The sequence below is a fragment of the Microcoleus sp. FACHB-68 genome (assembly GCF_014695715.1).
GTDB lineage: Bacteria > Cyanobacteriota > Cyanobacteriia > Cyanobacteriales > Oscillatoriaceae > FACHB-68.
This window is the reverse complement of record NZ_JACJOT010000006.1, coordinates 634385-749727: the sequence shown is the minus strand read 5'-3', so window position 1 is coordinate 749727 and position 115343 is coordinate 634385. Positions and strand designations below refer to the sequence as shown.

The following is a 115343-nucleotide window of genomic DNA, read 5'->3' as shown; positions in this document are numbered from 1 at the left end:
ATAAAAATGCAACCGACGCTCCTCGCTGGCGTCGTGCCGGTCTGTTTCGAGAAGGCTATGGGATGTTGAAAACATTGTAAACCCCAGTAAAGAAACACTGGTTGGAAGAACTCCGCTTCAGTGTAGAGGGTTCAGGTAAAATTTAGGTAATCAAAAGTTTAGTAAAACACTAAATTTTCTGGCTGATTGCCGGCAATTTCTGATGGAGGGCAAACAGACTGGCTATTTTAGGTTTATTGTCAATACCTGTAAGTTTGGGGAGTTGCCGGCAATAAATTTCTCTGCCGGCAATTAACCATACTCGTTATGATTTTACTGAAACGCTTTGCAATTTGACAAATCCAAGCAACAGCATTTAGAGAAGATATTTCTTCTTCTCAAAGCTGGCTTTATGGCAGTTTAGATATCCATCGCCTTATCAGCAGACTGACTCTGAGTACCAACTTGACCATTGACTCGCTGCGGTAGTGGCTGGAGTAATTGCAAGTGAAAGGCTTGCCGCACGGCTGGGTTTAAATACCGCTCCTGTAGAGGTTTCCACCGCTGCCACGCCTTATGGCGAGTTTTTCCAATATGCTCAGCCAATGCCGGCAGCGAACTTTCAATCTCTGAGTCCAAAGTCTCTTTCAGCACTTCTTCTAAAACTTGGCTGTCTTGAATTTCACCCAAAACTTCCTGGATCTCTTTCATATCTTTCACATAAGCGTCATAGGTGGAACCATAGAGATCGCTAAACAAATTCATCTGGTATCGCACACGCTTCACTTGCTTCCGCAGGCTGTGTAGAACCGGCCCGTGACCGGATAATTCTCGATTCAAAACTTTATACTGAAACTCTTCAGGCACGGGAATTTCTGTTTCTTCTAATTTATCTCCCACCATCCAACCGGCATGAAGAAACAACCGGCTCACTTGCGGCATTAGTAAATCGGGTAAAACATCCTGAATTGGCATCGAAGCAATTTCTTGATAAGCCGGCTGTTTCAGCCAGTCTTTTAACGCTTGCTTCAGTTTTTTGTAGCGGTTATGTTTTAGGGTTGTTTGTACAACTTGCAGAACCTTACGCCGATCTTTGCGTAAGTATTTCACGGCGGTGTCGAGCGCATCTTGTTCTGCGGTGGGTAAAGCCGGTTTGCAGTCACGTTCAAGCGTTTCTAGCAGAACGTCTAAATCTCGCAGCATTCCCAGCTGGCGGGCGATTTTAGCAATTTTTTCCTCTTCTGCTGCCTTGGGTAAATCCAAAGCCACCGCAAAGCCGGTGACTGCTGAACGCAGCCGGCGCATCCCCACCCGCATTTGATGCAAAGCTTCCGGATCGCGGTCTTTTAGGACATCAGATTCATATTCAAAGGTTTTCTCAGAATGTTGCTCAATTGCCAGGTAAGCCCAGTCGCCCAAAGTTTGGGCTTTCAGTATTTCTGATTCTTTCATAACAGCGAGTGTATTTAAATGCTATTTTTTGAACTTGAAAGCTGAATATAGGTATATACAGGGCATAGTATTATATCATTATTGATAAACAATTAGAAAAAAGACTTCATTCTCACCAAAAGATTAATCACTCACGGCTGCGCTCATCTGAGTCTTGAGTCTTAGATATCAAAGCGCCGGCAAAAATCGCCCCTGCAAACTTGCGGTAAATTTGCCCGAAATCGAGGAACCAATCCCACCTCAAAAATCCTCACTATTTTAGGTGGCACCCAGCGCCCTCCCAGTCGAAAATCTAAAATCTAAAATGGTAATACCTCGATCCTCATTTCCCCAAGACTCTGGAGTCTACTGAAAGCATGAACCGTAAATCTAGCTCCTCCGCTTTTAATTACACATCCCTAGCGCTGTTTGGCGGTGTTTTTGTTTTGGGTATTGGGATCGGCATTGGCGTGAGTTCTACAGCCAACCTCAGCCCAGAAAACGTCGCATCCCGTGAAGTGATTGACCGCAGTGCACCAAACCCTGAGATTTGCGTTCAGTATGGAGCTAGCGCTGTGGTCATGGACGCCCGGATTTTTATGACCCTCAATCCTTTCAATGTTTATATTTCTCAGCCCAGCATGAGACCGGGATGTGTGCTGCGGACGAATAACTGGTCGATTTTGGAGCAAAGAGGATTGCTCAAACCCGACCAAGTGCGCGATTGTAAGAATCGCATGAATACATTTGGCTTCACCGGCACTTTAGAAGGTTCACCAGATATTAGCTGTATTTATCAAAATGATGCTGCCAAGAACTTCTTCATCAATCAACCGGGTGCAGGCGTGACGGCACCAGAATCCGATAAATTCTAAGCAACGGATATTTGCCCCGCTTGAACAGAGAGAATTTGAGATTCCTTCACCCATGCTCGTTCAAAAGCACCTAAATGGGTGGTGGTGATTAGGGTTTGAAAGCGTTCCTGGATGGCGTCGAGCAGTTGGTTTTGCCGGTGAGGGTCTAACTCAGCTAAAACGTCATCCAGCAGCAGCAGCGGCGGTTCCCCCACCACTTCTTCAATCAATTTGAGTTCTGCCAGTTTCAGCGCCAAAACCAGCGTCCGTTGCTGACCTTGAGAGCCATAAATCCGCGCCGGCGTTTGATCAATCGTAAATTCTATTTCGTCCCGGTGTGGGCCGACGAGGCTGGTGCCTTGGTGCTGTTCTGCAATTGCTTTGAGCTGAATTTGCTCTAAAAAAGCTTGTCGCACGCGTTCAGGATCATCGCGGATCGACACCTCATCAACCGCCCCAATATTGGGTGCGTATCGAATCTCCAGTCTTTCAACTCTGCCACTGATTGCCGAATGCCACGCTTGCGCCAAGGGAGTTAGTCGCTCAAGCGCCCGTGCTCGGCGTCGCGTCACACGAGAGCCGGTGGTCGCTAACTGAGCGTCCCAAAGGGCCAATTCTTCCGTGTGGTTGCCGAATTCTGAACTGTGAATTTTCTTTAAGAGTGCGTTGCGCTGTCGCAATACTTGAGTGTACTGCTGCAAGATATGGGCGTAGATGGGTTCAAGCTGCACGAGTAAACCATCCAACCAATGCCGGCGGTGTTCTGGGCCACCGCGCACCAGATCGAGATCGAGGCTAGAAAACTGCACCGAATTCAGTACGCCCAAAAAGTCTACTTTGCGACGCAGGAATGAACCATTTACCGCACAAGTGCGACTGCCGGCATGACGTAGGGTTAAGGCTAAGTCTACCGGCCCGTTTTGCCGGTGCAGGGTGGCATTAATTTGGCCGGCTGCTTCTCCTTCGCGGATCAAGTCCCGATCGCGTCCCGCTCGATAACTTTTGAGCGTTGACAGTAACCCGACTGCCTCTAGCAAGTTAGATTTTCCCTGAGCGTTGTCGCCCACCAAAATAGTTTTAGGGGCACCAAATTCAACCTGCTGATCAAAGTAGTTACGAAACTGTCGCAGATGTAATGTTTTAAGATACATAGCCCAAACAGTTAGAAGTCAGGATTGGTGAATTGTGCATTCAACCTTTATCCTGACTCCTAGACTCTTAAATTCTGGTTAGCGGTACTAAGTTTTTTGGTTTTGGTTTGATTTGATCGCCCACCCGATTAAGAAAGCCGCTGATAGGCCAAAAAAGGCGGAGGGTAATGACTTTATGACTTGAGCCATCCCGGAGTTTATCGGGATGCTGCGTGGGAATAGACCGCTACCTCCTAACACCAGAGAGCATTTTTGAAACCCGGTGCAGGTAATGCTGCCGGCGGCATAGGCTGCGCCGATTCCTAATAGGAGCAGGAGCAATACAGGGATCAGCCAATTGAGTTTATCCTGGGCTGATGTGTTTCCATGCCCCTTGGAATAGTACCAGCGCACAAACAGCTTTTCCAACTCAATCCAAACAAACATCAAGGCACTGAAGCCAAAACAGATAGCCAGTTCGATTGGGTCAAGCCATGTGGTGCCGAAGAACTGTCGCAGAGGCGGAACGTAAACCAGCATCAGCTGCAAAGCAGTGGTCGCGATCACCGCTGCCCAAATAAACAGATTGGAGAAGGGATTTAGCTCGATCGTTAGCCGAGTATTGGAGCGAATCGCAATAGCGTGGCCCATTTGAGCGAGACAGAGGGTGGTGAACACCATCGTTTTCCAGTGGTCTTTGTAGGCTGGACCCATTGCGAGGGAATGGTTGTAAGCCCACCACATCAGGGTAATGCTGATAATGGCAAAAACAATGCCAATGCGGATCATGTAAGCACCCAAACCCCGTGCAAAAATGCTTTCGCGGGGGTTGAAGGGAGGGCGCTGCATGACATTAGGTTCCGCCGGCTCGACTGCGAGTGCGAGTGCCGGCACGCCGTCTGTGACTAAGTTCATCCACAAAATTTGCAGTGGCGACAGGGGAACCCCTGGTAAACCCATGAGCGGGGCGGCGGCAATCGTGAGAACTTCACCGATGTTGCTGCCCAGGATGTATTTAATAAACCGGCGAATATTGGTGTAGACGGTTCGGCCTTCCTCGGTGGCGGCGACAATGGTGGCAAAGTTATCGTCTAGCAGCACCATGTCGCTGGCTTCTTTGCTCACGTCGGTGCCGGTGATGCCCATTGCAATACCGATATCGGCTTGTTTGAGAGCGGGGGCGTCGTTCACTCCATCGCCGGTCATCGCTACAAATTTCCCTTGACTTTGCAGCGCTTGAACAATGCGAAGTTTGTGTTCTGGGGAGACGCGCGCGTAAACGCTAACGTTGCTCACTTGTTCCTTGAGTTCGTCTTGGGTAAATCTTTCTAACTCTAGGCCGGTGAGGACGCGATCTCCTGCTTTGGCAATGCCTAAATCTTGAGCAATTGCTTGGGCGGTTAACTGGTGATCGCCGGTGATCATGATCGGTCGAATTCCCGCCAATCGGCTCTTGGCCACTGCATCGCGCACTTCTGGTCGAGGCGCATCGAGCATCGTGACTAACCCTAACCAGATCAAGTCTTGCTCAGCTCTTTCTTCGGAGTTTTGTGCCGGCAAGGTTTCTAATGGCTTGTAGGCAAAACCCAACACGCGCAGCCCTTGAGCGGCCATTTGATTATTCTGTCCCAGGATTGTGCTGCGCTGCTCAGCCGTGATCGGTTTGATGGTATCGCCCACCAAAATATGATTGCAACGCTCCAAGACTAATTCTGGAGAGCCTTTGGTGAACATCAAGAAGGGAGATTGGGAAAACGCCTGAAGCTGTAGCCCCCAGTCTCCTGTCCCTTGTTTCTGACAGATCACGCTCATGCGCTTGCGTTCTGAGGAAAAGGGAAACTCGGCAACGCGAGGAATTTTTTGCGACCACCTGTCTTTATTGATGCCGGCTTTCCCGGCAAAGGATAGCAGTGCGCCTTCGGTGGGATCTCCTAGGATTGACCACTGGTCTTTTTCATGCTGCAAAAAGGCGTCATTACAAACGACGCAGGCAATTAGCAAAATTTGCAGTTCTGGATATTTTTCTGGCTCGGTGGTGTGGTTGTCTATTTTAAAGTCGCCGATGGGTGCATAACCTTGGCCGGTGACGTTGAAACTTTGGCTGGCAGTATGGGCCAACTGCACGACCATTTTGTTTTGAGTCAGGGTGCCGGTTTTATCTGAACAGATGGTGGTGACTGAACCCAAGGTTTCCACCGCTGGCAGTTTGCGAATTAAGGCGTTGCGCTTAACCATGCGCTGAGTTCCCAACGCCAGGGTTACGGTAATGACTGCCGGCAAGCCTTCTGGAACGACGGCAACGGCCATACTGAGAGAGACTTCTAATAGTTCTTCAAACCGGCTCCATACCAAGCGAACGCCATCGCCGGTGAAATCAAGCAAACCTCCTACTACTACGATGAACACCAGGATCAGTGAGCCGGATACGAGAACGTTGCCCAGTTGCGTCATCCGCTGCTGCAACGGTGTCGGTTCGCTTTCTACAGACTGCAACAGGGCCGCAATTCGACCGAGTTCTGTCTGCATTCCAGTATTAGTGACGAGCACCTTAGCCCGTCCTTGAACAACTTCTGTTCCCTGAAATACTAGATTGATCCGATCTCCCAAGGCAGTCTCTTCCGACAGATGGAGTGGCGCATCTTTTTGCACCGCATGAGCTTCGCCCGTGAGAGCCGACTCGCGCACTTGCAAGTTAGACTCTTCGATGAGGCGTCCGTCCGCTGCTATCTGCACGCCGGCTTCTAGCAACATCACATCCCCAGGCACCAACTCCTTGGCTGCGACTTCAAATACCTTGCCGTCGCGCATCACGCGCACTAGGGGCGAAGCGAGACGTTTTAGGGCTGCCAAGGCTTTTTCGGCGCGGCTTTCTTGGAGATAACCTAGGATGCCGTTCAGAATAACAATTGCAACAATCGCGATTGCATCTTTGGGAAACCGCTGTGCACGCACATCCAGAATCGCAGAGACGATTGCTACAGCGATCAGCATCAACAGCATGATGTTTTTGAACTGATCTAAAAATATGGCCAGCGGACTGCGACCGGCAGTCTCTTCTAGTTCGTTGGGTCCATATCGCTGCAACCGTTCTGACGCTTCTTGTGACGTTAAGCCAGCGTCTCGATTGCTCTGGAGTCTTTCCAGAGATTTGTCAATTTCCAGGGTGTGCCAAGCTACTGCTGAATCCGGCGGAGAAGTTGATGACATGAGTCGGGTTATCGAGAATGGGATAGAAGCAGCGCAGGAGAGCTCCTACCTTTAGGTAGATTGAGCGATCAACCTAAGGCTACGGTTAGCAAGCGCCGCAGAAGTCCTAGATTTTAGAGTAACCTACCTAGGGTCGCACATCCAGTCTCAAGCTATCCATTTGACATTAAGCCGGTTTAACCTCAGCCGGTCGATCAAAAGCACCCTGAAATTTTCACTCACCTTGAAATTAAGTCCTGAGGCTTAGGTAATCTTAACACCTCTATTGTTTAGTACATCTACCCTCAGTCATGTGTTTACCACTTCTAGAAGAGGTGTCTCGTGTTCTTTTGTGACGGAGGACTTTTCCTATAGCGAGAGTTATTTGAGCTATCATGCGATAATTTTTTATTTTAATATTAAAAATTATATCCGAGTTTCTGTTTCCATCTCATTTTATTACTTAGGTGCTTAGTTTTGGATATTTTTAATAAATACAGTTTCCCATTTTACCTGAACAGCCCTATGGCTACTAGGCGGTGCAACAGTTGTCATTATTGATAACTACAATAAAAATATAATATTCAACTAAATATTTTTACTAAAAGATTAAGTTTTATTTAAATTTAGAATTTAGTGTTTAGTAATTTAGTTGATAAAAATACTCAAAAATTCTTAATATTGAAGCTGTTATAAAAACAACTATTTTATACTTTTAATGATTTTACAAAAAAAACCTTAAAAATTCTTAACTATCGTTTTTGACAGAACAACATTGAAATCATTCCTTCGGAAGAGGTAACTTTAAGGTCTTCGTTAGTTAAACTAAAATAGGGTAAAAGCCTGACGGGTGTAGAAAAAGCTGTGAAAAAATAACATTGCTTGCTGGTAAGGTTAATCTTAGTGAGAGAGCTAGCAATGTGAGGGAAGACAGACAGGGTAGGGTTGCATCTACCACAGCTAGCCACATCTGGGAGGTTAAATCTTATGAAATCAGTTAGTTTTAAAAAAAACTGTCAACAGGCAAAAGATAAACTTTTTTTAGTTCTTAGTTCTTACTTTCTATTTTTTCCCTACTCTCTAGCTGCACAACCTGTTGTACCGGCATCCGATGGCACCGGCACGGTGGTGACACCACAAGGCAATGGATTGCAGATCACTGGTGGCACTCTATCTAAAGATGGAGTGAATCTTTTTCACAGCTTTACCCAATTTGGCCTCAGTGCCGGTCAAATTGCCAACTTTCAATCAAACCCAGCCATTCTAAATATTTTAGGTAGAGTGACTGGCGGCAATGCTTCCATCATTAATGGATTAATTCAAGTAACGGGCGGCAACTCAAACTTATTTTTAATCAACCCAGCCGGCATAGTATTTGGCCCGAACGCATCTTTAAACGTGCCGGCAGCTTTCACCGCCACAACGGCTAACAGCGTCGGCTTTAATTCAGGCTGGCTTAACGCAACGGGTAACAACGACTACGCTGCCTTAGTCGGCACTCCCAGCGCCTTTACCTTCTCGTCTTCGCATTCGGGCGCAATCGTCAACAGTGGCGCTCTGGGGGTAAAATCGGGCCAAAACTTAACCTTGCTCGGTGGCACCGTGATCAACACCGGCAGCGTTTCTGCCCCCGGAGGCGAAATCACCATCGCCGCAGTCCCCGGAGAAAGCACGGTACGCATTACCCAACAAGGGCATCTCCTCAGCTTAGATATATCTAAACCCTCTGCACCCGTCTCGCCTTCTACCTCTGTTGCCCTGTCTCTTCCAGAATTGCTCACTGGCGGCGGTGGAAATCATGCAACAGGTTTGACAGTCAACAACGATGGCACCGTACAGCTAAGTGGTTCCGGTCTAAAAGTACCTAATGAAGCCGGTGTGGCAATCGTAGCCGGCTCAGTTGATGTCTCAAACACTCAAGGGCAGGTTCCCTCACCGGGCGGCAATATCAACATCTTAGGCAATACAGTCGGACTAGCCGGTGCCAAGATTAACGCTTCAGGCACCACGGGCGGCGGGAATGTGCTGATCGGCGGCGATTATCGGGGAATGGGCTTAGTGCCAAATGCGACAAATACATACGTCAGCAGAGATTCACAGATCGCCGCAGACGCTATAGCAGCCGGCAATGGGGGCCGTGTCATCGTTTGGTCTGACAAAGTCACCCGATTTTATGGCAATCTCAGTGCCCGTGGCAGCAACACTGGTGGGGACGGGGGTTTTGCTGAAATCTCAGGTAAAGAAAACCTCGCCTTTGATGGCACAGTTGATCTGAGCGCACCGAACGGCGAGTTAGGCACTTTACTGCTAGACCCGGAAAATATCCTCGTTGTCAATGGGAATAACGCAGCAGATGACAACCAGTTAGACGATGGTCAAATCTTAGCCGGCGATGATCCAGGAGAAACCTACACAATTTCTCAAAATAATATTCAAAGACTTTTGCAAAATGGCGACGTTATCTTAGAAGCAACAAATAATATTACGATTAACAGTAATTTTCAGATCAGCGGCACAACTGGCTCACTAACTTTTACAGCAGATGCGGACAGTAATGGGAATGGGGCATTTGTGGCGCAAGATATGCGATTCCCAAACCCAGCACGGGAAGACATCACACTGACAATTTCAGGAGCGAGTTTAAGCATTGGTGGGATCGAATCAAGAGGTAGAAACATTAACCTCTCTAGCAGCGGCCCTATCACCACCGGCACGATAGACACTTCTCATCCGGCTCGTGATAGCGGTGATGTCAATATCAATGCCGATGGCAACATTAATGTAGTATCCATTAGCACCCAAGGTGGTAATAATAGCCAAGGTGGGAATGTTGATATTACAACCGAGCGATTTTTACGAGTTACAGGGTCTTTCACTGATCAGAATGGCATAAATGCAAGTATTTCTACTGCCGGTTCGCAAGGGGGTTCGATCTCCATTGAGCATGGGGGCGACGCCACTAATCCGGTAACGCCTTTTATTGTTGGGAATGCCAACATTAATGGAACGGCAGCCGCCATCACAAGTGGGGCTAACAATACGATTTCAACCATTACATCGATAGTTGGGGCCGAAATCCTAAGCAATATTCAAATTAATCCTTCATCCCCAGCACCCAGCCCAACACCAGAGCCAGCACCCAGCCCAACACCAGAGCCGGCACCCAGTCCAACACCAGAGCCGGCACCCAGTCCAACACCAGAGCCGGCACCCAGTCCAACACCAGAGCCAGCACCCACCCCAACACCAGAGCCAGCACCCAGCCCGACACCAGAGCCAGCACCCAGCCCGACACCAGAGCCAGCACCCAGCCCGACACCAGAGCCAGCACCCAGCCCGACACCAGAGCCAGCACCCAGCCCGACACCAGAGCCGGCACCCATTCCCACGCCGATTCCAACACCAGCGCCCATTCCCACGCCGATTCCCACGCCGATTCCCACGCCGATTCCAACACCAGCGCCCATTCCCACGCCGATTCCCACGCCGATTCCCACGCCGATTCCAACACCAGCACCAGTTCCAGCGCCCATTCCCACGCCGATTCCAACACCAGAGCCAGTTCCCACACCCATTCCCACGCCAGAACCGACTCCAACACCAGAGCCGGCACCTATTCCCACGCCCATTCCCACGCCCAATCCCACACCAGAACCGACTCCCACACCAGAGCCGGCACCTGTTCCCACGCCAGAGCCGGCACCTGTTCCCACGCCCATTCCCACACCAGAGCCAACACCAACACCAGAGCCGACTCCCACACCAGAGCCGACTCCCACTCCTGAACCGACACCAGAGCCGACTCCCAGCCCAACACCAGAGCCGGCACCTATTCCCACGCCCAATCCCACACCCAATCCCACACCAACACCAGAGCCGGCACCAACACCAGAGCCGGTACCTGTTCCCACACCAGAGCCGACTCCCACACCAGAGCCGACTCCCACACCAGAGCCGACTCCCACACCAGAGCCGACTCCCACACCAGAACCAACACCAGAGCCGACTCCCACACCAGAGCCGACTCCCAGCCCAACACCAGAGCCGGCACCAACACCAGAGCCGGCACCTATTCCCACGCCCATTCCCACTCCTGAACCGACACCAGAGCCGACACCAACACCAGAGCCGGCACCCATTCCCACGCCCAATCCCACACCAGAACCAACACCAACACCAGAGCCGGCACCAACACCAGAGCCGACTCCCAGCCCCACACCAGAGCCGGTACCTGTTCCCACACCAGAGCCGACTCCCACACCAGAGCCAACACCAACACCAGAGCCGACTCCCACACCAGAACCAACACCAGAGCCGACTCCCACACCAGAGCCGGCACCGACTCCCACTCCTGAACCGACACCAACACCAACGCCAGAGCCGACACCAACACCAGAGCCGGCACCCATTCCCACGCCCAATCCCACACCAGAACCAACACCAGAGCCGACTCCCACACCAGAGCCAACACCAGAACCAACACCAACACCAGAGCCGGCACCAACACCAGAACCGACACCAGAACCAACACCAGAGCCGGTACCGACTCCCACTCCTGAACCGATATCATCAGAAACACCAGAGCCGACACCAACACCAGAGCCGGCACCTATTCCCACGCCCAATCCCACACCAGAACCAACACCAGAGCCGACTCCCACACCAGAGCCGACACCAACACCAGAACCGACACCTATTCCCACGCCTATTCCCGCACCAGAGCCGGCACCAACACCAGAGCCGGCACCAACACCAGAGCCGGCACCTGTTCCCACGCCCATTCCCACACCAGAGCGGGCACCAGAGCGGGCACCAGAGCCAACATCCACACCAGAGCCGACTCCCACACCAGAGCCGGTACCGACTCCCACTCCTGAACCGATATCATCAGAAACACCACAGCCGACAGCAACACCAGAGCCGGCACCTGTTCCCACGCCCATTCCCACACCAGAGCGGGCACCAGAGCGGGCACCAGAGCCGACACCGGCTCCAACACCAGAGCCAACTCCAGAGCCGGCACCATCACCAACACCAGAGCCAACACCAGAGCCAACACTAGAGCCAACTCCAGAACCCACACCCAATCCCACTCCAGAAACGGCACCGACTCCAATACCAAAGCCGGCACCTATTCCCACGCCAACTCCAACGCCTGCACCAACTCTAGAACCGGCACCTGTTCCGATGCGGCGTCCCAATCCGACACCATCTCCTGATCCCAAATCTAGTCCTGTTCCACCCTCAGTAGCTGTTCCAACGCCGCGTACCAATCCAACGTCGGCACCTGTTCCCACACCAAGTCCAATTCCGGCACCCAGTTCTAATCCAACGTCGGCACCTGTTCCCACGCCTAGCCCAAGTCCGACACCGGCACCTGTTCCCACACCAAGTCTGATACCGGCACCTGTTCCCACACCAAGTCTGATACCGGCACCTGTTCCCACGCCTAGCCCGACTCCGACACAGGCATCTGTTCCCACGCCCAGTTCACCGTCCTACTCAGCGAGCGGCCTACAGTATCAGCAGAGCGTCACATCTTTAGTGACATCCGCTCCTGAACCACAAATTGAAACTAATAGCAATTCTCCCAAGGTAGAAATCGATACTGCTGCTTTTGAAATTGACCAATCTTTCACGAGTCAATTTGAAGCTTATCTGGGGATTTCTGAGGAGAACGCGTCTCCAACCCTGGCAGAAAGCCGTCAAATTCTGAGTGATGTTGAGCGGGCAACGGGTACTAAACCGGCATTGCTGTATATTCGCTTTATCCCAGATGGGGGTGGAATTAATCCCTCAGTCAATCCTGAGTCTAAAACCCAAGGGAAGAACAAGGGACACGAGAAAGATTCACTAGAACTGGTAATGGTAACTGCAACGGGAGAGCCGATTCGGAAGCGAATACCCTATGCGATGCGTTCTCAGGTGCTAGAAGTGGCGAAACAATTTCACCAAGAGGTAACGACTGCCTCAAAGCGCAACACGAACAGTTACTTGAAACCGGCACAGCAACTTTATAAATGGCTGTTGGCACCGTTAGAGGAGGAACTCGAAGCCCAAGGCATCCAGAATTTAGTGTTGATTCTTGATTCTGGATTGCGAACAATTCCTGTTGCCGCACTGCATGATGGGCAACATTTTCTCATAGAAAAGTACAGTCTTGGCCTCATGCCCAGCCTGAACTTAACGGATACTCGTTACCAAGACATCAGGAAGATGGAAGTGCTGGCAATGGGAGCATCAGAATTTACTGACAAAACTCCCCTGCCGGCAGTGCCGGTGGAACTCAACGCGATTGCCAAAGATGTCTGGACAGGTGAGTTGTTCCTCAACGAAGCATTTACTTTGGACAATCTAAAATCCCAGCGCAATGCGCGTGCGTTTGGAATTATTCACTTAGCCACTCATGCAGAATTCCAAAGGGGTAAAGCTAGCAATTCCTACATTCAGTTGTGGGACTCTAAGTTGCAAATGGATCAAGTACGGCAGTTAGGCTGGCATAATCCAGCAGTAGAGTTGTTAGTGCTTTCTGCCTGCCGCACGGCAGTCGGAGATGAGGAAGCCGAACTGGGGTTTGCCGGCTTAGCCGTACAGGCAGGAGTCAAGTCCGCTTTAGCGAGTCTCTGGTATGTGAGTGATGAGGGCACCTTGGCGTTAATGACCGAGTTTTACCAACAGCTGCATACGGTGCCTATCAAAGCCGAAGCATTACGGCAAGCACAAATTGCAATGATTCAAAATAATGTGCGATTGCAGCAGGGTCATTTGCTAAGTTCTAAAGACAATATTGCCTTACCGCCCAGTTTAACAAACTTGGCCAATAAAAATTTATCCCATCCCTATTATTGGGCCGGCTTCACAATGATTGGCAGCCCGTGGTAACAAACAGTAAACACTTATTCAGCATTTGAAAGATGGGAAACCACGCTGTATTTAACAGCATTATTCAGTCAATAATAACGTCTGTTTGAGGCTCCTCTAAATAATGCTGCCAATCGATATTAGGCATATGATCAAACGCATTTTTTAGATATTCCTCCCATAATTTCCGCATTTTTGCGAGGTAAGGATCTCCCAGCCGCAGTTGGAGCTGATGCCGAATTACAAACGTGTCAGTTTCGTACATCACCATGTTAATGGGAGGGCCAACAGAAATGTTAGATTTCATGGTGGAATCTATTGACAAAAGGGCACATTTAGCAGCCGCTTCTAATGGAGTTTCAAAGGTGAGGGTGCGGTCTAAAATTGGCTTGCCATATTTAGTTTCTCCAATCTGAAGAAACGGCGTTTCTTTAGTGGCGTGAATACAGTTTCCCTGACTGTAAACTAAATATAATGCCGGATCTTCTCCCTTAATTTGACCGCCAACAAGTACGCTAGCTTGAGCGTTAATGCCATCTTGCTTCAGCCAAGCTTTGTCTTGCTCCTGAATCTGCCGAGTTTTGCTCCCAATATAGCGGGCAATTTCATACATTGTGGGCAGAGTATGGAGAGAGATTTCTTCTTGAGTTTGGATGTCTTTGCGTAATAAAGTGAGTACGGCTTGGGTCATCGACAGATTTCCTGATGTGCAAATCAGGAGCACTCGTTCCCCCGGATTGGAAAAATCAAAGAGCTTTTGGTAAGTGGAAATATAATCGACACCGGCATTGGTGCGAGAGTCAGCAGCAACGACTAAACCAGAACGGGTAACGATACCAAGGCAATAAGTCATGAACAAGCGCGTTGAAAAAACCCTTTTTAATCTTATTATTTCTACCGGCTCGCTTTCGGTTCGATGACAATTTCAATTCGGCGGTTGCGCTGCCGGCCTAGATCGGTGTTATTTTCTGCCACAGGGCGAGTTTCACCGTATCCCATCACAACCCAGTGATATTGGTTGCCCAGGGTGCCGGCGAGATAAGCCAGCACAGCTTGAGCGCGTCGAAATGATAAAGCTTGATTTTCCTTCGCATCACCGGCATCATCCGTATGCCCTGCAATGCGAACACTTGCCCCCTGATAGTTTTTCAGATCGGCAATCAGGTTATCCAAAATAACGCCAGTTTGCGGGCGCAGCATTGCGCTGCCTTCTGCAAATAAAACATCACTGGGTAACGTCACCATTGGGCCATTCGTGGCAGACACAGTGGCAGCAGTGCCGGTTGTTGCCTCTGAAGCTTGCGGAGTTGCCGCTGCCCCAGATACATTGGCTGCCGGTGCAACTTCTGGGGTGCCCAGTTGCCGCGAAAGTAGCTGCAACCGGCTTTCTACTGTCTCCGTCGGACGGCTGCTACCGAGTTTGGTTTCCAACGTTGCAGTCTGCCCGATTAATTCATTTAACTGTGTCTGCAACTGCTGTAGTTCTGAGCGCAGTTGTTTGCTTTGTTCAGGCGTGAGATTCGGTGGCGGAGTGGGGGTGGCAATTGGCGGTGGGGGCAGTTGCCTAGTGTTAGTGGCGAAATTTTCAGGCCGGCGGAAAACGTTTTGCCAGATAGGTGCTTGAGGATTTCTAGCGGGATAGAATTGTGCAATCGCCATGCCCACTGCAAATGCTAAACCGCCGCCCAAAACCAGCAGCAGCAGTCGCAAAGTGAAAAACAGAAGTCGCTGATTTTTGCCGGCAGGCTTGGGAGTGCCGGTAGATGCAGCAGAGGGCTTAGTCACGGGTTTTGATGCAGCAGAGGACTTAATCACGGGTTTGGCTAAATTTTATCGAGATTTAACATCACATTAGATGCTACCGTGAACTACTTATAGCCGATAGTCTCGAAAAAGTCCGTATTTGCCGGCAAAGCATCGTCCAATCAAACATTTGTTAACCGGCCTTTCTCAAAGATATCTTCTCAGAACGTTTGATCTCTTTGATCGCCAAAAGCAGGGAGCTAACAGTCAATCCAATGTAACCCAGCGATAGCCCACTCAAAAAAATTCCCTCAATTAGCCTTTGTGCGGTCAGGAAGGCCAGTGAAACTGCCCAAAGCCAAAAAGCAAAGCCATATCCCCCCACAGCGCCGGCAACTGCTACAGCCACCGCTCCGGCTCCAGTGCGAAACCTTAAGCTGCCGGCTCCCATCAGTATCCCTCCAATCACTGCTCCTGCCACAGCAAATTGTGGGTTTTTACCGGCAGCCAGTCCCCCATAATAAAAACCAAGCAATGCTCCCGATGCGGTTGCTGACAAAGCATTTGCTAGGATTCCAAACCGTCGCGGCATGAGAATTCTCAAACCAGTGCCGGCACCAGCAACGCTCAAGCTCACCAGCAACGCCACAATATAAGACCACTTCCGCCCTCCCACCGGCTCACTCAGAGAGGAAAATACAGTACGCGCTACCGCCGATCCCATCAAAGCCGCGACGAATGCTGCCACTGCAACTAAAACCGTTACCCGTTTGAAAGTTATGCCGGTTGGCCCTTGTTCAAAATTAGTTTTCATCGGTCAGACGCTGAGCCGGCGATATCAACTTTTAATATTAAAACTGACAGACTAACCTTGTAACTTTTTATCCTGCCGGCCTGCAACGTGAATCAACAGAAGCCAATCTGGATCAAGCAATTGCCATTGGTAGCGGGTATCGGTTTGTTGCTGCTGCCACTGCTGCTGTACGCACGACAGCATTTACTGCGCCCAACTCGCACTAACCTTGAAATGACGCTGTTTCAGGGCATTACCTACAAGCGCCAAGCCCGGAATACGCCCCGCCCGTATATGCTCCACATCGTCACCATTGATTTAGCCGCGTCAGGCGTGGGAGTGCTGGTGACACCCGGAAACAACCAGGGAAGGGATAGCAAACTTAACACCAGGAAGGAGATCCAAGCGCGAACCACCTCTGAGTTTGTCCGTGAGTTTAAGTTGCAACTGGCGATCAACGCCGGCTATTTTTTCCCGTTTCGTGAACATAACCCGTGGGATTTTTACCCTCGCAGTGGTGAGGGCGTCAACGTAGTGGGACAGGCAATTGCCAACGGATCTACCTACTCTGCTGTGCAATCTGGCGTGCCGGTGTTGTGTTTTAATAGCGGCAATCGTGCTCAAATTTTTGACAGTGGGCAGTGTCCCAAGGGGACGATTCATGCTGTCGCCGGCAGCCATATTGTCCTGAAAAGAGGCGTTGTATCGCTCAGTTCAGAGTCGCGTCGGCAAGATAAACCCTATTCTCGTGTAGCGGTAGCGATTGATCGGCAGGGTCAAAAATTATGGCTGATTGTCATAGACGGCAAGCAACCACTTTACAGCGAAGGCGTTACTTTAGCGGAATTAAGCAAGATTGCCCAGGAGTTGGGTGCTTTTGAGGCGATCAATCTTGATGGCGGCGGTTCTGCCACTTTGGTTGTTGCCAATCATTCTGGCGTTAAGGTATTGAATGCACCCATTCACACGAAACTGCCGATGCGTCAGCGCCCTGTTGCCAATCATTTAGGCTTTTTTGCTGACTTCTAGGCGGAGTCTTCACTGGGAGTTTTGAGTTTTGAATGCCCCCTGCCCCTACCTTAGGTTGGCGAAGCCTTGCCCATACCTTTAGGTTGGCGAAGCCTTGCCCCATGCCCCATGCCCAATGCCCAATGCCCAATCCCCCATGCCCCATGCCCCATGCCCAATGCCCCATGCCCAATCCCCCATGCCCCCTTAACATTTTGTGATTTCCCGAAACTGCTTGAAAATCCGCAGATTCTTTCCCTACCATAAAGTTATGTAACGACAATCGATGGAAAATCAGATTTAGAACTTATGGGAATATTTGGATTTGGTAAGAAGCTAACACTGCCGTCTCCCCAAGATGCTTTACCAGGGCGGGCAGGGGCGGTGAAAGTTCCCTCTAATCACTATGTCAATGGGAATCCGCTGCAGCCGCCTTTCCCCGCCGGCATGGAAATGGCCATGTTTGGTATGGGGTGTTTTTGGGGTGCAGAACGCAAATTCTGGCAGCTTGAGGGCGTGTTTAGCACTGCAGTCGGTTATGCCGGCGGGATAACGCCTAACCCCACCTATGAAGAGGTTTGCACCGGCATGACGGGGCACAATGAAGTCGTTTTCGTTGTTTTTGACCCAAAAGTGATCAGTTACGAAAGACTGCTGAAAGTTTTTTGGGAAAGCCATAACCCGACTCAGGGGATGCGCCAGGGCAATGACGTTGGCACCCAGTACCGTTCGGGAATTTATGCCTATTCTGATCGCCATAAAAAGCTTGCTGAAGCTTCACTCAATGCTTACCAGAAAGCCCTTAGCGCTGCGGGATACGGGACGATTACCACTGAAGTGATCGAGGCTCCTGAATTTTACTATGCAGAGAGCTACCACCAGCAGTATTTAGCCAAAAATCCTAATGGCTATTGCGGCTTAGGCGGAACCAACGTGGGATGTCCGACAATGATTGAAATTTAATTGTATGAGTGCCGGCAGTCAAAATCTGCGTTTAGGCTGCCGGCGGTGAATTGTGGGGTGAAGAGAAAAGTTTTCTCTTCACTTTTTACTCATCAGGTTGAACTAGGTTCACGCAGAGATAAAGTGAACCCAAAAGTCCCCATCTGGGATGCAAACCCGGCGAATTAGCCCGTAGGAATAGTGGAGATAAGCCCCATTAAGATCCGTGCGATATCCGCTGGGATACCACTCCCCATAGGGATCGTGAACAATGAAGCCGGTGCTGTCATAGCCAACGGCAACGAGAATATGGCCAAAAGACGTGAAGTAGCCGTGGATCACGGCAGGATTGCCGCCGGCTATCCACTCTTTGACTCCTTCGATGGTGGCGCGGGTTTTGTAGTCATCGCGCCTGCCATAATCTCTGACAATTTTCGCCAAGTCTACCGGGTCCCATCGGCTATAACCCTTACTGAGTGCATATTGGTAAAGTTCATCCTCAAATTGGCCAGACCGGCTGCGGCGGGGAGTCTTCAAATACTCCAAACACATGGCAAGTGAGGTGACATTACAAGCGCCGGTGGGATTGTACCAGTTGTCGAGTTGAGACTTGTAAGGAACTGATAGCCGATACTTCGCCGGTATGGGGGGTGGATAAACAACGGGGTTTTGAGGCGTATCCGCCAGTATCTGGACGTGTGGTGCGTAAGCGTACCAGGTATTGAAGCCTTTGAAGGAATCTTTAAGCAGTGCAAATCGAATGTGATCGCGAACAATGACGTAGGAGTGGAGTTCAAACTGCTTCCCCCCTTCCATCGGCTGTTTTTCGGCCTCTGGAAGTTCACCCGATTGAATGGGTCTGAGTTTGAAAACGGTTTCCCTGAGAGTTTTAATAGTCAGTGCCATACGCAGAGCTTAGTTTACTAATGATGCGCGAATTGTATTTTCCCACATCGGTTTATTTTCCCCTCTTTAGTTATTCTTCAGAATTTTCCTGCTCTTGCCGGCTCCGGTTTTCCCGTGCTTTGGCCCAGTTAGATGCTGAAGATATCATAGAATTTTACAGGGGGAATATTTAATACTTAGCCGACTTGAGGATGTGCGAACAAGGCAATTGTTACGCAAATCAGACTAAATTTCTACTTTACTTGCAATGGTATTTAAATTAATAACTTTTTCTTTCCTTATGTAGGTTATGTCGGTTTATTTCCCCTCTGATAAATTAATTATTGTTTAACGAGCGGTCAGGCTCTGGCTAAAACTCTTAAGGTGCCGGTGGGGACGCCCATCTCTGACAGCAAGTTGAATATTCCTCAGCTTACATCGATTAAGCAACTTGATCCTAGAGGATTCAGCTAGGCCAACCTGTTACCCATATTGCCTTGCTATCCTGAATAGAGAGTTGCCCTGCTACCATCGCCGGCCCAAAAACCTATGAATGAACAACCCGCACGCATTTGCATTCTCGGTGGAGGCTTTGGAGGTCTCTACACAGCGCTGCGTTTGAGTGAGCTTCCCTGGAATAAATTAGAGAAACCCGAAGTTGTGCTGGTCGATCGTAACGACCGCTTCTTATTCTCGCCCCTGCTGTACGAACTCCTCACCGGCGAGTTGCAAACCTGGGAAATTGCCCCACCCTTTGAAGAACTTTTGGCAAATACCGGCATTCGCTTCCATCAAGGAGCGGTGGCTGGAATTGATGTAGACTCCAAGCTGGTACAGCTTCAAGATGGCCATGATTTCCCCTATGATCGGCTCGTCTTAGCAATGGGGGGTGAGACACCGCTTGACATGGTGCCAGGAGCGGAAAATTACGCATTCCCCTTTCGGACAGTCACGGATGCCTATCGCTTGGAAGAAAAGTTGCGAGTTTTGGAAGCATCAGACAAAGACAAAATTCGCATCGTTATTGTAGGTGCCGGTTACAGTGGCGTTGAGTTGGCTTGCAAACTGGCAGACCGGCTTTCAAATCGGGGACGCCTGCGGCTGGTTGAACAAGCTGATATGATTCTGCGAACTTCTGCTGACTTTAATCGTGAAGCAGCCAGCAAGGCGCTAGAAGAACGGGGAGTGTGGCTTGATTTGGAAACCGCAGTGGAATCAATCGGGCCAGATAAGATTTCTCTGGTGTATAAAGGACAGGTAGACACGATCCCAACCGATTTGGTGCTGTGGACAGTGGGAACCCAGGTTGCGCCGGTGGTGAAATCGCTGCCCCTCAAGCAAAATCATCGAGGACAACTCGCTGCACTGCCGACGCTGCAAGCGATTGATCACCCGGAAATTTTTGTTTTAGGAGATTTGGCTGATTGTAAAGACGCAACAGATCAACGAGTGCCGGCAACCGCCCAGGCAGCCTTACAGCAAGCTGATTATGCCGGTTGGAATCTTTGGGCCTCCCTCACAGGCCGGCCTTTGTTGCCATTCCGCTATCAGGCAACCGGAGAAATGATGACTTTAGGCGTTGACAACGCGACCCTTAGCGGTTTAGGAATCAAACTTAATGGCCCTGCCGCTCATCTTGTCCGCCGTCTGACTTATCTCTACCGGCTGCCCACATTAGAACACCAGTTGAGAGTCGGTTTCAACTGGATCGCTCAACCGTTGCGGGAAATACTTTCTCAATAGAGGGGAATGGGGCATAGGGCATGGGTCAAGGCTTCGCCAACCTAAAGGTAGGGGCATGGGGCATTTCTCCCCTTCTCCCCCTCTCCCCCTCTCCCACTCAGGACTGGGCACTCAGGACTGGGCACTAAGGTAAGGGCATGGGGCTAGAGGTTAGTTTTTGAATTTCTCTCTTCTAGCTCATGGTTTATTATTAGCGATGAAGTTGATATTTTTTTTAACTAGTCGTTCTCGGTAAACCGCTTGTCGTGCAGGCGTCCTTGCCCGCTTCTAAAAGTTAATAAAATGCTGATTTGCTTAACCCATGACTAATGAGAACGAACGCCCCAAAGTAATTTTTTTAGATGCAGTCGGCACTTTATTTGGAGTGAGGGGAAGTGTCGGTGAAGTCTATGGAGAAATCGCCAGCCGGTTTAATGTTAAAGTTTCACCTGAGTTAATCAATCAGGCGTTTTATAAAAGCTTTAAGGCATCAACACCGGCAGCATTTCCTGATGCCACGCCGGCACAGATTCCAGAAAGAGAATTTGAGTGGTGGAAAGCGATAGCCGGACAAACTTTCAAAACAGCCGGTGTCTTCCATCAATTTTCAGATTTTGATGCTTTCTTTACCGAAGCCTTCGCTTATTTTGCCACCGATCAAGCTTGGTTTGTCTATCCCGATGTCTTGCCGGCACTCAAATTTTGGCATCATAAAAAAATTGAATTAGGAATTATATCAAACTTTGATACCCGCCTGCACACAGTTCTAAAAGCACTCAACTTAGCGGATTTTTTCACATCTGTTACAATTTCTACAGAAGTCGGTGCTGCCAAACCAAATTCTCAAATATTTATTGCCGGTTTGCAAAAACATAATTGTCTAGCTGAGACAGCTTGGCATATAGGTGACAGTTTCAAAGAAGATTATCAAGGCGCTAAAGCTGTCGGACTGCGAGGCATTTGGGTAAGGCGAGACTAACCTTAATTTTCTCAATAAAGAAACCAAAATTATAATATTTGGAAATAGAAAAACTTACAGCCGGCATCTCATCACACCCCTTGTTTAACCCTACCAATAACAGCTCAATCATCTGCGTATGGCTAGCGCCACGCTGCGCTATCATCTGCGGTTAAAAGATCTTATTCCCAAAACTTTCACCCTAACCCATCCTCCCTAAATACATCAACAAAAAACCATGAACGAACCCACTACTTATGAAGGCGGCTGCCACTGTGGCGCTGTAAGATTTCAAGTAAAAGTAGAAAAACATGAAGCCACAGATTGCAACTGCTCAATTTGCACAAAAAAAGGCTTCTTGCATCTAATCGTGCCGGCAGAAAACTTCACCTTACTACAAGGCGAAGATGAACTAACAACCTACACCTTCAACACCGGCATTGCCAAACACATCTTCTGCCGAGTCTGCGGAATTCACTCATTTTACCGGCCCCGTTCCCATCCTGATAGCTTCGATGTCAATGTCCACTGTCTCGATGGTGAAGTAGAGGAACGCTTTCATATTGTGCCTTTTGACGGTCGTAACTGGGAGAAAAATATCGAACAGTTGCGATCCGAGATACCTTGATGATTTTGTAACTTTTGTGTAGTATATTAGTAGTGCGAAAGGAAAACAATATTCATGCCCCACGAAAATCTCGAACTTTCAACCCCTAAGCCGGTGCTGTCTTGGGCCGGCCACCCACTAAGCCGTGATGAAGAAAAAATGGCTAAAAATGTGGCCTCGCTGCCATTTGTGTTTAAGCACGTCTCACTGATGCCGGATGTTCACCTGGGTAAAGGTGCCTTGGTGGGTTCAGTGGTGGCGACAAAAGACGCACTGATACCCGCCGCTGTGGGGGTTGATATTGGTTGTTTTACTGGAGATACATTAGTTCCTGTGACTGATGGGAAATCTTATCCCATTCAAGAACTGGCTATTGCTAATCAGGAGTTTATCGTATATTCGTGCACGGCTACGGGTCGCATTGTAGCGGCAAAGGCAACGGCACGTTTAACTCGTAAAAATGCTCCCTTGGTCAAGGTCATTCTTGACAATGGCGAAGAAATTAAATGCACTCCCGATCACCAATTTATGCTGCGCGATGGCAGCTACCTTGAGGCTTGCGATTTAAAAGCCGGTACATCTTTAATGCCTTTTTACACGGATACTGATCAGGATGGATACACCTTAATTCAGCAGAATTATTCTGGCAGATTGCAAAAGGCACATTGGATTGTTGCCCGGTCTGGCCTTTTAGGGAAAATTCCTGCATTTGCCGGCCAGCGGACTGTGATTCATCACAAAAACTTTGACCCGGTTGATAACAGGTCGGAAAACCTAGAATTCATGGGGAATCGCGAACATTCTTCCTATCATCGGTCACTGGTAGAAAGAAACAAATACTGGCAATCTCCTGAATTTGAGAGCAGAAGAAAGCAAGCGCTCACTGACAAAGCTAATACCGCAGAGGGACATAGCTTTTATTCTGAAAGAGGGACGAAAAATATTATTAAGTATATGCAAGATCGTCCCGATCATTTCAGAGAGTCAGTCTCAGGAAATGGGGAACGAGGCAAGCAGTTCTTAATTAACTACAACATCAGCGAGAAAGGAAAATCCAAGAGCAAAGAAATTGCGAATCGGCTTTACGCTTGTGAAACTTGCGGAGACAGTGTTAAAAGCCCAATTGGACTGCACAATCATAGGAAGTACCAACATGGCTACAACCACAAAGTTGTTGAGGTTATCTCCTTACCAGACCGGCAAGATGTTTATTGCTTAACGGTTCCTGAATATGGCAACTTTGCCCTAACAGCCGGCGTATTTGTTCACAACTGCGGCATGATGGCTGTCCAGACACCATTCACGGCTGATGAGTTGGAAGGTAAACTCAAGAAAATTCGGCTGGATATTGAAGCAGCAATTCCAGTTGGATTTAATGAGAACAAAAACGTTGAAAAAGCTGTTACCAATTGGCAAGGATGGCGTGATTTCAAAGAACTGCATCCGGGGGTGCGGCGCTTGGAAGGAAAAGCCATGAAACAGATGGGTTCTCTGGGTGGCGGCAACCACTTTATTGAGGTTTGTCTGGATACCGAGAACCACGTTTGGTTGATGCTGCACTCTGGTTCACGTCACATTGGAAATATGCTGGCGCAAAACCACATTGATACAGCTAAAGAATTGCTAAAACTGGCAGATACTCGGTTACCTGATCCGGATTTGGCCTATTTTGTCGCCGGCACTCCTCAGTTTGCCGCTTACTGGCGAGATTTGCAGTGGGCGCAGAACTATGCCCGCTACAATCGTGATGTGATGATGAGTCGCTTTGTGCGGATTGTGGAAAAGCATCTGGGCGGCGGTAAGCAGACAAAGCCTTTATTGCAGGTAAATTGCCACCACAATTACGCCGAGAAAGAAGTGCATTTCGGGGAACAAGTGTATGTCACCCGTAAGGGCGCTGTGCGGGCGCAAGAGAATGACTATGGCATTATTCCTGGTTCAATGGGTGCGAAATCATTCATTGTTAAAGGCAAAGGAAATATGGACAGTTACTGTTCTTGTTCCCACGGTGCCGGTCGCTTGATGTCTAGAAATAAGGCGAAAAACCAATTTAGCGTAGACGATTTGGTGAAACAAACACAAGGCGTTGAATGCCGCAAAGATGGCGGCGTTTTGGATGAAATTCCAGGCGCTTACAAGCCGATTGAGCAGGTGATGAAGCAGCAATCGGATTTGGTTGAAGTGGTGGCCACACTGAAGCAAGTTGTTTGCGTTAAAGGTTAAGGCAGAGTGTGAAAAAGCCGGCTTCTCGATCTGATTTCGTCGCACCACCTGCGGGGGACTTAAGTCCCCCGCTAATAGCGAAAGTCCACTAACGTGGACTGGTAAAAAATTCCAGTCCCCTTTAGTGGACTTTTGCTATTAGCCCGCCATTTAAATGGCGGGCGGGATTTGAGGCTAATCGAGAATGCTTCGACAAAGTCAGTTCATGAAACCGGCTGTTTCAAGTCTGCTTTAGACAAAACCCACTACAGTGAGCAAGTCAACTGCTGTGATTCTTGTTCCAACATTTGCAACAGCTGCCGATCTCCACGGGCTTTGGCTGCTTCAATGCGCCGTTCCAGGTTTTGGCAAATATTGGCGCGGTGAATTTCGGAGACTTGCGAGACGACGCTATGAGAAGCGTTTCGGGGTGAAACTGCCCACACCGGCGTTGTTTCTACAGGTGAGGCAGGGGCAGTGACGCCGGCATCTGCAGCTTCGCCGGTTTGATAGGCAACACCGCGATATTTCAACGATAAAGCCGGCTGAGGCACGGGAATATGTCTGGGATAGCTGACTGTCCAGGGTTGTCCCCGATATTTACCCCCGACTTCGCCTTCCATCATGTCAATGGTGGGGGGTTCGTAGTTGTAGCTAACACCGCGATAAGTGAGTTTCATATCGGCGTTCCTTAACGAATCATTGTTTCTGGGCTGAGTAGAGAAGTTCATATTCAATAAAAAATTTATTTCTGTATCTTATTTTACCGTTTTTTAGCCAAAATCCGCAAGGTCACGAAAATTTAACATAAATTTGGGCGCTTGGGGGGCATCGGGTGGGGTAAAAGGGGGTTTTTTTCCCCTATTTCCATGATCCCCCGTTCCCCTTCTATTGGCTGTGATCGCCTCCGCGTCTGGTTGTGACGTGCTACCCCTTGTAGTTGTGACCGGCTACCACTTCTTATAAGCCAAAAATTTCCCGGACATCGTGATCTTGACGCGATCGCCCTTGGGGTCTTCTTCTTTGTCTACGTCGAGGGTGAAATCAATCGCACTCATGATGCCGTCGCCGAATTTCTCATGAATTACCGATTTCAGAGGCATTCCGTACACTTGCATAATTTCGTAGAAGCGGTAAATCAGCGGATCGGTAGGAACAACCGGCCCTAACCCTTTGAGAGAGGGTTCGGTGAGCAATTGAGCGACACTGGCATCGAGTCCAAGTGCGTCGGTGAGTTGTTTGGCTTCTTCTTCAGAAGCACTGGCTTGCCGGTAGAAAACGGCGGCGATCCAGACTTCATCGCGTCCGAGAATTTTTTCTAAATCGGCAAAGCTGAGTCCGGTGGCTTTTTTTGCAGCTAAAAGTTTTGAGGTGATGTCTGGAATTTCCATTGAGTGTTCCTTTGTCTGTGTGACCGTTAAAGATTGCGCGTAATCATCCCAGATTTGGTTAAAGGAGTTGGTGATTTTTGACACCGACACTCAGTTACCACTGATGTACCACCAGATAAACGCTTCGATAATACACCGGCATCTGAGAAAGGCAATTTGAGATGTGGTGCAGAAAGCTTGCGCCGGTTGGCGGTTATGTATAAACTGAGTGCCGACGCTCTCAAAAGCCCGAATCGAGGGTCAACGCTACGACAACACCGGCCTGAAAGTGTGCAACTGAGATCAGCACAATCAGATAAGGTGGTGGAGAAACATTTAAGCAAGCTGCATCGCCTCTAACATAATGATTGGAAGTTGAGGAAATTAAGTCAGATGGAAGAAGACGGGTTAAAAATCCTTGTTGAGTCGCTGATCGAATATGAAGGCCGCTGGATTGGCACACCGGCTGTCTGCAATCCTGATGCAGCGCATCCTATTCCCGGAGAAGTTCTAAATTACGACCAGGTTTTTATTCGTGATTTTGTTCCCGTCGCGCTGCTTTTTTTGGTAAAAGATGATGAGTTGCCGGCTAAACATGATGGAGAAAAAGAGATTCCAGTCAGCGGCAAAGAAATTGTTCGCCATTTTCTGGAAGTGACTTTAGAGTTACATCAGCAAGCTAGACAAAGAAGTTTTACGGGTTTAGCTTTGATGCCGGCCAGTTTTAAGGTAATTGTTGACAACGGACAGCAACATTTAGAACCGGATTTTGGGGATCGGGCGATTGCTAGGGTAACGCCGGTTGATTCTAGCTTGTGGTGGATTCTTTTGTTGCGAGCTTATTGTAAGGCGGTTGGAAATCACTTTCTGGCGCATCAAGAGGATTTTCAAGAAGGGGTGCGATTAATTCTGGAATTGTGTTTTTCAGATCGCTTTGATATGGAACCGACGCTGCTTGTTCCAGATGGTGCCTGTATGATTGATCGCCGGCTGGGAATCTACGGGCATCCGCTAGAAATTCAAGCTTTATTTTACGCGTCTTTGCGAGCAGCTTCTGAGCTGTTGCCCGATAACGAAGCCAATCAAAAAGTGAGGCGGGCAGTGCATTTACGCTTGCAAGCGCTCAAAGAGCGAATTCGGATCGATTATTGGTTAGATATTAAGAGTTTGAATGATATCTATCGCTTTAGGGTGGAGCAATATGGGAAAGAAGTGATTAATAAGTTCAATCTCTATTCAGATTCAATTCCCTACGAATGGTTGAGTGAGTGGTTAGAAGAAAAAGGGGGATATTTTGCCGGCAACCTCGGCCCTTCGCAGTTAGATTGTCGTTTCTTTACGCTGGCAAATTTGATGACGATTCTGTGTTCTTTGGCAACGAAGATGCAATCCCAAGAGATTATGGAACTGATCTATCAGCAATGGGATAAATTGCTTGCCCATATGCCGATAAAAATTTGTTATCCGGCTTTAGAAGGTCGAGATTGGGAGATTTTGACAGGATGCGATCCTAAGAATAAACGCTGGTCTTATCATAATGGAGGAAGTTGGCCGGTTTTAACTTGGATGTTGGCGGCGGCTGCTTTGAAAACCGGCAGATACGATGTTTTAAAAAGATTGAAAGAAGACCTTGTCGTTGTTGGGAAGCGTTTATTAGCCGAAGATTGGCCAGAATATTATGATGGTGAAGATGGCCGGCTGATTGGAAAAGAAGCGAGAAAATTCCAAAGTTGGACAATTGCTGGGTTCTTTTTAACGCAAGAGTTAATTGAAAACCCGGAGCATTTAGTATTAGTCAATTTTGGATTTGATGAAGATCCTTAAGCAGGCGTAGTTGCGGTGAAGCTTGCCGGCTCATTCATCTGCCGGCATTTCTCGCAAGAAGTAAAAGCGATCATTTTCCCAATTGCTGCCTTTGATTCGCCCCAAGTAGCCGGTTAAAGGCGAGGAAAGTTCAATCAGGATTTCATACATTTCTTGAGAGGTTAATGGCTGAGGCGGGGGTGGAGTAGAGTAAATATAAGCTATTTTCAGGCTTTCAACTCCGACGTTTTCATCATTTATGTTTTCTAAATGTTTTTTCACGAGCTGGATGATATGCGAACGCAAATTAATAGTTTGTTGAACTTTATCAAGATAATTGTTAACTTTTTCGTCAGCTAATCCAAAAGGAGCGTGTTGTAAAGAATGTTTTAGCTCCAGCAAATTTACAGAGTTTTTATGTTGCGCTTCCAGTTCAACGAGTCTTTGTAAAGTTTCAGGTCTAATGACATTCATAGAATTTTCCCTCGCTGTTCTAAGGGCATAATAAGTTAAGTCTCCAGCGGCTACAATCAACTTGATTGAACGCTCATATTGTTCTTTACCAAGATGATTCATGCCAATTTTTAGAAGTTGTGCCGGCGTTTTATCACTAACTGTTTCAGTTTTCGTTGCCTTGCACTCTCCTACCATTGGATAAGGCATTTCACAATAAAAGTCCATGCCTCCGGGTCCACCTGTTGAGTCTGGTTCGAGAATAGAACCTGTGAAGCCTAATTTGAGGAGTGCTCGACGTACCAGCTTTTCAAACGCATGACCATCGCTAGAATTTCCGACTTGAGCGATAGTTTGAATCCAAGCTAAATCAGGGTCAGGTGCAGCTTTTGGTGAAGCTTCACACCAACCCAAAAATATTTTGATTTCTTGGTTGAGTATTTTAGCTGCTGGATTATTAATCGCAATCTGCTCAACTTGAAAGTGCAAATCCTCTAAATCTTTATGCAGATACTCTTCCCCAGCTAATAAAAGCGCTTTTCGCTGGTTAAAACTAGCCTCTGAAACGATGAGGTCATCACTTTCACTTCCCATCGTGATGATATCTTCTGACTGATTCGGCTCGTAGAAATATCTCAATTTTGTTGGTATATTAACGGTGCAAGGATGAGACAAACGATAAACCCGCAAAATCAACAGTTTCAGAACTTTGTACTGTTCAAAGATATGTTCTAAAGCACTTAAATTCCAAACAGTTGACTGAGCAATGCTAGCTAAAAGATGCTTTTTGTCTGGATTAATCCGCAAATGAAATTCACAACGTGCCCAAGTTTTAAGCTGGATGGGATAGTTCTCATTATCAGCGAATGAACGTCTAGCTTGAGTTAAATATTGAGGCTGATAATATTGTTCTAAACTGAGATTATCGGGAAGTTGTTGACTGGGGTAAAGCCAGAATTTCTGATTATCTGTGATATGCTGTCTGAATGGCACAGCAATGAGCTTGCCTAAACTTAGCATTTCCACATCAAAAGCCGGCAGTTGAATCCCCTTAATAATCTGAACTGTCATGTTACAGTCGCACCCTCGCTCAGAATTTCGCGGATGAGTCGATTATTCGCAGCCAGTTTGAGCTCTTTGACAAAAGTTGAAATTTCTTCCTTTGTAAACCCGTAGTTTTCAGCTTCTTCATACATTGCATGAATCGCTGCTAAAGGATTAATTTCATCTTTCTTCAAAACAACAACCTCACCCCCTTGTTGCTGTACAAGTTGCTGTTCAAGTTCTTTTGCCTTTCTCCAACTTCTTGGGATGGGTGTAGAGCGCACTAAACAACCGCGAGTAATCCCATATTTGCCGTAGTCTAGCAGTTTCTTCATCGCCGCAGTCAAGGTTTTACCTGTCTGAGTTTCACAAATTCTGACACCTATCTTTACATTTTTTTGTTGTGTGGAATCAGAACCAGAGATTGTCAAATGAAGGTCATGAGACTTTGCTTTAATAGACTCGACTTTTTGAATGACTAAATTTTCGATGGCTTCTTCTGGCAACATTTTCATTGCACAGGCAACTATTGCAGCTAACTGATCATCATTTTGCTCAGGGGCAGAAGTTCGGCCTAACAATTCGTTATAAGCATCCGAGAATTCTTTACGTTTCTTTTCTTCTGGGTTCAAAGATGGGGCGACTGACCCTCCGATTTCCACTGAATCGAATTTTTCAGTACACCATTTCATCAGAGAGCGGACTCCAGCTCCCTTACTGGCAATTCCTTTTATTTCATTTTCATCGAAAGGATATAAAAAAGGGTAGGCATCCGGATTTAAATGCTTCTCCGAATAAAACCAATCCAACCTCAATTTCACAAGTTCTATCATCTGCTCAGCCGTGGGTGGTTTTGTAGATTCAGACCATTGGCCGACCCGATCTGGGATACCACTTCCCATTTGCTCGATTTCCCGCCATCTATCGCTCATCACGCAGCAAAGGATGATCACATTGCTGCATTGAAAGTACATTTTATCAATACAGCTAGCGACAATTTGAGCGGCGCTATCTCCACAATCAGCACTGACATTAGGCTGGTCTAATTGATCAAAACAAATCACTACAGGTCGTAAGGCAACGCTAGCTAGCTTACAAATTTGCTGGATAAACCAAATAGATTTTGCATCTTGCTCTTGCTGCGAAAACTCTGGTAACCCTCTTTGTCTGGTCTCTGGATGCTCGATACCTTGAATCCAAGCCATGCCAACCTGAGCAATCGGGGCTGTTTTGAAGAGTAAAAACAAAACTGCTTTCAAAAAATCAGGATGAAGATCGGATTGATTCTCTAGAATAGCTTCAACCAGTTCATCAACCAGTTCATACCTTTGGGCTGCACTATGAGTTCTGAGGATGTATTTCCTTAGTTCTTCAGGATTCTCACATTTTTCAAGATAAGGCTGGTATTTTTCTTCAAATTCCGTTCCTTTGAGAGTGGCAACCATAGCCGTTGCTAACTGCTGCCATTGTGTGATTCCCCCGACGTCTTTGTGATTAAAACTGAGTGATAGATAGAAGCGCACATGGGAGTCAATGCGATTGGCATCAACAAATTGAGGAATGTAGGCAAATACTGCGCCGCCTTCCCTCTCAATAGTTTTCCAGATTCGGTGGATTACATGACTTTTGCCAGTGCCTCGATCGCCCTTGATAGCAATTCCAATTTTATCCGAATACCTTTTGCGAACCTCTGAAATTGCTTGATATATTGTTCGGTCAACGTGCTGATTGAGGTTAGGCAAATCAGTCACCACGTCACCCCAAACTTCATCTGCGCTGACGATTGGTTTCAATTTGAAAGGGTTTGGGCCTTGCTTCCGCGCTTCTTCAAATAATATGTAGGCATCTGTCATGGCTTTCTTCCTCTATCTTAAGATTGTTGACTGGCGAAAAATAACAGTCCTCTCACGTCGTCGGTGATAGAATCGCGTTTTTGATCATCTGTTGCGCCACGCGCTTCGCCGCTTTGGAGATAGAACAATTGTTCACCCTGCATTTTCATCAGCCATTCATTAAAATCTTCGCGTCCCACTTGTTCGCCTAGTTCACGGCGCAGATGCCAGATGGGAACCAGTCCGCTGTAGTTGTGTCCTTTGTCTAGCTTCTCAAATAAGGCAAGGACTTCAGGCTTAAATTTCTCATAAGATCCGATTTCAGCAGCCGGCTTGCCTTTAGATGCCGGCACACTCACGGCACCATCCATTTGACGAATCCACTTCAGCAACGCATTAGCAACCCTGCTGCCAACTTGAGTGCCGTCAAACTCAAATTCAGCGCTTTTTAATCCTTCAGCTAGGCTTTGCCGGCCTTCATTGGTTAAAGAAATCTGCGTGACTCGGTTTTTATTGATAATCTCAACCGCCTTAGATTCTTCTAATTCAGTCAAGATATTTTTATAGTCTTGACTTGTCTCACCTGTGCGTACGATGCGTTTCGTCAAATCACCTTTTTTAACGCCAGCTTCAGATCCTCCCAAATCCCACAAAGTTAGAAGCAGGCGAGTTCTTGCTTGGGTTTGAAAATCCTTTGAATCCTTGTTCTTACCGGCTTTAGATGACATATTCAAAATTCCTGATAACGTGGATACCGTCTCACACTCTCCAAGTTATAGTACCCAAAAATTCTTAACTCTCCCTATCAAGTTCCCTGGAAAAGTGAAATAAAATTTTTACATAAATTGAAAATATGTTAATTTGTTTCTTCAAACCTTGACAACTGTTGCCATTAACAATATACAAACTTAAATAAACTGAAAAACCCGCAGAAGCGGGCTGAGCTGTAAATTTACAAGTTCATTCAGGAAAAATCATCTACTTGCGATTAAGTCAACTCTCCACGCAAAACTGTTACTGCTTGACCGCCTAAATAGACGCGTTCGCCGGCTAAACGCACCCGCACAACGCCACCCCGCGCTGATGCCTGATAAGCCACAAACTCATTTTTATGTAATCGCTGACTCCAAAAAGGTGCAAGACAGCAATGTGCAGAACCTGTCACCGGATCTTCATTAATTCCGGCTGCCGGCGCAAAAAAGCGCGAGACAAAATCATACTCATGGGATGCGGATACACAGGTAACAATGATGCCGCGCACCGGCAGAGTTTTTAATAATACAAAATCCGGCTGCATTTGCCGCAGCGCTTCTTCAGAATCAACCTCAACCAAATAATCAAATTTATTCTTCCCAACATACTTCAACTCAACCCCTAAAGCTTGCTCTAAAAGCCCCGGTGCGGATGCCGGTTCAGGCGAGTTTTTGGGAAAATTCAACTCAATCCAATTTCCCTGGCGTTCCGCTGTCAGCAAACCGCTGCGGGTGTAAAATTTTGCCTGTGTTCCTGCATCTAAATACTGCAATTCCCACAACACATGGGCGCTTGCCAGTGTGGCGTGTCCACATAAATCAACTTCGACTGCCGGCGTAAACCAGCGCAAATTATAACCCTCTTCTTGAGGATATAAAAACGCGGTTTCTGACAAATTCATTTCTGCGGCAACATTCTGCATCCACTTTTCATCTGCCGGTTCATTTAAAACACAAACCGCTGCCGGATTACCGGAAAAACGTTTATTAGTAAATGCATCCACTTGAATCAGTGTTTTTCCCATCGGTTCCTCTGATTTGTTTTCATTTCTAAGAAAGCGTTAAAACGATATTTTATCGTCATGTTCTTGCTAGTTTCTCCTCCTTTAACTTACTTTCCTATTCGTCACTTTTTTAAAACCGCTTTCCCACTCAGAACTCAGAACTCAGGACTTCGTAAAGTCTCTCATCAAATCCCGCTGATCTGCCGGCTCAAGTTCCTCTGTGATTATTGCTTCATTCGTTTCCGCTTCAGCAACAACTTCAACGGGAATTTGAGGAGTTTTTCCTCTCACAATCCCTCGAATTAAAGGATTATCTGCTGCCAACCTTCTTTGAGCAATAAACTCAAAAATTTCTGCCTCACTAAACTGATCAGCTTGCCGATGCCGGTGAAGTGACCAAATTGCAATCAACGGCTTAATGTCTTCTAATTTCAAATTTACCCATTTTCCCCCCAGTTCAACTGTAAGCTGAGTGAGATAATTATAAGCCTGCCAGTGAGGGGGAATTTCTCGCTTGAAAGCGCGAACTAAACAGCCACAACTCAGATCGAAAGTTCCGTATTGCGTTAAACGTTTTACTCCTGCTGCCACACTTTGAGCGCGAGTATCCTGAAGCACAGCCACGCCTATTTTGACAGCATTTTCATTTTGCGTGCCGGTGATTTTAAACTGAATATATTCTTGATTGGCTGATTTGGGTTTCACCTCACCAGCAACCGCTTCAATTTTTACGCCTTCCACACTCTGACCGATTAATGTTTGAAAGCTAAAATTAATCGCCTCAGCCAGCAAAAAATTATTACTCAATTCATCGCCGAGTTCAATACTCATCGCTTGCTCAAAAGCTTGTTCCACTTTCTCCAAAGGATCAAGTTCAACAGGGCGAAAATTTTCTTCACACCACTCTAAAACCTGCCGTACTGTTAGTTTTTCACGGCCCAAAGATTGTAACTGACCACTATCAAAAGGATAAACCGGCGTCGGCGGGATTAAGTTTTTAGATGTATAAAAGATTTGCAACCAGTCACTGACTAACTCGACAATTTTATCTCCCGTAATGCTATTTAATTCAATGACTTCTTTTTTACCTGAAAAATAAGTTGCAAGTCCTGCCGGCAAAGTCAGAATTTTCTCTGTCCAAGTTGCCGGTGTCATTGTCGAAAGAATCACAACGCCATGATTGAGGCGAGTCATTTGAAGGCTATCCCACAAACGCCTAATTAAGCTTGCCACCACTCGTTCCCGCTTCAAATTGTTTTCGCTGCTTTCGGGTGAATCCAAGTCATCAAAACAAATAATCAGCGGATAATAATCACTCATTAAATTCAGAATTTGTACTACCGTATCCCAAGCGGCGGATTCTCGTTCCTCGCGGCTGTGATTTGGTAATCCCAACTCATCTGCTTTCCAAGGTGCTAAAGATTTGCCGGCTAACCATTTCACTGCAAAAGGCGCTTGTGCGTTGCAAAGTGTCCACACTAATGCACGGACAATATCCGGTTCAGGCACATCAGGTTGCGTTTTGAAAAAAGCTTCTGTTAACTGGTTCACCCAGTTTTGATTTTTTGCATGGGAATTCCCCGCTAGTTTTCTCACCAATTCAATAGGAGTAAACGCTTTCGCCATAGGAGTCAGCGCTTTTAAAGCTTCGTTAACCATCACCGTTGCAAGTTGCTGACACTGTAAAACACCTTGATTTCCTTGGCGTCTTAAGCTATCTACGAGAAGTTGCAGGAATTGATAACGAATGAGGTTAACTTCATTGAATTGATGAGCGTTGGCATAAATAAATAAGCCGCTACCTTGAATTTGTAACCGATGACGAATGCGATGAATCAGGTGACTTTTTCCCGTGCCACTTTCACCAGAAATCGCCATTGATATGATTTTACTTTGCCCAGTTCTCGCTTGCTCAATTGCTTGAAAAACAGCATCAGAAGCGTGATCATTAAGCGTACTAATATCCGGGAATATCAGGCTCCAAATCTCTGAATCTTTAACAGCCGGCTGTTTATTAAATGGGTTGTGAGTGGCGATGACAGTATTAAGCGCTTTAATCGGAGAGATGAAATCACAAGCCATAGTATATTGCTTTAAGAGGGTCAATAAAGTTGCTAGCTGAACCGGCAGCGTTATCTAACGGTTTTACTGCCGGTTCTATCAAAGATTGTCGCTTGCCTCAACTCGAAATAGATGTGCACCCTTGCCGATTTGTTGCTGATGACATCTGCACAGCAAGATAGCTATACAGTTGCCGCCTGTTCATCAAGTGCCAGTGAATTTACCGAGAATTTTTGGATGGCTGGCTACTAGAGAAGTCTTACTGTACACCCTTCCCGCCGCACACTGCTGATGAAACATTCAACAGCTTTCATAGATTTATATGATCATCAAGCCCAAAAAGCATGGGAGTAGGGACACAGAGAATCAACTAAAATCTAGCACATTAAATTTATATCCACCCGCTTCTCTAGTCTATTGCAAAGTAAATATACAAATTATACGCACCTCACTCTCTGGAGTTTGAAAGGGCTAAAGCTTAAAGGGCGAAGGTGGAAAGACGCCGACAAGGCAGCCAGAAATTTTGCAAATTAATTCAAGTCATCTCAAGAAAACTTTTGAATTTTTTGGCATAAAGTCTCCTTGAGAAGACGGGATAAAAGATCAATCGGTTGCCAGCTAGCGTGTTGTTGGCTTCACCCTACTATAAGAAAAGTTAGTTTTTTTTAAATAATAAATATGGTAAAGCCGGCAGTGCCGGCCCTACTTTGCTTGCCTAAGACTCGGAGGTGTTACCAATCAGTTCCTTTGCCCGCTCAATATTTTGCCGAACCGATTCAGCGGAAGCGTTAAAAGCAGTTTGTTCGTCTTCAGTTAAGGGCAGTTCCAACACTTTTTCCACCCCACGACAACCCAGCCGGCAGGGTACACCCAAGAAAAGATCCTGCAACCCATACTCGCCTTCCAAATACGCTGCTGCCGTTACCAAGCGCGACTGATTTAATAAAATCGCTTCCACCATCAAGGCAACTGAAGAAGCCGGTGCAAAATAAGCGCTGCCGGTTTGCATCAGTTCCACAATTTCTGTCCCGCCATTGCGAGTTCGCTCAACGAGGCGTTCAATCGTTGCAGCATCCATCAAATCTGTGATGGGAATCCCCCCAACGGTACAGTAGCGAGGCACCGGCACCATCAGCTTGCCATGATCCCCCAGCACTAAAGCGTTGATATCCTGCACAGAAAGGCCCAATTCCATCGCAATAAAGGTTTGGAAACGGGCGGAGTCGAGTACCCCTGCCATGCCAATCACCCGGCGTGCCGGCAACCCACTCGCCTGCCAAGCTAAGAAAGTCATGACATCTAGCGGGTTGGTGACGACAATAAAAATGGCATCGGGAGAGTTGGCAACCGCGTTTTTTGTTGCTTCTACAACGATTTTTGCGTTGGTTTTGATTAAGTCTTCCCGACTCATCCCCGGTTTGCGCGGCAAGCCGGCAGTGATCACCACAATGTCAGAACCGGCTGTGTCTTTATAATCGTTTGTGCCGGTAATTTGCCGGTCATGGCGTTCCACCCCTCTTGCTTCCATGAGATCGAGGGCGATACCTTGGGGCATTCCGGCCACGATATCCAGCAATACCACATCAGCAATGTTTTTTTCAGCAACTCGCTGTGCCAGGGTGCTGCCAACTCTGCCGGCACCAATAACCGCGACACGAGGGCCACTACAAGTAGGTGGAAAGAACGAGGTAGAGGTCATCTTGGGGGGGTACTCGCTACAGGTTCAAAGGCTTTAAGAGTAGCCGGTGGTGACTACTTGCTTTTTTGTAACTGATCGAGGCGCAACCAAAAGTTCGGGGTAGGCACTATGCCAAATTTGACGAAGGCATATTCACCGCGAATATCTACAACTTCACCGTCAGTTTCAAACATATAAGGCGGAAAGCGGGGATCGCTGGCTTGAGCTTCCAAGCTATTTTCTAATTTTTCGCGGACGGCGCGAACCAAGTCACCTTTTTTGAGGGCTGCTTCTTTTTTTTCTGGCATAGGTTGCTTTGTCGCCTTTGTTTAATGACTTTCTTTAAAAATTTTAAGCTGCTTCAGCCCTCAGTTACCTTTGTCTACTCTTATTCGAGAAGAAAGGCCGGCAGTTCCTATACTTTTCTCCCCGTTCCCACTCAGCACTCAGCACTGAACACTCCCCCTCTCACTCCTGACACTGAGGGCAAAAGTGCGAGGATCGACCGGCTAATTTAAGTCGCTCCAGGGGGGTGCTACAGACGCGACAAGGCTGACCGGCACGATTGTAAACCCAGGCAACACCGGCATAGTTTCCGTTAATGCCTTGGACGTTGAGAAAGTTACTGAAGGTTGTGCCGCCGGCTGCGATCGCTGCTTGCAAAACTTGAATGACAGCATTGTGTAAGCGTTCTATCTGCTGCCGGTTCAAATTTGCACATAAAGTTTCTGGACGGATGCCGGCTTTAAATAAGGCTTCATCGGCATAGATGTTACCCACACCGGCAACGATGGACTGATCAAGCAAGGCGGTTTTAATGGGGCGCTGGCGTCGTTCTAGCTTGCTGACAAAATATTCCAAGTCAAACTCAGCAGAAAAGGGTTCGGCACCGAGTAGCTTCAGGCCGGTGATAATTTCTTGGGGATTGGATAGGGGGGGCACCCACCACAATTGGCCAAAGGTGCGCTGATCCACAAAGCGCAATTCTCGGTTGCCGGCGAAAAATAGGCGGACGCGGGTGTGTTTTTGTAAAGGGGTGTCTTGATCAAGCCACAATAACTGGCCGGTCATCCGCAGGTGAACCCCTAGCCAGCCGGCTTTTTGAGTGCTGAGTGCTAAGTGCTGAGTGCTGAGTTTTAGTGAGGAAGAGGGGGAGTGCCCAGTGCCCAGTGCCCCTTGCCCCTTGCCCCTTGCCCCCTGCAAATCATCTAGTTCAGCAAGCAAATATTTACCCCGCCGGTGCCACTGGGCGAGGCTTCTCCCTTTCAGGCCGGTTAAAAAATCCTCAACAAAAAGAGGATGGGCGATGGTGCGATCAAGCAACACATCCCCACCCAATATTTCTTGGCCCAGGGTCAATTGATTTAGACCCTGGCGCACGGTTTCTACTTCAGGCAGTTCAGGCACAACTTAGCGGGAGTCAGTCCCTTGATTGGGGCTGCCTTCTACAACAGCGCTGCCTTCGCCCGATTCGGCTTTAGCAGTTGGCTTCGCTCCTGATTTGACGCCCATGCCCGTCTTGCGGGTAGCTTCATCAACAGGAGTTTGCTTGGTGCGTCCGGTTGCCTCTCCGCCTTTGGCCTTGCCTTTAGGCGCTGCAACCTCGACAACTTCGTTGGTTGCGAAGTTGTTCGTATTGACGCCGGCATAGTTGGGGTTGTTGAAACGAACGATGACCGAGTACTTGATGCCGCTTTGGTCAATAGAAGCGACCGTGCCCGTGTCTTGGAACCAAAAGGACTCTTTACGGAGAATGCGAACTGTCGAGCCGCGTTGAACCATGAGTTTTTCTCCCTTTGTGATTGATATTTAAAGCACACAGCTAATTGCTTTTCAGCGTACTATTCCTGATAGACCCTTGGTTCACTCAATTCTTTAAGTTTTATTGCTATTTAGGGGGAAGCGTGGCTAGAACTTCCCTTTGTTATGGGTTTTCTGCCTCTGGCGCTCTCATTCGTTCCAACGCACACGAACAAAATGGGCTGAACGTCCCCACAGATCGCGGGTGATCGTAATGTCATCAATGACCAGATTGAAAGGAATGGCAGTGGTTACATATCGCTGGGCGACACTTCCCACATCTGGAGCCAACTGGGAGGCTGTTGTGGCTGCGATGCCCAAGCCTATGAGTTGCTCAATTGGCCCTCGTGGCAACAGCAAATGGATGCCAACAGCAAGGCCGGCTGTCAGAAGCATTCCCACTGATAAATTCGTGCCGCAGCGCGGATGCACTGCCAGATCCCACTCGCCGGTGGTGATGCGCTGTAAGGCTCTTCGCACAGCCCGCTGAAGCGTAGCCGTACTGACATTGCCATACAGGTAAAATCCTGAGTCGGTGGACATCCCGCCCAACCCCTCATTATCGGCGGGTGATGCCGAAGCAATTCTGGTGGGTGCCGGTGAAGCGGGAGATTGACTCAACACCCAAACGGTGGCGTGTTCCAAGGCATGAACCTGCCGCAGCATTAAAAGTTCTTTTAACCCTGGAACAAACGCCAATTGCTTGAGTAAATCAGAATCTTGGGTGGGTTGAGGGACAAAATCAAAGGGAGACTGGCCCATCTGCGAAGAAGCAGAAGCGGCAGTTGTCATAGCAGCAAGCCTCCAAAACCTAATTCAGTAAAAGAAATCTCCCTCAACTTTAGCGCTGACAACTCGGAGCCGGTGCTAATTTTGAGGCGAGATTTTGTGTTTACCTGCAGTAGTGGCCAGTATCCTTATCATTGAGGTTTTTTCGGATCAACCGGCTGACCGTCGCGGAACACTCCCTGGTAGCGCTGACCGTTACTCTGTACGAATATCCCTCTTCCATGAGGTACTCCTCCTCGTAATTCTCCTTCATAACGAGACCGATTTGGGTAGCTGCAACTCCCTTTACCATCGAGCTTGTTATTGTAAAACTGTCCTTCGCAGCGGGTGCCATTTGTGCGGATGAAGACCCCTGCGCCAAAAATAGAGCCGGCGAAGAATTCTCCCTCGTAACGATCTCCATTAGCAAAGATGAACCGACCTCGACCTGCGGGTTGGCTGCTAATATTTTTGGTGTCAACTTCTTGAACAAGTTCAAACGGCCCTTCGTAGCGATCTCCATTTTTAAAGATGGATCTGCCGTTTACGATATTACCATTGCGGAACTCTCCCTCCACCCGGTCATCACTAGCGAAGATGAAGATCCCTTGACCATTGGGCCGGCCATTGCGGAACAATCCTTCATAGCGATCTCCCGCCGCGTATACATAGATCCCCCTGCCATTGGGTAAACCATTCGCGAAGCCCCCTACATAATTGTCACCATTGCTGTAATTGCATTTCACTGGGCCGGCGGCGGGGTTACCTTTGCAGGATGGCGGGTCGTACTCTTCTTGTCCTTGTGCTACAGATGGGAAGGGATGAGTGACATAACTGGTCATATCCAGGAGAAATGCCACTACTATAATCATCCCAAGTTTTTTCATTAATTTAGGCATGGGTCACGTTCTCCAATCAGTTATTAGTTGTTGTTAGGTGCGTGAGGGCGAAAACCAGCATGATTACTTCTTAAAATTTAATTTTCAATGTTTATTTTTGGCGAGCTAGTTAGGATAATTCAACATTAGGGTTCCCACACTAGAGCGCAATCTCCCACTACCCTGAACAAAGCGATTCAAAGGCCACAAATTGATCCTTACCGCTAATTACAGGATTGCCCAGCTCACCAAGCATATTATCAAGGGCGAGCTAAGATTGCCCAGTCTGTCGATAACAGGCAAATCCGTTTAGTTTGCCTCGATCCAAGGAAAAACAGAGAATGTCACGACCATCGGCACGATTATCGAGTTGGTGGACGATAGCATTCAGGCTATTGAGTATTGGAAGTGCGATGAGACACTGAGTGTAAACGTTGTAGAGAGATACCCTGATGAGCCTGCCGGCCGGAAGTAAATATCAAATAGCGACCGTCGTAAGAAAACTGAGGTTCTCGATCTCCATTGAGGCTGTTGAGAGTGGCTCTGAAACCATGAGTGGGCGAAATCTGTGAAAGCGAGTTCGCCACATCCACTCAAGATCGTTAACAGAGAGATAGCCACAACTTTCAGAGGCATCTGTAGGCAGATCCCTGGTGTTGATGACATCGGCACCAGCCTACAGATGCATGAATCGAGCAATTTAAGCAAGAGCGTACTGAGTAGCAAAGTGGAAAAATTAACAGCTATGTGCTAAGAGGTTGCTCCTGGTGCCTGTGCCGGCGCGACGGGTTTTTCCCCAATCGATTTAGCAACCTCTATGCCCTTCTCCTCTAGAATCACGATCGGCTCTGCACCTTCATTCATTTCTACCCGTTTAACCAGTACCTGGCCATTAGAAAGCCGTTGCCCAACTTTGACATATCGACTCGCGGCTTCATCGGGTGCTTTCACAATAATCTGAGTCTCTCTACCCACTTGGACGACGCCAGTGACTTCCACCGCTCTCGCGATGTCTGGTTGCGGCGGGGGTGGGGCTGCCGGCGCTGTCGGCGCTGCGGGTTCAGGGGGAGTTGGGGGAAGTTGAGGGCCAATTGCCACCGGCAACTCTGGTAGAGATGGTACTCCTCTGCTAGCTGCGGGAGGCAGTTGAGGGACTGAAGCCTCTTTAGGTTTTGGAGGGAGTTTGGGTCCAATTGCCACCGGCAACTCTGGCAGCGACGGCACTTGTTGGGTTGATGTAGAAGGCACTTTAGGAATTGAAGGCGGTTTTGGCTTGTTGGCCACTGGGCTTTGGCGACCGTTTTGCGGGGAATTCGCTGGGCTTTGGCGACCGTTTTGCGGGGAATTCGCTGGGCTTTGGCGACCGTTTTGCGGGGAATTCGCTGGGCTTTGGCGACCGTTCTGCGGAGGAAGTTGAGGGCCAATTGCCACTGGCAACTCTGGCAGCGAAGGCACTCCTCTGCCGCCACCCTGAGCAAGAGATTGAGAGCCGGGGCGGCGATTTTGCGGGGGAAGTTGAGGGCCAATTGCCACTGGCAACTCTGGCAGCGAAGGCACTCCTCTGCTTTGCGTGCTGGGAATTGGAAGGGTCGTTTTATTGTTGTTATTGTTGTTATTAACAATGGGAACTTTAGGGCCAATAGCTACCGGCAAATCTGGCAGGGCCGCGACTGATTGCGGTTCTAAAGTTGGCAGCTTGGGTAGCGCCGGCACGTTTTGCCCACCGGCTACGGCAGTTTTTGGCGGCGTCAGCGGCTGAACTGCAATACCGGCAAAGGGGTTTGTCCGCCCTGTCTGCACCTGCTTCGTCCGTTGTTCTGCGGAGGTAGACGGTGTGATGCCGGGTGGTGGGCCAACAACGGGTGATTTTTCCGCTACAGGCGGCTTGGTGGTTGCCGGTGCTTGAGCCGTGGGGGCTGGAGACTGCCCTGGAGTTGCTGCTGGGGTCGTTGCTGCTGGGGTGGCAGCCGGTGATGGCGAAGGAGTCGTGCTGCTTTGATTTTCTCCAGGTTGCCCGCACCCACTCAGCAAAAGTACAAGGATTCCTAGAGACACCCTCATTGATGGTCTACGCATAATGGCCCATCCACAAAAGCTTTAAATTTACGAGAGCTTATATAGCATAAGATGCTATCATTATAAGTTGATTTACTTCTATTGATAGAGAATTTAAAACAACGATATTGATAAATATTTTAGGATTTTTGTAAGAGTTTATTCCATAAGAGAGGTTAAGAAAGTAAAGGTCAATGATATGATGAGGTCGAAATTGCTGAACTAAACGGTGACTGATTATGGCCCAAGCACCTGTATGTCCGGTGGTGCTAGTCATTTTAGACGGTTGGGGCTACCGTGAGGAGACTGACGGTAATGCGATTGCCCTAGCCAACACACCCGTGATGGACAGCCTCTGGGCAGCCTATCCGAAAACGTTAATCCGCACTTCCGGGAAAGCCGTAGGCTTGCCAGAAGGCCAAATGGGCAATTCCGAAGTGGGTCACATGAATATTGGTGCCGGTCGGGTTGTCAAGCAAGAATTGATGCGGATTTCTGATGCGGTTGAAGATGGCTCGTTGCTGAGGAATCCAGCCCTATTAAAAGTTTGCCAAGAAGTGCGGGAATCGGGCGGCAAGCTGCATTTGGTGGGTCTTTGCTCAGAAGGAGGTGTGCACTCCCATATCTCCCATCTGTTTGGACTGTTAAAGCTAGCAAAGGCTCAGGGCATTTCAGAGGTTTGCATCCACGCGATCACAGACGGTCGGGATACTTCGCCAACAGAGGGAATGCAAGCGATCGGGCAAATTCAAGATGCGATTGAGCGTATTGGAATTGGGCAGATCGTCACCCTTAGTGGCCGGTACTACAGTATGGATCGCGACCACCGCTGGGATCGCAACAAGCGCGCCTATGATGTGATGACTCAGGATGGCCCTGGAGATGGCCGTTCAGCTTTAGAGGTCTTGCAAGCTTCTTATAACGAGGGAATCACAGACGAGTTCATTGCGCCGGTTCGCATTGCACCGGGAGCAGTGGAAGCCAAAGATGGGATGATTTTCTATAACTTCCGCCCAGACAGGTCGCGGCAGCTTACCCACGCCTTTGTCAGCGAGAATTTTAACGGGTTTGAACGCGAACTCATTCGTCCCTTGTCGTTTGTGACCTTCACTCAATACGATTCGGAACTGCCGGTGTTGGTCGCCTTCGAGCCGCAAAACCTGACTAAAATTTTGGGAGAAGTGATCGCCGAAAACGGTCTACGGCAGCTTCGCACTGCAGAAACCGAGAAGTACGCCCATGTGACGTATTTCTTTAATGGGGGTCTGGAAGAGCCGTTTGAGGGTGAGGATCGAGAGTTAGTGCAAAGTCCGATGGTGGCCACCTATGACCAAGCACCGGCAATGTCAGCGGAGGCTGTAACGGATGTGGCCAGCGCGGCCATTAAAAAAGGTATGTACTCGCTGGTGGTGATCAACTACGCTAACCCGGATATGGTGGGGCATACCGGCCAAATAGAACCCACGGTCAAAGCCCTTGAAACGGTTGACAAGTGCCTCGGTCGCTTGCTGAGCAGTATCATTGGTGCCGGCGGCACTGCCATCATCATTGCTGATCACGGCAACGCTGAATGTATGCGAGATGAAGCAGGAAACCCCTGGACAGCTCACACCACGAATCCGGTGCCCTTTATCTTAGTAGAAGGGGAGGGGTTGAAAATTCCAGGGCATGGAACCGAAGTTTCTCTGCGAAGCGATGGCTGCTTAGCGGATATTGCCCCCACGATTTTAGAAATTTTGAAACTGCCTCAACCCTCGGAAATGACTGGCCGATCTATGATAGAGCCAGTAGAATTTGAATCCCGCGCAAATCGCACGCCGGTGCGGATTCGTCTATAAGATGGAAATCGGTAAATGAGTCATAAGTCATTCATCCTGAGTTGCTCATGACTCATTACCGATGAGCCATTACTGATTAATAACTGACAACACCATGACCATTGTTAGCTTTTTGCAGATTATCTGGGCCTTGTCCGCACTTGGCTTGATTGTATTTGTGTTGCTGCACAGCCCCAAAGGTGATGGCATCGGGGGCATTGGCGGACAAGCCCAACTTTTCACAAGCGCCAAGAGTGCCGAAACCTCACTAAATCGCATTACTTGGGGTCTCAGTATCATTTTTATGGGCTTAACGGTGATTTTGAGCGCCGGGTGGCTGGGCAAATAAGTCAGCTGAAAGACATTTTTTTGTCCCTTGTCTCCCGTAACAGGCAAAGGACAAGACTGGTATTTCTGGCCACCAGCACAGTTTGGCTCGTTATCTTGATTAATATCACTCTCTCAGCTGCCGCCCCCACCGGCAGCTGTTATGGTGTTTTAGCACAAGAAACAGCGATCGGGGCGCAGCAATGGCACCCACAGGCCGGCCATACAAATCGGATTTTGAGCTTAGAAGAGACAACATCCCCACCGACAGCCTTACCGCCCCTACAGGCGCACCCCCTGCCCCCCTCGCTTGCCCAGTGGCAAGATCCGACTGGCAGCGGCGATTATTTCTCCGAGGTGAAATCGCTGCCAGTTGGCTATCTCATCTGGTCCCTATTTCCAGTTAAAGTTTTTATCGAGGCAGCCGGTTCTCCCTCATCCCAGCAATGGGCCAGCGTTGTCTTGCAAGCGGTGCGGGAATGGAGCTTATATTTACCCTTAGACATCGTCAAAGACTCAGAAACGGCAGATATTGCGATTTGGCACCGGCGTCCACCCTTGCGAATGTCTCCTGATGGCAACCTAACTCGCGCTCGTTCGGCTGAAACCCGCTATGAGTTTTACATCAGCCAGGAAGCCGACTCACCGGCAATGCTGTCCCACCGCTTCACAATCTTATTAAGTCCTAACCAGGCCGGCCCTTACATCCAAGCAGCCGCCCGTCACGAACTTGGCCATGCTTTGGGAATCTGGGGCCACAGCCCTCTGGAAACCGACACGCTCTATTTTTCTCAAGTTCGCAACCCACCCCCCATTTCCGCTAGAGACATCAACACGCTTAAGCGGATTTATGAGCAACCCACTCGCTTGGGATGGCCAGTGAATTAATATTTCTCTTGATTTGAAGGGATATATACTCCTAGCAAAACAAAAAGTGAAAAAAAGTCAGCAAGAAAAAAGCGCACTCTGTAACTAATTAACGTGTGATTAGCATAAAAAGTCGCAAGGAAAAAACAAGACTCATTTGCTTTTTTTAAAATTTCTGTGTAGATTTGGAAGCCAATTAAGTATTTACCGATCTTCGCGCTACAATATCTTTCTTATATCCCGATTAGTACAGCACCGGCAGGCTGCTTACAGTCTCAGTTCTTAAAGTTCGCTTAGCGTTTTTGTTACCTTGGTAAGATATCTGAGGCGTCTCAGCAGTCGGGGGCAGTTTATTTTAGAAAGAATGGGTAATATAAGTAATAGCGCAGAGGCGACGTTCTTCTCTTAGCCTGTAAGGGGCTGTTTGCCCTACCTAATTAGCAATAGAAGTGTGCTGCCGGTCAGAAAAACCTGATAACCCCCGATTTGTGCTGGGAGTGACACCTGATAAGACTCTTTTATTTTTCGCCGGTTACAGATTTCCCCCAAGCTTGTTTTGAAGGGGGTGTTCAACCTTCCTTTCCAAAGCCGGCACAGCGATTCAAGTCACCAAAGGTGCTGGATTCTCAGACAACCGGGTGCGGGAGAAGCACGCTCAACCGACTCTTTTTCAGGCAAAAACTCCGCGATTGGGATGAGAAATGTTAATTTCTGAAAGTTACCCACTGTCAACTCTCAAAAGGATTCATTAGAATAGCGGAAAGTAGTTGGCTTAAGTGTCCGGTTCAGTGAAACCGTCTCAATTAAAAATAGGGATGAGGATTTTAACGAACCAGAGCAAAAGACGCAAGGATTAAATAGGCGTCGGGGAATTGACCCCAAAAAGCCCTGTCTAGTGGGTACTTCAGAGACTTCCCCAGTTAAGGCTGCTAACAAGCGGTTGGGGTCGGACGCTTGAAAAGGAGACACCTTCACAGGGATGGATACAGTAAGTTAGCGGACATTGTGCCAGTTTCTCGCCTTCTCGGCTCCCAACAAACTGGCATCTTACCCACCCAAGCAAGATTGGATGAGGTATTTACGGGAAAGCACGATGAATTTTGTCAAAAATTTAAGTAGTATTTAACAGAATGCAAGACACGGCCTAAATGAGTTAAAAAGGGGTAGTGCCGGTGGGCAGTATGCTTCAAAACAGAAGTTGGCGAATTGAGACATCAACTGCGCTCTTGTGGCTAACACGCTGCCGGCACCAACGCTCCAACTCTCCCACACCAGAGTTTGGGTTGAGTTAATTTACTGAATGCTGTGACTGCGATGCTGCGCTTGTGGAGCGCATGAAGAGGCAATTGCAGAAAGCAGTTTGAAATTATCTACTGTAGATCCCAGCAAATCGGCTTGATTAAAGCGCAAAGTGCGTATGAAGTTCAAGGATACAGGGTAAATATGGGTGCATTAATGATTATCGGTTTCCTGATCAACTCAGATGGCAAAACCGAATTGCTTTTTTACCACTGACTTGCTAGTGGAATTAGAGCACAACGGTTGAGTGAGATTCTCATTTCAGAATCGCGCTTATCCAAATACCAAGCATCTTGCAGGCTTTTCAAGTGTTCATCTAAGATGACATGGTTGATGTAAACCAAGCTAGCTTGGCAGGACTCTTGGAAACTACAATTAAGCCAACAAAGTAGCGTGCTATTTTTGTGAAAAAGGCTACAATCGGAGAGGTCTGAGCAAGATCCAACCTTTACTTATCCCACACTCGCTATATGCCGACATATATGGTGGCGACGAAGGGGTTTATCTTCCAGTTAACTAGCCCGCAGTTGTTCAAGCCATTGAGCGCTTGTAAAAAGCTGTAACCGGCTATTTTGTATAGAGCTCTATCGAGCAAGCTATCCAGTTATTGATTGTTTCATGAAGGAGCATGAGGAACGCAGCATGACCCAGGCTAACAACGTACTTGCAACCCTTGATCAGCCTGAGCTGGAAAATTTTACCCAGCCTGAGATCGAGTTAGAAGATCTTTTAATTGAAGAAGCAGAAGATGACTTGCTTGGTGCCGACTCCGGCGACCAAGAAGCCTTTTTAGATGCTCAGTCTGATGATGAGGACGCGAAGTCTGGGAAGGCTCGCTCTGGCCGGCGGAAAGCCCAGGCTAAGAAAAAGCATTATACAGAAGACTCAATTCGCCTCTACCTGCAAGAAATCGGCAGAATTCGGCTGTTACGTGCTGACGAAGAAATTGAGCTAGCGCGTAAGATTGCCGATCTGCTTGAATTAGAGCGTGTACGCGAGAAACTCTACGATGATCTGGCTCGGATTCCCCATGATGCGGAATGGGCTGAAGCGGTGAAGATGCCATTGCAAGAGTTTCGTCGTCGCCTGCATTTAGGCCGGCGCGCGAAAGAGAAAATGGTGCAGTCTAACCTCCGGTTGGTGGTTTCGATTGCGAAAAAGTATATGAATCGAGGTCTGTCATTCCAAGACTTGATTCAAGAAGGCAGTCTGGGTTTGATCCGGGCGGCTGAGAAGTTTGACCATGAAAAAGGTTATAAATTCTCAACCTATGCGACTTGGTGGATTCGTCAGGCAATTACCCGTGCGATCGCTGATCAGTCGCGCACCATTCGTCTTCCTGTTCATCTTTACGAAACAATTTCTCGAATTAAGAAAACTACCAAATTACTTTCCCAAGAAATGGGCCGCAAGCCCACTGAAGAGGAAATCGCCACTCGCATGGAGATGACCATTGAGAAATTGCGGTTTATTGCCAAGTCCGCGCAGTTGCCGATTTCTCTAGAAACCCCTATCGGGAAAGAAGAAGACTCTCGCTTGGGAGATTTTATTGAATCTGACGGAGAAACCCCGGAAGATCAAGTTGCTAAAAATCTACTCCGGGAAGACCTTGAAAGTGTCCTCGACACCCTCAGCCCCCGTGAACGTGATGTTTTGCGTTTGCGCTATGGCTTGGATGATGGGCGCATGAAGACGTTGGAAGAAATCGGTCAAATATTCAACGTCACACGCGAACGGATTCGGCAAATCGAGGCCAAAGCATTGCGGAAGTTGCGCCATCCCAATCGCAATAGCATTCTCAAAGAATATATTCGCTAGTATCGCTAATGGCTAATCGCTGAATAATTAGCGATTAGCTATTAGTAAATTTTAAAAAAAACTGGGCGTTCCCTTTGGAATTCCCAGTTACTTTTTTTTGGAGATTGTAGAGGTTGAAAAACTGAGTGTTGGCTATACCGGCATTCTTAGTACCTACGATTTTTTCTCTTTACAAGAGATGAATCCAATTTGATATTAGAAGCTTTTGAAGAATTAGATTAAGCCCCAGAAGTGAAGCAAACCTTTTCCAGTCACTAATTCCAGAATCATTGCGCCGGCAAAGCCAATCATTGCCAGACGACCGTTCCAGTTCTCGGCACCGGGGGTGAAGCCAAAGCGCCAAGCGTTGCGATTTTCTTTTTGCATAAAGATGAATGACCTTTAGCTACATTTTTTTAAGTTGTGTAAATAAATGTAACAAAGAATCCCAGGCGGTGCAACAAGCAGCCGATTCTAATAACTCTGACAAGATTTCACCGCCACACAAGAAAAAGAGATTGTAAGCCGCTAAGGCAAAATCGCGATGCCTGTTTCCGGGTCGAATAAATGAATTTTGTCCGGTGCGATCGCTAGCCAAAGTTGCTCACCGGCACTTACAAGACGATCTGGCTCAATTCGCACCTGTAGCATTGAGGGATTGCCGGCATTCTCGACGGGACTGACATGAAGTTGCGTTTCCGCGCCGAGGGATTCCACCAGATCAACTTGAACTTGGATATTTTTCAGCGCCGGCAGACTAATGTTTAAGTGTTCTGGACGGATGCCTAAAATCAGTGATTGGCCACTGTACTTTTCCAGCGCCGGTGCCCAAGTGTCTGGGAGCGTGAGGCGGAACTGGTTTTGGTAGAGCAACAAGGGTGCTTGAAACTGCACCGGCAGAAAGTTCATCGGAGGTGAGCCAATGAAGCCGGCAACGAAGCGATTTACAGGCCGGTTGTAGAGTTCCAGAGGCTTTGCCACTTGCTGAATTTGGCCGGCATACATAACCGCAATGCGATCACCCATTGTCATCGCTTCAGTTTGATCGTGGGTGACATAAATCGTTGTTGTTCCGAGCTGGCGTTGTAGTTTGACGATTTGAGCGCGGGTTTCAGCGCGGAGTTTAGCGTCTAGGTTCGATAGGGGTTCATCCATCAAAAAGACTTGGGGGTTGCGGGCGATCGCTCGTCCAAGAGCAACTCGCTGCTTTTGCCCCCCAGATAGCTGTTTCGGCAGCCGGTCGAGGAGTGATTCAATTTGCAATAGCTGGGCAACCCTTGCCACCTGCGTGTCAACTGCTTTCTCTTGCGGTGACAGGTAACGCAGATTTTTTGGCAGTGATCGCGTCATGCCGGCGAACAATTTTTCAAATGAGTCATTTTCCCCATTGCCCAATTTTGTGCGCCGCAGCCCAAAGGCAATATTGTCATAAACTGTCATGTGGGGATAAAGGGCGTAGTTCTGAAACACCATCGCAATATCGCGTTCCTTGGGAGGCAATTCATTGACGAGGCGATCGCCGATTTGAATCTCGCCGCCGGTGATTTCTTCTAAACCCGCAATTAAGCGCAGCAGGGTACTTTTCCCGCAACCAGACGGCCCGACCAGCACCATAAATTGGCCATCTGGCACTTCTAAATTGATGTCCCGCAAGATGGACTTGTTTTCACCTTTGCGACCGGGAAAACTTTTGTAAATACTTTTGATAACAACTTTTGCCACGGCGGTCAATATCTACTACATCTGGAAAGTTGAGGGAGATCGGATCTGTTCACCCGATATTTCTAAAATATATGAGAAGTCACAAAATTAGGAAATTTAATAATGAGGGCAAGAAGGTTAGCCGATTTTGCGATCTCGATACTTGCGTTTATAACTTTAGCAGGCTGTAGGACGAAAGAGACAATCCCTGCTCAACAAGTTGTTACACTTGCCGGTTGGCAAAGCAATCTCAGCGAACAGCGGCTTCTCAAAAAGCTCATTCAGAAATTTGAATAAAAGCACCCCAATATCAAAGTTAAATATGAAGTTATTAACAGTGAGTATATGTCTGTCATTTACACCCGCTTAGCCGGAGGAACTGCACCGGATGTATTTTATTTAGAGGCATTTGAAGCCCCAAGATTAATGAAGGAGGGGGCGGGAGAATCTCTGAACGCTTATATAACAGCAGATTTTAATATTGCTGGTTTTGAGAAACGGTTACTCAGTGCTTTTAAACATGAGGGTAAAATTTTTGTGAATCACAAACATTTTTCTACTTTATATCTTTTCTATAATAAACAAGCTTTTAAAGAAACCGATATTTCCCAATTTCTTAAAATTTTAAATAACTTGATGAGATATTTCCAAAGATTGAAGGTTTATCAGAATAAATATGGCAAATTCTATCAGTATGGTTGTCAGCAAATGTATCTTCAGATATAAACTTTTATATCAAAGCTCAAAATCTATGTAATAAATCATAGTCGTAGTGTTGAAGGTATTGAATCTTGGCATAAAAAATGAATGAATGTTTTGAATAAATTACTCCTTTAAGTTTAGCTAAACTTGAGTAATTAAGGCAAATAATTAAAGAGATTTAGGATGAAGCGTTATATTTTCATTTACTTCTGAATTTATCTCGTCAGGAATTGTTAGAACGCTTTGAAAGGCAGTCTGGCTAAAAATATTTAAGATAAATTGAGCCAAAGTTCGAGAACCGTGCCAAGGCAGCTACCAAAATCTACAAAGCCCTAGAACGGCTGCAATTGCTTTGTCGTGTAGATTTCTCCTTCTGCTGGGCAGCATTCACCTACACCGGCTTCCCCTGATCACCAACAAAAAACCCGCTGGTGCGGGCTTTGTTCGTAATAACTTTAAATGTTAACCGGCAGCAAAATCATCTCTACCCCAACTCCTGGGAACACAGTGTCAGGGAAATTACCTTCTCCCCAGGATTGAGCAACGGCACCCGATCTCCGATACCATCTTTACCCCAGATCGCCACCTCAGCAATCGGCAACTTCACCAACCGATCCGCAGAAGTGTGTAACATCACAGAAGCATCCTTAGGTGCCGGCACGATTCCCGCCAAGGAATCACTCTTGGTGGTAAACTGCAACGCCTGAGTCCCAATTTCTCCCCGATTTGCCGGTCTCAATAAGTGTATCGGCAACCGCTTCGCAAACCCTAACTCAGTCACCAGCAACAAATCTTTATTCGTCCCCATTGTCGCACAACCAACCAACTGCTCCTGCTTCCGCAAGCGCAATGCCTGATAACCCTGCGCCGTGCGCCCCATCACCGGCAACTGCTCCTCATTCACCGCAAAGCGCAATAGCCGGCCTCCAGAAGTAGCCAAAACCACCTCCTCGTCGGCACCCGCCAGATCTGCGTACATGAGCAAATCGTCATCCTTCAACTTCATCACCGTCAGACCTCGACCTGTCATATTGGCCAACTCTAATAAGGGAATCCGCTTAATGCGGCCCTGCTGCGTTAGCATAATCAGCGTCATACTGTCAAGATAATCTGAGATAATAAATTGCGCCGCAATCGCTTCAGGATCGTTGTGGACAGACTGAGGCAGCAAAGTCACAAACGGCTTGCCCTTCGCGTCCCGACCCGTTGCCGGTGGAATGTCCCCAACCTTAATTGCAAAAGCCTTGCCGGTGCGAGTCAAGGCTAAAACATCCTGCCCTGTCTTAGCCAACTCAGTCTGAACCGAAAAGTCCTGATTACTCGGCACAGACTCCGCGCCCTTGCTCTTTTTACGACCGCGAGTAGGCTGCTGCAACGCCGCCACCGGCAGCCGGCGCACATATCCCCGGTGCGTGAATTCCAGAACCGTTTCTTCATCTGGGAAAGGAAGAGAGGGAACGGGGGACACAGGCAACGGCGGTGAGTCTGACTTATTTCTGCCTTTCTCTTTCGTTCCCGTGCCGGCTTTCTCCTCTGATGCTTTACCCTTCTGCCGCTGTGCCGGCTTATTTCCGTAAATCCGGGTGCGGCGCGGATCGCCATACTTCTTTTTCTGGGATCTCAAGTCTCTTTTCAGGGCTTTGAGCAGTTCCTGACGATCACCCAGCAACAGTTGCAACTCCTGCCGGCGCTGCGTGAGTTCCGCAAACTCTGTCTGCAAATTCTGCCGTTCCAAACCCGTCAGCCGGCGCAAAGGCATCGCCAAAATCGCATCTGCCTGCCGATCACTCAAATTCAGCTGATTCTGAAAAGCGATCTTGGCAGTCGTGCCATCTGGCGCATTTCTGAGAATGTCAATCACCGCATCGAGATTTCCCAACGCATTGAGCAAACCCTCAACAATGTGCAGCCGTTCCTCAGTCTTATTCAGTTCGTGACTATACCGGCGCGTCAGCGTCTGCTCTCGGAAATTCAAAAACTGCAGCAACAACTCCCGCAGCGTCAGCTGGCGGGGCTGACCCTCCACAATCGCTAGCAAAATCGCCCCAAAGGTAGACTGAAGCGCCGTTTGGTGGTACAGGTGATGCAGGATGTTTTGAGGCTCTACCTCTCGTTTGAGTTCAACGACTACACGCATCCCCTCACGATCGCTCTCATCGCGGATATCAGAAATGCCCTCAATTCGCCCCTGATTGACTAACTCTGCCATCTTTTCAATCCAAGCCGCTTTATTAACTTGGAATGGCAGTTCAGTCACCACAATTGCCATGCGCTTGTGCCGGCCTCGTCCTCCTTGAACCTCTTCAATTTGAGCAATGCCCCGGACAGAGATGCTGCCCTTGCCGGTGGTGTAAGCGGCTCGAATTCCCTCTGTCTCGACGATTTCGCCGCCGGTGGGGAAATCTGGCCCCGGAATCAGCTCAAACAGCTTCTCATCGGGCAAATCGGGCCGGTCAATTAAAGCAATTAAACCATCAACAATCTCTCCCAAGTTGTGGGGAGGAATATTGGTAGCCATCCCCACCGCAATCCCAGAGCAACCGTTGAGCAATAAGATCGGCAGTTGCGCCGGCAACACCACCGGCTCTTGCTGCGAGTTATCGAAGTTGCCAATGAAGTCAACCGTCGCCGCGTCAATTTCAGCCAGCATCGCCTCGTGGCTTACCGGCGCTAAGCGAGTTTCGGTGTATCGCATGGCTGCCGGTGGGTCATTGTCCACCGAACCAAAGTTGCCATGACCGGCTAGCAGCGGATAGCGCGTCGAAAACTCCTGCACCATCCGCACCAAGGCGTCGTAAACCGCCTGATCTCCGTGGGGATGATATTTCCCCAGCACATCCCCGACCACACGGGCGCACTTGCGGTAGGGCCGGTCTGGTGTCAGCCCCAACTCGTGCATAGCGTACAAAATTCGCCGGTGGACGGGTTTTAAGCCATCGCGAACGTCCGGCAGTGCCCGCCCGACGATCACACTCATGGCATATTCAAGATAGGACTGTTGCATCTCCGTGTGCAGGGCAGTGGAGATCACCTGTCCTGTCGAGAGCAAGTTCAACTGTTTGGCCATGAGTTCAGTTCCTTAATTCCCAACTTTTAACAGTGTCGTGCAATTTTAGCCATGTCATCTAGCGTAACGGAAGACTTGGTCTCGATCAGACTTCTGTGCCGGTGCTTGATGGTTTGTTATAGATTCTCTGGTGGGGGCGAAGGCACCGGCTGAGGTCGCTTTGAACATAGAAAATCACTGATCTCTCAAACGAAAGCACCTTCAACCACTTTATTCACGCCGGCTGACGGTAGCATCGCATCGCACCCCAGTCTTCACAAAAATTGTTTCTGTGGGAATTTAATCAATTAATGCCGGTTTGGGAAAATAGCTTGAGAAATACTTTTTTGATCGACTAACTTTCGATGGGTCTTTAAACCTAGACTATAAGAGTAGCTTGCCAAAATTTCTACCTGTGAAACACTTCTGGTGATTTTACGGGCCGGCTCTGCCTTCAGCCTTCTGGCTAGGTAGCACACAGACAAGACATACTGGTAGGGATAGGCGAGGAGGTACGGATGTCCTTTATTGTGTGCCCCTTAGCGCATGGCATTCAAACTCATAACTTTGTGGCTCAACCCCAAGTTTTTCGGACGAATGCTGTGCCCTGCGACCACGTTATGCTAACGGTGTCGGTCGCTTATAAACGGGGACATGACTGTTCTGTAGCTGGCGGCAACGCCCAGCTTTTCTCCAGTCCTAAACAAGTTTAGATGGGTATCCAGTGGGAAGTTCAAAATGAAAACCGTTTTGATTGTGGAGGACGATCAGGTCAATGCACGAGTATTTTCTAAGATCCTGACCAAACGGGGCGGCTTAGCCGTAAAGCATACCGAAAATGTGGAAGAGGTGATGCAAATTGCCCAAGCTGGGGAAGCGGACATTATTTTGATGGATGTCTCCCTCGCTCGCAGTGTTTATAAGGGCAGAGCGGTTGATGGCATCAAAATCACTCAAATGTTAAAGTCAGACCCACAAACGGCTAGTCTGCCCATTATCCTGGTGACGGCTCATGCGATGGCCGGTGATCGCGAACAATTTCTAGAGCAGAGTGGAGCAGATGGGTATATCTCCAAACCTGTTGTCGATCACCAAGAGTTTGTTGATCGAATTATGGCTCTGCTGCCCAAGGATTAAAGTGGGTTTTAGATTTTAGATTTTAGATTCTTACCTAATCCAAAATCTAAAATCTAAATGCTTTAGGGCGACATGACAGGAGGCGTAGGAGCGTCTTGATTTTGAGCTAGGGAGGCTTGGATACGAGGCGTTTCTAAGAATTTTTGGGTGTCTTGGAGCAAGCGCTCTCCCCAAAGATTTTCTTTGAGAAACTCTATATCTGCATACCGGCTGTCTAATTTTAGCGCCGCTTCTCCCATCGCTAAGCCCTGTTCTCGGTCGCCTTTTGTGTAAAGGGCGACAGCTAGGGCTAGCATTGGTTCGGCTGCTTTGTCGTCAATGGACACGGCGGTTTTCCACCGCTGAATCGCTCCTTCAGTATCGCCTTTTTCGTAGTTGACTAATCCAATGTTGTTAATCGCCGGCCAAAAGTTTTTCTCTTGGGCGTAGGCTTTTTCATACTCTGCGATAGCTTGGGGAAATTGATTGAGCTTGTAGTAAGCATTTCCCAAATCAAATAAAGCACCCGGAACATTGGGTTTTAATTTCAAGCCGGCTTGTAACTCTTGAATGGCTGCGGCGTAGTTTTCCTGCTGAAATCGCGCCGATCCTAAAGCAAACAAAATTGAAGCATTCTCAGGATCTAGGTTTTGAGCTTGTTGCAAGGCTGCAACGCCTTTTTCTAGTTCCTCGGTTTGGATATATAAACTACCCAGCAGCGCCCAAGTTTGAAAACTTTTCGGTGCCAGCTGAGTGGCTAGCTCAGCTCTGGGCAAAGCCAATTCATATTGCCTGAATCGCGCTAGCTGCGCGGCTTCCTCTGCGATGCTCAAGCCCGTTTTCTCCATTTGGGTTGAGTCAAGTTGCAGGGGATGGGGCAATAATGCCTGTCCAAAAGCAGGCACAGCAGCACTCCCGACAGCAAGAGTGATTAAGAAACAGATGAAAGGAATACGCTTTGGCACAGTACAGCTTTGAAAAAATGCTAAGGGTTCTCGGCTAGCTTAGATCATCTCATTTCAATCGTGACAAAAATCCGCTCGAAAAACTAGCCCTGTCCATTTCTTCCATCTCTTTTCGGGCTAATCTGTATAAATTACATCGCTTGCCACTCATCTGCCGGCAGCCGTGTAGGGGGTTTTCTCCATCAAGTCTTACCGCGTTATAAGCACAAGTGCTTCCAGAATTCATAAAAATTATACTTTTAAATGCATTAACTGTGAATTAATAACTATTTATTCTCTAGGACTTCCAACATTTCTTGTTTTGCAACCATTACACAAAATTAGTAACTAGCAGGGAATTGAAGTTCCGCTCAAATGGCTAAACTCGGCTGGAACTAGGAACCTTTCAAAGCCAAAGCAGGGGTTTTGTACCGGCAGCGTGGTATTGGGCAACAATTAAGGTCAGATGGCAACTTGAGCGCGTTTGCACCCAGCCGATTGCTTCAGCCGGCTCACTCAAAATTTCAGCGGGATGGATCTACCCCAAGAGGGACAAATGAACGGGGATCACTCTGTTAGTATCTATATTAAAGATTAGTACAGTTTGAATAGGATATTTTATGCCAGAAAATCAATCTGAAAACTTCGATGTTCAGTTGCAAAATGAGAGCATCCAAGCCGGCGAACAAAAATTACCAGAAGTCAATGTAGAGGACGACTACGAAGCTTCAAAACAATTTAGTGGGGGCGTCAGTGCCGAGGCGGCTGAAGCTGCGACTGCTCCTAAATTTAGGGTTTCCCAACCTCAAGAAACCACACAAACTACTCAGGAAACTGGCGATCCTGGAGATTTCCGGGCGATGGCTAAAGATATTAACCCTTCATCAGAAGCTAGCAGTACCGTCAGTGATGAACTTGTAGAAAAAGCTTTGGAAAAGGGTCAGTCGGCTCAGTAAGCTTTCCGAATTTTTCACCCATAGATACTGCCCTCGCTCAACCGATTCATGGTTGGGCTTTAATTGTTTTATAGACCAAGATTTTATTTAGAATTAGGCCGATATCTAAAAGCTATGTTTCTGGGAAAATTCAAGCTTTGGGTGGGTATAAATCTCGCTGCTGTAACCTTTCTATCACCTCAATCAGTTCTTCGGGTCGATCAATTAAAAAATCTGGATTTTGCGCGGCTAACACTTGTTTGGAATTAAACCCCCAAGTCACGGCAATTACTTTTATTTGACTTTTTTTAGCCGCTTCTATATCGCGGGTTTCATCGCCAACATAAACAACTTCTTCTGGGGTGAGACTCTCTTTTCTCAAAAATTTGTTAATGACTCTATGTTTGCCAAATAGGGTAGTTTCTGCATAAACAAACTCAAATAAATCTTGGGCATCATTTTTTTGAAGAATAGTCATAACATTTGGCTTAGAGTTAGAAGTAATAATTCCTAGTTTATTGCCTTGACTTCTTAGCTGCGTCAGAACTTCCTTCATGCCTAGAAATGGATGGATTCGAGGAACCTCATGAGCTAATTCTATCTTCACTTTTCTTAGTAAGAAAGGAATTTTCAAAAGTGAAACTCCGGAATCTTTAATAATTTCTCTAGAACTTAAGTTTTTGAGCTGTTCAATATCCGCACGACTCGCTTGTTTATATTTAAATTCTGCGGCTAAACGATTAATAACAGCAATGAGTGCATCAAGGGTATCAGCAATTGTGCCATCAAAATCAAAAACAATTACTTTTACTGTCATAATTTAGCTGAACTTAAGGACCACAAAATCCTGGCTAGATTTGAAAATAAAGAGTCAGCGCCTAAAATTTATAACTTAGAATTCAAAAGTAATTTTAGCGCTTGAGATGTAAGCCTTTTATCCGTTTATTTTCACGTTTCACCTTTCACTTCAATCGTTCGTGAACCGGCTTCCAGATTAACCCTAGCATTGCGCCGCAGCATCTCTGGTTTAATCCGCCGCAGCGCCGATGCACGAAAGCGCTGATCCCACTGTTCATCAGATATCTCGGCTAATTCCGCAAGAGTGGGAGCAACATTCTCAGGATAAGGCTGAAACTCTGCGATATCGGTTTCTTTAGCAAATCGTTGGTTCCAGGGACACACGTCCTGGCAAATATCGCAGCCGGCAACCCAACCGTGCATCTGGGAGGTGATGGCATCTGGCAGTTGTTCCCTGCGATTCTCTATCGTGTGATAGGCAATGCACCGATTAGCATCGACCACAAATGGCTGGATGATCGCGCCGGTGGGACAGGCATCTAGACAGCGAGTGCAAGTGCCGCAGTGTTCGGTATGCGGTTGATCCGGCATTAGAACCAGATCAGTCAAGACTTCTCCTAAAAACACCCAAGAACCGTATTCTCGCGTGATCACATTACTGTTCTTCGCAACCCAACCAATGCCGGCTTGCTGCGCCCACATTTTATCCTGAATCGGGCCGGTGTCCGCATAGTAACGCGCTTGGATGTCGTCGCCTTGTGCTTGCAGCCAGTTTGCCAGCGCCTTCAGTTTTTTATGCAGTACCTTGTGATAATCCCGTCCCCATCCATAACGGGAGATTTTGGCATATTCTTGTCCTTCAGGACGCTGGTGAGGGGTGTAGTAGTTGAGCGCTACGCAAATGACAGACTGCACTTCTGGCATTAACCGGCGAATCTCTTGGCGGTTGGGGTTGGCCATCCAATCCATATCAGCGTGGTAGCCTTTTGCAAACCACGCCTGCAGGTGCGCCGCCTCTGAAGTGCCGGCAGCCGAGTCTGCTGCAGCGATTCCAACCTTGTGGAATCCCAACTCTGTGGCTTTCTGTTTAACCTGGGTGCTACTGACGGGTGAGTTCACAGGCTTAAAAATTAGGGCAGGGGCAAGTTTATGCTTCTTTCTCACCAGCCGAATAGCGCATTTACCTTGCCAAGACAAATCGATCTAGCGATCAGGAGCGCAAACGATCAAAGTATTATAATTTTTCTCTGACCTATTTGTAAATTTTATAGACAAATTGTTGAAAAGCGTTACATAATTGCCATTGATCTGCGAGTTTGGCTCTTAACCCAGTTAATAAAGATACGAATAATTACGTCCCGATATTCGTTTAAAATCGATTTGCCGCCTATGCTTTCTCCAGGGTAAATCTGATGGAAACTGAAGACGCTATCAACTCAAACACTGAACCGGCATCTGGAACTGATGTCACAATAGAAGGCATTACAGAGCCGGTGGTGCAGCGCTATTTTGAAACGTTTAATGCCGGCGATTTTGAGGCCACAGCGGCGTTGTTTGCCGCAGATGGACAGATGAACCCGCCCTTTGAGGAGCCGATGGTTGGCCCTGAAGCAATTGCCGCTTACCTGGAAGCACACGCGAAAGGGATGCAGCTCAACCCGCGCCAAGGCATCGCCGAACCCTTAGAAAATAACCAAACTCAGATTCAAGTCAGCGGTAAGGTACAGACTCCGTGGTTTGGTGTGAATGTTAGTTGGATATTTATACTCAATCAAGAGCAGGAAATGATTTCTGCCACGATTAAACTGCTGGCGTCTCCCCAGGAATTGCTAGATATGCGCCAATCTCAGTCTTGATGGCTGAACCCTCACTTGGCGTTTGGGAATGAAGGATAACGGCTGCTCGTCTTAAGGGTTTGCCGGCTTTAGATTAGCAAAAATTATTAGAATTTCTAATTTTATTTCACATCAATTTAGTTTATCTGACACTCCCATAAATTTCTGTGTGCCGGCACATCTGCTCTTAACCTAAGCAGAAGATTAATATGATTTCTCAATGGTTTAGGAAATGGTAAAACCGGCTCAAAGCTTATGCCCAGATAGATAGCGCCGGTGGAGTTTCTATTCTCCGCTTGAGCGCTATCGTGAAAAACATTTCACTCATCGAGGTTCCTGAAGCCTGATTCAGACTCGTAGATGACTAAGCTTTTTTCACTTCTGGCAAACTGGCTTCCAATTTGAGACAGTTACGACCGTCTATTTGCAAGCAATATTCAACCCTATCCATCAGACGATTCATAATCAGCCAGCCATAGCCGCCATCAGACATCGCTTCCGGTGATGGAGCCATATAGGTAGACAGATCGTATCCTCTACCGTGATCCCAAACTTCCAGCGCAATGTCACGATCCTTAAGTTCTAAGCGAATTAGCACCGGCAGGTTAGGCTGATCTCTATGGGCGTGCCGAACTACGTTGGAATAAGCTTCCGCTAGAACCAGGCGCAACCGATTGGACTGACGCGGCCAATCTACATATTCGCCGACTTCAACCTCTAAAGAACCCAGCAGCCAGTTTTCAACGATTGTCAAAAACCTCAAATCACTTGGCACATGAAGCTCAGTTCTCATAGCTCACAGAACCTCCAGAGAAAGAATAGTTTGGTCATCTTCTTGCTCCACCGCTTGATCGCGGATGCGAGCTAATAAATTATTCAGGTCTAAAGGAGCCGGCTCAGCCAGTAGAAGCTCCCAAAGACCCGACTGTTGGAGCATTGACCCTGCATTTGACCCGGTGCCGGCGGAGCCTTCTTCAGAGATAGTGGCTTCTGTAATGCCATCGCTCGTTAGTAGAAAGATATCCCCTGGATTTAACGTTAAGGTGCCCGCTTTGGCTTTCCACACCGGCAAGATCCCCAAAGGAACGCCTCGAACTTTTAAGAAATTTGGCTCGATTTCTGCTTTGTCAGCCACCGCTTGTTTAGACCAAACGAGGGGATAAATGTGTCCCGCATTTGCATAAACCAGTTGCTTGGTTGCCGGTGTGTAACGAGCCAGAACCATTGTAATAAAGCAGTTATTACTCACCAGATCCTCGGAAAGGATGCTGTTGAGGTTTTGCATCACCTGTTCGGGTTCGGGCGTATTTTCTTGAGACAGTTCGCGTCGCATGACTGAAATGGCACTTGCCATAAACAGTGCGGCTGGAACGCCTTTACCCGAAACATCCCCCACCGCTACCCAAATATCTCCTTGAGCGTGAATATAAACTTCAAAGAAATCGCCTCCCACTTCTCGCGCTGGATAGCAGCAAGCTTGTACCTTCGCACTCTCCATCTCTGGCCAACTTTGGCGCAGCAGGTTCGTTTGAATTTGGCGGGCGACCTCTAGCTCAGCTCGCATTTGCTGGGCTTGCTCTTGGCTGCGCTGGTAAAGCTTGGCTTGCGAAAGCGCGAGGGCAGCTTGTTCTGCCATCCCTTCAATCAGCTGGATATCTTCAGATGACCAAGCCGCAGCATGATTTTCTTGGTAAAGCGATAAAACCGCCAGAAAATCCTTTTGGTATAGCAGTGGCAACACCAGCCGATTTGTACTGTTGCTGTCTTCTTCACCCAGGCTAACTTGGCGCTGCCGGCTTTCAAGGACGGTGTGAATTAGGGGATCTTCGTGATATAGCGGTGTTTCCGAGTTGAGCGCTTGATAAGAAAAAGTTTCTGGCATCAAGCGATCGCTTTCTACCGGACGTAGTATGCCGGCGCAAGCGTCAAAAGTCCGGCCCATCGTCTCCACAATCGTTTGGAGCATACTGCGATAGTCCAGTGACTCGCGGATCGCACTCATCACGTCGTTAAAGAGTAATTCGCGCCGCAAAGCTCTTTGCAGTTCGTTAGTTCGTTGCTTGATAACTTTATAAGTTTCCGAAGCTTGCTGAACCACTGCCTTTAGTTCTTCAGGCTGCCACGGTTTAGTAATGTATTTAAAGACTTGGCCTGAGTTAATTGCCTCCACCAAATCTTCCACATCGGTGTAGCCTGTCAGTAAGATGCGAATCGTATCGGGATAACGATCTACCGTTTTTCCCAAAAACTCTGTGCCATTCATTTCTGGCATTCGCTGGTCAGAGATGATGACAGCCATTTCTCCTTGCTGATCCAGCGTTTCCAGGGCACTGAAGGCACTGTCGGCTCTGTAGACCTGAAAATCTCGCCGAAACGTCCGGTACAGCAAGTCTAGGTTGTCTGCCTCGTCATCAACTACCAAGAGTTTGAGTTTGCTTCGATTTCCTTGACTCATGCAAGACCCCACTTCCCGGCTAATCCATCAACTCGCGCTCGAAGATCCATTATCCAAACACTATAAGTTCGGGTCACAGGAAGATATCCGGGATGTTTGGACGATGGATCTTCAACTAAAGATACAGCCAATAGCATCAGTGCATCCGGCTTTATGCCAATATGTTTGCGACACGACTGGCAAATAGCTAGCGAGATATTCCCATAAAGAAAGTACCCTAAAATTGGGTGTCTCTAACAGGTAGAAGTTGCCCAGTTAAAACCGGCATTTCGAGTTTTAGCTCTCGTCATCGCTTCTAGCTCTGTGCGATTCCCATTGGGTGAGGGGTGTCACCCCCTATTTTTATATCACGCACTCGATTTTTCGGCTAACCTGAGTTTCGCCGAGCGTGACCTAGGATTGGTTCCCAGTTCCTCAGCTTGCGGCAAAATGGGCTTTTTCGTCAAGACCCGCAGCAGGGGTGAGTCTCGCAGGCGATGCTTTACGATCCGGTCTTCCAGGCTGTGAAAACTGATAACTCCCAACCGGCCTCCTGGTTTAAGCCAGTTGGGGGCGAGGTTAATAAATGTTTCTAAAGAGGTTAGCTCTTGGTTAACCACGATTCGCAAGGCTTGAAAGACACGGGTGGCTGGGTGGATGCGACCATGACGGTATTTGGGAGGAACGCTGCGGGAAATCGCGTCTGCGAGTTCTGTGGTGGTGTGGAAGGGACGCTGGCCTACAATTTGACGCGCTAGCCGGCGCGAGAGGCGTTCTTCTCCATAGGTGTAAAAAATATTGGCTAGTTCTGTTTCGTCCCAGTGATTGATAATTTCTGCGGCTGTCAGGGATTGCCGGCAATCCATTCGCATATCTAGCTCAGCCGTGTGGCGGAAGCTAAATCCTCGTGCCGGTGTGTCAAGCTGGCCAGAACTCACGCCCAAATCTGCAATAATTCCGTCAAATTGGGTGTTATTTGGCTTAAATTCGGCATAGTTTCCTCGCCAAAACTTGACACGTTCGCCATATTGTGCAAGATGAGTCTTGGCAGTAGCGAGTGCTTGTTCATCCCGGTCAATTGCCGTTACCCGCACACCAGGAGACAGCGCCAAAAGCAAACTGCTGTGGCCGCCGGCACCCACCGTTGCATCCAAATAATGACCATCCGCGACGAGCACCACACCGTCTAGCAATTCCCGACTCAACACCGGCACATGGACAAATCCAGGTGTTTGCGTGTCTGTCTTCTGTTCCAAATCTCTCAATTCTTCATCCTTCATGTTTGTAAATAGCCGCACCCTGTATTTCTCGCAAGATTTCTTCTAAATTTTTGAAGTTCCTCTCTTGAGAATTCAGAAGAATAACATAAGCTTGTCCGGGAAACTCTACTTCAGACACGAAATGGTTAAAAAATTGTTGATCGCTGTCCGAACTTTTGAATTTATACCAAGCTCGACGCAACTTTATTCCTAAAACATAAAAAGGCTGCTCCGGGAAATATCTCACCTTTTTCCGAACTAGATAAACTTCTTTAACTTGAGTGTAACGAGAAACTTGCTGTAGCAACAATGCCAAAGCTGCCGATGGCAAATCGTGAGGCAAAAACGTGTCATCTTCCCGGACAAAAGACCGCTCTCGCTGAGCCATTAACAATAACTCATAATGTTGTTGAGCGCGTGCTTGGTAAGCTTTTGCTTTTTCGATTTGTCCCTGATCCTTGAAAAAAGCATAAATCAACTCACACCCAGGCAGCACTTTTTCCGGGTCTTTTTCCATCGCTTTCTCAATGTGACCGATGCCAGAAAGTTCATTTTGCTTTAATAAGATTTGACCTAATAAAAAGTGAGTTGAAGGGTGTGCCGGCGCAGTCGTGAGGATTTCTCTCAAAAGTGGAATCGCCGCTTCATTTCCCTTGAATTCTGCCGTCCAAGCGGCGCGATCCCAAGCTTCCTCCGGCGTAAGCTGCTGAATTTTAGCTTTTTGATCAAGGGACTTTAACTGATCTTGTGCTTCTTGAGCGTAGGCATAGCGTTGCCGCCAGGGTGTTGCCATTTCCTGTTTCCAGGTATGATCAAAATCAGCAAGAAACTTTTTGAGGTTACTTTCTAATAATTCTTGAGCTGCACTAATTTTGACATCCGCCGGCAGGGAAAGTTGTTTGGGTTTACCTTTGAGATAACCTAAAGCAGAAAGTCGCTCTGCTAGGCAAGGATGGGTGTCATCCAAATCGGTTTTTTGCGCGAGTGCTCGGTCAAGCCAAACAGTCGCCTCATCAGGCGGGATACCGGCAGCCAAGGCTTTAACTAGATTTGTATAAATTGCTGCCGGCGGCTCGACTTGATGAATCACTTGTTTGTCAAGATTTGGCCAGAAAGAATGCTGCAAAAATCTAGCGCTAATTTCTACATTAATCAGTGCTTCAGCCATATTTTGCGCTCCGGCAAGAGCTGCCGCACATCGATCCGCTTCATATTCATTCATTCGCGCTAAAACAAATGAGTAAGCGCTAAAAAATGGAGCATACCAGTTAAAAAAAGCGTTAAAAAGAACGGAAGATCCCCCCTGATTGCTGTGGTGTAATCTTTCTAAGATTTGAACGTAAGTTTGCCTAACGCGGTAAATCCAGCCGGCAAAGCGACTGTGGTTGCCAGATAAATGCCCTAATTCATGAGCGAGAACTGCGCGAAACTGTTCTGGGGAAAGCGCTTGCATTAAAGGCAGTCCCACGAGTAAATAGTTTTGCTGCCATCCAAATATTCCTAAACGAGGTCTTTGGGCAACTGCAGCATTGAACTCGTCGGTGAGTAAGATGTGATGGAAGCGTGGCGCTTCCAACTTTAACGTGAGTTCGTCAACCAGCTCAAACAAGCGTGGGACATCTTGCCGGCGCAATTCTAAACCCGTCGGTGGGGGAAACCGCACCCACAGGGATTTGAGGACGATGAATGTGGGAACGAGAATCAGAATGCCGAATTTGATGATGTAGAAATTGAGTCTGCCGGTTGAGATCACCAGCGCCACAAGCACTGCGAAGATAGCCAGCAGCAGCGCCAGGATGGAGAAGATGTAGACGTAGCCAAGCACGGCAAGCAACGCCACACCAAGCTTGTAGAGTGCCGGCTGCTGGTGAGCAAACTTTTCTAGGCGCTGGATGAGCGCATCAAACTGTGGTTGAGTTATGGCCATGAGACATATTCTTTTCTTGGGAAGATCGAAGCTGATCAATCTTGCCGATAGCTTTGTTTAATCTTGGCCTATTCCCTTACCCTTCAATCCATATAATTAGAAGAAGTGCAACAAAAATCAATATTAGGTGCTAGACCTGCCGGCTCACCGAGGATTGGAGATGGGCGATTTTATCCAACATCCACAATCCAACATAAACTGGGTGCGGCGGCTCGAAACTGTATAAAGGGGAGAATGCTGAGCGATGTCAAGGATTGAAACCAGAACAGAACCCATGATCCTCAACATGGGTCCCCACCACCCTTCCATGCACGGGGTGCTGCGGTTAATTATGACTCTCGACGGCGAGAATGTGGTGGATTGTGAGCCGGTGATCGGCTACTTGCACCGGGGAATGGAAAAGATCGCCGAAAATCGCACCAATATCATGTACGTTCCCTACGTTAGCCGGTGGGACTACGCAGAGGGAATGTTCAACGAAGCAGTTACCGTAAATGCGCCGGAAAAACTGGCTGATATTGCCGTTCCCAGACGCGCCAGCTACATCCGCGTGATTATGCTGGAGTTGAACCGGATCGCCAACCATTTGCTTTGGCTTGGCCCATTTATGGCTGACGTTGGTGCTCAGACGCCCTTTTTCTACATTTTCCGGGAACGTGAGCTGATTTATGACCTCTGGGAAGCTGCAACCGGCTACCGGATGGTGAATAACAACTACTTCCGAATTGGGGGAGTTGCGGCGGATTTGCCTTACGGTTGGGTAGATAAGTGCGAAGATTTTTGCGACTATTTCGATCCCAAAGTTGATGAATATGAGCGTTTAATTACAGATAACCCAATTTTCCGCCGGCGCGTTGAGGGAATTGGCACCATCACTCGTGACGAAGCGATTAACTGGGGACTTTCTGGCCCAATGTTACGCGCTTCAGGGGTTAAGTGGGACTTGCGGAAGGTTGACCATTACGAGTGTTACGATGACTTCGACTGGGAAATCCACTGGGAAACTGCCGGCGACTGTATGGCGCGTTACTTAGTGCGAATTCGGGAGATGCGCGAGTCGGTGAAGATTATTCGCCAAGCATTGAAAGGATTGCCGGGTGGCCCATTTGAAAATCTGGAAGCCAAACGCATGGCAGAAGGGCCAAAATCTGAGTGGAATAGCTTTGATTACCAGTTTATTGGTAAGAAAATTGCTCCCACTTTCAAGATTCCTAAAGGCGAACATTATGTCCGTGTTGAAAGCGGCAAAGGTGAGTTAGGAATTTACATTATCGGAGATGATAATGTGTTCCCCTGGCGCTGGAAAATTCGGGCTGCTGATTTCGTTAATTTGCAAATTTTGCCTCAGCTATTGCGGGGGATGAAAGTTGCAGATATTGTGACGATTTTGGGCAGTATTGACGTGATCATGGGATCGGTTGACAGATAAGATATTATTAACCACAGATAAACACAGATAGATTGTATTTATCTGCGTTTATCTGCGGTTAAAAGCTAAAAATAACTTGTCTTCATCTGCGTTTATCTGCGTTTATCTGCGGTTTAAAAAATCCAAATATTATTATGGATGAGAGCAACCGGCAGCTTTGCGAAATCATTGCTCAGCAAATTGCCGAAAGTCCCCACAAGCGCATTACATTTGCTGAGTATATGGATTTGGCGCTGTACCACCGGCAGCACGGTTATTATGCAACGAATCAAGTCAATATTGGGACGAAAGGTGATTTTTTCACCTCGCCGCATCTCGGTGCTGATTTTGGCGAATTGCTGGCAGAACAATTTTATGAAATGTGGGAAATTCTGGGAAAACCGGCCCCGTTTCAATTAGTAGAAATGGGTGCAGGACAAGGGTTGCTCGCGGCGGATGTGCTGAAATATTTACACAAACACTATTTTGATTGTTTTGAAGTTTTAGAATATATCATTGTTGAAAAAGCTGCGGCGCTGATTGAAGAACAAAAACATATTTTATTGAAATTGTCAAGGTTTGGCGCTAATTTGCGCTGGTGTGGTTGGGAAGAGATGCCGGCAGAATCGATCACAGGTTGCTTTTTTTCTAATGAGTTAGTAGATGCGCTGCCGGTGCATCAGTTTTTGATTAAAGACGAACAATTAAAAGAAATTTATATAACGAACAACCCAGACTCTCCCGCTTTATTCAAGGAAGAGGCGGGAGAACTTTCTACCCCGGAAATTGCCAAGTATTTTGAATTTGTAGGGATTGATTTGCTGGGGGGTGGCTATGAAGATGGCTATCGCAGCGAGGTGAATTTGGCGGCGTTAGAGTGGATGCAAACGGTGGCAAACCGGCTGCAACGCGGGTATGTGCTGACGATTGATTATGGCTATCTTGCTGAGCGATATTACAGCCGGCAACGACGCGAGGGAACCTTGCAATGTTACTACCAGCACGCCCATCATAACGACCCTTATATTAATGTAGGCCGGCAGGATATCACCGCTCATGTCGATTTTACGGCTTTGCAGCGTCAGGGAGCATTGTGCCGGTTGCAGCCGGTGGGATTTGTTCAGCAAGGATTATTTTTGATGGCGCTAGGTTTGGGATCTCGTATTGCGGCGCTTTCCAATATGCAGACACAAGATATTTCGAGTTTACTGCGCCGGCGCGAGGCGTTGCACCAGTTAATGAATCCGATGGGATTGGGTAATTTTGGGGTATTAATCCAGAGTAAGGGGTTAAGCGAGGAAGAAAAGGGACGGAGTTTGAAGGGATTGAGCGTGCCGGTGATGTAAGATGAACGCACTCTCCTGTCTGCTAGGTTTAAATTCGCGCACACGGCTATTTTTTTAGAATTAGCAAAGTTTCCGTTCTGATCGAGTTAACTTGAGGAACATCAAGCCGCTGCTAAATGTCAGACTCGATTGCTTTTTGTATAAAAAATTCTTTTATTAAGCCAATAAAACCAGACGATAGGAAGTATTCATCATAAAAGGTTGCCCTCCCATGTAAGTTTTATTACCGCCGGCAACCATTGCTAAGGGTGCGCCGGCAACCCTCCAAACTCGAACGCCAATATTTATGCAAAAAGTCTCTCAAGAAGAGTTAGAAAAACTGCGTCAGAACTTGGTAGAAGACTCACAGATGGAAGTGAACTATCTGGTTCTGACGGTCAGTTCTTGCCTGATCGCCACATTTGGCCTGTTGAGCAATAGTGCGGCTGTGATCATTGGTGCGATGATTATTGCGCCCCTAATGTTGCCGCTGCGGGGATTGGCCCTTGGGGCGTTAGAGGGAGACTTGATTTTGTTCCGCCAAAGCCTAATTACTGTCAGCGCCGGCACTGTAGTCGCAGTCCTTCTCTCGTGGTCAGTTGGGCGTCTTGTTAGCTTGCCGGCTTCAGAATTTGCTTCAGAAATCCTCGCACGTACGCAACCAAATTTAGGGGATCTAGCCATCGCTGTTGCCGCCGGCTTCATTAGTGGTTTTGCTAAAATCCGGCCTAAAATCGGCGATGCGGTTGCCGGTACTGCGATTTCTGTCGCCCTGATGCCGCCCCTGTGTGTGATCGGTATTAGCCTCTCCCAGGCAAGTTGGGCAGCGAGTTGGGGGGCTTTCTTACTTTACTTAACCAACCTCTTGGGCATTACCTTGGCCTGTATGCTGGTCTTCATTTGGGGAGGTTTCTATTTAGAAGGCAGTCGGTTGGGACGAGCTTTGGGGTGGGTACTCGCCCTCACCGGCATCCTCGTGATCCCCCTATTTTTAAGTTTTTGGACACTACTCACACAAGCCAGAGTGCAAGCAACGCTTAAGGAAAAACTGCTTCGTGAAACCATTACCGTTGGCCAGCAAGTCAATTTAATTAGACCGATTGAGGTGAACTGGAACAAAAAGCCTCCGGAAGTCTACTTAAGTGTGCGGGCAAAAACACCCGTCACCTCTAAGCAGGTAAGCCAGGTGGAAGACTACCTTTATGAAAGGCTGGGGCAGAAATTTGTGTTAGTTTTTCAAGTAGGTCAAGTTTCGGAAGTCCGGTCTGACCAGAAAGATCCCGCGACTCCCCCAACACCCACCCAAAAAACAACGGCTAGCCCTGCAATCCCAACCCCAAAGGGTGCTTCACAGCCGGCTATCAAGCCGCCTCCTGCTGCCCCAAAGCGTCAGTCGTGAATTATATGTAGCGATTTAAAATTGCGCTTTTTACTATATGCAGGACGCTAGTTAGTTTGTTAAGGTAAAGTTTGTCAAATAACCAAGTTTATGACCGCAACTCAAACCCAGATCAAACACGAAGTTAAAGACCTGTCCCTCGCAGCCCTTGGACGGCAGCGGATTGAATGGGCTGGGCGGGAAATGCCGGTGCTGCGGCAAATTCGCGAACGTTTTGCCAAAGAAAAGCCGTTTGCCGGCATCCGTCTGATAGCCTGCTGCCACGTAACGACGGAAACCGCTAACTTGGCAATTGCCCTGAAAGAGGGTGGCGCTGACGCTTTGCTAATTGCCAGCAACCCGCTTTCCACCCAAGATGATGTTGCCGCTTGCCTCGTTGCCGATTATGGCATTTCTGTCTACGCGATCAAAGGCGAAGACAATGACACTTACCACCGGCACGTTCAAATTGCCCTCGATCACAAACCCAATATCATCATTGATGACGGCAGCGATGTCGTTGCGACGCTGATCCAGGAACGCCCTGACCAAATTGGTGATTTGATCGGGACAACGGAAGAAACCACCACCGGCATTGTTCGTCTTCGCGCGATGTTCCGCGATGGGGTGCTAACTTTCCCGGCGATGAACGTCAATGATGCTGATACTAAGCATTTCTTTGATAACCGCTACGGCACCGGCCAATCAACCCTTGATGGGATTATCCGCGCGACCAATATCTTGTTAGCCGGTAAATCGATAGTGGTTGCCGGTTACGGTTGGTGCGGCAAAGGCACAGCGCTGCGTGCACGCGGCATGGGCGCTAACGTGATTGTCACCGAAATTGACCCGACCAAAGCGATTGAAGCGGTGATGGATGGTTTCCGTGTGATGCCGATGGACGAGGCAGCCGCACAGGGAGACATTTTTATCACGGTCACCGGCAACAAACACGTCATTCGTGGCGAACACTTCGATGCTATGAAAGACGGCGCGATTGTTTGCAACTCTGGCCACTTTGACATTGAAATTGACCTCAAGGCGCTGGCATCTCGCGCTTCTGAAGTGAAAACCGTTCGGTCTTTCACCCAAGAATATCGTCTGAATAACAACAAATCTGTGATTGTTTTGGGCGAAGGACGTTTGATTAACCTCGCTGCCGCTGAAGGACACCCCAGCGCAGTGATGGATATGAGCTTTGCTAACCAAGCTTTAGCCTCGGAGTATTTGGTGAAGAATAAAGGCAACTTGGAAGCCGGTATTCACTCGATCCCGACTGAGGTTGATAAAGAAATTGCACGGCTGAAGTTACAGGCAATGGGAATTAATATTGACTCCCTGACGCCTGATCAAACTGAGTACATTAACTCTTGGACTTCAGGGACTTAAGGAATTCTTGATCTGCTTTGAGCGGTCTTAGTGTTGGTTATTTCTCAGTTTTTTTGAGGCGGTAACTTGTGCCAGCCTCAAAAATTCTCTATTTAGAAATGATTGCCGTCCGATAGTGCCGATAATTACTTCAGATTGAAACGAGAAATAATTTTCCACACGCTGAAGTTTGTATGCTTGCGTTCTCAAGTAAAATTCTTGGGAACGCAAAAAATTGAGAATTTAAAAAGGGCAAAGCATTCGAGTGATAAATTTTAAGTTTAAACCCTGTTTTCTTGCCCTCAAATGCTTTGCCCCTACGTTGATCAATCACCACTAACCACTTACAAATAACCCTATGCAGGAATGGATATCGAACATCATGGTTTCCCTTGGCTACTTGGGAATTGGGTTGCTGATGTTCTTGGAAAACTTATTTCCCCCCATCCCCTCAGAGTTAATCATGCCGCTGGCCGGTTTCACAATCTCCCAAGGCAAAATGGAGTTTGCGCCGGCCATTTTTGCGGGCGTGTTGGGCACCATGCTAGGGGCGCTGCCGTGGTATTATGCCGGCAAACTGTTAGGTGATGAGAGATTGCAGGCTTTGGCCGAGAAATACGGCAAGTGGATTTCTGTATCCGGCAAAGATATTCAAAAAGTGAATAACTGGTTTAACAGATATGGCAAGCAAGCTGTATTCTTTGGCCGGCTTGTGCCTGGAATTCGCACCCTAATTTCTATTCCTGCCGGTATTAACGGCATGGAGTTGCTGCCATTTCTATTTTACTCAACCATCGGCACACTTCTGTGGGTGGGTTTGCTCACCGTTGCCGGCTTTGTGTTGGGTGATCACTATGAACTTGTAGAAACGTACATCGGCCCGCTTAGTAAAATCGTCCTTGCCATTTTAATCGCTGGATTTATAATTTGGGTCGTTAGAAAAAGAATGAGAATGAACACTTAAATATAATCTTGAAGCATTGATTAATTAAACCTGAAAGCTGGTAGCTTAATACAGGATATTTTTGTAGCAAAAACCGCTTGAAAACGCGCTCTAGTTATTGGCAACTACTGCCTTACATCAGAACCCAATGGCAAACAATTGCGAAAGCATTGGCTTGTACTTTGGGGTTTACCGTATTTTGGCCCATCCTTGCTTGGTTAGCCGGTCGCATGGCCAATTTTATTGGGGATGGGAATGTCGTGGCGATCCTCCAACTTGCAGGAGTCGCCGCGATCATTTTCCTGATCCGAGGCACTGTCCAATATGGGCAAGATGCTTTAATGGCTAAAGCTGCTTTGAGAATTGCTTTAGACCTCCGTAAACAAGTTTATGCTCACTTGCAACAACTGAGCATTGACTACTTTGCGACTGCGAAAACCGGCGATCTTTCCTACCGGCTAACTGAAGATATTGATCGCATCGGGGAAATTATCAATAAAGTCTTCCATCAGTTCGTTCCCTGCATTTTGCAACTGATTGTAGTCTTAGGTTACATGATTTGGCTCAACTGGCAGCTAACCCTTGCTGCGCTGATTATTGCGCCACTGATGGCTTTTTTAATCGGCTGGTTTGGGGAACGGCTGCTTGTTTTCTCCCGCAGTAGTCAAAACCGCACATCTAATTTATCTTCCCTTCTCACAGAATTGTTTAGTGGTATTCGCTTGGTGCAAGCTTTTGCTGCGGAAGAGTACGCCATTAATAGTTTTAGTAAAGAAGCCGAACACAACCGGCAGGCGAAATATTTAGCAGAAAGAGTCAAAGCGCTTCAATTTGTTGTGGTTGGCTTTCTGGAAGCGATGAGTATCTTATTACTCTTTTTCTTGGGAGGGTGGCAAATATCCCAAGGAAATTTAACAGGTGCCGGTTTTATTAGCTACGTTACAGCCGTCGCACTGTTAATTGATCCGATTTCCCTAACGACCAGCAATTACAGTGAGTTTAAGCAAACTGAAGCATCTGTAGACCGAATTTTTGAACTGTTCGCCATTCAACCAACCGTTCAAGAAAAACCAGATGCGATCGCTCTCCCTCATGTCACCGGCAAAGTAGAATATCGCAATGTTTCCTTTGCCTATCAGAAGCAAACCGTAGGAGGCGAGGAAAACGCCCCTTCTCCAAATGCTGAAACTTCAACGCCAGTTTTGCAAAACTTAAATTTGCTGGTGCTGCCGGGAGAAGCGATCGCATTGGTGGGTGCATCGGGTGCCGGTAAAACAACGCTGGTTAATTTATTACCGCGTTTCTATGATCCCCAAGCCGGTGAAATTTTCATTGATGGCGTAAAGATTCAAGATGTGACCCTTCGCAGTCTGCGCCGGCAGATCGGCATTGTTCCCCAAGAAGTCACGCTTTTTTCGGGTAGCATTGCCCAAAATATTGCTTTCGGTCAGGCTCAATTTGATCTCAAAGATGTTCAAGAAGCCGCTAAAATCGCGAATGCTCACGATTTTATTACCCAACTGAGTGATGGCTATCATACTTGGGTGGGTGAACGGGGTGTCAACTTATCTGGGGGACAGCGTCAGCGAATTGCGATCGCCCGTGCTGTGCTGTTGAACCCTCAAATTCTGATTCTGGATGAAGCCACCTCAGCCCTTGATTCTGAATCTGAAGCCCTTGTGCAGCAAGCTTTAGAACGCTTAATGCAAGACCGCACTGTGTTTATCATCGCTCACCGGCTGGCTAGTGTGCGCCGCGCTGACCGGATTTTAGTCATGGAACAGGGGCGTATTGTGGAGTCTGGCACTCATCAGGAATTGCTAGATCGAGCCGGTCGGTATGCCCGTTATTACGCCCAGCAATTCAGTTAAAGCTTTTCCAGATAGTTGAGCAAATCGGCCATTTCTTGAGCACTAGGCTGGAACTGGGGCATGGGTGGGGTTTGTCCGCTGATGACTTGTTTGATGAGGCGAACGCGAGACTTGCGCTGGGAAATGCCATCTAGGCTTGGCCCAACGCGGCCTTGTGCTTGCACGCCATGACAGCCGGCACAGTTCATTTGAAAGATTGCGTGACCCTGAACTGCATCGCCATTCATGGATAAAACGCTTTTAACGTAAGGGTCAGATGCCTGAATGTGGTAAAAGCCGACAACTCCCAATACAGTGAGCAATATCGCCGCCAGCCCCGCGACGGCGGTTCGCTGGAGAAGACTTTCCATTTCAGGTTTGGCCAGCTGGTTATTCAAAAGCTGAGAATTTAAAGAAAGATGTACAAAAAGCTTTTCGTTTAATAACATAGCTTAAAAGATAGGGAGAGTGTAAGCAAGCTCAGAGAGTTATCCCGGCCTGCTGATCACCTTTGAGGAGGGACACGGGAAACAGGGGGAGAGGACTTTAGGCGTTGTCATACTTGTCCCTAGTGCCTTTATGGCAAACTCTTAGCAGGTCTTTCCTGTTTTGCCGCTAGAGCTAGTAGTATGAGAATCAGGAAAAAAACCTTAATCAATCGCTCAGGACTCAAGGAGAATTAACGTGGTAGAACCGTTACTGTCAGGTATTGTGCTCGGACTGATTGCCATCACCCTTGCCGGTTTGTTTTTCAAGGCTTATGAGCAGTTCAAACGGGGCAATAAGTTGGGCATTTAAGCGCTAGCTGTCAGTTGTTAGGGGTGACTGACTTCTGGTAAAGCATCAGAACTAATATGCCGGTAGAAGGTTAAGGCGGTGTTACCGTAGACTTTCTGCCGGCATATTTCCAAGTCGGTGATGGCTTTCACCGGCAACCGATTAGGACTGTGTTCGGCTGCGAGTTCGCCTTCCGGTGCGAGTAGCTGGTGATTTACAATCGCCTCTAACACCGGCTGGTAAAGATTGCTAGCATAGGGGGGATCGAAGTATATCCGATCAAACTGCTGGCCGGCAAGAATTTTCAATCGTTTGACGACATCTCCCTGCACAACCTGAAATGTCTGATCCTCCCCGGCGACTTGTTGCAAATTTTCCTCAATGATGATGCAGGCGCGATTCCATTTTTCAATGGCTATCACCTCAGCCGCACCCCGACACAAAGCTTCTGCTGCCATTGCGCCGGTGCCGGCACACAGATCCAACCAACGACAGTCGGTGATCGTGCCTTGCCAGATATTAAATACAGCTTCTCGCACCCGTGCCACTGTAGGTCGCGTATCCAAAGTCGGTAAAGTTTTGATCTGGCGGTTGCCGTAAATTCTCAGGCTCATAAGTCCCTAGGTATTTGTTAATATACTCTGCCCATCCTCTGTTATTAACGACACAAAGATATTGGGATAAGAGATAAATTCTTTTTTTATAAATTTCTGCGCCGGCACTTTAATTTAAATCGAGATAACTGAAAATGCCGGCACTTTTTAAACTGTACAAAAACTCAATGCACGTTTGCCGGCACATTCACCAAACTGACAAAATTCGCTAGCATTTGTAAGCCGGCACTCGAAGATTTTTCTGGGTGAAATTGCACTGCCATCAAGTTATCACGAGCAACCGCAGCCGTTACAGTCTGGCTGCCGTGAGTCACCGTTGCTGCCTTCACGCTGGGATCAATTGGATCAACATAATAGGAATGGACAAAATAAACCCAAGGCTGAGGCGCAAGTTTCTGCCATAGGGGGACATCTGGCTGTGTAAATTCTAGCTGGTTCCAGCCCATGTGAGGAATCGTCAGCTTCGGTTCATGCTTAAACCGGCGCACCACTCCAGGGATAACGCCTAAACCCGGTTCTTTGCCTTCTTCGCTACTGTCAAAGAGTATTTGCATACCCAGGCAGATGCCTAAAAATGGTTTACCGGAGGCGATCGCATTTTTCACAGGTTCAATTAAATTACGAGAGCGCAAGTGCTGAATGGCTGGATCAAACGCACCGACTCCAGGCAGCAAAACCGCAGCAGCGGACTCGATCACCTTTGGATCGTCCGTAATTTTTGGCGATCCGCCGGCATTCTCTAACCCTTTGCAGACTGAGTGCAAATTTCCCATGTCATAGTCTACGACAGCGATGACTGGCATTGATCGGGTTCCTTTATTTATAGTAGTGATCGCTCCTAATTATTATAAAACGTCCCGGCTGGTTTTTATGCGCCGAAAAATCTTGTTAACATCCTTTGATACTTGGCTTCCTCATCAAATCTCGAATTCTTCTGATGATTTATTAGAAAGAGTTTGCCAAATAGATTGTATTCCTTCTTCTCTGACTTTCTTACGGAAGCTGCCGGTTGATTTTGAACTTGCTCCTGCTCTCGCGCTCGCTAAAATTGCGGAATTGCAACCGGATGTGATTGTCTGTTGCGGTATGGCAGAAGGCAGAGAAAAATTAACAGTAGAATCGAGGGCGGTGTGTGGGGATGATATGCTACAAACTTCTGTTGATCTTGAAAAAATTATATCAGGTTTATCGGTTACGGAAATTAGCCATGAGGCGGGGAAGTTTGTGTGTGAGGCGCTTTATTATTCGGTACTAAACTATTTATGCAGTTCGTCTTGTTGGCAATCTCAATGTATTTTTGTTCATGTGCCGGTGTTGAGCGATGAAAATATGGAGCCGATTTTGGCAGATTTTTTAGCGATTATTGAAAGGTTAGGATTTATTTAACCACAGATGCACACAGATAAACACAGATGAAGAAATGATAGGTTTAGGGGGGGTGCCGGCATTTGGTTGCAGAGGGTTTATTTTTTAACCGCAGATGCACGCAGATAAACGCAGATGTAATTTAGATGGGTTTAGGGGGCTGCCGGCATCAAGTGGCGTGTGAGGGAGGGCTTTTGTTAAAAAACTTATCCCTGCTGAGAGGTGTGCTGTATTCCCAGCTACAGTTAAACAATACCGCTAACATCTATACCAGTTTAAAGGTGACGCGGTTGCCGGTGTTGATACGCTTGCGGTGCCATTGATTGGTTAATCAATTGCGTCAATCAGAAAAAAGTTAAGACAGGTGGATGGCTGGAAGTGCGATTTGATAGTTACGATCCAGGGGATTTCTACGATGAACTGTTCGCCGGCAAGGGCAAACCCCGCCCAGAAGCGACTCCTTTGATAGAAAGAATTCACTCACTATCTGAAGGGGAATTGAAGCGCCGGCAGCAGGCAGCACAAATTGCGCTGTTTAAGCAAGGTGTAACGTTTAGTGTCTACGGTGATAGTGAGGGGACGGAGCGAATTTTTCCTTTCGACATTATCCCGCGTATTGTTGCAGCCGGCGAATGGGCAAAACTCGAAGCGGGACTCAAACAGCGGATTTTTGCCTTAAATCTGTTCATCGCAGATATCTACGGGGAACAGAAAATTATTAAAGATGGCATTATTCCCGCAGAATTAATTCACTCGGCTAAAGGGTTTCTTCCACCTTGCATGGGGTTGAAACCACCGGCAGGCATTTGGTGTCACATCACCGGCACTGATCTGGTGCGTGATAGAGATGGACAATGGTATGTCTTGGAAGACAATCTTCGCTGTCCTTCAGGGGTCTCTTACGTTCTAGAAAACCGGCGGGTGATGAAAACCACCTTTCCCCAAGTGTTTCGGACAATGGAAATTGAGCCGGTGCATAAATATCCCGGCCATCTGCTAGAAACCTTACTGAATTTAGCCCCAAAAAATTTAGCAGATCCGACCGTTGCTGTTCTTACTCCGGGTATTTATAATTCCGCCTATTTTGAGCATTCTTTCCTCGCTCAGCAAATGGGCGTAGAATTAGTCGAAGGGCGAGATTTAGTGGTTGCAGATGGTTACTTACAAATGCGAACCACAAAAGGGTTGCAGCGGGTGGATGTGCTTTACCGGCGCATTGATGACGACTTTATTGATCCTAAAGTTTTTCGTCCTAATTCCTTAATTGGAATTCCCGGTTTTATGGAAGTTTACGGGGCCGGTCGTGTTGGCATTGCCAACGCATTAGGTACAGGGGTTGCAGATGATAAAGTCATCTATGCCTACGTGCCCCAAATGATTCACTATTACCTCAGTGAAGACCCAATTTTGCCCAACGTTCCTACCTATTTATGTTGGGAACCAAAGCAGTTAGAATACGTGCTAGGCAACCTAGACAAACTTGTTGTCAAAGCAGCCAATGAATCCGGTGGTTACGGAATGTTAGTTGGCCCTCACGCTTCACAAGAAGAACGAGAAGAATTTGCCCAACGAATTCAAGCAAATCCCCGCAATTATATCGCCCAACCCACTCTTTGCTTGTCACGAGTTCCCACACTCGTAGACGATCATTTTGAAGGATGCCATGTAGACTTGCGGCCCTATATTCTTTATGGCAAAGAAATCTATGTAAATCCCGGCGGCTTAACCCGCGTTGCCCTTAAAAAAGGCTCCTTAGTTGTAAATTCCTCCCAAGGAGGCGGATCAAAAGATACCTGGGTACTCACTCACTAAACCTTTTTAACCACAGATAAATAGCGCCGGCATCCAACCCTTATCCATCAGCGTTATCTGCGTTTATCTGCCTGCATCTACGGTTAAAAAACTCCAAAGAAGGCCGGCAACCAATCATTATTTATCTGCGGTTAAAAATAAAAAATAGAACATGGAAAAGCCAGAAAACAAACCCCGCCCATTGTGGCAGCGTATCCCACTTTACCTGCAGATACTCATTGCCCTAATTGTGGCAGTCTTATTAGGAATTGCTTTAGGTGCCGGCCAACCCAGCCCTAGCAATATCGTCTTTATCAACAACCTGGCAATTCCCTGCAACCTAGTTCTGAAAGCCCTCCGCGCCCTTGCCACCCCGCTGATTTTGTTGGCCGTGCTCCACGCCTTCATGACAGCCACCATCCCCGGCAGATCAGGCCGGCGTCTGGCAACTCTTCTGATAACCAATACCCTAGCCGCAATTCTCATCGGACTTTTGGTTGCAAACGTCCTGCAACCCGGTAGATGGGGCCGGCTTGCTGCCCCCTCAGACGCCTCCGAAGTCAGCAAAACCCTCGATCCTTGGGGATTACTTCAGGATATGGTGCCAGAGGCCGTTCTCAAGCCGCTGGTAGATAACAATGTCATTCAGCTCATTTTTCTGGCTTTGGCGTTTGGAATCGTGCTACGGGGCTTAAAAGCCGAGCAAACCGCCCAAGGGAAGACAGATTACCTGGCACTTGAACAGGGCATCACCCTGTTATTTGAAGCAGTGATCCGCATTTTGCACTGGGTGATCGCCCTCGTCCCATTAGCTGTTTTTGGAATTGTTGCCAAAACCGTCGCGTTGCAAGGCTTTGAACCCTTTAAAGCTTTAGGTGCCTTCATCGTAGCGGTGCTGGTTGCTTTGTTCTTGCAAGGTTGCTATTACCTCAGCCGAGTGTACTTTGGATCGTGGGTGAGTCCGCAACACTTCTTGGCAGGGGGATCGGATGCGCTGCTGACTGCCTTCTCCACCGCTTCCTCAACCGCAACGATGCCGATCACTTACCAGGCAATGTTAGAAAAAATTGGTTTGCGAGAAGCTTCTGCTTCCTTGGGGGTGCTGGTTGGCAGCAATTTCAACAATGATGGGACGGCACTTTATGAGGCGATGTCCGCTTTGTTTGTCGCCCAAGTTCTGGGAATTAATCTTTCCCTGCCCCAGCAGTTTATTGTTGTGATTACATCCATTTTTGCCTCGGTTGGTGCCGCCGGCATTCCCGAAGCCGGTTTGGTAACAATGACGTTGGTATTTTCTGCGGTTGGTTTGCCCACCCAATACATTGCGTTATTAATCTCGGTTGATTGGTTCCTTGATCGCTGCCGCACTGCGATTAATGTTATGGGAGATATGACAGTTAGCGCGATTCTCGATGGCAAACAACGTCAACTGTTGCCGGCAGAAGAATTAACCCTGCAAAGTGAAGAGTGACCAAGATAGCAATTTAGGTTTTTAAATGCAAAAAGTGCAAGTTCGCAAGGTTTTTATAAAATCGGAGGAAGTTTCGTAAATGTTGAGCCGCGTTGCTAATTCTATTTATTGGCTGACTCGCTATGTGGAGCGAGCCGAAAATATTGCCCGATTTATTGATGTGAATTTGAATTTACTTTTAGATTCTCCTGCCGGCACTACTCAGCAGTGGGAACCTTTAGTGATAACAACCGGGGATTTGCCTTTGTTTAAAGAACGTTACGGTGAGGCAACCGCAGAAAATGTGATTCAGTTTCTAACTTTTGATAGAAAATATTCTAATTCTATCCTTTCATGCCTCCAACTAGCCAGAGAAAATGCTCGCTCGATTCGAGAAATTATTTCCTCAGAAATGTGGGAACAAGTCAATGCCTTTTATCTAATGGTAAAAGAGGCCGATCCCGACCAATCTTTATCCGCTTTGCATGAGTTTTTTACGCAAGTCAAAATGGCAAGTCACCTATTTGCTGGTGTGATGGATGCCACGATGACCCATAATGAAGGGTGGAATTTTGGTCAGATGGGACGGCTTTTAGAGCGTGCAGATAAAATAACTCGCATCTTAGATGTGAAGTATTTTATTTTGCTGCCTTCAGCAAAAGACGTTGGCACAACCCTGGATGAAATTCAGTGGATCGCCTTACTTCGTTCTGCAAGTGCTTACGAAATGTATCGCAAATGTCAGCATCGAATTACCCCCACCGGCGTTGTAGAATTTTTGATTTTAGATCGAGATTTTCCGCGCTCAATTCGATTTTGCTTGTTGCGTTCAGAACGGGCGCTTCATAAAATTACGGGAACGCCGGGGGGAACGTGGAGAGATCCGGGAGAAAGAGCGTTAGGGCGCTTGCGTTCGGAGCTGGATTATCTGACGATTGATGAAATCATTCAAAAAGGGTTGCATGAATTTTTGAATGACTTACAAATCCAGCTAAATGGGGTGGGCAACCAAATTTTTAAAACGTTCTTTGCTTTGGAACCCATTCATTAAAATAAAAATGGGAGGTGCCGGTTTTAATTGAATGCTGATCTGCCCATACAGCTTTTTAAGAAGGAACAATTAATCCTCCATGAGTTATCTTATTCCTCAACCCGATAACCCAAGTCTGCTAGATGCTGGCGCGATTGTCGCCATTTGGGCTGCACTTTAACAAACAGCTCTAAATAGACTTTCCCATCAATTAACTTTTGCATTTGTTCACGGGCAGCACTGCCAATTTCTTTGAGCATACTGCCTCCTTTACCAATGAGAATTCCTTTTTGAGAATCGCGTTCGACGTGAATTGTGGCTAAAATGCGGGTAATTTTGGGCGTCTCTTCCACAATATCAATAACGACAGCGACTGAGTGGGGAACTTCTTCACGGGTGAGAAGCAAAATTTGCTCCCGGATCAGTTCGCCCATGATAAAGCGTTCGGGTTGATCGGTGACTAAGTCCGGGGGATAATAATAGGGACCGGCTTCTAAATGCTCGATGAGGAGTGTTTGCAGGGTGTCCAGTCCAGTGCCGGTGATAGCGGAGAATTTCACAATAGGCCATTCGTGACCGGCAATCAATTGCTGATAACTCTCATCCAACTGTTCAGACTCTGAGGGTTGCTGATCGATTTTGTTCAACCCCAGAATAACCGGCGTTTCAACATTGTTCAACAGTTCTGCAATGTAACGATCTCCGCCGCCGGCAGGGACGGAAGCATCTACAACAAACAAAATCACATCGACGGATCGGATGGCAATTTGGGCATTTTGCACCAGCACTTCCCCAAGCTGGTGGTGGGGTTTGTGGATACCTGGAGTATCGACGAAAATTAACTGAGCTTCTGGAGTCGTCAGGATGCCTCTGAGCCGGTTGCGGGTAGTTTGCGCGACAGGCGAAGTAATGGCAATTTTTTGCCCCACCAGATAATTCATCAGCGTAGATTTGCCGACATTCGGGCGTCCGATAATGCCGATGAAGCCGGATTTAAACCCGGCAGGTGGGGTAGGGATTGGCGTAATATCTGAGATATTCAGGATAAAATTCCTCGTGCGAGAGCGGCTCCAGTGCTATTTTATGCTAACTGCCGGCAAAGCGACTGAACCTCTTGCCAAAACCTTAAAAGTACCCGCTTAATCACATCCAACTGTTACCCTTATCTGCTATAAGCTGCCGGCACTGGTGAAACTTGAATGTGCTGTGCTCGCCATTCAAGTTTCACTTGCAAAATCTGTGATTAAAAAACCTAAAAAATCAACCTTTGCAAGAATGTACTTTATAGCCGAACAAGCTAGAGAATCTTAACAAATCTCAAACTTATACTTCCAAACGAGGAGATCGTACACCGGCTTATTCAGCAATTAACCGTCTTGCGCGGTATCCCTTTCAGACTGTGTCTGTAGGGTTTCTTTTCACGTCGTAAAATACTTGGAGCAATCCCGATTCAAAAGACTTAACCTCTTTCAACTCAAGTGCTGTCTCCAAGCTCGGATCTCGCACAATTAGTGGGATGCCATCTCCTAAAATTGTTGGGTGTATGGCAAGAATTAGTTCATCGACAAAACCGTGTTTCATGAAATAATGAATCGTCTCAGCTCCCCCAACTAACCAAATATCACCCCCACTTTGGTTAAGCAGCTTGTTGATGAAGCTTTTCAAATCGCCCCCCACAAATTCTACGTTATTATCTCTTTCACCGGCACGAGTTTTTGATAAAACAAACCCTTTCTTCCCTTTGTATGGGTATTCTCCAAAACTCAAGGCTTGCTGATACGTCTTATTCCCCATAATCAAGGTATCAATTTGGGCGAAAAAGTCTGTGTAACCGTAATCTTGATCGGTGAACAGCCAATCCACATTGCCTGAGGTTCTCGCAATGTATCCGTCAAGGCTAGAGGCAATAAACAACCGTATTTTTCGCATGGTTTCATTACAAAGGTTTCTGTTTCTGCCGGCCAGTAATGCTCTCAATTGTAATAAAGTTATCAAAAGATGTGAAATTAATTCCTTCTGTGTGGCCCAGCATCTTTTCTTGGTATGCCGCTATATTTTACAACATACAATAGTGAAAACTAATTTTTAACCATTAAGATTTATTGAGTTATTTTCATAAAACTTTTAATTTTTTATTGATATCTCAAAATAATTTAAAAGTTTTAAAAACGAGTAAAAATATTAACGACTTAAGTTAAAAACTATTGCCTGAAGTAATTATATGATTTTCAACCCGATAAGTAAATTTCAGGCAGAAACCCATGCGCCATAGATACAAGACGGGATTGCGCCGGCTCCGCAGATCAATGCGACAGCGTGCAACCCTCGATAATTGGCTTTTAGCATTTATCCAAGCCAAGTAAAGGATGGTAGCTGAGTACAAAAAACTGTTCCTGATATCTTGCTGGTTAAGAATGTGTTATCAGTAACTTAGTGTCTGTTGGCAAAATCAGCACAATCGGCACAAATGTGCGACTTACTGGCCATGCGCCTAGCACAAAATACCTTCAACCCTTGAAATACCAGTATCATTAATAATTAAGGGACTTTATTGCCATAAATTTAAGACCGGCTTAAACAATCAATGCGCTCAAGTTAGGTTGTGCACCATAAAAGTAGAGACTTTTGAGCCTGTACAATACAACATTACCCAACGGGGAGTAATCATCCATGAAAGCCTTCGCGCCCAAACACTGGCGCTCCCGATGGTTTGATTTACAGGTGCGCCGGCAAGGAACACTGATTATTGCCATTCCGGTCACCTGCCTGGTTAGCTCACTCATTGCAATCGCCTGCTTGCGCGAGATTGTTTCTAATGGGCGAGAGCAAGAAAACCACAGCAACCGAGTTGTGAGGGAAGTCAATCGCGCACTCACAAATGTTGTGAATGCTGAAACCGGCATTCGGGGTTACGCCCTTACCAAGCGTCCTGAATTTCTAGAACCCTATCAAGCGGCCAAGAGCAATTTGCCAGACTCGCTGGAAAAACTCAGCATTTTGGTTCAAAACAATCCGGACCAAGAGCAGCAAATCCAACAAATTCAACAAAGCGCTCAAGAAAGAATGAGCAGCTTTGACCGAACGGTGGGACTGATCAATCGTTCGGGCAAGACAAACAGCACATCGCCAGAACTGAGTAACCAGCTGGTTGAAGGCAAATTAAAAATGGATGCCTTGCGCCGGCAGATTGCTCAGTTTAGCACTCAAGAGGAAAGCCGATTACGTGCCCTCAATCAGTACGTAGTGCGGATGCGAGATTTAACCACCGGCTTTCAGTGGTTCGCTTTATTGTTTGGCTTAGTCGGTGCCGGGACAGCTTGGCAGTTGTTTGATCGTTTAGATCGCCAGCTCAAGAAGCGGGAAGCCAGTTTGCGAGAAAGTAAAATTCGCATTCAAGCGGTTGTAGATAACGCGCCAGATGGAATTATAACCCTCGATGAGCGAGGCAATATTGAGTCTTTCAACCCTGCCGCAGAGCGGATCTTTGGCTATAAAGCGGTACAAGTCACAGGGATGAACATCAGGCAGCTGATCACGGAACCTGTTCGTGAAGGGACGAGCAGTGACTCACTTAACTACTTTTTGACCACCCCAACTACTAAAATCAGCAGCTGCCAGCGAGAAACCACCGGACGGCGCAAGGACGGCATCACCTTCCCAATGGATTTGGCCATCAGCGAAATGCACCTCGCCACAGAGCGCCTGTTCATCGCGATTTGCCGCGATATTACTGAGCGCCAGCAAGCCGATGAAACCGTGCGAAACCAAGCACAACTGCTCGATTTAGCCAATGACAGCATCATCATCCGCGACTTGAACGATAACATTACCTACTGGAATCAAGGTGCTAGACATCTGTACGGATGGAAAAACAAAGAAATACTCGGCCAGCAGATTCACACGCTTTTAAAAACAAAATTTCCCCAACCCCTAGAGGCAATCAAACAAGCCTTGCTCAATCAAGGCCGGTGGGAAGGACAGCTCGAACACACCAAACGCGATGGGACAAAAGTGACCGTTTCCAGTCGGTGGACGCTACAGCGAGATGAAGAAGGGCAGCCGACAGCCATCTTAGAAATTAACAACGACATCACAGAACGCCAGCGTTGGGTGCAAGCGCTGCGGGACTCACAGCAAATGTTGCAGCTGGTGATGGACAACATCCCGCAGTTTATCTTTTGGAAAGATCGCAATTCAGTTTACCTGGGCTGCAATGACAACGTTGCGTGGCTGTTGGGTTTAAAGAATCGCGCAGATATCATCGGGCTTACTGACTACGATATGCCCATCAGCCGAGAGGAAGCAGAACGCTATTATGCAATTGACCGGCAGGTGATGGAAACCAACACCCCCATGTATCACATGGTTGAGCCTTTATTTTTAGAGATGCCAGATCGCAAAACGATTTGGGTCGATGCGAATAAAATTCCCCTAACCGATGGAGCCGGCAATGTAGTGGGAATTTTAGGAACGTTTGAGGATATCACAGAGCGGATGCACTCAGAAGCGGCTTTAGCGGAGAGTGAACAGCGCTTCCGCGCCACCTTCGAGCAGGCAGCAGTGGGGATGGCCCAAACCACCCTAGAGGGCCGGTTGATTATGGTAAATCAAAAGCTCTGTGAAATTGTGGGCTACACCCGCGAAGAACTTCTGCAAATGAAGTTTCAAGACTTTACCCACCCAGAAGACCTCAAAACAGAGCTAGAGTCCTTGCATCAACTGTTAGCGCGTAACCTTGAAACTTACGCGATCGAGAAGCGTTACATCTGTAAAGATGGGATGCCGGTGTGGGTCAATCTCAGTGTCTCGCTTTTGCGCGATCCGGGGGGCAACCAAACGCTGATGGGAGTTGTTGAAGACATTACGTTTCGCAAGCAGGCGGAGGAAGCGCTGCAAGGGCGAGCAGAAGAACTTTCGCGCACCACAGCGATTTTGGCCAAAACCACAGCAAATTTAAAGAAACGTAACCAAGAACTCGACCAGTTTGCTTATGTTGTCTCCCACGATTTGAAAGCACCGCTGCGGGCGATCGCTAACCTCAGCAGCTGGATAGAAGAAGACCTCGAAGATCTGTTAACCGAGGATACCCAGCATCAAATGAACCTGCTGCGCGGGCGTGTCCACCGCATGGAAGCCCTAATTGAGGCGCTGTTGCAGTATTCTCGTGTTGGGCGCGTGAAAAGTGCCTTAGAAACTGTAAGCGTTGCTAGCTTGCTAGAAGATATCCTGGATTCTCTGGCACCACCGGCATCGTTCACAATTGAGGTTGAACCCGAAATGCCGGCATTGGTTACAGAACGGTTGCTCTTAGAGCAAGTTTTTGCCAATTTAATCAGCAATGCCATTAAACATAACCATAGGCAAGCCGGTCATGTGAAAATATCAGTAAAAGACCTCGGAGACTTTTACGAGTTTGCTGTGGCTGATGACGGCCCTGGCATTGCCCCTGAATATCATGAAAAAGTGTTTGTGATCTTTCAGACTTTGGAAGCTCGCGATAAGGTCGAGAACACCGGCATCGGTCTGTCGCTTGTTAAAAAAACTGTAGAAACCCAGGGGGGAACCATTAAGCTGACATCCCAGGCAGGTCAAGGCTCTACTTTTAGCTTTACCTGGCCAAAGCAACCAATTGCACACCACTAAAATGATGGAACAAACGATGATTCATCTCCTGCTTGTTGAGGACGATGAGGTTGATGTGATGAATGTCCGACGAGCTTTCAAAAGAAACAACATCACGAATCCTCTTTACGTTGCAAATAATGGTTTAGAGGCTTTGTTGATGTTACGCGGAAACGGGGAAGCGCCGGTAGTTCCCCCTCAGCGCCGCCTCATTTTGCTCGATATCAATATGCCAAAAATGAATGGAATTGAGTTTTTACGGGAATTGCGTGCGGACACTTCCCTAAAAGCAATCCCAGTAATTGTACTGACGACCTCGAATGAAGATAAAGATAAGGTGGAAGCTTATCACTTAAATGTTGCGGGATACATTCTCAAACCCGTAACATTCTCTAGTTTTGTTGATGCGATTGCGACGCTTAACAAATATTGGACGCTGAGTGAAATCCCGTAGCAACAGTCAGCAATTTTTTATGGCTGGATACTGAATTGTGTCACGTGATCTCAATAGACTGAGTGGGGCGATGTGGCGCAAGCGCAACACCCACTCATCCTGAACCTCGGCACTCAGCCTGTCTGCATAAAACAGTTTTATAATTTTCAGTTCATTTCTGAGTTTATTTAATTTTTTACACTGAAGTTTTAACTTTTTCGTTGTCGTGAATCCCAACTTTCCAAACAGGAATTGCTGATCTTTGCCCATATTAAATCCCCCTTGGGAGGGATGGCACCGCAGGGGCACTACCCATTAAATCGAAGGAAGCACAGCTGAAAGCGGATGGTCATGGAAGAGACTTTTGAAATCCTAGTGGTCGATGATGATGAAGTGGATCGCATGGCAGTCTGCCGAGCGCTGAAAGCGGCGGGTTTGGCGGTGGAAGTGTCGGAAGCCGCTGATTGTGCAGGGGCGATCGCTGCTTTGAAACTACAATCTTTTGATTGCGTGTTGGTTGACTACTGTCTGCCAGATGCGGATGGCATCGCTCTGGTGCAAGCGGTGCGTGAGGCCGGCATCAAAGTTGCCCTCATCGCCCTCACAGGTCAGGAAGACGCGCAAGTTGCCGTTGAGCTAATGAAAGCTGGGGCGTCTGACTATCTTTCTAAGGGGAAGCTCTCACCAGAGATTTTATCTAGCCGGCTGCACAATGTCATTCGCATTCACCGCGCTGAAATCCAAGCAGCCGAGGCAACTGAAAAGCTCAAGGAAAGTGAAGAGCGCTACCGGCTAGTTTTGGAAGGCTCTAATGATGGCATTTGGGATTGGGATATTTCTAATAATAAGCTTTATTCTAATGAGCGATTTTTTGAGATTCTAGGTGTTCCTAAAACTGAATTTTATTACGGGAGTTTAGAATATTTTTACGAACGTATTCATGTAGAAGATCAAATTAAAATCAAAGATGCAATTGTCTCCCATTTAGAATTAGGTGGGGATTGCAATGTAGAGTTTAGAATTCGCCACTCAAACGGGAAATACCGCTATTGCTCTTGTCGGGGAAAAGCTCAGCGAAATGAGCGGGGAATGGCGGTGCGAGTCGCCGGCATTATTAGTGATATCACAGAGCGCAAGCAAGCGGAAAAAGAGTTACTAAAGCAGCACCAACGGTCGCAATTATTCGCAGAATTGACGCTTAAAATCCGCCAGTCTTTGCAAATTGAAGAAATTCTTCAAACCACCGTTAATGAAATCCTGCAACTGCTGGGAACTGACCGGGTAGTAATTTACCGAATATGGCAAGATGGTTCGGGAACGGTGGTGACAGAAGCCGTGCTTCCCGGCATTAAAGCAATTGTGGAAAAGAATATCACAGACCCTTGCTTTCGAGAGTCATACATCGAGCGATACCGGGGGGGGCGAATTAGTGCGATCACTGACGTGGCACAGGCGAATCTGCAACCTTGCCATGCAGAATTGTTACACCGGCTTGATGTGAAAGCGAACTTGGTGGTGCCAATTTTGCAAAGGGAGGAATTGTGGGGCTTGTTAATCGCCCATCAGTGCGCCACTGCACGCGAGTGGACGAGCTTTGAGATTGAGCTTTTGCAACAATTAGCCGATCAAGTCAGCATTGCGCTGGCTCAAGCTCAACTTTTAGAGAGAGAAACTCGCGCCTCCCAGCAACTCGCTGAGCAAAATGTCACTTTAGAGCAAGCATTAAAGGATCTCCAACAAGCACAAGCTCAGCTTATTCAAGCAGAAAAAATGTCTGGTTTGGGACAGTTGGTTGCCGGCATCGCGCATGAAATTAACAACCCAGTCACGTTTATTTACGGCAATATTACGCCGGCACAGCAATATATTCAAGATTTATTAGATTTGCTGCACTTGTATCAGCAACACTATCCTGAGCCGGTGCCGGCAATTAAAGTGGCTACAGAAGAACTTGATATCGAGTTTTTAATCTCAGATTTAATTAAGGTGCTATCTTCGATGAAAGTCGGCGCTGAACGTATCCGCCAAATTGTGTTGTCCTTACGGAACTTCTCCCGGCTAGACGAAGCGAAAATGAAGCCGGTTAATATTCATGAAGGACTCGATAATACCTTGCTGCTGTTGCAACACCGGCTGGAAACAAAGACGGGTTCTGATAATATTGAGATTATTAAAGAATATGGCAACTTGCCGCCGGTTGAATGTCATGCCGGCCAGCTTAACCAAGTGTTTATGAATATCCTCAGCAATGCAATTGAGGCGCTGGAGGAAGCAGAGAAGCACGATGCCTCTGAGGGAAATGGAAATCATCACTCTAAATCTGCCGTGCCTTGTATTCGCATTCGCACAGAAGCAGCCGGTTCTGAGTTTGTTACTATCTCAATTTCTGACAATGGTCCCGGTATGACGGAAGAAGTATGCCGGCGACTTTTTGATCCGTTTTTTACCACAAAGCCGGTGGGTAAAGGCACGGGGTTAGGGTTAGCGATCAGTTACCAAATTGTGGTGGACAAACACGGGGGTGAACTGCAATGTATTTCAACCCCCGGAGAAGGTGCGACGTTTGTGATTAAAATTCCGATTCAGCAAGATTCATCGGCACGCAACATTCAAGGGGAGAGTTGTCCTTTGCTATTACAGGCTCACAGAAGGGCGGTTGAAGTTTTGAAGCCGAACAGTTGAAGTAAATAAGACTTAACAACGCTCTGTAAGCATCAGACTATCAAAAGCAGCTATTCCAGCCGAGGAACCCCATACTGAAAATTCCCACTGGAATTGGGTTGAACTTGAACTAAGACTCCGATATTGGAAGAGTGCTTGCGATCACCGGATGGCTCAAATTCTACGTTTCCCATCGCGCCGATTGCCGAAAAATCAGAGCTTGAAAGTACCTGTCTCAACCTCTGGCGATCAGGACTTCCGTTAATCCTCCTTAACCCTTCAGCCATTGCTTGGGTGGCATCGTATGCCATAACCGTCCGCCAGCTTGCAGCTTCCTTCCAAAAGTCTTCAGTTTTCCGGGCAAATTCAGAGCTAGGCTCATGCCAGGGAACTTCCATCACCATTTTGCCCTTTTCAGCTTTCTCCCCAGAATCTTTGAGCATTCTTGCGTTGTAGATATCACCGCCACTCAATAGCTTTAGTGAGCCATTGTTGCTATTGATCACAAGAAATGCCTTTTCCAAGGAATCTTTCGTGCCGGGAACTAGCAGCAGTACCTCTGCTTGGTTTTGTTTGGCTAGATTCACGCAGTCGTCTGCGCTGAAGTGTCCTTGAGATAGATCGCACTCAGCAACAAATTTCTGCGAAGGAAGCCGTTTTCGGAACTCGTTCTTGAGAGACTCGCTATAAGTGCTGTTCCGGTGATAGGCAACAGCAGCTCTGGTAGCGTTGAGTTCGTTCAACATATACTTAACTAGGTTTTGGGCTGAGATTGCGTCACTGGGAATTGTGCGAAAAACCCACTCACTGAAATTAGATAGATTGACAGCCGTACTGGTGGGAGAAATTACAACGAGTCTTTTTGCGTCATACACGTCTCCTGCTTTCAGGGTGCTGTCGCTAGAATAATGACCGATCACCCCTAAGATATCCAGAGTGTCCGCGAGTTTTTCGGCTACTTGTTCGGCAATTTTAGGATTATCTTCGTCATTAGCAATTGCGATCTCCAACAATTTCCCGTGAATGCCGCCACTGCAATTCAGGTTCATTTGAGCCTTTTCAATTGCACGCGAAATTTCTTCAAGGCCACAATTCAATTCACTCTGAGCCTGGGCAACCCCACGCAGAACTTCTTCCGCAACATTAGACTCCCTGCCAATTGGAACGCTGACTGCAATTTTCAGCTTTTCACCCGTATTAAGCGCTGCCTTCTGTTTAGCGAGCGCATTGTTTAGGTAAATCAGAGTTTCTGGGTCGTTTCTGTTTTTCCGAAGAGAGCTTAAGAAGTATGTGATGGCATCATCAAATTTTTCATTAGAAAAAGCTTTTATTCCCTTTTCTTTGTCTGGATTATTTTTTTGAGTAATCAGCAGTTTTTCGCCTAAACTGATCCGAGCAATCTCTGGCTGTGGTTCAGTATGGGAAGGTGGGAAAAGGTAAGGAAATATTCGAGAACCTATCGTAACTGTGATCGCAGTTGCCATCGTCCCTCCTAATAAAACCGCCACCTTGTTGTTTAGCCAAAGCCGGCAAATTTTATTTTGGAGTCGAGTCATAGGAGATTGAGGCCAAATTGGCGACTTTTCTGCGGGATTCTGGTAGATAACGGGCAGCCAAGAAGCCAGGGGAAATTCCTCTTCTAATCCCTGCAATTTCTCCCGCGCTTCTCGCACTGCCTGATGAAACGATTCTCCGGCGGAGAAATAGTGCAAGAAGTACCGTAAAAATTTCTGCGCGACGCGATCTGGAACAGGTTCTCGCATGACGATGACCTGGGGAATGTTTAAATCTACCAGCTCCTTTGCCAAACCGACTCCATCACAAGAGTTAAAGATTGCCAGCTTCAAGCCATTTTCAATTGCTTTTTTTAAGGCATTTCTCAATTTATCCAGGGATGGACTTTCAGCGTCGTTGAGCTGAATTTCTCCGCCTTTTCCTTCTTCATAACTGGAACTGTGGCCGGCAAAAAACAGAATGTCCCAAGGGAGATCCCACAAATACTCGTTCAGTTCTTCTCGTTTGGGTTCGTCTAGGAAACAAACTTTGGTTCCGGGTAATGCTTTTAAAAGCTTGCGATCTTCGCTGATATCAATGCCTTCGCTACTGCCTAAAATCGCCAGGATTTTAACAGGGGTTTTCAGCGGGGGGCTATGGGGAGCATACCGCGCACTAATGGAAAATTCCGCATGGGGAAGACGCTCAAATAAATCCCACAAATGCCAAGGAAGCTTCCGTAGCAGTTCATTCTCTGTTTGGAAGATAATCCGCGCCGGTTCTTTTTTTTCAACTTCTTCTCGTACATGACTCCGTAAATCTTTAAAAGATGAATTTTTTCCGTTGAACCACTCTATGCAATAATCTTCTAAATCTTCAGCAGCGTCTTCACACTCTTTTTTTGTAGAAAAATTGGTCTTTTGGGCAGGAGGGATTTTAATGACTCTTCGCATTGACTCTAAGCCATAATATTTCTGCTGCCACTGCCGATAAATTTCGGGAAGTTCGGGAGCTGGCGGCAGTTTTTCATCTCTATACTCTTTGTAGGGAAGCTTACCCTCTTCACAAATCTCGATAGTAACTGGGAAACCTTGTTCAAAATCACCTTTGCCAATCTTGAATATAACCAGTTTGCTCATGATGGGTTAGGGGGGTTAGGGAATTAGGAAGGGGAAATCTAGGATGAGTAAATAGCAATGAGTTAACACCAACATCAAACAATTGTCAAGATTTTTAGATTATAAAATGCTCTGTGATGCTAATGCCGTCTAGAGCAACTTTGACACTAAATCGATCTCCAGGATCGGCGGTAAACTTAAACTGAATGTAGTTATCTTGTTCTCTGGCTTGAACTTCAAAAAAAGAAGTGCCGGCTTCATCGAGTCCAATCAGTTGTAAAGCTGCCGGTAGATAGCTTTGACTTGCCATCGGATACACTCGTAAGACAATTGCCAAACTGCGATCCGGCTTGGGTAAAACGCCAACCATTAGGGCAACCGCACGCGCCGCCAACTGAAAGCCTAGATCGGCTACTTTTCTCACTCCACTTGCAGGATTGTTTGGATCAATTTCCCATAGGAGTTCCGCAGCTTCCCAGCGAATTTCTTCATCCTCGGTTGTTTGCACAATTTCGATTAACTCTTCTTTGGTTTTGCCGCGCAATTTTAAAGTTCTGCAGCGAAATGCCGAAGCTAGGCTGACTTCTTTTAACTCGAACCGTTTATCAATCGTCTGCCAACCCGTTTCAAAAGTACCCGCTAGCCAATTTCTCAAATTCACGAGTTGGAATGATGATTCTTTAGGGACTTGAGAAAATTCTGAGAGGTAGCGAGGGAAGTCGGAAAGCGAGTGCAACTCACGCAACGGTATGATTCCTTGTTTCTCTGCTACGCTTGGGGCAAATCCAAGCAGGATAGCTTGTTTAAGCGATTGATTTAGCTGCACGGCTACATAGCCAATTCGGTCATTCCAAGCCTCCGCCGGCACTTGAAGAACTTCGGCATTTGGCAAAACTGGACGACACTCTAATTTTCCTAACCGTTTGACATTCAAATCTGCCACATCCATAAATTTCTGCATTAATGGATTGTGACTGTCGCTCGTTTCTCCATCCGTTTCATATCCCATGCACTGACAGTAAAAATCTACTGCATATATTGCCAAGGCGTTGAGATAAACTTGTTTAGATTTCTGAGGTTGTGCGTGCTGCCGGCAATGTTGTTCGGCAAGTAAATGAGCCTCAAAAGATAGCGATACTGTAAATGTTAAGGAACTTTCAGTTGTCCGATTCATTGTTTATGCTTCCGCCTGTTCAATCTAAACTTCACTGTAAATACTTCTGGAAATAAGGCATTAATTTGTGCAATCGCCGATGAAAAAAACTACAAAGCGTCTGAATTGACAGATCGTTCAATTCAATAGAAATTTCTTCCCAGGTTTTTTCTAGGGCAAATCTAGCGAGCGCGATATATTGAAAAGTTGCTTGAGGATACCCTCGAATATGCTCAGTTTTTAAAAGATTTTCTGGATCTTCTTCAAGAAATTGCCGCAGCATCTCAGATTCAGATACTATTTTTTCTGCCGGCGGTAATTCTCTTGAAACTAAGTGGTCTAGATCGTCTAGGGAAATTACGATTTTTTCTTGTCTTCCCTGATTGGAGTACCATGCCTTGATAACATCTTGGAAGCGCTTGCCCAGCAAATAATTAAACCATGCCATTACGGCATATTCTGGATTATAGCGATCAATTTTTTGACAAATCTCAAGAAATGTTTTCTGGAGAGCTTCGTTATAAAGGTCTTCATAAAGATTCGGTGGCCATAACCCGCTTTGGGGATGGCTAAGGCTGCTGGCTTGCAAAATTTTATTAACCAGTTTATTTAAAACGAGTTGTCTTTGAGGACTTAAAGGTGGATGCTGTTTAGCTGCGATTGCTAGCTGTTGAAGTCGCTCATCGAACTCTTTGCCGGCTAGAACGTTTTCTCTCCATTCCTTATCCATTTGCCCCTGACAAAACGCTAATTGTATAAAACTTATCGGCTATTTGCAAATAATATAGGTTGAGTCAGCATAATCTGACTAGAGGGGAAAACTCTCCGCTTCCCTTTTGCTGATCAAGCCGATTTGACAACTAACAGAAGTAGAACTCCCGATGGTGAAGCTCTACTTGTCTTTCTGGCTCAGTCCTAAAATTTTATGCAAAACGCTGAATAAAGCAACAAAACTTTACATTCAGCCGGTGAGCCAGAAAAAAGTTACAGAATTTGCGTAAAACCTTTTGGCTTTTTGCGAAGTAAGTATCTGCTCAGCCGGCGAACCCGAAAAAAGTTATGAATTTTGCATAAAACCTTCTGGCTTTTTGTGAATGAATTGTAGCATTCATTCTGAACTGCATTGGTAGTTCGTAGATATGGAGTTACAGTCATGAAAAATTATCGATTAATTAAACGACTCTTTTTGCCATTAGTTAGTGTATTGGTTGCAGGTTTGATAGGAATTGCCCATGCCACTGCACAAGATACGCCGTTTTACTGGCAGTTTATCAACGTCAATATCGATGTCCAAAATAACGGAGATATGTTAGTCACAGAAACACAAAAATATGTTTTCAAAACTGCCTATACAACCGAAAGATATCGTTATATACCGCTAGATAGAGTTGATGAAGTCAGAGATATAAGTGTTGAAGAGAACGGCAAAACCCTTCTCAGTCAAACCGGCAAAGAGAATAACAAGCTTTGGATTCGCTGGCAGCATGAATTAAATCCCCCTGAAACCCATACATTCGTGGTGAAATATCGGGTCGTTGGTGGATTGCAGGTTGATAGTCAGAATACTCTAGTTTATTGGAAAGCAATTTTTGCTGATCGCAAAGCTCCTGTCCAGACTGCGACAGTTAAGGTAAAGTTACCTGAGTCTCTCTCAGGAAAGGTTCACTATTTCAGGAGTTTTGGGGTGCCGGCAATCACTCGTGAAATAAATCCCAGAACGTTTGAGTTTTTTGCGGCTCAGCCACTTTTGCCCGGACAAGAGTTAGAAGTTAAAATCGCATTTCCCACAAAGATTCTTAACCTTTCTAAATCTCGCTGGCAACAAGGTAACTTCTTAGGAAGTCTTGTGGCATTTTCCTTCACCTATTGGTTCTTGACAGTTCCCTTTATAGTTTTAGTTGTTGGAGCTTGGGCCAGTAACCTTCGCGAGAGTCTTTGCCCTCAATGTAAAGCATTCACGTTAAAACGCACTAGCGAACTTTTATTTTATCCAACCAGAAACTTAGCTGGACGACGACGAGTTACAAACCACTGCCAAAACTGCTCTTACCATAGCGAGTATCACCAGACGATTTCGCAACCCTCAGAAAGCTACGGTAGCTATGGTAACTATGGTGGCTATGGTGGCGACGCTGGTGGCGGCGGCGGCGGTGGCGGTGGCGGTGGCGGTGGCGGCGGCGGCGGTGGCGGCGGTGGTGGCGGTGGCGGTTAACTTACTTTGTTGCCACTCCGGATAAGTCGAGGTAATGCCGGCTTCACATCATGCAGAAGACATATCAGTTTGCTGCCTGAAAAATGTATCCTACAGCCGGCTATGTTTAAAAATTATTAGGGTTTAAATTATTTGTAATCAGTGAATTTTTGTGTTTACGAATCCCAAGCACCGGCATTGTGAATACCATACTCTTGCCGCAGAGAATTTAACTCTCGCTCCATCACGGTATTCGCATCAATATAAGCATCAATCTTTTTACTAACTGTGCCGCCTTGGGCAACGCCTTGCCAGTAAAATTGCCAGACTTGCCGGGGATTGTAATAAGTAGAACCCCAAGATTTCCCGCGCACCGACTGCCAAAGCAATTCTAGAAATACAAGAAAACTCTGAGCGTAATAATACCAGGGTCTGCGCCAAGTCAGGGCGCTGAGCAAAAAGCCTATTAGCCGCAATTCTTGATCTAAATCGGTGTTGTAGCCGGTGACAACGTGCATAATATCATGACGCTGCAAGTCACGCCAAGGAATGCGAATCCGTCCCACCCAAAGGTCTTGATTTTGGACAAAATTAGGATTAGCTCGGTAATATTTTTCTAAACCCTGGCGCAGTGTTAAGCTTTCCGGGTTGCCGGTTGTATGGGTATCAGGGATAACAGTTACACTCATCAGGCGACAATTTTTTATTATTTTTACTTTGCCGATTCTGCCTGGAGACTGTGTCAAAGCTAAAGACCCTATGACAGTTTTTTAATTGTCCTGTAAAGGTGTAACTTTTAGCCCTATTTCTCAATTTTTATTAAAAAGCTTGTTTCTCAATCAAACTCAGGTTTCTGCTCTGATTTTAGCAGATTTCTCAATAGCCGGTTAAGCAATTTGTTACTTTGTCTAACGGGTGCCAGTTGGAAAAACTGCCACATGATTTTAAATTTTAACGGCTTAGCTCTCTACATTCAAATCATGTTCACTGGGTTATTTATCAGCGATTAAAGCTATAACTCCGGAATTTTAGCATTTCCAATCGCTGGAAAATATTTAACTCAGATGATTTCCTAAAAACTGCTTTACCTTTACCCAAATAATTTACTATGTACAGTGCTTACATCAACAGCATCGGTAAATTTTTACCTGGAAATCCAGTTAGTAATGACCAAATGGAAGACTATCTGGGTAAAGTTGGGGGACGCCCTTCTAAGGTTAAAAACCGCATTCTCAAAAGCAATGGCATCCAGCAGCGCCATTACGCACTTGATAGCCAGCAAAATACCACCTATCTAAACAGTCAAATGGCTGCTTATGCGGTGCGAGATGCCCTTTCTCAAATCGATCTAGAACCGGCAGCAATTGATTTACTGGCTTGTGGCACAAGTTGGCCAGATTTATTGGTGCCGGGATTTGCAAGCATGGTACACGGAGAATTACCTGAATTTTCTCCTTTGGAAACGCTTTCTAGCCAAGGGGTGTGCTGTGCCGGCGTGGCTGCTTTAAAATATGCCACTTCTCAAGTTCAGTTAGGGACAAAACGGGCAGCTTTTGCTGTGGCGTCTGAATTAGCGTCTCGCTTGTTTAAACACACTAATTTTGAAGCGGAAGAGGCAATTAAATCAGGACAGCCGCTTTCATTTGATACCGAGTTTTTGCGTTGGATGCTTTCGGATGGTGCCGGGGCGGTTTTGATACAAAATCATCCTAATGCAACAGGAATTAGTTTAAAAATTGAGTGGATTGAATTAATTTCTCACGCCAATGCTTACCCAGTTTGTATGTATGCCGGCGTGGAAGATGCCACTGCTAAAAAAAGTTGGATGGATTATCCGTCTTATGTAGCAGCAGCAACAGCAGGGGCGATCAACTTACGGCAGAATATTCGCTTACTCGATAAGGTCATTAAATTAGGCGTTGAAGGTTGGCTGAAGTTAATAGAATTAGGCCGTGTTCGTCCTGAAGACATTGACTGGTTACTCTGCCATTACTCTTCGCATTTCTTCCGGGGTCAAATTGTTGAATTGCTTGAAAAAGCCGGCTGCATGATTCCCGAAGAAAAATGGTTTACAAATCTCTACACACGAGGCAACACCGGCTGTGCTTCTATTTACTTAATGCTGGAAGAACTTTTCCATTCTGGCAAGTTGCAAGCCGGTCAAAAAATCTTCTGCTTTGTGCCAGAAAGTGGGCGATTTACAACGGCTTATATGATGTTAAGTGTGGTTGACGCGTCTTCAGGGGTGGGAGTTGCGCCTGTGACATCACAAGCGGCATCGACTGCCCTTTTTGCAGGCGGCAAGGGAGAATCAGATATGTCTGCCAATTTCTCTGAAACTACCCCATTAGAGAGCATCAAACTCGGAAATGAAGAATCCCCGCAAGCTTATTTGTTGCGTGAGTTAGCCCAGGTTTGGTTGGGATTTGAGCGTCAAATTCGTTCGGTGCCGGTGGTGCGAAAATTGCATCGAGGTGAATTCACCATCGAAGACTATAAAGCACTGTTGCGAAACCTGCGTCCTCAAGTCGTGGAAGGCGCACGATGGATTGCTCGTGCCGCTTCAAATATGATAGATTTCCGCTTACGTTCCACCTTCATTGGTCATGCACAGGACGAGCATCGTGACTATCAAATGCTTGAACGCAATTATGTCTCTGTGGGAGGTGCCTTAGACGAAATTGTGAACGCTGAGAAAAACATCGGAAGTGAAGCGCTTTCTGCATTCATTTTCCATCAGGCATCGCGAGACAACCCGGTAGATTTAATCGGGAGTATGTTTATTATCGAAGGTTTGGGAAATCAGCTTGCCGGCCAATGGGCTGTCCAGATTAAACAAACTTTGGGATTGCGAGATGAGCAAGTTTCTTTCTTAGCTTATCACGGCACGAATGATGAATTGCATATTGGTAAACTGGAAGCTTTAATCAATGCAGAATGGATGACGGAAGAGATTGCCCGTCGCATTGTGAAAACGGCTCAAGTAACGGCTCGTTTGTACTTGCTGCAACTAGAGGAAATCCGCTAATGGAAAATTTGAATTATGAGGCGGTTGTGAGTCAACAAAATGCCGAACTCACAACCACTGCACAAGCAACAGAAATTTACACCCCTAAACCCCGTGATCGCAGAAATCCTAATACTTGGGACACGCTTTATTTAGATGGCGCAATTCCGGTGAATCCTGTAGCAAAAGCTTACATGATTCAGGATTTGCAAAGCTGGACTCGCAACTATTTGCTAATTCCGATTAAGTTATTAGCAAATGTGATGCTGGCGGTAATTATGACGGTTAAGCGATTGCTGCCGTTTCAATTTAACGCTTACGGGTTGATGCACAAATCCGCAGCGTTTTTCCTCAACAATTTTGTCTCACCGGCAGCGTGTTATCTAATTGTGCGACACATCTGTATCGGCTCTAATATTATCAATTTTCTCATTGATAATGGCCCTGATCCAACGCTGGAAAAATCAAGCCTTTATCCTCGCAATGTTGACGATTTGGCAGACAGTGCCTTTCTAGAACATGACCTGATTCTCTACAATTTTGTTTTAGATTATAATGAGGCGGAGCGAGTGAACCCCCAGTGGCTTCAGCAAGTCAAACAACGGGGCATTAACTACGACAGCATTGAGCCGGTGACTGTAGAAATTGACTTTCAGAGCCGGCGCTGGCTAAGGATTCTCGATTTAGAATCTGCCATTGAGTTGTTTAAAGTGTTTTACTCGCTGTGTTTAACCAGCGATGAATTTGCCAGAGCAGTTTTGTCGCTCCAGCTAGATGAAAATATCGGGGTTTACATTGGCAGGCTCACAGACGATTATGACTGGCATCATGTCATTGCAAATCGTCATCCCCTTGCCCCTAACAGTCCTTTTAATGCGGCTCGTGACTTATTTTTGCACGGCATCATCAGTGAATATCTCTACCGCTACTTAGAGCTTCGCAAACAGCTAAGTTCTTAGGCAGTTAAAGTGCCGGTTGATGAGGAATTTATATTGATCGGCTTGGTAAGCAAAGTGAAACGGAGAACACACTTCGCTACCCTACGAAACTCATCTGCGTATGCCTAACGGCACGCTGCGCTATCATCTGCGTTTATCTGCGTTTATCTGCGGTTAATAAATCCAAAAAATTAACCTTTCCAAGAAGTAAGGGCATCATATTCGGTGTGATCAGTTCCCGAATGCGATGCCCTTACTCTCAGGTAAAACAAAAGTTTCTACACCTAAAGCATAGAGAGTTCCCCAACCACATCCAAACGCTTAAAGTCGTTCAGACTCATGTAACTCTCTGAAAGCGTTTCCGCCATCGAAGGAGTTATCCAACCCATTTGCTTGAGTAAGTGAATCGCGACGGCATATTTTGCCCGCTTGGCACCGTCCATCGCCTTAATCGCCAAACCCATGCCTTCACCCACTCTGCCAATGCACTGAATTCCTTCAGCGCCGGATTTACTCACCAACTCTCCCTCACTCAAGCGCATCAGTTGGGTATCAAACTCGCCCTCTCCCGCCACCATGACTGGATGATGCGTCATGGCGCGAACAATGCGCTCCATATCCAAACTGCTGCCAGACGCCAACTGAGCGTACAGGGACGCCATTTGCGCCAGTTGCATAAAATAAGTGGGTGCGCCGCAGTCATCTCGTGCGCCGATAAATTCGGCTGCCGGCATCCGCAGCAGTTCGGCAACTTTCGTCAAAATTAGCTGCTGCACTGGATGGTTGCGCTGCAAATAAGAGGTGAGTGGCCAATTTCGCTGCCGGCTGACTGCAAGCATTCCGGCGTGTTTGCCTGAGCAGTTGTATTCCAACCGGCTGCGTTTACCTTCGGGAACCGGGCACTGCAGCGCTGACGGATCAACATCCGCCCGCCAGAGGATGTTAAAAGCTTGCCGCGATTGCTCAATAGTCCCTTTGTGAGAGCTACAGATAATCGCTAAGTCTTTGTCAGTTAAGCCGAAGCGTTCGAGGGTGCCGGTTGTCAGCACCGCTAGGGCTTGAAACGGCTTGAGGGCCGACCGGACAAAGGCGGCAGTTTCCGCATTGCCGGCCACAGATAAAACGCGTCCCCGGTTGTCACATACGACTGCCTGGACTTGATGCTTCGATTCAATAATGCCTTCCCGCAACAGTCTGACTTCCAGTTGTGCGGCTTGAGTTCGTTTTCCCATTGTCATGGGTTAGACTTTATCACTTGAGGGGACAGGAAAATTATCAATTAAGAATTAAGAATCAAGAATTAAGAATTCATTCAAAACTTAAAACTTAAAAATTGCCAAGTTAGGCTACCGGCAACGATTGCGAGTGCCAAAACGCCGAATGTGCGATGGAGCCGGCCCAGAATCGGTTGGATTTGGTGGGTGACAACCAGCCGGTCTCGCAGCAGCATTTCCGGGTTTTTTTCCCAGCACTGACCGTCATACCACCCGGACTCTTCATACACAACGGTAGAATTCAGCAGGCGATTTCGCACATACCACCAGCCTAAATACAGCCGCAGCAGCACCAGTGCCAAAATGAAACTGGCACCGGCTGCCCCGCTGAGGAGAAATTGGCCAAGATACTTCTTTGGGACAAAACTGGATGCCGCTACCGGCCCTGAAATTGCCCAACTGATGCCCCATACCCAGGCGATCCCCGTTAAATAACCCCGCAGATCGCTGATACCCCAGCGAAAGAACCAAGACTCTTTTAGTTCTTGATACTCATTGAGCGGTTGCTGTTCGGCGGGGACGGGACATACAGACACAGAAGTATCCTTCATGGCGCTACTCTCTCCCTAGGCCGGCTGCTGAAAATTCTATCCGTTCGGCGTGGCCCCAAAAAGCCTCTAGATTGTAAAATTCCCGTTCTTTCGCCATCAATACGTGAACAATCACATCGCCGTAGTCTAGCAGCACCCAACTGCCCTCTGCTTGCCCTTCAACACGCAAGGGAAGGCGCTGCCACTCTATTTCTATCTTGTCTTGAACAGACTGGGAAATTGCCCGTACCTGCACCCGGGAAAAGCCGGTGACCATGACAAAATAATCTGCCAGGTAAGACACTTCTGCCACTCCCAGCAAAACAATATCTCCGCCCTTGCGGTCATCTGCCGCTTGGGCAGCCGTCATGGCAATGGCTCGACTGGTATCTGAGTTGAGCGTGCCGGTGTTGACTAAATCGACTTTGGAATAATCTGACATTAAATCTCCAAAATCAGTATCTGTGGTAAATTCATCGTTGATGTTAATAACATCCCTAAATAATTCGGTGAAAGCGGGCCGAGCGATTTAAACATTCTATTCTGCCTGATTTCCCCACACAAATTATGCAGAAATGCAGCGATTTTCAAGGCTTTTGACTGTCTGCCCCTGAAGGGCGCTCAGTTGCAAAGCCCAGTTTCGGGTCAGTATGGTTCGGGGGTGAATCATCTGACGGGTTTCTAACAAGAATCCTAGCGAATAATCGCTGGTTCGCCAAACTGCTTGATAGAGATTTTGCCGGCTCACTTGCCGCATGGCGTTCAATTCCGCCGTGTCCCCACGACTGGGTTCTAAACTATCAGCGACAAACACCGCACAACAAAGCAAACTCATCGCCGGCTGGCCTAATGTGTGGTTGCGGATAGCCTGCAAGACTTCCGGGTCCCGCACATCAAACTGATCTCTGGCGACAATGGCACTAACATCTGCATGGAGCAAATGCGGATTGGCTTCTAAGATTGAGTCTATCTCCAATCCTTCTTCCCGCGCCATCCCCAACAGTTGCTGGGGCTTAAAATATTTCGCCAGATCGTGCATTAAGCCGGCTTGTGCTGCTTTTTCGGCATCAAGACCGTGATGACCGGCTAGCTCAACTGCCATTTCTTCCACGCCCAGAATATGTCTCAGGCGAGGCGGGGGAACGTTATCTGCTAACCAGGCTAAAACCCGATCTCGCATCACATTGGATAACTCCTTAAGCTCATCAAGGACAAAGGTAAAGCTGTTAATAAAGGGTTTTTGTATATGTTTCTTTCATTTTAGCCGAAATTTCTCGGAGAGTGTTTGCCCTGCTTCCAAAACTAACAGCAATTTAAGTATTTTAACGTATTTTCTCTGCCGGCCCACCTCCCACCGGCTCGCCACAGCTTCGACGAATTTGCAATAGAGTTGCACCCGATTTTCCCGTGAAGGTCAAAGGCCGAAATAACCTGACAACTTCGGACGCTGGTTGCCAATTTGACCTTCAACTGCCTGCCTCTATTGCGTTGCTCATGCTAAAGGTGGCCAAATCATCCTTCTCCCACTCTCCGATTCCCTATTTGCCGGCACTGGCTTTGACCGCCTCAAACAACGCTTCATAGCGATCTAAAGCTTGCTCAAATCCATAATGCTCGATGGCGTGCTGCCGGCCTTGACGACCCAGTGCTTCAGCTTTATCGGGATGCTTGTACAAGTCTAGAATGGCCGCTGCCAATGCCTCTGCGTCTTCTGGAGGCACGACGATCCCGCCGCCGCTTTCCTTAACAGCTTTTGCTGCGGTGCCGGTGGCGGGAACCGAGGCCACGATCGGACGACCACTCGCAAGGTGCAGGGGGATCTTGGACGGCATATTGAAGGAAATCACATTATGCTTTTGCAAAACTAACGCCACATCAGCCCCAGCCAGCAGATCCGGCAAATGTTCGCGGTCTTGAAATGGCAAGAGCAAGACAGGAGGCGCACCACAGGCTTTGCGATAATCGCGCAATTCATGGATAGCGCTGGGTTCTCCCACAATCACAAAGGCAATCTCTGGAATGTGGCGCAAGCGGACGGATGCCTCAATAACGGTTTCTAAGCCTTGGGTGAGGCCAATATTGCCGGAGTAGAGCACCACAAATTTGTTGTTGAGCTGATGGGCGGCGCGGAACGGGTTGTCTTCTTTCGGCATCGGGCGGATGAAATCCACATCAACCCAGTTGGAAATTTTGACAATTTTACTGGCCGGCACTCCCTTACTGATCAAATTGTCCACAAACCCATCAGCAATCACGCTGATCGTGTGGGCGTTGTGGTAGGCAAATTTTTCCAGGGATTCAAATACGCCAATCATGGCTTTGTTTTTGAGCAAACCCACATGGACGGCGGCTTCGGGCAGAATGTCTTGAACATTAAGCACGACAGGACACTGGCGAATCCAACCCAACATACTTGCCGGCACGCCGATGGGCAGGGGTGGCACAGTCGCTAAGATAACTTCCGGCGGCCAACTTTTGAGGGCGTGTACCATGCTGGTACAGACAAAGCTGGCATCCAGCAATATGCGGTCAAGCAGGTTAGGATGCGGCCCACGAATCCATAGGGTGCTGCGCTGGATGGTGACATTGTTTCTGCGTTCGGTCATGTACCACCGGCCTTGGTAGCCTTGGTAAATTCGGCGTTCCGGATAGTTGGGCATCCCGGTGACGACGCGCAGTTGATGGCCTCGCGCCACTAAACCTTCTGCCAGTTCGGTCATCAGGGGGGCGATGCCGATCGGCTCTGGGTGGTAGTTGTAGGAATAAATTAAAATACGCATTGTCTGTAATCTATACCCGGTTGGCGGGGAAAGTGCTTGACTCAGTCTATATGGGGAGTGGGAGATTGAGTATGCTGCTGCAACTATCATGCCTCCTCTGGGTTCTGTGGCAGCAAGCGTGCGAATTGTATTAATTTTTATCTATTTATGCTTAACAATCAGTAGTGATTAATAGGCAATCGGTTATTTGAAGAAGACGTGGTAATTTGGGAGTTAAACGGTGCCGGTTGAGATCACGTGTATGTACAAAACTGCACTCTGAAAGAATTGCCGGTTAACGGAGATAGGGCCGGCATCAGCGCTGGCTCAGACACGATGGCCGGTGTCGTGCACGCTCTAGGGGCGTTTAATTGCCAAGCCAGAAACTGAGTTGCTCAGAGCTAGAGGCACAGACTAGAAGATGTGCGGGATATCGCATCGGCAAACCCTGAGCGGCGAATAGAGTTAAGAAAATCCTAGCTCAAGTGGGCCGGCACTCGGTTTGAGAGCAGTTGAATGCTTCTAGAGAGAGAGATTAACGAGCAGAGCCGATCACTCATCTGGAAAATCGCTTTAATGATAGCAGTATGATTCGCAACCAAACTCCAACATTGGAGCAATCTAAAAGAACAGAATCAAAGGAGCCTGCGATGATTTTTTCTCGTTTGCATAGAATTTTAGCGCCCTTGCTACTGTCTGTTTTGCTGTTTGTGACGGCTTGCGCTGAAGCCAAAGCGCCTTCTCGCTGGGACGGGGCCCAACAAACCAGCACGCAGCAGCAACGCCCGCAGCAGCCCAAAGATGGGGCGGTTGCCGGCAAACCTGTAACAGGTGGCAACTTCAACAAATTCTTCCCTAAAGGCAGCGGTGGCTATAGCACTGTGCCGGCTCAGGAAAAAACCGGCTTTGCTGAGTATAAGTTGAACCAAGGTGGCAAAAATGTTGCCATGCTGTCTATTAATGACTTGGCCAATAACCCCACTGCCGCTCAGAAATTCCAGCAACCCAGCAAAACCATAGCCGGCTATCCTGCGGTTAACCAAGGGCAGAACATCACGGCCCTGCTGGTTGGAGGTCGCTACCAAGTCAAGGTACAATCCCGCGATGCCTCCTTTACTCCGCAAGATCGCGAAGCTTGGCTGCAAAAATTTAACCTCAGCGGACTCTCCCGACTCAAGTAATTTTAGGTGTTAGTGGTTAGTTGCCAGTTGTTTAACTGAACTAACAAGTTTCTCGCATTTCTAACCCTGACTTTACTTCGCTTACAAAACCCAAACAAGGAGTTGAAAATGAGCAAACCGATTTTTGAATTGGTTGATGAACTGCCAACCAGCAACATGACGACATTTGTCCTAAAGTCGCTCGATTTTGCCGTGCCCGGTCAGTGGGAAAATGTTGTCGGTTTTACCAATACCATCAGGAAAGTGACTGGTGAAACTGACGAAGATTTGATTCAACAAATTGGCGAACGTGCCATTTTTCTCTACAACGATAAGTCACAAGGCTATCAGCGGGCGATGTGGCTTTACCAAACGGTTGACAGAACGGATAGAGCTTTAGGTGCAGCAGCGCTGGCTAATAAAGTCGGTGAAAAAATTCCCTTATTGGGTTTGTTAAACCGAGTCACTCCGAAAGCAAATAAAGCGCAAGCGATTGACCTGACTATTAAGCTGGTCGTTGAATTGGTGGCTTTTTGTCAAATCAACGGTATTCCTGGCGACAGTATTGGAGATTTTGTAGCATCCTTGGCTGACTACAGTGGCGAGTCTTTAATGCGGATGGCTGCTTTAGTTTGCATTGATGGTTTAGTTCCTCTCGGCCCTGATTTTATCCTGCAAGCACAATCGGCTATTTCTGGAATGAGGCCGGCGGAGTTAGAAGAAAATCAGACATTCCGGGATGTTAATGATTTGATCCCAGGAAATAATTCTGCTAGCAAGTTGGGCTTTATTGGCGAAAGTTTTAATTCAGTCACCGGCTGGATGAGTGGGTTTGTTTCTTCTCGCGGTTTGACGCCAGACAAGGTGGTTAGCAATTTGCAACGGTTTGTTGAAATTTCTAATGATAAGTTGGACTATCTCGGTGCGTTTCTCGACGTGAGTACCAACTATTACGAACACACCGGCACTCAAACTTTGGCGCGTCGCTTAATTGAACGCGCTGTGGCTGAGATTTAGGAATCTGGTTCGGTAGCCTCCTCTCCGGGTTCGGGGAGGGGGATTTTTTTTAACCGCAGATGCACGCAGATAAACGCAGATGGGTTATCTGTTGGTGGCACAGATGGTTGGGAGGGGATTTTTTTAACCGCAGATGCACGCAGATAAACGCAGATGGGTTAACTGTTAGTGTTTGAGATAATTTTTAAGATGAACCCGACATCGAGGGGGATAATTTTATATGGCTTCGCGGGTGGCACCCCTGAGCCTCTAACCCTTACGCAAGGAACAGTAATGAAATTTGAACAGTTAGAGGGAGAGAACCACGTCTTCTCTATAGAAGAAAAAGATATGATGATTTCCGATCACTATCGTGATAAGGTTCACGTAACAAGCGCTTTATCAAAGTTCTTGACTGAATTCTTATTGTATAAACTAGGTAGCAACCCAGGGTCTGCATGGGTAAATGAAGGCGTAAAAAGTCAGCTCCTAAAAATTGGTGCCTCTCAATGGATTCATGGAAGGGTTAGGTACAGGATAGTAGTTGAATTTTGCCCTGACGAACCCGAACCCTCTCCTCCCTCCGGGTTAGAAGAGTTTCGTCAATAGCCGCGCTTCCTCACGAGTCGGCTTGTCGCCTTTGGGCGAGAACGATTCAGGGCTGATGAAAAGTCAGTTGTGACCTAGCATTTAATCGAGTGAAATAATTTTGGATGGCTTCGCGGGTTGTAGCCCCAAGCCCCTATCCCTTACGAGGAACAGCAATGCCATTTGAACAGATAGATGAAGGCGACCATGTTGTTTCTATAGAGGAGGATACTCAATTCCGCATCCCGCTAGAGAGCGTTCAAGTAGTAAGCAAATGGCTAAGTCGTCTAAATGGATTTTTGTTTAGGAATTTAATAGGAGATGAACGATGGATAAACGAAGGTATGACAGCAAAATTCCTAAAACTCGGAAGCTCTCAATGGATTAAAGGAAAAGTCAGAATCAGAGTAGTTATTGAATTCTGCCCTGACGAACCCGAACCCTCTCCTCCCTCCGGGTTAGAAGAGTTCCGTCAATAACCCCACTTCCTCACAGATCAGCTTGCCTGCGCTGTGCATGAACGATGCCCCGATACATCTCCAGATATCTGCCCGACGGGTCGTTGATTTTTGGCTAATTCTTCTATCGGAACCCTAGTCGCACAAACCCTAGTTTTACCCCAATCTCCAACTTTAGTGAGTCGCCAAGTAAACGGAAGCGGCCTAAAATTTGGGTTTAGTCGCATTGAGGCAGAGTAGATGTCGTCCCAATTGAATCCTGATTCAGCAGAGCTTAAGGTACAGGGAACCACCTTGTTTGATCGCACTTTTCGAGACAGTGAGGGCAACATTGTCATTGCTCAGATGCCCAATCTGCCGCTTCTAGTAGGGTTGGCAGCCACCCTACTTCAACCCGTCCTCCCCGGCGGCAATCTCCAGACAGGATTTGATTTAGTGGCGTTCGGTGCTTTGTTCACCTGGGCATGGCAGGAGTTGTTTGATGGGGTCAACTACTTCCGTCAGGCGCTCGGATTGGTGGTGCTAGTGGGCATGATCGCGCTCAGACTCCATATTATCGGTTGAGCTTGAACCGGCACCTTCCTCTTTGTAAGAAGACACTCTTCCAACTACGTTACGGGGTGTGAGTAGCAGTCGAACAAAAATGTAATGCCGGATTTTTTTTACCGCAGATTCCGCAGGTGAAACTTGAATGACGAGCGTAGCAGATTCGGGTTTCACCTGCGTCCACAGATAAACGCAGATGGGTTAACTGTTGGTGTTTGAGATAAATTGGCTAGTGGAGATTTTGGCTAGTGGTTTATTCTTCAAAATGATCTGTTTTGCCTTCTTCATATTGAATGCCCCATTCGTGGATTGAGTTGAGAACGGGTTTGAGTGATTCCCCTAAGGGTGTGAGGGAGTATTCTACCTTGGGGGGGACTTGTAAATAAACTTGCCGGTGAACGATGCCGTCTTGTTCCATCTCTCGCAACTGCTGGGTGAGCATCTTCTGGGTGATGCCGTGCATGGCGCGATGTAATTCCCCGAAACGTTTGACTCCTTGAAACAATTCTCGAATAATTAAAACTTTCCAGCGTCCCCCAATGACTTTGAGGGCGGTTTCTACTGCACAGGTGGGTTTGTCGCTGTGAGCGCGGCTTTCCATGTTTTCGCTCCTTAGTATCTTTTTGGGTAGTATCTTACTTTAAAGTGCATTCTTTACATTAAAGCTGTACTTATTTTACAGTGTATATAGAAGAAAGCAGGGGCAAGGAAAGTTACAAATATAACTTTAAACCTGCGATGAATATTTGAGGGAAATTTATGAATAAACCCGCGAAAAATTACGGCAAATTCTCTTTTTTGTAACGGTGTCAACACTCAACTTTAAATTAGCGATCTGTTGAGGGTGAGTAGCTGGAAGAAATGAGAGGCCGGCGAAGGCAAATTCTCAGAAAAATCATAACCAGGCTGTAGGGGCGGTGCTTTTGTGCCGGCACTCTTGAAAAGACATTCAAATTATTAGGAGGCGACAGTGATTACACTACGGAAATCTGAAGAACGGGGACACGCAAATCACGGTTGGCTGGATTCTTATCACTCTTTTTCATTCGCCAATTATTACGATCCCAATAACATGGGATTTAGGGCTTTACGAGTGATTAACGAAGATTGGGTGCAACCGGGGCGGGGTTTTGGCACGCATCCCCACAGAGACATGGAAATTATTACTTATGTCTTGGAAGGGGCGTTAGAACACAAAGATAGTTTGGGAACCGGCTCGATTATTAGTCCGGGTGAGGTGCAAAAAATGAGTGCCGGCACGGGTGTAACTCACAGCGAGTACAACCCTTCTAAAACCGAGCAGGTGCATTTGCTGCAAATTTGGATCGTGCCAGATCAAAAAAATTTACCGCCAAGTTATGAGCAAAAAACCTATCCAACGGCAGAAAAGCGGAATCAGTTGCGTTTGATTGCTTCACCAGAAGGGCAAGATGGTTCGGTGACGGTTCATCAAGATGTCAATCTGTATGCGAGTGTGCTTGATGCTGGGGAAAAGGTTGTTCATGAACTTAGCCCAAACCGGCACGTTTGGGTACAAGTCGCGCAGGGTGAAATTACAGTGAATGGTTTGTCTCTGAGTGCCGGTGATGCTGCGGCAATTAGCGAGGAAAATCGTGTGGTTGTCATGGCGAATACAGCCTCAGAACTTCTGTTGTTTGACTTGGCATAGTTCATGTATTGCCGGCAACAAATGTGCCTGTTGTTGATCGGTAGCAAGCGCTTCAATGGATTCAGCCGGCTTTTCGATTTATTCGCTGCCGGTTGTTTCCTCTTAACTCGCTGCTGCCGGTCAGCATAAAAACAGTGTAAGATTCTGTTAACAACTGAGTTGCTTTGATCGTTTTACTCATCACAATAAAACAGACTGACCTATGACTGACACGCCAAAAATTTTAGCATTTGCCGGCAGCACCCGCATGGATTCTTACCACAAAAAGCTGGTGAAGGTTGCTGCACAAGGAGCGCGATCTGCCGGCGCTGAGGTAACTTATTTGGATTTGCGTGACCTCCCCATGCCTCTCTATGATGGGGATTTAGAAGCTCAAGAAGGACTGCCTCAAAATGCTCTGAAATTAAAAGAATTGATGATGGCGCATCAGGGATTGTTAATTGCTTCTCCTGAGTACAACAGTTCATTTTCTGCAGTTTTAAAAAATGCCATTGATTGGGCTTCACGTCCCGCTTCTGCTGATGAACCGATGCTGGCTTGTTTTTCCGATAAAGTTGCAGCAATTATGAGTGCTTCACCAGGAGGCTTAGGGGGTTTGCGTGGATTAGTTCATCTGCGTTCGCTTCTTGGCAATATTAAAGTTATTGTACTTCCCGATCAAGTGGCGATTCCCAAGATTCATGAAGCGTTTAATGCAGACGGAACCTTGAAAGATCCTCAACAGCAAGCTTCTATTGAGAAGTTGGGTGAAAATGTGGCTACAATGCTGTCTAAATTGAACGGTTGAAGTTCTTAGTTATTTTCTTGAACACTATTAAGGGCAAGCTGGGGTAAAGATCGAATTTGTCCTTAATAGTAATTTTTCCTACGTTAACGTTTTTTTTGAGTAAAACATAAGCCGAGGAACGTTAAACTCTCAAGTTATGACTTTATCTTTTCTCACTTCACTTTTTCTGTGGTTGGTTTCACTTTAGGAAGTGCCGGCTTTGATTCTAATTTTTTTAAAATTTTATCTTGAAGCATTTTTTCAATCACTAAATTACTTAAAATCTTAGCGCCATGTGGAGTCAAATGCACACCATCATTGGCTTTTACATAGCCTCGCTTACCTGCTTTATCGGCAAGGATTGGAGCAAACTTGCCTCCAACAGAAAATTTTTCCCAAGAAGAGATATATTCAATTTTCGGATAATTTTTACTCACGTCTCTGTAAATTTCATTAAAAATTAAGAAAAATTTGCTATAGCGAGGCTTGCTAGATATGGGTTGTCCGATCCAGTAAACTTTTCTAACTGGGGGTGAGGAAACTAATTTCGCATACTTTTCTACTCTTTCTCGATAGGCTTGTTTCCATTCAGTTGTAAGAATGCGTCTGTATTTACCTTGAAAGTCTGTTATGTCTTGATCGTCATTTCCGCCAAACATAACCACAAGCACATCTGGTTTATAAGCTTTGATTAGTTGGGTTGTTCTAGCATACCAGTCGTAATAATCTATTCTATTTAAGCCGGTAGATATTTTATAGTCAATTTTTATCTGAGTGATTTTATAAGATTTTTGCAGAGTGGACTGAAGCTGAACTCCAATATCCAACACTATTGAGTCTCCTACAACTAAAAAGCGAGAATAAGGTTTTTCCGCTTTGCTTTTTGAGGTTGTTGGCTGTTTATTTGGTTTTTTTATTTCTTGTTTAGGCTTATTATCCGGGACTTGTTTGGGTTTGTCTTCCAGCGGTTTTTCTACAGCGACATTTTCTGAAGTTATATTAATTTCATCAATATTAACTTCTTTTATTTTGCTCCAAAACGCTTGTTCATTTTTTCTATAACTCTCTATTTTTAGATGTTCGGCGGCTTGTTTAAGTTGAGGATTGGCAAATTTACTAGATGCCAAGCTTTTGATAAATAAAGTAAAATTAGAAAAAATCAAAATTAGGGTAACTGAAATAACAATCAGTAAAAAGTCGCGATCTTTCATATATTTTAAAAATTAAAGTAAATAAAAGGCGGAACCGTGTTTGGGCCAAGCATTAGGATAGAATATACAAGCAGGGAAACTAAAACAACTTGAAATAATAAGCTTTTAACTGAAAGTACAGTTAAAAACAGCTTATTTAACTGATTTCCGTAAAAGTTGATTAGGGCAACAATTGCAATAACCAAGTATAGCTGCCAAAAATTAAATTGAAAGGTGTTAACTTCTGAGTGAATAATTCCGTATAAAAAAATCATAGCGCTTTCCGAACTGCTACTGTTAAAAAATATCCAGCTACAGGTGATGAAGCAAAATGTGATAACCCAGAAAAATATAGGAGCAAGTGAAGAAAGAAAAGGGATTTTAGTAAAGCGAACAAATTTTGATAAATCTTGCCACAGATGATTGACAATTAATCCTAAGCCGTGAATCGCACCCCAGACAATAAAATTCAAGCCGGCACCATGCCAAAAACCACCGATTAGCATTGTCAACAACAAATTTATATATTTGCTAAATTTACCATTTTTATTACCCCCTAAAGGAATATAGACATAATCTCTCAACCATTCAGAAAGGCTAATATGCCATCTTCTCCAAAACTCTTGCAGGCTTAAAGCTCGGTAAGGCATATTAAAGTTTGGGATAGGTTTAAAACCCAGCAAACAGGAAATTCCATTGGCTAAATCTGAATATCCGCTAAAATCTACATAAATTAAGCAAGAATAGGAAATTGCAGCCAAGCTCAGATCGATGCTGGAATATTGCTGAGGCGAGAGGAAAGGAAGTTGAGTAAAATTAAATAAAAAACTAGATAAAGTGTATTTTTTAAATAATCCCGATAAAATTAAAGTCGTCACTTCTTCGATTTGATAATCATATTTATTGGGGCTATTGAGTTGAGAATAAAATTCTTTGGCTCTGGCAATTGGCCCTGAAGCAATTTGGGGGAAATAGGTAATGTAGACGGTATAATCCAGAAAACTAGGGCATTCAAGTTTTTGATTATAGCAATCTACTAAATGGGATATTATTCTAAAAGTATAGAATGAGACGCCAACGGGAGCGATAATTTGCAATAGTTGTAAATTTGATTGTATATTAAGGGTATTTAAAAGATTGAACAAAGTGTCTGTAAAGAAATTATAGTATTTAAAAACTCCTAAAAATCCAATATTAAAAGTCAAACCCATTATTAAAAATATCTGCCTGTCGTTAGTTACAAACAGACTTTGAAGAAGCAAATAATTAACTATCGTACTCGTCACCAGCAACGCTAAAAAAGAAAAATTCCAAAATGAATAAAAAATCAAACTTATTAACAATAAAAATATTTTATACGGAACGACTTTTCTTTTTAAGAAAATTGCAATTATGAAAGTTATAATGAAAAATAGTAAAAATTGGTAAGTTGTAAATAACATAACTTCAAGCGACTGCTCGTTTTAGGGGAAATAACTTTTAGGAATTAATAATTGATACAACTCTATTTTTAAATAGGGTTGATGCTATAGGTTGCTTGAATTAATATGCAGAATGAACCCTGAGTGCGCCAGTGGTAAGACGAGTGTAGCAAACTATAGCCAGAATGCAAGAATATCCGTAAACGCGATAGCGATTTTTAGGGCGATAAGGGCCGTAATTGGTCAGGTTAAGGTTTCAACGGCAAAACCGGCATCATCTAAATTTCACCCCATTGCAACCGCTACAGTCAGTGCTTAACCGGCAACGAATTACCTTGAAAGTGCATACTTCGATCCGTCATAACACCAGGTTGCCACAGCATCAGGTGGAACCGGAAAATTCAGGCAAGGCAGTCCATTTTGTACCCGGTTAGATACGGTAATATTAGATTCAGTGAGATAGACTCCTAACACTCGCTGATAATTTTGGCCGGCAGGAATATATCCCACATGAAGGCATCCCGTTGCACCACAAAGATTCGCACTTTTGAATTCAATAAGATAAAGTGGAACTTGTTGACCGGCTTCCCGCACAGTTTGGATGGTGGTTTTATCGGGTTCAACCTCACTGGAAGCATTTTCAGAAATGGCTTGTTCGATTAAACCGGCAGGGACACCTTCTTCATCCTGCCACTGTGCTGTTGTGTATGACTGTAGGCCAAACAAAAGCAGTGATGTTAAGGATACCATGCCTAAAATCTGTTTTGTTTTTAACATATTCGCTCAAGTTTCTTTCAGGGTTATCTATAGCAATTATTTTAAACGGCAAATGCCCGTTGAGTCAGAACGGATTTTTAAAAAAGTTTAAATAAAGTTAAAGATTGAGGAGGAGTTGATACCGGCTCTTGATTCTCACCAGTTTAACTGAGTTAAGTCCCTCTCTAGCGCCCTGCCGGCTTTGTCGTACCCTAACCCAAGTCACCCTTGATTTACAACTATCACTAGAAGCTTTAAAGTTTTAATAAATCTTATGAAAATTAGCCAATTTATCATGTTTAATTGAGGAGAGACACAGAAAGCTTATTACCAGATCACCTGAACCCTGGTAAGGGAATTCGCTGCCGGTGTAACACTAAAGGAGAAGAAATGCTTAAGAATATCTCAAAACTTGATAGCCATCGGATAAGTGTAGTCAGAAAACAGATAATTTCCGTTATTCTAATCGCAATTGGGCTTTTATCACTCCTCTCTACTCCCAGCCTAGCGGCACCGGAAAACATCAATTGCTCTAAACCCACATCGGAAGTCGAACTCAAATATTGCGCCGGCTTGTCTTATGAAGCCGCAGACAAACGTTTAAATGAGATTTATCAGCAAGTCCTTTTAACCTTAAGCCCCGATAAAAAAAATCAACTCATTGAGATTCAGCAAACTTGGATTAAATTGCGAGACGGTAGCTGCGAGTTTGAAACTTATCTTTACCGAACCTCAACAGGATATGGAACTGCACTCCTCCAATGCCTTGAACGACTAACAAGACGACGCACGGCTGCTTTAGAAGAGTATCTATCTTTTAGAGGCGGCCAAAATCTACCGAAAACTTTAAACCTTTTGACAAAAGGGGACAATATTAAAAAGCAACAAACTTTATTCAACGAGTCGAAAGGCTCGTGAGATGCTGTCAATTTGGCAGTTTAGGTATTGCTTGTCCTCAGTTAACTTCCACCTTTTTCTTAGCAAAATCAGAGCTATTGCACTAATTTTTTGCTTGAGATAAGTGCAACGCTAACGAAAAGGTGATGCTCGAAAATTATTGTAATCTTGAAAAATAGAGAAAACTATGCTTAGAAAATTCAGAACTTCTGCTATTCTGGCAGTCATTGCACTCTTATCATTCTTCGCAAGTTTAAGCATTGCGGCATCAGGGGACATTATTGCCCAAAATGTTGATTGCAAAAATGCCACAACCACGCCTGAAATGATAACTTGTTCCACTCAGTCTTATCAAGCCGCAGATAAACAGTTAAATGAGGTTTATCAAAAAGTTCTTGCGGTGGTAAGTGGGGAGCAAAAAGACCGGCTCATAGAGGTGGAGAATACATGGATTAAGTTTCGTGATAGCAGTTGCGGTTTTGAAATACCTGCTTCGCCAGATGGACGGGAATATCCAATATTTCGGAATGGATGTTTTGAAAAACTGACGAAAGAGCGCACGGAAGATTTACAAAAGTATCTGACTCAACTCAATGATTTTGATCCCGCAAAGACACCCAATAATAATTCTCCAGTTGGAACGCTCCCCGATGGAAATTATCGCTATGTTACCGCTCAACTCTCGTCAAAAGTTGTGAGTGACGAAGAATTAGTGAAAGCGGGAGGTTTTTACTTTTTATTCCGTAAGAAAGGAAATCAGATTCTTGGTTATTACAATCAAATTGATTCAGGAAACACGATTTGCATTGATGGCAAAGTGAATGGAAATACTGTAGCCGGCCAAGCTGTAGAAACTTCTGAACCACCTTTCAACACGAAGGAAACCGTAATTAGCACCGGCGAACAATTTGTGAAGTGGGATCTGGCGAGAAACTTGGATGTTCGTCGAGGTCAAAAGGTAGGCAATAAGATTCGGTATAGGAGTGCTTTGTTGAATCTTAAGGATTTTAGTCGCATCAATGCCGGCAATCGACAACCACCGAGAAGCTGTTAGTAAGTCATGAAGTTTGGAGATTGAAGCCGGGATTAGAAGTTGAGATTTTTCACGATTATGGTGTTCTGTCTCTCCTTCGCCGGCTCAAACTTAAATCTCAAAGGATTCGCTTTCGTGATGTGTCCATTGCCGCTGAAAGCGTTCGGAGATAAACGGACGGACGATAAATTTAGGCGGAAAACCATCCTTAACATCAATTCGCAGAAAAGAATAAGGCCGGCGTTTTTTAGAACCGTGTCCCTTACGACCGATAAAAAGCTGGGACTGGGCGACTTTTAGTAGATCCTTGCCTTCAGTTTCCCAGAAAGTTTCCATCAAATCCGGCCCTTCTTCCCGCTGCCGGCGCAGACTGTAACCACTGCCACCGCAAACAATCCAATTAAGGTTAGAATCCGCATGGCCGGTATCATCGCTGCGAAGATATTCCAAGCAGTGAGCGTGACCGTTTAAAATTAAATCCACAAGCGGACGCCCTTGCGCCTGATCTCCAACTACCACAGACACCCCATCCAACACCCAGCGGAGATGCCGGCGAACGGTTAAAGTTTGCGCCTGCTGCCATTTTGTTGCCTCAGTCACATAGGGGGGATGGTGAAAATAAATCACCCGTCCGCGCACTCCTTCAGTATTCCATGATTCGATGAGTTGTTGTTTGAGCCAATCAAGTTGTTCAAAATCAGTAACCGTTGTTGCGTCGGCTGCCAGTTGTTTATTAATATCAATCGTTAACTCTTCAAGTTGCTCTAACTTAGTCCGCAAA

The 115343-nt window shown here is 46.7% G+C and carries 96 protein-coding genes and 1 pseudogene (2 of these 97 running past the window's edge); 46 read left to right on the top strand and 51 right to left on the bottom strand.

Going from position 1 to position 115343, the window contains the following annotated elements; translation table 11 throughout:
* Together H6F73_RS07620 and H6F73_RS07615 are read right to left on the bottom strand one after the other, a co-directional pair.
* Positions 1-75 carry the beginning of a Crp/Fnr family transcriptional regulator gene (locus tag H6F73_RS07620; RefSeq protein ID WP_190758154.1) on the bottom strand. Its footprint begins 570 nt before the window's first position, so 75 of the gene's 645 nt are visible here — the first part of the coding sequence; its start codon is at positions 73-75; the stop codon falls past the left edge of the window.
* A 324-nt stretch (positions 76-399) separates the two neighbouring features.
* Entirely contained in the window at positions 400-1431 is a 1032-nt protein-coding gene (locus H6F73_RS07615) for a CHAD domain-containing protein (RefSeq protein WP_190758153.1), read from the bottom strand.
* A 356-nt stretch (positions 1432-1787) separates the two neighbouring features.
* Between H6F73_RS07615 and H6F73_RS07610 the strand changes: the two genes are divergently transcribed.
* Positions 1788-2285, top strand: coding sequence for a DUF3172 domain-containing protein (locus H6F73_RS07610; RefSeq protein WP_190758152.1), 498 nt, complete (start codon positions 1788-1790; stop codon positions 2283-2285).
* On the opposite strand, the gene recF is transcribed toward H6F73_RS07610, so the two are convergent.
* On the bottom strand, positions 2282-3415 hold the full coding sequence (gene recF / locus H6F73_RS07605) for a DNA replication/repair protein RecF (protein ID WP_190758151.1): 1134 nt from the start codon (positions 3413-3415) through the stop codon (positions 2282-2284). The two genes, H6F73_RS07610 and recF, sit on opposite strands and share 4 nt — an antisense overlap.
* An 87-nt stretch (positions 3416-3502) precedes the next feature.
* Entirely contained in the window at positions 3503-6601 is a 3099-nt protein-coding gene (locus H6F73_RS07600) for a cation-translocating P-type ATPase (protein ID WP_190758150.1), read from the bottom strand.
* Between the two features lie 966 nt (positions 6602-7567).
* Here H6F73_RS07600 and H6F73_RS26440 point away from each other — a divergent pair.
* Positions 7568-13462 carry a CHAT domain-containing protein gene (locus H6F73_RS26440; protein ID WP_242072363.1) on the top strand — a complete coding sequence of 1965 codons (5895 nt, stop codon included), beginning with the start codon at positions 7568-7570 and terminating at the stop codon, positions 13460-13462.
* A gap of 64 nt (positions 13463-13526) precedes the next feature.
* Here H6F73_RS26440 and H6F73_RS07585 read toward each other — a convergent pair whose 3' ends face one another.
* The 3 genes from H6F73_RS07585 to H6F73_RS07575 all read right to left on the bottom strand — a co-directional run bounded on the left by H6F73_RS07585 (position 13527) and on the right by H6F73_RS07575 (position 15998).
* Positions 13527-14294 carry a proteasome-type protease gene (locus tag H6F73_RS07585; RefSeq protein WP_190758149.1) on the bottom strand — a complete coding sequence of 256 codons (768 nt, stop codon included), beginning with the start codon at positions 14292-14294 and terminating at the stop codon, positions 13527-13529.
* 41 nt (positions 14295-14335) lie between these two features.
* Positions 14336-15226: an OmpA family protein gene (locus tag H6F73_RS27225; protein ID WP_347239489.1), complete on the bottom strand. Its 891-nt coding sequence runs from the start codon at positions 15224-15226 to the stop codon at positions 14336-14338.
* A 151-nt stretch (positions 15227-15377) separates the two neighbouring features.
* Positions 15378-15998 carry a low-complexity protein gene (locus H6F73_RS07575; protein ID WP_190758148.1) on the bottom strand — a complete coding sequence of 207 codons (621 nt, stop codon included), beginning with the start codon at positions 15996-15998 and terminating at the stop codon, positions 15378-15380.
* Between the two features lie 87 nt (positions 15999-16085).
* Between H6F73_RS07575 and H6F73_RS07570 the strand changes: the two genes are divergently transcribed.
* Both H6F73_RS07570 and msrA read left to right on the top strand, forming a co-directional pair.
* A complete protein-coding gene (locus H6F73_RS07570) occupies positions 16086-17006 on the top strand; it encodes a phosphodiester glycosidase family protein (RefSeq protein WP_347239488.1) in 921 nt (306 codons plus the stop codon).
* A gap of 288 nt (positions 17007-17294) precedes the next feature.
* A complete protein-coding gene (msrA, locus tag H6F73_RS07565) occupies positions 17295-17948 on the top strand; it encodes a peptide-methionine (S)-S-oxide reductase MsrA (protein ID WP_190758147.1) in 654 nt (217 codons plus the stop codon).
* Between the two features lie 108 nt (positions 17949-18056).
* Here msrA and H6F73_RS07560 read toward each other — a convergent pair.
* Positions 18057-18821 (bottom strand): annotated as a pseudogene (locus H6F73_RS07560) (C39 family peptidase); the annotation flags it as partial.
* A 540-nt stretch (positions 18822-19361) separates the two neighbouring features.
* Here H6F73_RS07560 and H6F73_RS07555 point away from each other — a divergent pair.
* From H6F73_RS07555 to H6F73_RS07540, 4 genes are all read left to right on the top strand, one after another.
* On the top strand, positions 19362-20555 hold the full coding sequence (locus H6F73_RS07555; RefSeq protein ID WP_190758145.1) for an NAD(P)/FAD-dependent oxidoreductase: 1194 nt from the start codon (positions 19362-19364) through the stop codon (positions 20553-20555).
* Between the two features lie 301 nt (positions 20556-20856).
* A complete protein-coding gene (locus H6F73_RS07550; protein ID WP_190758144.1) occupies positions 20857-21513 on the top strand; it encodes an HAD-IA family hydrolase in 657 nt (218 codons plus the stop codon).
* A 217-nt stretch (positions 21514-21730) separates the two neighbouring features.
* Positions 21731-22120, top strand: coding sequence for a GFA family protein (locus H6F73_RS07545; RefSeq protein WP_190758143.1), 390 nt, complete (start codon positions 21731-21733; stop codon positions 22118-22120).
* A gap of 54 nt (positions 22121-22174) precedes the next feature.
* Entirely contained in the window at positions 22175-24322 is a 2148-nt protein-coding gene (locus H6F73_RS07540; protein WP_190758142.1) for an RtcB family protein, read from the top strand.
* Positions 24323-24567: 245 nt separating this feature from the next.
* On the opposite strand, the gene H6F73_RS07535 is transcribed toward H6F73_RS07540, so the two are convergent.
* Together H6F73_RS07535 and cynS are read right to left on the bottom strand one after the other, a co-directional pair.
* Positions 24568-24981, bottom strand: a complete 414-nt coding sequence (locus H6F73_RS07535) for a DUF4278 domain-containing protein (RefSeq protein WP_190758141.1) — start codon at positions 24979-24981, stop codon at positions 24568-24570.
* A gap of 270 nt (positions 24982-25251) precedes the next feature.
* Positions 25252-25692: a cyanase gene (cynS, locus tag H6F73_RS07530; RefSeq protein ID WP_190758364.1), complete on the bottom strand. Its 441-nt coding sequence runs from the start codon at positions 25690-25692 to the stop codon at positions 25252-25254.
* A gap of 156 nt (positions 25693-25848) precedes the next feature.
* On the opposite strand from cynS, the gene H6F73_RS07525 reads away from it, so the two are divergent.
* Both H6F73_RS07525 and H6F73_RS07520 read left to right on the top strand, forming a co-directional pair.
* Positions 25849-26031: a hypothetical protein gene (locus H6F73_RS07525; protein WP_190758140.1), complete on the top strand. Its 183-nt coding sequence runs from the start codon at positions 25849-25851 to the stop codon at positions 26029-26031.
* A 33-nt stretch (positions 26032-26064) separates the two neighbouring features.
* On the top strand, positions 26065-27495 hold the full coding sequence (locus H6F73_RS07520) for a glycoside hydrolase 100 family protein (protein WP_190758139.1): 1431 nt from the start codon (positions 26065-26067) through the stop codon (positions 27493-27495).
* 30 nt (positions 27496-27525) lie between these two features.
* On the opposite strand, the gene H6F73_RS07515 is transcribed toward H6F73_RS07520, so the two are convergent.
* The 12 genes from H6F73_RS07515 to H6F73_RS07460 form a co-directional block, all read right to left on the bottom strand.
* Entirely contained in the window at positions 27526-28998 is a 1473-nt protein-coding gene (locus H6F73_RS07515) for a DUF1802 family protein (protein WP_190758138.1), read from the bottom strand.
* Positions 28995-30416: a hypothetical protein gene (locus H6F73_RS07510; RefSeq protein WP_242072362.1), complete on the bottom strand. Its 1422-nt coding sequence runs from the start codon at positions 30414-30416 to the stop codon at positions 28995-28997. The genes H6F73_RS07515 and H6F73_RS07510 overlap by 4 nt, the downstream gene beginning before the upstream one ends.
* Positions 30417-30841: 425 nt before the next feature.
* Positions 30842-31531 (bottom strand): hypothetical protein, encoded by a 690-nt coding sequence (locus tag H6F73_RS07505; protein ID WP_190758136.1) that lies wholly within the window; start codon positions 31529-31531, stop codon positions 30842-30844.
* Positions 31532-31791: 260 nt separating this feature from the next.
* A complete protein-coding gene (locus H6F73_RS07500) occupies positions 31792-32580 on the bottom strand; it encodes a PhzF family phenazine biosynthesis protein (RefSeq protein WP_190758135.1) in 789 nt (262 codons plus the stop codon).
* 141 nt (positions 32581-32721) lie between these two features.
* Positions 32722-34641 carry an ATP-binding protein gene (locus tag H6F73_RS07495; protein ID WP_190758134.1) on the bottom strand — a complete coding sequence of 640 codons (1920 nt, stop codon included), beginning with the start codon at positions 34639-34641 and terminating at the stop codon, positions 32722-32724.
* 694 nt (positions 34642-35335) lie between these two features.
* Entirely contained in the window at positions 35336-36319 is a 984-nt protein-coding gene (gene mdh / locus H6F73_RS07490; RefSeq protein ID WP_190758133.1) for a malate dehydrogenase, read from the bottom strand.
* Positions 36320-36372: 53 nt separating this feature from the next.
* Entirely contained in the window at positions 36373-36606 is a 234-nt protein-coding gene (locus tag H6F73_RS07485) for an NAD(P)H-quinone oxidoreductase subunit O (RefSeq protein WP_190758132.1), read from the bottom strand.
* Positions 36607-36766: 160 nt separating this feature from the next.
* Entirely contained in the window at positions 36767-37705 is a 939-nt protein-coding gene (locus H6F73_RS07480; RefSeq protein ID WP_190758131.1) for a DNA-formamidopyrimidine glycosylase, read from the bottom strand.
* A 3-nt stretch (positions 37706-37708) separates the two neighbouring features.
* Complete coding sequence (locus H6F73_RS07475) at positions 37709-38080, bottom strand: photosystem I reaction center subunit IV (RefSeq protein WP_190758130.1); 372 nt, start codon at positions 38078-38080, stop codon at positions 37709-37711.
* 168 nt (positions 38081-38248) lie between these two features.
* The gene (locus H6F73_RS07470) at positions 38249-38890 is read right to left on the bottom strand and encodes a DUF6391 domain-containing protein (protein ID WP_190758129.1); all 642 of its coding nucleotides are present in this window, start codon (positions 38888-38890) and stop codon (positions 38249-38251) included.
* Between the two features lie 128 nt (positions 38891-39018).
* Entirely contained in the window at positions 39019-39765 is a 747-nt protein-coding gene (locus H6F73_RS07465; RefSeq protein ID WP_190758128.1) for an MORN motif-containing protein, read from the bottom strand.
* Positions 39766-40494: 729 nt separating this feature from the next.
* Entirely contained in the window at positions 40495-41820 is a 1326-nt protein-coding gene (locus H6F73_RS07460; protein WP_190758127.1) for a hypothetical protein, read from the bottom strand.
* A gap of 218 nt (positions 41821-42038) precedes the next feature.
* On the opposite strand from H6F73_RS07460, the gene gpmI reads away from it, so the two are divergent.
* The 4 genes from gpmI (at position 42039) to rpoD (ending at position 47927) form a co-directional block, all read left to right on the top strand.
* Entirely contained in the window at positions 42039-43637 is a 1599-nt protein-coding gene (gpmI, locus tag H6F73_RS07455) for a 2,3-bisphosphoglycerate-independent phosphoglycerate mutase (RefSeq protein WP_190758126.1), read from the top strand.
* Positions 43638-43731: 94 nt separating this feature from the next.
* Positions 43732-43965, top strand: a complete 234-nt coding sequence (gene secG, locus H6F73_RS07450; protein WP_190671288.1) for a preprotein translocase subunit SecG — start codon at positions 43732-43734, stop codon at positions 43963-43965.
* 95 nt (positions 43966-44060) lie between these two features.
* Positions 44061-44831: a peptidase gene (locus H6F73_RS07445; RefSeq protein WP_242072361.1), complete on the top strand. Its 771-nt coding sequence runs from the start codon at positions 44061-44063 to the stop codon at positions 44829-44831.
* A gap of 1920 nt (positions 44832-46751) precedes the next feature.
* A complete protein-coding gene (gene rpoD / locus H6F73_RS07440; protein WP_190758125.1) occupies positions 46752-47927 on the top strand; it encodes an RNA polymerase sigma factor RpoD in 1176 nt (391 codons plus the stop codon).
* Between the two features lie 213 nt (positions 47928-48140).
* Here rpoD and H6F73_RS07435 read toward each other — a convergent pair whose 3' ends face one another.
* Positions 48141-48293 (bottom strand): chlorophyll a/b-binding protein, encoded by a 153-nt coding sequence (locus tag H6F73_RS07435; protein ID WP_190758124.1) that lies wholly within the window; start codon positions 48291-48293, stop codon positions 48141-48143.
* A 141-nt stretch (positions 48294-48434) separates the two neighbouring features.
* Positions 48435-49628 (bottom strand): ATP-binding cassette domain-containing protein, encoded by a 1194-nt coding sequence (locus tag H6F73_RS07430; RefSeq protein WP_190758123.1) that lies wholly within the window; start codon positions 49626-49628, stop codon positions 48435-48437.
* Between the two features lie 288 nt (positions 49629-49916).
* Here H6F73_RS07430 and H6F73_RS07425 point away from each other — a divergent pair, with 288 nt between their 5' ends.
* Positions 49917-50333: an extracellular solute-binding protein gene (locus H6F73_RS07425; protein WP_347239502.1), complete on the top strand. Its 417-nt coding sequence runs from the start codon at positions 49917-49919 to the stop codon at positions 50331-50333.
* Positions 50334-50793: 460 nt separating this feature from the next.
* Here the strand turns inward: H6F73_RS07425 and H6F73_RS07420 are convergent, their stop codons facing one another.
* Positions 50794-53376: a DNA topoisomerase (ATP-hydrolyzing) gene (locus H6F73_RS07420; protein WP_190758122.1), complete on the bottom strand. Its 2583-nt coding sequence runs from the start codon at positions 53374-53376 to the stop codon at positions 50794-50796.
* 497 nt (positions 53377-53873) lie between these two features.
* Between H6F73_RS07420 and H6F73_RS07415 the strand changes: the two genes are divergently transcribed.
* Together H6F73_RS07415 and H6F73_RS07410 are read left to right on the top strand one after the other, a co-directional pair.
* Positions 53874-54068: a hypothetical protein gene (locus H6F73_RS07415; RefSeq protein WP_190758121.1), complete on the top strand. Its 195-nt coding sequence runs from the start codon at positions 53874-53876 to the stop codon at positions 54066-54068.
* Positions 54069-54093: 25 nt separating this feature from the next.
* Positions 54094-54492 (top strand): response regulator, encoded by a 399-nt coding sequence (locus H6F73_RS07410; RefSeq protein WP_190671310.1) that lies wholly within the window; start codon positions 54094-54096, stop codon positions 54490-54492.
* A gap of 62 nt (positions 54493-54554) precedes the next feature.
* Here the strand turns inward: H6F73_RS07410 and H6F73_RS07405 are convergent, their stop codons facing one another.
* Complete coding sequence (locus H6F73_RS07405) at positions 54555-55319, bottom strand: tetratricopeptide repeat protein (protein WP_199330472.1); 765 nt, start codon at positions 55317-55319, stop codon at positions 54555-54557.
* 716 nt (positions 55320-56035) lie between these two features.
* Here H6F73_RS07405 and H6F73_RS07400 point away from each other — a divergent pair.
* Entirely contained in the window at positions 56036-56371 is a 336-nt protein-coding gene (locus H6F73_RS07400; RefSeq protein ID WP_190758119.1) for a hypothetical protein, read from the top strand.
* Positions 56372-56501: 130 nt separating this feature from the next.
* On the opposite strand, the gene H6F73_RS07395 is transcribed toward H6F73_RS07400, so the two are convergent.
* Together H6F73_RS07395 and queG are read right to left on the bottom strand one after the other, a co-directional pair.
* Complete coding sequence (locus H6F73_RS07395) at positions 56502-57167, bottom strand: HAD-IA family hydrolase (RefSeq protein ID WP_190758118.1); 666 nt, start codon at positions 57165-57167, stop codon at positions 56502-56504.
* Between the two features lie 131 nt (positions 57168-57298).
* Positions 57299-58267, bottom strand: coding sequence for a tRNA epoxyqueuosine(34) reductase QueG (queG, locus tag H6F73_RS07390; protein ID WP_190758117.1), 969 nt, complete (start codon positions 58265-58267; stop codon positions 57299-57301).
* Between the two features lie 293 nt (positions 58268-58560).
* Here queG and H6F73_RS07385 point away from each other — a divergent pair, with 293 nt between their 5' ends.
* Positions 58561-59004 (top strand): nuclear transport factor 2 family protein, encoded by a 444-nt coding sequence (locus tag H6F73_RS07385; protein WP_190758116.1) that lies wholly within the window; start codon positions 58561-58563, stop codon positions 59002-59004.
* Between the two features lie 343 nt (positions 59005-59347).
* On the opposite strand, the gene H6F73_RS07380 is transcribed toward H6F73_RS07385, so the two are convergent.
* The 4 genes from H6F73_RS07380 to H6F73_RS07365 all read right to left on the bottom strand — a co-directional run bounded on the left by H6F73_RS07380 (position 59348) and on the right by H6F73_RS07365 (position 64603).
* Positions 59348-59776, bottom strand: coding sequence for an anti-sigma regulatory factor (locus H6F73_RS07380; protein WP_190758115.1), 429 nt, complete (start codon positions 59774-59776; stop codon positions 59348-59350).
* A gap of 3 nt (positions 59777-59779) precedes the next feature.
* Positions 59780-61438 carry a SpoIIE family protein phosphatase gene (locus tag H6F73_RS07375; RefSeq protein ID WP_190758114.1) on the bottom strand — a complete coding sequence of 553 codons (1659 nt, stop codon included), beginning with the start codon at positions 61436-61438 and terminating at the stop codon, positions 59780-59782.
* A 347-nt stretch (positions 61439-61785) separates the two neighbouring features.
* On the bottom strand, positions 61786-62697 hold the full coding sequence (gene rsmH / locus H6F73_RS07370; RefSeq protein WP_190758113.1) for a 16S rRNA (cytosine(1402)-N(4))-methyltransferase RsmH: 912 nt from the start codon (positions 62695-62697) through the stop codon (positions 61786-61788).
* On the bottom strand, positions 62687-64603 hold the full coding sequence (locus tag H6F73_RS07365) for a M48 family metallopeptidase (protein ID WP_190758112.1): 1917 nt from the start codon (positions 64601-64603) through the stop codon (positions 62687-62689). Before H6F73_RS07365 ends, rsmH begins: the two co-directional genes overlap by 11 nt.
* 244 nt (positions 64604-64847) lie before the next feature.
* Between H6F73_RS07365 and H6F73_RS07360 the strand changes: the two genes are divergently transcribed.
* The 6 genes from H6F73_RS07360 to H6F73_RS07335 all read left to right on the top strand — a co-directional run bounded on the left by H6F73_RS07360 (position 64848) and on the right by H6F73_RS07335 (position 72896).
* Positions 64848-66032, top strand: coding sequence for an NAD(P)H-quinone oxidoreductase subunit H (locus H6F73_RS07360; protein WP_190758111.1), 1185 nt, complete (start codon positions 64848-64850; stop codon positions 66030-66032).
* A gap of 134 nt (positions 66033-66166) precedes the next feature.
* Entirely contained in the window at positions 66167-67357 is a 1191-nt protein-coding gene (locus H6F73_RS07355; protein WP_190758110.1) for a class I SAM-dependent methyltransferase, read from the top strand.
* Between the two features lie 286 nt (positions 67358-67643).
* Entirely contained in the window at positions 67644-68735 is a 1092-nt protein-coding gene (locus H6F73_RS07350; protein ID WP_190758109.1) for a DUF389 domain-containing protein, read from the top strand.
* A 90-nt stretch (positions 68736-68825) separates the two neighbouring features.
* Complete coding sequence (gene ahcY / locus H6F73_RS07345) at positions 68826-70103, top strand: adenosylhomocysteinase (RefSeq protein WP_190758108.1); 1278 nt, start codon at positions 68826-68828, stop codon at positions 70101-70103.
* A gap of 361 nt (positions 70104-70464) precedes the next feature.
* Entirely contained in the window at positions 70465-71046 is a 582-nt protein-coding gene (locus H6F73_RS07340; RefSeq protein ID WP_347239487.1) for a DedA family protein, read from the top strand.
* Between the two features lie 77 nt (positions 71047-71123).
* On the top strand, positions 71124-72896 hold the full coding sequence (locus tag H6F73_RS07335; protein ID WP_190758106.1) for an ABC transporter ATP-binding protein: 1773 nt from the start codon (positions 71124-71126) through the stop codon (positions 72894-72896).
* Here the strand turns inward: H6F73_RS07335 and H6F73_RS07330 are convergent.
* Positions 72893-73246, bottom strand: a complete 354-nt coding sequence (locus tag H6F73_RS07330) for a cytochrome c (protein ID WP_347239486.1) — start codon at positions 73244-73246, stop codon at positions 72893-72895. The genes H6F73_RS07335 and H6F73_RS07330 overlap by 4 nt on opposite strands.
* A gap of 313 nt (positions 73247-73559) precedes the next feature.
* Between H6F73_RS07330 and petG the strand changes: the two genes are divergently transcribed.
* Positions 73560-73673: a cytochrome b6-f complex subunit V gene (petG, locus tag H6F73_RS07325; protein ID WP_190671339.1), complete on the top strand. Its 114-nt coding sequence runs from the start codon at positions 73560-73562 to the stop codon at positions 73671-73673.
* 17 nt (positions 73674-73690) lie between these two features.
* On the opposite strand, the gene rsmD is transcribed toward petG, so the two are convergent.
* The gene (gene rsmD / locus H6F73_RS07320; RefSeq protein WP_190758104.1) at positions 73691-74266 is read right to left on the bottom strand and encodes a 16S rRNA (guanine(966)-N(2))-methyltransferase RsmD; all 576 of its coding nucleotides are present in this window, start codon (positions 74264-74266) and stop codon (positions 73691-73693) included.
* Positions 74267-74430: 164 nt separating this feature from the next.
* Entirely contained in the window at positions 74431-75069 is a 639-nt protein-coding gene (hisH, locus tag H6F73_RS07315; protein ID WP_190758103.1) for an imidazole glycerol phosphate synthase subunit HisH, read from the bottom strand.
* A gap of 67 nt (positions 75070-75136) precedes the next feature.
* Between hisH and H6F73_RS07310 the strand changes: the two genes are divergently transcribed.
* The 5 genes from H6F73_RS07310 to H6F73_RS07290 all read left to right on the top strand — a co-directional run bounded on the left by H6F73_RS07310 (position 75137) and on the right by H6F73_RS07290 (position 79923).
* The gene (locus H6F73_RS07310) at positions 75137-75652 is read left to right on the top strand and encodes a peptidase C15 (protein WP_190758102.1); all 516 of its coding nucleotides are present in this window, start codon (positions 75137-75139) and stop codon (positions 75650-75652) included.
* 125 nt (positions 75653-75777) lie between these two features.
* On the top strand, positions 75778-75954 hold the full coding sequence (locus tag H6F73_RS07305) for a hypothetical protein (protein WP_190758101.1): 177 nt from the start codon (positions 75778-75780) through the stop codon (positions 75952-75954).
* Between the two features lie 55 nt (positions 75955-76009).
* Positions 76010-77443 (top strand): circularly permuted type 2 ATP-grasp protein, encoded by a 1434-nt coding sequence (locus H6F73_RS07300; RefSeq protein WP_190758100.1) that lies wholly within the window; start codon positions 76010-76012, stop codon positions 77441-77443.
* Positions 77444-77594: 151 nt separating this feature from the next.
* Entirely contained in the window at positions 77595-78893 is a 1299-nt protein-coding gene (locus H6F73_RS07295; protein ID WP_190758099.1) for a dicarboxylate/amino acid:cation symporter, read from the top strand.
* Between the two features lie 79 nt (positions 78894-78972).
* On the top strand, positions 78973-79923 hold the full coding sequence (locus H6F73_RS07290) for an alpha-E domain-containing protein (RefSeq protein WP_190758098.1): 951 nt from the start codon (positions 78973-78975) through the stop codon (positions 79921-79923).
* Between the two features lie 89 nt (positions 79924-80012).
* Here the strand turns inward: H6F73_RS07290 and era are convergent, their stop codons facing one another.
* Together era and H6F73_RS07280 are read right to left on the bottom strand one after the other, a co-directional pair.
* Positions 80013-80948 (bottom strand): GTPase Era, encoded by a 936-nt coding sequence (gene era / locus H6F73_RS07285; protein ID WP_190758361.1) that lies wholly within the window; start codon positions 80946-80948, stop codon positions 80013-80015.
* A 346-nt stretch (positions 80949-81294) separates the two neighbouring features.
* Complete coding sequence (locus H6F73_RS07280; protein WP_190758097.1) at positions 81295-81831, bottom strand: dihydrofolate reductase family protein; 537 nt, start codon at positions 81829-81831, stop codon at positions 81295-81297.
* 741 nt (positions 81832-82572) lie between these two features.
* Between H6F73_RS07280 and H6F73_RS07275 the strand changes: the two genes are divergently transcribed.
* From H6F73_RS07275 to H6F73_RS07265, 3 genes are all read left to right on the top strand, one after another.
* The gene (locus tag H6F73_RS07275) at positions 82573-85545 is read left to right on the top strand and encodes a PAS domain S-box protein (RefSeq protein WP_190758096.1); all 2973 of its coding nucleotides are present in this window, start codon (positions 82573-82575) and stop codon (positions 85543-85545) included.
* A 16-nt stretch (positions 85546-85561) separates the two neighbouring features.
* Positions 85562-85978: a response regulator gene (locus H6F73_RS07270; protein ID WP_347239485.1), complete on the top strand. Its 417-nt coding sequence runs from the start codon at positions 85562-85564 to the stop codon at positions 85976-85978.
* 330 nt (positions 85979-86308) lie between these two features.
* A complete protein-coding gene (locus H6F73_RS07265; RefSeq protein ID WP_190758095.1) occupies positions 86309-88639 on the top strand; it encodes a GAF domain-containing protein in 2331 nt (776 codons plus the stop codon).
* 50 nt (positions 88640-88689) lie between these two features.
* On the opposite strand, the gene H6F73_RS07260 is transcribed toward H6F73_RS07265, so the two are convergent.
* The 3 genes from H6F73_RS07260 to H6F73_RS07250 all read right to left on the bottom strand — a co-directional run bounded on the left by H6F73_RS07260 (position 88690) and on the right by H6F73_RS07250 (position 93113).
* Positions 88690-91251, bottom strand: coding sequence for an ABC transporter substrate-binding protein (locus H6F73_RS07260; RefSeq protein ID WP_190758094.1), 2562 nt, complete (start codon positions 91249-91251; stop codon positions 88690-88692).
* Positions 91252-91345: 94 nt separating this feature from the next.
* The gene (locus H6F73_RS07255; protein ID WP_190758093.1) at positions 91346-92404 is read right to left on the bottom strand and encodes a DUF1822 family protein; all 1059 of its coding nucleotides are present in this window, start codon (positions 92402-92404) and stop codon (positions 91346-91348) included.
* Positions 92405-92435: 31 nt separating this feature from the next.
* Positions 92436-93113 (bottom strand): sigma-70 family RNA polymerase sigma factor, encoded by a 678-nt coding sequence (locus H6F73_RS07250; RefSeq protein WP_190758092.1) that lies wholly within the window; start codon positions 93111-93113, stop codon positions 92436-92438.
* Positions 93114-93536: 423 nt separating this feature from the next.
* On the opposite strand from H6F73_RS07250, the gene H6F73_RS26915 reads away from it, so the two are divergent.
* Complete coding sequence (locus H6F73_RS26915) at positions 93537-94595, top strand: DUF2207 domain-containing protein (protein ID WP_190758091.1); 1059 nt, start codon at positions 93537-93539, stop codon at positions 94593-94595.
* Positions 94596-94750: 155 nt separating this feature from the next.
* Here the strand turns inward: H6F73_RS26915 and H6F73_RS07240 are convergent, their stop codons facing one another.
* Entirely contained in the window at positions 94751-95263 is a 513-nt protein-coding gene (locus H6F73_RS07240) for a hypothetical protein (RefSeq protein WP_190758090.1), read from the bottom strand.
* 419 nt (positions 95264-95682) lie between these two features.
* On the opposite strand from H6F73_RS07240, the gene H6F73_RS07235 reads away from it, so the two are divergent.
* Positions 95683-97602 (top strand): 3-oxoacyl-[acyl-carrier-protein] synthase III C-terminal domain-containing protein, encoded by a 1920-nt coding sequence (locus tag H6F73_RS07235; RefSeq protein WP_190758089.1) that lies wholly within the window; start codon positions 95683-95685, stop codon positions 97600-97602.
* Entirely contained in the window at positions 97602-98540 is a 939-nt protein-coding gene (locus H6F73_RS07230) for a hypothetical protein (RefSeq protein WP_242072360.1), read from the top strand. Before H6F73_RS07235 ends, H6F73_RS07230 begins: the two co-directional genes overlap by 1 nt.
* A 263-nt stretch (positions 98541-98803) precedes the next feature.
* Here the strand turns inward: H6F73_RS07230 and H6F73_RS07225 are convergent, their stop codons facing one another.
* The 5 genes from H6F73_RS07225 to H6F73_RS07205 form a co-directional block, all read right to left on the bottom strand.
* Entirely contained in the window at positions 98804-99757 is a 954-nt protein-coding gene (locus H6F73_RS07225) for an asparaginase (protein ID WP_190758088.1), read from the bottom strand.
* A gap of 74 nt (positions 99758-99831) precedes the next feature.
* Positions 99832-100344 carry a CGLD27 family protein gene (locus tag H6F73_RS07220; RefSeq protein WP_190758087.1) on the bottom strand — a complete coding sequence of 171 codons (513 nt, stop codon included), beginning with the start codon at positions 100342-100344 and terminating at the stop codon, positions 99832-99834.
* A 4-nt stretch (positions 100345-100348) separates the two neighbouring features.
* Positions 100349-100765, bottom strand: coding sequence for a ribosome silencing factor (gene rsfS, locus H6F73_RS07215; protein WP_190758086.1), 417 nt, complete (start codon positions 100763-100765; stop codon positions 100349-100351).
* Between the two features lie 123 nt (positions 100766-100888).
* Entirely contained in the window at positions 100889-101503 is a 615-nt protein-coding gene (gene yqeK / locus H6F73_RS07210) for a bis(5'-nucleosyl)-tetraphosphatase (symmetrical) YqeK (protein WP_190758085.1), read from the bottom strand.
* 358 nt (positions 101504-101861) lie between these two features.
* Positions 101862-103103, bottom strand: a complete 1242-nt coding sequence (locus H6F73_RS07205; protein WP_190758084.1) for a glycosyltransferase family 4 protein — start codon at positions 103101-103103, stop codon at positions 101862-101864.
* Positions 103104-103732: 629 nt separating this feature from the next.
* Between H6F73_RS07205 and H6F73_RS07200 the strand changes: the two genes are divergently transcribed.
* From H6F73_RS07200 to H6F73_RS07180, 5 genes are all read left to right on the top strand, one after another.
* The gene (locus H6F73_RS07200) at positions 103733-104263 is read left to right on the top strand and encodes a hypothetical protein (RefSeq protein ID WP_190758083.1); all 531 of its coding nucleotides are present in this window, start codon (positions 103733-103735) and stop codon (positions 104261-104263) included.
* Positions 104264-104371: 108 nt separating this feature from the next.
* Entirely contained in the window at positions 104372-105259 is an 888-nt protein-coding gene (locus H6F73_RS07195; RefSeq protein ID WP_190758082.1) for a hypothetical protein, read from the top strand.
* 273 nt (positions 105260-105532) lie between these two features.
* Positions 105533-105847, top strand: a complete 315-nt coding sequence (locus tag H6F73_RS07190) for a KGK domain-containing protein (protein WP_190758081.1) — start codon at positions 105533-105535, stop codon at positions 105845-105847.
* A 155-nt stretch (positions 105848-106002) separates the two neighbouring features.
* Positions 106003-106305 carry a KGK domain-containing protein gene (locus H6F73_RS07185; RefSeq protein WP_199330444.1) on the top strand — a complete coding sequence of 101 codons (303 nt, stop codon included), beginning with the start codon at positions 106003-106005 and terminating at the stop codon, positions 106303-106305.
* A 219-nt stretch (positions 106306-106524) separates the two neighbouring features.
* Positions 106525-106848 (top strand): hypothetical protein, encoded by a 324-nt coding sequence (locus tag H6F73_RS07180; protein ID WP_190758079.1) that lies wholly within the window; start codon positions 106525-106527, stop codon positions 106846-106848.
* Positions 106849-107083: 235 nt separating this feature from the next.
* On the opposite strand, the gene H6F73_RS07175 is transcribed toward H6F73_RS07180, so the two are convergent.
* Positions 107084-107431 (bottom strand): helix-turn-helix domain-containing protein, encoded by a 348-nt coding sequence (locus H6F73_RS07175; protein WP_190758078.1) that lies wholly within the window; start codon positions 107429-107431, stop codon positions 107084-107086.
* A 369-nt stretch (positions 107432-107800) separates the two neighbouring features.
* Here H6F73_RS07175 and H6F73_RS07170 point away from each other — a divergent pair, with 369 nt between their 5' ends.
* Both H6F73_RS07170 and H6F73_RS07165 read left to right on the top strand, forming a co-directional pair.
* A complete protein-coding gene (locus H6F73_RS07170) occupies positions 107801-108499 on the top strand; it encodes a pirin family protein (RefSeq protein ID WP_190758077.1) in 699 nt (232 codons plus the stop codon).
* A gap of 202 nt (positions 108500-108701) precedes the next feature.
* Positions 108702-109286, top strand: coding sequence for an NAD(P)H-dependent oxidoreductase (locus H6F73_RS07165; RefSeq protein ID WP_190758076.1), 585 nt, complete (start codon positions 108702-108704; stop codon positions 109284-109286).
* 152 nt (positions 109287-109438) lie between these two features.
* Here H6F73_RS07165 and H6F73_RS07160 read toward each other — a convergent pair whose 3' ends face one another.
* The 3 genes from H6F73_RS07160 to H6F73_RS07150 all read right to left on the bottom strand — a co-directional run bounded on the left by H6F73_RS07160 (position 109439) and on the right by H6F73_RS07150 (position 112653).
* Entirely contained in the window at positions 109439-110476 is a 1038-nt protein-coding gene (locus tag H6F73_RS07160; protein ID WP_190758075.1) for a DUF459 domain-containing protein, read from the bottom strand.
* Positions 110477-110481: 5 nt separating this feature from the next.
* Complete coding sequence (locus H6F73_RS07155; protein ID WP_190758074.1) at positions 110482-111897, bottom strand: MBOAT family O-acyltransferase; 1416 nt, start codon at positions 111895-111897, stop codon at positions 110482-110484.
* Between the two features lie 309 nt (positions 111898-112206).
* The gene (locus tag H6F73_RS07150) at positions 112207-112653 is read right to left on the bottom strand and encodes a hypothetical protein (protein WP_190758073.1); all 447 of its coding nucleotides are present in this window, start codon (positions 112651-112653) and stop codon (positions 112207-112209) included.
* Positions 112654-113022: 369 nt separating this feature from the next.
* Between H6F73_RS07150 and H6F73_RS07145 the strand changes: the two genes are divergently transcribed.
* On the top strand, positions 113023-113550 hold the full coding sequence (locus H6F73_RS07145) for a lysozyme inhibitor LprI family protein (RefSeq protein ID WP_190758072.1): 528 nt from the start codon (positions 113023-113025) through the stop codon (positions 113548-113550).
* 166 nt (positions 113551-113716) lie between these two features.
* Positions 113717-114583: a lysozyme inhibitor LprI family protein gene (locus H6F73_RS07140; RefSeq protein WP_190758071.1), complete on the top strand. Its 867-nt coding sequence runs from the start codon at positions 113717-113719 to the stop codon at positions 114581-114583.
* A gap of 90 nt (positions 114584-114673) precedes the next feature.
* Here H6F73_RS07140 and H6F73_RS07135 read toward each other — a convergent pair whose 3' ends face one another.
* On the bottom strand, positions 114674-115343 hold the final stretch of the coding sequence (locus tag H6F73_RS07135) for a metallophosphoesterase (RefSeq protein ID WP_190758070.1). The gene runs 902 nt beyond the window's last position; 670 of the gene's 1572 nt are visible here — the last part of the coding sequence; its start codon lies beyond the right edge, outside the window — the gene reads right to left on this strand; its stop codon occupies positions 114674-114676.

Bases quoted from the DNA above. Each gene is read 5' to 3' on its own strand.
- H6F73_RS07615 (WP_190758153.1), bottom strand. From the start codon at position 1,431: ATGAAAGAATCAGAAATACTGAAAGCCCAAACTTTGGGCGACTGGGCT.
- H6F73_RS07610 (WP_190758152.1), top strand. From the start codon at position 1,788: ATGAACCGTAAATCTAGCTCCTCCGCTTTTAATTACACATCCCTAGCG.
- recF (WP_190758151.1), bottom strand. From the start codon at position 3,415: ATGTATCTTAAAACATTACATCTGCGACAGTTTCGTAACTACTTTGAT.
- H6F73_RS07600 (WP_190758150.1), bottom strand. From the start codon at position 6,601: ATGTCATCAACTTCTCCGCCGGATTCAGCAGTAGCTTGGCACACCCTG.
- H6F73_RS26440 (WP_242072363.1), top strand. From the start codon at position 7,568: ATGAAATCAGTTAGTTTTAAAAAAAACTGTCAACAGGCAAAAGATAAA.
- H6F73_RS07585 (WP_190758149.1), bottom strand. From the start codon at position 14,294: ATGACTTATTGCCTTGGTATCGTTACCCGTTCTGGTTTAGTCGTTGCT.
- H6F73_RS07575 (WP_190758148.1), bottom strand. From the start codon at position 15,998: ATGAAAACTAATTTTGAACAAGGGCCAACCGGCATAACTTTCAAACGG.
- msrA (WP_190758147.1), top strand. From the start codon at position 17,295: ATGGGAATATTTGGATTTGGTAAGAAGCTAACACTGCCGTCTCCCCAA.
- H6F73_RS07555 (WP_190758145.1), top strand. From the start codon at position 19,362: ATGAATGAACAACCCGCACGCATTTGCATTCTCGGTGGAGGCTTTGGA.
- H6F73_RS07550 (WP_190758144.1), top strand. From the start codon at position 20,857: ATGACTAATGAGAACGAACGCCCCAAAGTAATTTTTTTAGATGCAGTC.
- H6F73_RS07545 (WP_190758143.1), top strand. From the start codon at position 21,731: ATGAACGAACCCACTACTTATGAAGGCGGCTGCCACTGTGGCGCTGTA.
- H6F73_RS07540 (WP_190758142.1), top strand. From the start codon at position 22,175: ATGCCCCACGAAAATCTCGAACTTTCAACCCCTAAGCCGGTGCTGTCT.
- H6F73_RS07535 (WP_190758141.1), bottom strand. From the start codon at position 24,981: ATGAAACTCACTTATCGCGGTGTTAGCTACAACTACGAACCCCCCACC.
- cynS (WP_190758364.1), bottom strand. From the start codon at position 25,692: ATGGAAATTCCAGACATCACCTCAAAACTTTTAGCTGCAAAAAAAGCC.
- H6F73_RS07520 (WP_190758139.1), top strand. From the start codon at position 26,065: ATGGAAGAAGACGGGTTAAAAATCCTTGTTGAGTCGCTGATCGAATAT.
- H6F73_RS07515 (WP_190758138.1), bottom strand. From the start codon at position 28,998: ATGACAGTTCAGATTATTAAGGGGATTCAACTGCCGGCTTTTGATGTG.
- H6F73_RS07510 (WP_242072362.1), bottom strand. From the start codon at position 30,416: ATGGTTGCCACTCTCAAAGGAACGGAATTTGAAGAAAAATACCAGCCT.
- H6F73_RS07505 (WP_190758136.1), bottom strand. From the start codon at position 31,531: ATGTCATCTAAAGCCGGTAAGAACAAGGATTCAAAGGATTTTCAAACC.
- H6F73_RS07500 (WP_190758135.1), bottom strand. From the start codon at position 32,580: ATGGGAAAAACACTGATTCAAGTGGATGCATTTACTAATAAACGTTTT.
- H6F73_RS07495 (WP_190758134.1), bottom strand. From the start codon at position 34,641: ATGGCTTGTGATTTCATCTCTCCGATTAAAGCGCTTAATACTGTCATC.
- mdh (WP_190758133.1), bottom strand. From the start codon at position 36,319: ATGACCTCTACCTCGTTCTTTCCACCTACTTGTAGTGGCCCTCGTGTC.
- H6F73_RS07485 (WP_190758132.1), bottom strand. From the start codon at position 36,606: ATGCCAGAAAAAAAAGAAGCAGCCCTCAAAAAAGGTGACTTGGTTCGC.
- H6F73_RS07475 (WP_190758130.1), bottom strand. From the start codon at position 38,080: ATGGTTCAACGCGGCTCGACAGTTCGCATTCTCCGTAAAGAGTCCTTT.
- H6F73_RS07470 (WP_190758129.1), bottom strand. From the start codon at position 38,890: ATGACAACTGCCGCTTCTGCTTCTTCGCAGATGGGCCAGTCTCCCTTT.
- H6F73_RS07465 (WP_190758128.1), bottom strand. From the start codon at position 39,765: ATGCCTAAATTAATGAAAAAACTTGGGATGATTATAGTAGTGGCATTT.
- H6F73_RS07460 (WP_190758127.1), bottom strand. From the start codon at position 41,820: ATGCGTAGACCATCAATGAGGGTGTCTCTAGGAATCCTTGTACTTTTG.
- gpmI (WP_190758126.1), top strand. From the start codon at position 42,039: ATGGCCCAAGCACCTGTATGTCCGGTGGTGCTAGTCATTTTAGACGGT.
- secG (WP_190671288.1), top strand. From the start codon at position 43,732: ATGACCATTGTTAGCTTTTTGCAGATTATCTGGGCCTTGTCCGCACTT.
- rpoD (WP_190758125.1), top strand. From the start codon at position 46,752: ATGACCCAGGCTAACAACGTACTTGCAACCCTTGATCAGCCTGAGCTG.
- H6F73_RS07435 (WP_190758124.1), bottom strand. From the start codon at position 48,293: ATGCAAAAAGAAAATCGCAACGCTTGGCGCTTTGGCTTCACCCCCGGT.
- H6F73_RS07420 (WP_190758122.1), bottom strand. From the start codon at position 53,376: ATGGCCAAACAGTTGAACTTGCTCTCGACAGGACAGGTGATCTCCACT.
- H6F73_RS07415 (WP_190758121.1), top strand. From the start codon at position 53,874: ATGTCCTTTATTGTGTGCCCCTTAGCGCATGGCATTCAAACTCATAAC.
- H6F73_RS07410 (WP_190671310.1), top strand. From the start codon at position 54,094: ATGAAAACCGTTTTGATTGTGGAGGACGATCAGGTCAATGCACGAGTA.
- H6F73_RS07405 (WP_199330472.1), bottom strand. From the start codon at position 55,319: ATGGAGAAAACGGGCTTGAGCATCGCAGAGGAAGCCGCGCAGCTAGCG.
- H6F73_RS07400 (WP_190758119.1), top strand. From the start codon at position 56,036: ATGCCAGAAAATCAATCTGAAAACTTCGATGTTCAGTTGCAAAATGAG.
- H6F73_RS07395 (WP_190758118.1), bottom strand. From the start codon at position 57,167: ATGACAGTAAAAGTAATTGTTTTTGATTTTGATGGCACAATTGCTGAT.
- H6F73_RS07385 (WP_190758116.1), top strand. From the start codon at position 58,561: ATGGAAACTGAAGACGCTATCAACTCAAACACTGAACCGGCATCTGGA.
- H6F73_RS07380 (WP_190758115.1), bottom strand. From the start codon at position 59,776: ATGAGAACTGAGCTTCATGTGCCAAGTGATTTGAGGTTTTTGACAATC.
- H6F73_RS07375 (WP_190758114.1), bottom strand. From the start codon at position 61,438: ATGAGTCAAGGAAATCGAAGCAAACTCAAACTCTTGGTAGTTGATGAC.
- rsmH (WP_190758113.1), bottom strand. From the start codon at position 62,697: ATGAAGGATGAAGAATTGAGAGATTTGGAACAGAAGACAGACACGCAA.
- H6F73_RS07365 (WP_190758112.1), bottom strand. From the start codon at position 64,603: ATGGCCATAACTCAACCACAGTTTGATGCGCTCATCCAGCGCCTAGAA.
- H6F73_RS07360 (WP_190758111.1), top strand. From the start codon at position 64,848: ATGTCAAGGATTGAAACCAGAACAGAACCCATGATCCTCAACATGGGT.
- H6F73_RS07355 (WP_190758110.1), top strand. From the start codon at position 66,167: ATGGATGAGAGCAACCGGCAGCTTTGCGAAATCATTGCTCAGCAAATT.
- H6F73_RS07350 (WP_190758109.1), top strand. From the start codon at position 67,644: ATGCAAAAAGTCTCTCAAGAAGAGTTAGAAAAACTGCGTCAGAACTTG.
- ahcY (WP_190758108.1), top strand. From the start codon at position 68,826: ATGACCGCAACTCAAACCCAGATCAAACACGAAGTTAAAGACCTGTCC.
- H6F73_RS07340 (WP_347239487.1), top strand. From the start codon at position 70,465: ATGGTTTCCCTTGGCTACTTGGGAATTGGGTTGCTGATGTTCTTGGAA.
- H6F73_RS07330 (WP_347239486.1), bottom strand. From the start codon at position 73,246: ATGGAAAGTCTTCTCCAGCGAACCGCCGTCGCGGGGCTGGCGGCGATA.
- rsmD (WP_190758104.1), bottom strand. From the start codon at position 74,266: ATGAGCCTGAGAATTTACGGCAACCGCCAGATCAAAACTTTACCGACT.
- hisH (WP_190758103.1), bottom strand. From the start codon at position 75,069: ATGCCAGTCATCGCTGTCGTAGACTATGACATGGGAAATTTGCACTCA.
- H6F73_RS07310 (WP_190758102.1), top strand. From the start codon at position 75,137: ATGCGCCGAAAAATCTTGTTAACATCCTTTGATACTTGGCTTCCTCAT.
- H6F73_RS07305 (WP_190758101.1), top strand. From the start codon at position 75,778: ATGGGTTTAGGGGGCTGCCGGCATCAAGTGGCGTGTGAGGGAGGGCTT.
- H6F73_RS07295 (WP_190758099.1), top strand. From the start codon at position 77,595: ATGGAAAAGCCAGAAAACAAACCCCGCCCATTGTGGCAGCGTATCCCA.
- H6F73_RS07290 (WP_190758098.1), top strand. From the start codon at position 78,973: ATGTTGAGCCGCGTTGCTAATTCTATTTATTGGCTGACTCGCTATGTG.
- H6F73_RS07280 (WP_190758097.1), bottom strand. From the start codon at position 81,831: ATGCGAAAAATACGGTTGTTTATTGCCTCTAGCCTTGACGGATACATT.
- H6F73_RS07275 (WP_190758096.1), top strand. From the start codon at position 82,573: ATGAAAGCCTTCGCGCCCAAACACTGGCGCTCCCGATGGTTTGATTTA.
- H6F73_RS07270 (WP_347239485.1), top strand. From the start codon at position 85,562: ATGATTCATCTCCTGCTTGTTGAGGACGATGAGGTTGATGTGATGAAT.
- H6F73_RS07265 (WP_190758095.1), top strand. From the start codon at position 86,309: ATGGAAGAGACTTTTGAAATCCTAGTGGTCGATGATGATGAAGTGGAT.
- H6F73_RS07260 (WP_190758094.1), bottom strand. From the start codon at position 91,251: ATGAGCAAACTGGTTATATTCAAGATTGGCAAAGGTGATTTTGAACAA.
- H6F73_RS07255 (WP_190758093.1), bottom strand. From the start codon at position 92,404: ATGAATCGGACAACTGAAAGTTCCTTAACATTTACAGTATCGCTATCT.
- H6F73_RS07250 (WP_190758092.1), bottom strand. From the start codon at position 93,113: ATGGATAAGGAATGGAGAGAAAACGTTCTAGCCGGCAAAGAGTTCGAT.
- H6F73_RS26915 (WP_190758091.1), top strand. From the start codon at position 93,537: ATGAAAAATTATCGATTAATTAAACGACTCTTTTTGCCATTAGTTAGT.
- H6F73_RS07240 (WP_190758090.1), bottom strand. From the start codon at position 95,263: ATGAGTGTAACTGTTATCCCTGATACCCATACAACCGGCAACCCGGAA.
- H6F73_RS07235 (WP_190758089.1), top strand. From the start codon at position 95,683: ATGTACAGTGCTTACATCAACAGCATCGGTAAATTTTTACCTGGAAAT.
- H6F73_RS07230 (WP_242072360.1), top strand. From the start codon at position 97,602: ATGGAAAATTTGAATTATGAGGCGGTTGTGAGTCAACAAAATGCCGAA.
- H6F73_RS07225 (WP_190758088.1), bottom strand. From the start codon at position 99,757: ATGACAATGGGAAAACGAACTCAAGCCGCACAACTGGAAGTCAGACTG.
- H6F73_RS07220 (WP_190758087.1), bottom strand. From the start codon at position 100,344: ATGAAGGATACTTCTGTGTCTGTATGTCCCGTCCCCGCCGAACAGCAA.
- rsfS (WP_190758086.1), bottom strand. From the start codon at position 100,765: ATGTCAGATTATTCCAAAGTCGATTTAGTCAACACCGGCACGCTCAAC.
- yqeK (WP_190758085.1), bottom strand. From the start codon at position 101,503: ATGCGAGATCGGGTTTTAGCCTGGTTAGCAGATAACGTTCCCCCGCCT.
- H6F73_RS07205 (WP_190758084.1), bottom strand. From the start codon at position 103,103: ATGCGTATTTTAATTTATTCCTACAACTACCACCCAGAGCCGATCGGC.
- H6F73_RS07200 (WP_190758083.1), top strand. From the start codon at position 103,733: ATGATTTTTTCTCGTTTGCATAGAATTTTAGCGCCCTTGCTACTGTCT.
- H6F73_RS07195 (WP_190758082.1), top strand. From the start codon at position 104,372: ATGAGCAAACCGATTTTTGAATTGGTTGATGAACTGCCAACCAGCAAC.
- H6F73_RS07190 (WP_190758081.1), top strand. From the start codon at position 105,533: ATGAAATTTGAACAGTTAGAGGGAGAGAACCACGTCTTCTCTATAGAA.
- H6F73_RS07185 (WP_199330444.1), top strand. From the start codon at position 106,003: ATGCCATTTGAACAGATAGATGAAGGCGACCATGTTGTTTCTATAGAG.
- H6F73_RS07180 (WP_190758079.1), top strand. From the start codon at position 106,525: ATGTCGTCCCAATTGAATCCTGATTCAGCAGAGCTTAAGGTACAGGGA.
- H6F73_RS07175 (WP_190758078.1), bottom strand. From the start codon at position 107,431: ATGGAAAGCCGCGCTCACAGCGACAAACCCACCTGTGCAGTAGAAACC.
- H6F73_RS07165 (WP_190758076.1), top strand. From the start codon at position 108,702: ATGACTGACACGCCAAAAATTTTAGCATTTGCCGGCAGCACCCGCATG.
- H6F73_RS07160 (WP_190758075.1), bottom strand. From the start codon at position 110,476: ATGAAAGATCGCGACTTTTTACTGATTGTTATTTCAGTTACCCTAATT.
- H6F73_RS07155 (WP_190758074.1), bottom strand. From the start codon at position 111,897: ATGTTATTTACAACTTACCAATTTTTACTATTTTTCATTATAACTTTC.
- H6F73_RS07150 (WP_190758073.1), bottom strand. From the start codon at position 112,653: ATGTTAAAAACAAAACAGATTTTAGGCATGGTATCCTTAACATCACTG.
- H6F73_RS07145 (WP_190758072.1), top strand. From the start codon at position 113,023: ATGCTTAAGAATATCTCAAAACTTGATAGCCATCGGATAAGTGTAGTC.
- H6F73_RS07140 (WP_190758071.1), top strand. From the start codon at position 113,717: ATGCTTAGAAAATTCAGAACTTCTGCTATTCTGGCAGTCATTGCACTC.